The sequence below is a fragment of the Bradyrhizobium sp. KBS0727 genome (assembly GCF_005937885.2).
Classification (GTDB): domain Bacteria; phylum Pseudomonadota; class Alphaproteobacteria; order Rhizobiales; family Xanthobacteraceae; genus Bradyrhizobium.
Genome location: NZ_CP042176.1, coordinates 1,215,299 through 1,327,139 on the forward strand (window position 1 = coordinate 1,215,299; position 111,841 = coordinate 1,327,139).

Consider the following 111,841-nt stretch of genomic DNA (forward strand, 5'->3'; position numbering starts at 1 on the left):
GCGCGTCTATTGAAGCAGGCTGGCGTCGCAACGCTGTTGCTGATGGCCGCCCCGAATTTCAGTCTCGCCCAGGCCGATGACGGCTTTCCGTTCGGCACCGAAATGACGCTCGATGTCGGGCGTCAGGCCGGGTCCAAGCGGATCCCGAATATCGAGATCGGCGACGCCGGCGAAGTCGTGCTCGAGCTCTGGTGCAAGGGCGGCAAGGGCCAGTTTTCGGTGGCGGGCAACACCGTGATTTTCGTCGCCGGCGCGATGGAGAACCGCAACTGTGCGCCGGATCTGGCGCAGGCGGATGACGAACTGATCGCGGCGCTGACGGACGCGGCGACCTGGAAACGACAGGGCGATTTCGTCTCGTTCGTCGGCGCAAAGACGCTGCGGTTTCGCATCAATACGAATTAGGCCTGAATCCCCAAATCCGGGAGGCCCAGGCCACATCCGCTCTGGTCGCTCCGGTGATTGCGATGCAATCGCCGTCAGCTCTGGTCGAGCTTGCCAATATGATGTTGGGCGTAGAGCTCAAGGCCGAGCCGGGCGACGAGGTCGATTTGGGTTTCAAGAAAATCGATGTGATGCTCCTCGTCGTGCGTCAGCTGCTCGAACAGGTCGCGCGTCACATAGTCTTTCACACCGTGGCAGTGGGTTGCCGCTTCCCGGTAAAGCGCCTGCGCTTCCATTTCCGCCTTTAGATCGCGATCAAGCACCTCCTTCACCGTCTTGCCAATAAGGAGGGATTCGAGGGTCTGCATGTTGGGGTTGCCATCGAGGAAGATGATCCGCTCGATCAGCTTGTCGGCATGCTGCATTTCCTCGATGGACTCCTTGCGCCATTGCTTTGCAAGCACCTTGTAGCCCCAATTGTCCAGCAGGCGATAGTGCAGCCAGTACTGGTTCACCGCGGTGAGTTCGTGGCGCAGCGCCTTGTTCAGGTAGTCGATAACTTTGGGATCACCTTTCATGGATCACTCCCTATCGCAGCGCTTCAAAATCGACCATGGGTGTTCTGCCGAGATTTACTCCTCTAGTGTAAATCCAACCCGTAGGGTGACCTGGTAGTGGCCAACAGAGCCATTTTCGATATGGCCTCTCGTTTGCACGACTTCGAACCATTTCATGTCGCGAATGGTCTTCGATGCGCGAGTCAAGGCATTCTGAATGGCGTCTTCGATGCCTTTTTCGGAAGATCCCACAAGCTCCAGGATCTTGTAGACGTGACCCTTCATTTCAGCAGCAACCGGCATGACGAACCTCCGTTGTGATGTCACTGGGGCAATCTGGAATCTGGACCTGTCTCCTTCTACCCGGAGTCTTAATCCGATCGCGCGCCAAGTCCAGCGCCGCCCTTGCGCTCCCCAGCCTTGGGTCCCCAGTCTTGGGTCCCCAGGCCTGCATCCCCGGGCCTGCATTCCCAGGCCTGCATTCCCATGGGTTGAACCGCGGATTGAACTGACTTAAGCGTCCGCGATGAACGAACCGACAAGCGGCGCAAAAACTTCCGTCCAAAAATCGGATACCACGCCGGGCCTGCTTGGGGTCGCGTGCGGTATCGGCGCGGCGCTGTTCTGGGCGCTCGGCTTCGTGGCGACACGGCACGGCCTGAAGGCGGGCTTCACGCCCGTCGACCTGCTGATGCATCGTTTCCTGTGGTCGGGTCTTGTATTCCTGCCGTTCGTTCTTCGCGCCGGTCTGCGCGATCTCTGCGGCATCGGCTGGGGCCGTGGTATGGCGCTGATGGTGCTGGGCGGACCGGTGATGTCGCTCATCAGTTATGCCGGCTTCCTGTTCGTGCCGCTGGGGCACGGCAGCGTGATCCAGCCGTCATGTGCGACGCTTGGCGGCTTGTTGTTCGCGGCATTCCTGCTTCACGAGCGCATCGCACCTTCGCGAATTGTCGGCGCGCTCGTCATTGTTGCCGGCCTAGGGGTGATCGGCAGCGAGTCGATCGCGCATATCGGGCTCGACGGCGTCCGCGGCGATTTGATCTTCGTGCTGACAGGCATGATGTTCGCGGGCTTCGGCACGCTGGTGCGCTACTGGCGCGTCTCGGCGGTGTCGGTCGCCGTCGTCATCAGCGTGTTGTCGCTGTTGCTGTTCCCGGCCTATGCGATATCGGGCGGATTGGGTCGCATCGCGGCGCTCGGTCTTCACGAGAATGCATTGCAGGCGGTGGCGCAAGGCATCCTGTCCGGGCCAGCGGCGATGTATCTGTTCACCGCCTCGATCCAGCATCTTGGCGCCGCCCGTGCCTCGATTTTCCCGGCGACAGTGCCCGCACTGACCCTGCTGTTCAGTTGGCTGCTGCTCGGTGAACCGCCGACCGCGCTGCAGATGGCGGGATTGGCGACCGTCTTGTTCGGGTTCTACCTGGCGCAGCGGCAAAGATAGGCCTTGTCGTGAACCTGGCGGTCATCCTGTTCGGACTGCTTCTAAGCTCCACCCTCGAATCCCACGAAGGTCGTCGCTTCTTCGACCGATTTGCGCTCGGATACTACGGCATTGGCAGGAAAACTGTGATCCGGCCAGCCCAAGGCGATACTTTTCATGATCACCTGATCGTCCGCGATCCCGGCATGCTCGCGCACCACGGGGGATTGCATGATCCCCTGGCTGTTGATCACGGCACCAAGCCCCCGCGCCCAGGCCGCGTTGACAAGCGCGGTAGCCGCGGCACCACAGTCGAAGGCCGTATCGTCACTGGACGCGAGCGCGCGATCATATGTGATGATCACGCACACGGGCGCGTCGAACTGGCGAAAGCCGCGCATGACCCAGTCTTGCCGCCGCTCCTTGTCATCGCGCGCGATTCCCATCGCGCTGAACAACTGCTTGGCAACGCCGATCTGGCGTTCGCGGTGCACCCCCTCGAATGGCTGGCCAATTCGAAACTCGCGCGAGTGCGGCACTCCTGCCAGATTCCGCTGGGTGTTGCCCTGGCGGATGCGATCCAGCGGTGCGCCGGTGATGATATAGAAATTCCAGGGTTGGGTATTCATCGACGATGGCGCGCGCATCGCCAGCGCCAGGATTTCCTTGATCAATTCCTGCGGGACAGGATCGGGCTTGTAACCGCGAATGCTTCGCCGGCCGAGAATGACGTCATCAAACTTCATCTTTGCATTTCCCGAATTGACATGAGGTCTGCGTTCTCCCTCACGGTTTTGGTCATGTCCAGCGTTCCTTACCCTCGCGCAGGATCATATCGGCGCAAACGCCGGCCGACTGGATCACCCCGGTGTAGCCGCCGAACCCTGCATAGGCGGAGGCCAGATAAAATCCCGGAATCGCCGTGCGCGGCGAGCGGAACGGGTTCTGCCGGATCGAGGCCGGCGGGGTCGGCGCAAAGCCGTAGACGGCGCCATCGGGCGCGTTGAGATATTGCCGGACCGACAGCGCGCTGTTGAACGAGGACGCCACCACGGCGTCGCCGAGCCCGGGATAGTGCGAGGAGAGATAGCGAACGATCGCTTCCTGCCAGCGGCCGCGCTTCTCGCGATAGGCGTCCATGTCGGAACTGTCCCAATTCGATAGCAGTCGGGGCCGAGAACCGACAGCACATAAGGCGGCGCCGGCACGCCGGAATCGATCGCCGCATAGTCGACGACCGACATCGGCGGCATGCGTTCGCCGGGCTCTTCGGCCATCAGCGCGGCGCCTTGGGCGTAGTCGGCGAGCCGTTTCATCCAGGGCGGCAGCAGTTGCGTGGAATAGGCGGTGACGCCGAATTCGCGTGGCGGCCGGTTGAGGCCGAGCGTGAGCGCGAACAGCGACATCGAGGGACCCTGCGGTGGCTGGCTCCGCGTCAGTCTCTCCGCGGCATCCGCCGGCATCAATGGCCCGAGCGCGGCAGGCGCGGCATTGCCGACGATCCGCAGGCATTCGACGGTTTTGGGATCGCTGCCGTCCTTGGCGGTGTGGGTGACGGCCTTCGCATCCTCATCCAGCGCGATGCCGCTGACGACGCGCCGCACCAGCACGTCGCCGCCGGCAAGCTTGATGGCGCGGGCCAGCGCGCTCGACAGCCGCTGCGAGCCGCCCTGCACATAACGGCCGCCGCCCTGCAGGTAGCTGCCCTGCGCCAAAGCGAAATAGATCCACCACAGCGTGGTGGGGTCGTCATGGAAATAGGACAGGTTGGCGGCGAGCGCGCATTTGACGGCTTCGTGGTCGCCGAACACCCGGTCGAGCTTCTGCGACAGTGACAGCGGCCAGTCGCCGGTATCCGGAATCAGCTTGAGCAAAGTCTCGCTCGGATCTTCCGGCGCATCCTTGCCTTGCGAGACCGTCGCCGCCGCAGCGACGATCCGTTCCATCTCGCCGAGCAACTGCTCGATGCCTTTGCGCGCCTCCGGAAAGCGCTCGGCGAGAGCCTGCCGCGCCGCCTCGAAATTGTCGGGCATCAGGAACGGCTGGGCAAGCGGACCGCCACGCGCCTGATAGAATGCGCCTGAGGGAACCCAGGTCACCTTGTCGATCACGCCCGCGCGCGTCAGCACGTCGTGCTTGGGGTCGCGGGGATGCTGCGGGTTGCTGGTTTCGTGCAGCGATCCCTCGACAAACAACTCGCCGGATTTGTAGCTCGACGCCGCGCCGCCGACCGAATTGCTGCGTTCGATCACGAGCACCTTGCGGCCCGCCCGCGCCAGGATCGCACCGGCGGTCAGCCCGCCCAGGCCGGCCCCGACAACCACTACATCATAGCGCGCCATTCGAGCTGAAATCCTTGGGAATTCATATGCTTGTCGCGACCGTTCATTGCCGCTCGGGCGCTGCATGTCAAATGCGGGGATTGCATGGGCTTTGTGCGCGGGCGGCTCAGGCCGGCGTTGCCGCATGGCGCGGCAGCGTAAGGATGAACTCGGTAAATCCCCCCGGCTCGGTCTCGACGTCGATCCGGCCGCCATGCTGCTTGACGATGATGTCATGGCTCATGGAAAGCCCGAGCCCGGTGCCTTCGCCGGCCGGCTTGGTGGTGAAGAACGGGTTGAACATCTTCTCCCTGACGTCAGGCAGGATGCCGGTTCCGTTGTCGCGGATGCGGATCTCCACTGACTTGCCGAGGTTCTTGGTAGTCGCGCGCAAGGCGGGTTCAAAGTTCGCGTCTGCGGTCTCGGACTTGCGCCGGGTGGCCGCATAGAAGCCGTTGGTGATCAAGTTGAGCAGCGCCCGGGTAATCTCCTGCGGGTACAACTCGGCCGCGCCGGCATCGGGGGCGAGGTCGCGTATCAGCGTGATATTGAAGGCCGGCTTCTCGGCCCGCGCGCCGTGATAGGCGAGGTTGAGGCTCTCCTCGACCAGGGCGTTGATGTCGGTGGTGCGATGTTCGCCGGAACCCTCGCGCGAATGCAGCAACATGTTCTTGACGATCGAGTCGGCGCGCTTGCCATGCTGCACCACCTTTTCGAGATTGGACTTCAGCATCGCCGTCAATTCATCGACTTCCACGCGCATCTTCTGATCGAGCGGGGCGTGCGCCAGCGTCTCGCCGAGTTCGTCGATCAGTTCGGCCGACAACGCCGAAAAGTTATTGACGAAATTGAGCGGGTTCTTGATCTCGTGGGCGATCCCGGCGGTGAGTTGGCCGAGCGAGGCCAGCTTCTCGGTCTGCACCAGGCGATCCTGGGCCGTGCGAAGCTCTTCGAGCGATGCTGCGAGTTCCTTGCTGCGCGCCTGGGTTTCGTCGAACAATCGCACGTTCTCGACCGCGATCACGGCCTGGTCGGCAAAGGTCTGGACCAGATCGATCTGGCTCTTGCTGAACTGACCGGGTTCAGGCCGCGTCAGTACCAGCACGCCCTCGACCTTGTTGTCCCTCAGCATCGGTACGCCCAGCGTCGCGCGGATCCTGGCCAGCGCGCCGGGAGGCATTTCCATTTCCGGGTCTTCGAGAACGTCGGGAATGATCTCGACCTTCCCCGATGCGATGACGCGCTGGGTTGCCGAGCCGCGGCCCGCCCGCGGCGGATTAGCCGCCCAATATTGCAGAAATTCAGGCGTGGTATGGGAAGCCGCCTTGAGCGGAAACACATCGCCCTCACGCAGGAAAATCGAACCTCGGTTGGCGCCGCTCAACTCGACCGCTGACCTGATCAGCGTTTCCAGAACGGTTTGCAGATCGAATGTCGAGCGGCTGATCACCTTGAGCACGTCGGCGGTCGCGGTCTGCTGTTGCAGGGATTCGCTGAGGTCGCGGGTGCGCGCCTGCACCTCGTTGAACAGCCGCGTATTCTCGATTGCGATCAGGGCCTGATCGCGGAAAGATTCGGCAAGCGCGATCTCGCTCTCACCGAAGATATTTGCCTGCTTTCCAGCCAGCGTGAGCAGGCCGACGCATTCGCCCTCCCGCAACAGCGGCAAATACAGTGCCGAGTTTACGCCGATTGTCTCATGGATACGGCGCTCGTGTTCGGGCAGGTCGATGAGCGACCAGTCCGGCAGATAAAGCGTCTGCTTCGCGACGATGGTACGCGAGGGAAAGTTGGCACTGGGATCGATCGGTTGCTTTATGAGCGCAAGTTCCTCAAACAGGCCCTCCGGCGTGGCCGCTGCCGCAACCCAGTAGGCGGGCGGGTCGCAAAGCATCACCAACGACATGTCGCAGCGTAGCAGCCGCACGGCAGTAAAAACGATAGCTTCGAATACCGGCTGCGTGTCGGTCGGAGACTGACTGATAACGCGAAGGATATCGGAGGTCGCGGCCTGCTGCTCGCGGGCTTCGTTCAGCTCTTTGGTCAGATCGGAGGCAGAACGACGCTTGGACGGGATGGAAGACCGAGCAATGCGGCGCCTGGTCTTGGCGGCCTTGGCTTGGCCGGCCTTTGAGGTGTCGCGGCCCTTTGCCGGACTTGCCTTACGGGGCTTCGCTTTGCGGGCTTTCGCCTTGCTCGCCTTGCCGCCCGTCGTTGAAAGCCGCGCCATTTCCACCCCAGGTCAGAAGGGTATCTTATCGGGTTACGGTATCGTTCTGGAAGGGCCGGAATGGCGGTGGGAGAGCGTCTACTTCCAGACCGACTTGTCGGCGTCCCAGCGCTGCCCCTTGAACTCCTTGGCCAGCGCCACGACCGAACCGTTGTCGTCCTTGGGCTCGCCGCCTTCCTCGTCGCCGGCGGCTTCTTCCGACAGGTTCAGCTTGGGACCCGTGCTTTCATCCGTCGTGGTGATGACAGGGCTCGAAATCCACAGCATCAGCCGGTCGGAAGCGCCCGGTTTGTCCGACGAAACCAGGGCGGTGAGTTCGAGACTCTCAGTCAGGCCGAGCGCGGGATAGGTTTGGCTCGGGCGTTTCAGGGTCAGCTTCAGTTTTCCGGTAGTGGCGTTCCAGTCGGCGCTGGCCGCCTTGGCCGACAACGTCTTGCTCAGCACACCCGATATCGCCGACGCGATCTTGTCCTTGTTGATCTTGTCGCCATCGCGCCATTCGGCGGCGGCAAACCGGATCGTGCGGTCCATCTCGACGGCGCCGCTGGTCCAGCCCACGGCGGTCACGCCCGGCGCCGATTTGGTCTTGGCGATCAGGGCGCTCGCGCGCTCGGGATCGACCGTGAGGTTGATGGTCTGCTCGCCGGCCCGCATCGCGTCGCAGGTGATCGCAAGGCTGCCCAGTCCGATCTCGACGCCTTCGCCCCGGAGGCCCTTGAGGAAATCGAGCGCCGCGTCCAGCTTGACCCGCACGCCGACCGATTCCGGCGAGACCTCGGTAAAATCCTTGGGCTGCGGCGTGATGCCGTCGTCGTTGGTCTGATTGTCGAGAAATTCCCTCTCGCTGAGATCCGAATTATCCGTCGAGGTCACTTCGGTCATGTTGGTGCCGATGGTGATCTGGCCACGAAATTCGAAATTGTCGCCGCTCGGCTTGCGCAGCAGCTTGACCGTCACCGGCAGCTTGTCGCCGGTGGTTTGCGTCGTGCCGGTCAGGTTCTGGCCGTTGACGGTGAGGTTGGCGACGAAGCGGTCCTTGCGATCGGAACCCTTCGCGGCGGGATAGCAGACGTCGAGCACGGCCGCGGTGACGGTCTTGCCCTGGCGGGTCTCCTTCAGCACGACATCGGCGTTGCCGTCCATCAGCCCGTCGATCGACGTGAAATACCGGACCTCGCTGGAGCCCGGCGCGGTCTTGGTGGGGAGTTTCATCTGGGCGAAAGCGAGATCCGGGGAGGCCGTCACCAGACCGAGCAGGCAAAGCAAGAGCGCGCGCATTTGAAATTCCCTGAAACCACAGAATCGGTAGGCTCGTAAGTAGCAAACCCCTCAACCAATGGCCAAAAAAGAAGGCCGCCCGGAGGCGGCCTTCGATCTGATGAACGGCAGGAAGGGTTCAGCGGGCTTAGAAGCCCATGCCGCCCATTCCACCCATGCCACCGCCACCGCCGCCGGGCATCGCCGGAGCCGGCTCCCTCGGCAGTTCGGCGACCATGGCTTCGGTCGTCACCAAGAGGCCGGCCACCGAGGCGGCGTCCTGCAGGGCGGTGCGCACCACCTTGGCCGGGTCGATGATGCCTTTCTCGACCATGTCGACATAGGTCTCGGTCTGCGCGTCGAAGCCGAAGGTCTCGGACTTGTTCTCGAGGATCTTGCCAACCACGATCGAGCCTTCGACGCCGGCATTCTCGGAGATCTGCCGGATCGGGGCTTCCAGCGCCTTCAGCACGATATTGATACCGGCCTGGACGTCGGAGTTATCGTTCTGGATACGGCCGACCGCCTTCTTGGCGCGCAGCAGCGCCACGCCGCCGCCCGGCACGATGCCTTCCTGGACGGCCGCGCGGGTCGCGTTGAGGGCGTCCTCGACGCGATCCTTCTTTTCCTTGACCTCGATCTCGGTCGCGCCGCCGACGCGAATGATCGCGACGCCGCCGGCGAGCTTGGCCAGGCGCTCCTGCAGCTTCTCGCGGTCGTAGTCCGAGGTAGTTTCCTCGATCTGCGCCTTGATCTGCTGGACGCGGGCCTCGATGTCCTTCTTCTTGCCGGCGCCCTTGACGATCGTGGTGTTCTCCTTGTCGATCACCACCTTGCCGGCGCGGCCGAGCATGTCGACGGTGACGCTTTCGAGCTTCATGCCGAGCTCTTCGGAGATCAACTGACCGCCGGTCAGGATCGCGATGTCTTCCAGCATCGCCTTGCGGCGATCACCGAAGCCGGGCGCCTTGACGGCGGCAACCTTGAGGCCGCCCCGCAGGCGGTTGACCACGAGCGTCGCCAGCGCCTCGCCTTCGACGTCCTCGGCGATGATCAACAGCGGACGGCCGGACTGCACCACGGCTTCCAGCACCGGCAGCATCGCCTGCAGGCCGGAGAGCTTCTTCTCGTGCAGCAGTACGTAGACGTCCTCGAGCTCGGCGGTCATCTTCTCGGCATTGGTGACGAAGTAGGGCGAGAGATAGCCGCGGTCGAACTTCATGCCCTCGACGATGTCGACTTCGGTATCGAGCGACTTGTTTTCCTCGACCGTGATGACGCCTTCATTGCCGACCTTCTGCATCGCCTGCGCGATCATCTTGCCGATGGCGGCGTCGCCATTGGCCGAGATGGTGCCCACCTGGGCGACCTCGGAGGAGGCGGCGACCGGCTTGGCGCGCTTCTCGATGTCCTTGGTCACGGCCGCCACCGCGATGTCGATGCCGCGCTTGAGGTCCATCGGGTTCATGCCGGCCGCGACCGACTTGGCGCCCTCGCGCACGATCGCCTGCGCCAGCACGGTTGCCGTCGTGGTGCCGTCGCCGGCAGTGTCGTTAGTCTTGGAGGCGACTTCGCGCAGCATCTGCGCGCCCATGTTCTCGAACTTGTCTTCGAGCTCGATTTCCTTGGCGACGGTGACGCCGTCCTTGGTGATGCGCGGCGCACCGAAGCTCTTGTCGATCACGACGTTGCGGCCCTTCGGGCCGAGCGTCACCTTGACCGCGTTGGCGAGGATATCGACGCCGCGCAGCATGCGATCACGGGCGTCTCCGGAAAATTTAACGTCTTTGGCAGCCATTTGAATTGCTCCTTGAATGAATTGGATACGGTTGCCTGCCGGGCGTCTCTTCCCCTCTCCCCTTGTGGGAGAGGGTGGATCGAATGAGCGTCAGCTCATTCGAGACGGGTGAGGGGTCTGTCTCCGCGGATAGAGACCCCTCATCCGGCGCGCTTTGCGCGCCACCTTCTCCCACAAGGGGAGAAGGGAAGAAGCGACGAGCCGTGCGCGGCGGCTATTGAATGCAATTAGCTCAGCACGCCCATGATGTCCGACTCCTTCATGATCAGGAGTTCGTCGCCATCGAGCTTGACTTCGGTGCCCGACCATTTGCCGAACAGCACGCGGTCGCCGATCTTGAGGTCGATCGGGATCAGCTTGCCGGCCTCGTCGCGACCGCCGGGGCCGACCGCGGTGACTTCGCCCTGCGAGGGCTTTTCCTTGGCGCTGTCGGGAATGATGATGCCGCCCTTGGTCTTCGCTTCGGCATCGATACGCTTGACCACGACGCGGTCATGCAGCGGGCGGAATTTGGATTTGGACATGAGGTTTCCTCTTTAATTCCTATGGGAGGCTCGGTTTCAGGTCTGGTTGCCATCGAAAATGGCTGGGAATGCCGGCTGTTCGAACCCATCCCGGGCGGGACGGCAGGTCCCCTTAGCAATCGTTGCATTTGAGTGCTAATTGAGGCCCGGGGAATATGACTTGGCGTGGTTCCTGTCAAGCAAGCGTGCCCAAGGGGAGCCAAAGGGAAGGCCAAGGCCTAAAAAAGGTTAAGGCCTTGGTGAGGCCAATATAGGATGCTCGTTGAGAAACCAAATCGGAACGGTGGCGTAACTAAATGGGCGTCATTGCTCCGGCAGGCGTTTTGCGGTTGGCTGCGGGATGGGCGGCTAAGGAATTGGTCGGGGGAATGCAATGATCAGCTCAGATAATGCGCGTACGGTTGCCAATCTGGCGATCGCTTCGGCGCTGACGGTTTTCCTCGCGGGGTGCGGCAGCATGAGCCTGCCGTCGCTGTCGTCGAGTTCATCGCCCGAGCCGGTCGAGCCCGGGGTAGCCCCCGAAATGCCGGCCTCGATCCGCGCCGACGAGATCGTCGGCCGCTGGGGCCTCGCCTCGTTCCAGAATCCGGCGGACCGCGCCAGGACCGAAGCCGCGGCGAGGGGACAGTGCAAGCAGCCTTACGTGATCAGCGCCGGGCAGTCCGGCGGTGTGGTCATGCATCTGGCCGACCAGGCGACGCCGCAGGAGCTGCGCCTCAAGGGCAGCCCGAGCGGCAAGAACTATATCGGCCCGCCCGGACCCACCCCCGGCGAACAGGACCGCGAGATCGTGTCGTTCGACGGCCGGGTGCTGGTCACGCGCTTCGTCGACAAGGACGCCGCAGTCCGTTACGGCAACATGGTCTATGTGCGCTGCGCCCCGCGGGCGTGAGCTGAGATTTCATTTACGATAGGCCGTCATTCCGGGGCGATGCGAAGCATCGAACTACGATGCGCGAGTGCGCATCTGAGAATATCGAGATTCCGGGTCTGGTGCTAGCGCACCATCCCGGAATGACGGAGCCAAATAAGAAACAAAAAAAACGCCGGCATCGCTGCCGGCGTTTTTCGTTGCGGATGCCGTCGCCTTGTGTCGCCAGGCGGCGGGAGCAAAATCTCAATCGAACAGGGCGTCGATGTCGTCCTGCGAGGCGTGGCCGACGTCGCCGTCGAGCTTCGGGCCGTTGAGTAGCTTGGCGTCGCCTTCGCGGGTATCGACGATCGGCGTGGCGTGGGCCTTGATCGCGTCGACGCCACCCCAGATGTCCATCATCGCGTTGATGTGATTTTCGATGAACTTCATCGTCGTCATCACCTTGTTGATGCGCTGGCCGGTGAGATCCTGGAAATTGCAGGCCTCGAAGATCGAGATCACGCGTTCCTGGATATCCTCGGCGAGCAACTTCTGCTGGTCCGGCGAGATGTTCTTCGACAGCGCGCTGGCGGCCTGGTCGATCGCCTCGGTGGCTTCGAGAATCTGCTGGGTGGCTTGTTCGGTGCCGCCGACGACGGCGCCGAGTTCGCCATTGACCTTGGCCATTTCCGCGCCGTCGTGACTCTTGCCGTGCAGCACGGCGATTTCGCGCTTGGTGCGGTTGATGGCGTCGTGAATGAGGTCGAGCTCGACCTTGAGCTTTTCGCACTGTTCGATCTGGGCGCGATAGGTTTCCAGAAGCGTATGCGCCTCCGCGACTTCGCGCGCGACGCTGGCTTCCGCGGTTTCGGTCACTGCCGCGCGGTGGTGACCGCCGCCGGCGGCCATCTGGGCGCGGATCGAGCGCAGCTCGGACATGATCTCGCGATGCATCGGGCCGATGTCGCCGCCTTCGGCGACCACGGACACGGGCGCGTCGCCCATAATGGCTTGTTCGATACGAAAACGTTTGCGACTAACCGACATGAGTTTTTTCCCACCCCTTCACTTCCGGTGTTTTAGACCGAGGCGATTTAACGTCAGGTTCACGCGGGAACATGCCGCGGCGCGCTTTGCGAACGCGCAAACCACCGATTAACCATGAAGGGTCCGCGTTCACCCAAAATAAACGCTACCGGACAAATCAGCGCCTGGTCGACGACGTGGTGAATCGAAACGCCGTCTGCGTTTACCAAACCGATTAGGTTTTCGTTTGTATTGATTGCGTGCAACGGCGCCGTGCAGGCGCTGCCCCGCAGTAACAGTGACGAAACAGTAACGAGTACGTCGATGTCAAAAATCTCCCTTGCGCTCCTCGCGAGTGTGTCTTGCCTTTGCTTCGCCGACCAGGCCGCAGCAATTGACGCTTCGCCATTTGCTGGACCCTCCGTCATTTATGCCCGCGAGCCCGCGCAGCCGGCGCCGGTGCGCACCGCCTCCGCCGATCGCAGCCAGATGGGCGGCGGCTTCATCGAATTCCTGTTCGGCGATGCGCCGCAGGGCGGCCGTTACCAGCAGCAGCCGATGTATCAACAGCAGCCGGATAGCGGATATGGCCGGCGTTCGCTGCTGCCGCCGATGGATCCGCAGCAGTCGATGATCCGTCAGCAGGAAGAGGCGGCCGAACCCGCGCAGCGGCCGTTCGATCCGAAATACGAAAAGCAGATGGTCGAGTATCACGGCAAGGAAAGCGCCGGCACCATCGTCGTCGACACGCCGAACAAGTTTCTGTTCCTGGTGCAGGGCGACGGCAAGGCGATGCGCTACGGCATCGGCGTCGGCCGTCCCGGCTTCACCTGGTCGGGCGTCAAGACGATCTCCGCCAAGAAGGAATGGCCGGCCTGGACGCCGCCGCCGGAAATGCTGGCGCGGCGCCCCGATCTGCCGCGGCACATGGAAGGCGGCCCGCAAAATCCGCTGGGTGCGCGCGCGATGTATCTGGGATCGTCGCTGTATCGCATCCACGGCTCCAACGAGCCCTGGACCATCGGCACCAACGTGTCCTCCGGCTGCATCCGGATGCGCAACGAGGACGTGATCGATCTCTACGGCCGCGTCGGCGTCGGCGCCAGGGTCGTCGTGATCTAACATAGCGTTTTCGAGCGAAGCATGCCCCCGGACTTGATCCGGGGGTGGATCCGGTTCGCGTCAAGAAAGCGCGTCAAAAAAAGAATTCACCTGGAATCAAAACGGCCGCCCGATCGGGCGGCCGTTTCTCGTGTCAGGTCTGCGGTTGCTCAGGCGAAATCGCTGTCGCCGTCGTCGCCGCCGTCTCCGCCGTCGTCATCGAAGCCGTCGGAGTCGTGATCCGTGTCGTCGTTCGACGCCTGGTCGAACAGTCCGGCGCGCGAACCGTAATTGTCGTCGGCGCGCTGGCCCGAGGATGAACCCGAAGAAGAATTGATGTCGTTGATCCCGGCGTCACGCGCCAGATCGCTGCTCGATTGATCGCCCCACGGCTTCTGGTTGCCGCCGCCGCCAAGGCCGGATGAATCGGCGAACGACTGCTGGTGACCGCCGCCGCCCATCATCGAGCGAATGCTGCCGAGCAGCAGCGATCCGCCGACCACGCCGGCCGCGGCCGCCGCTGCGGTTCCGAGAAACGAGCCGCCACCACCGACCGCCGGCTGCTGGGCGCCATAGGGCTGGCCGTAGGCCGGCTGACCGTATTGCTGTCCATACTGTTGTCCCGGCGCCTGGCTCTGCTGCATCACCTGGCCGCTGTTCCAGACCGGACGGCCGCCGCCGATGTCGGGTGCGCGGACGTGCGGCACCGAGCCCGAACCTTGCGGCTGGCTCTGCCCGAAGATCGCGTCGCGCATCGAATCGAGGAAACCGCCGGATTGGTTCGGCTGGCCGGTTTGCGCGGCCTCCAGTTCCTGGATGCGGTCATGGGCGCGCTTCAGCGCCTCGTCCTGCACGAGAGTGGTCTGCACCAGCGCATAGATCGCATTGGGTGCGATGCGCAGGCCCTGCATGATCGCGGACATGGCCTCGGGATCGCGCGGCGCGGTCTCGAGCTTGGCGAGCCGGTCGAAAAGATCGTCAATCAGTTGGCGTTCTTGCGGTGTCATGGCCTTCTCCCTCGCGTCGAATGGGTATCGAGCGCGGGGAAGATGTAGGCGGGAGTTTGCGTCGCAAGTAGTGCCGGGGCGAATTAAATTTTGGTATGCGACATCTCGACCGGCTGGTTTTCGTGAACCTTTTCAGGCCAGTGTTACATTATTCGCGGCAAGCAGCGGCGGGAACCGGTCGCCGGCGAGAAAGGCGTGTTCGGCTTCGCGCTGGGTGGTCAGCGGATCGAGGCTGGCAAGCGTCTCGTCGACAAAACCGGGATGACACATCACCAGGCCGTCTTCCGGCAAGCCGTCGAGGAACTGCCGCATCAGCGCGCCGAAATCAGGCTCTGTCGAGAAATCATAGGCGCCGGCAAAGGCCGGGTTGAACGCCAGTCCGGCGCGCGTCGCCCGCTTGCGGAACTGCGAACTCAGGACGTCGAGCACCAGTGCCTTCGGCGCGCCGAGCCGTTTCGCCAGCGGTTGAAGGCGTCCGCCCTGGCGTACCCAGGCGCCGGGGGCGGCTTCCTTCACCGCACGCAGAAAGGCGTCGCGCGCTTGCGGAAACAATTGCGCATGCTGATGGCCGTCAACGAAATCCGGCGCACGGCCGAACAGATCCTTGAAGGTGGCGAGTTGCACCATCAGCTCACCATAGATCATCTCGACATCGAGCCGCCGCAACAGGCCGGCGCGCAACAGTTTCGGAAAGGCTGGGAACATGCCGCCATCGGTGGGGCGGAAATGCATCGTCAGCGGGCGGAACGGCGCCGTCAGCGTCGCGTGCAGGCCGATCGCGCAGCGCGGGCTTTTCGCGGCGACTTCCTGCAAGGCCTTGACCTCGTCGCGGCCGATGGCGGGGCCCACCACCATCACCGATGTCGCATTGAGACGGCCGCGGCCGATGAGTTCGCGAATGGCGCGGTTGACGCCCTCGGCGAGGCCGTAATCGTCGGCGCACAGCCAGATCCGGCGCGGCGGCGCGGCGTCGTTCATTCGGCGGCGGTCCGCGTGGTGGTGGTCTGCTCAGTGGTGTTGGCGGCCGTTTCGCTCGAGGCGTGCTTCTCGGAATGCTCGGCGACGAAGTAGATCGGCCGCGCTTTCAGTTCCGACAGGATCTTGCCGATATATTCGCCGACGATGCCGATCATGATCAGCTGCACGCCGCCGATCGTCATCAGGCCGATCACCAGCGAGGGATAGCCGGGCACCTGCTTGCCGGTCGTCCAGACTTCCCAGAGAATGGAAAGACCGAACATGAAGGCGCCGGCGGCGAGCAGCACGCCGAACAGGCTGGCGAAGCGGAGTGGCGCCACCGAGAACGAGGTCAGGCCTTCGATCGATAGGCCGATCAGCCGGCCCGGGCTGAAGGTGGTGACGCCATGCGCGCGCGGCGCCGGTTCGTAGTCGACGCGGACCTGGCGGAAGCCGATCCAGCTGGCGAGACCTTTAAAGAAACGGTTGCGCTCGGGAAGCTGCTTCAGCGCCCGGGCGGCGCGCGGCGACAGCAGACGGAAGTCGCCGGCGTCCTCGGGGATCTTCTGCCGCGCGCCCCAGTTGATCAGCGCGTAGAAGCTGTGCACCGCCTGGCGGCGCAGGAACGATTCATTGTCGCGATGCGCCTTCGCGGTATAGACCACGTCGTAGCCGTCATCGATCCAGTGCGCGACGAGCTTTTCGACCAGATCAGGCGGATGCTGGCCGTCGCCGTCCATGAACAACACCGCGCCGCGGCGGGCATGGTCCAGTCCGGCCATCAAGGCGGCTTCCTTGCCGAAATTGCGCGATAGCGACACCACCTGGACGTCGAGCGCCTCGGCCTTGAGGGTGCGCGCGATCGACAGCGTCGCATCGGCGCTGCCGTCGTCGACATAGACCACTTCGCAGCCGAGCTCGTAACGCGCGTGAAGCGTCTTCGCGAGCCCAATCAGCCGCTCGTGCAGCGCAGCAAGGCCGGCGGCCTCGTTATAGACGGGCACGACGATCGACAGCCCCTGCGCCGCGGCATTGGCCGCGGTGGTGGACAATCCAGAGACGTCGGTACCCAGCATCATCGTGTCAGTTCCAAGCTTGCTCATCGCCAACATATGGCAATCGCCGCGCCTTGTCGCTACGGGCGCAGGAACCGGCCGTACGTCCCTGTCACCGCAAGAACGCCTCGAGCCGGGCGAACAGCGGGTTTTCGCGGTCGAGCACGTAATCGAGCGAGGCCACCGAAACCGTGTCGGCGCCGTGCCCGCGCAGGAAACTGCCGAGCGCGTAGATCTGCATCGGCGGGCAGTGCAGCGTCAGCATGCCGGACGAGGTCGGGCCGCCGAACGGGGCGACGACGCCGAAGCGGTTATGGGCTTCGGCCAGCAGTGCATCGTTGCAGCCGGCGAAACGGGTCCGCACTTCGCGATATTTGCTGGCGCGGGCGCGGGCGGCGATGTGATCCAGGATCACCCGCGCGGTCTCCCTGGCCGCGCTCGACCAGTCGGCGTCCCTGGAGGCGACCAGGTTGGCCTGGCTGCGCAGGATCACGCCGTCGTCGAGCACCTTGAGCCCGTTGGCGGCAAGCGTCGCGCCGGTGGTGGTGATATCGACGATCATCTCGGCGGTGCCGACCGCCGGCGCGCCTTCGGTGGCGCCGGCGCTCTCGATGATGCGGTAATCGACCACGCCATGGGCGGCGAAGAAGTTGCGGGTCAGGTTGATGTACTTGGTCGCGACCCGCATCCGCCGGTTATGCTGGGCGCGAAAGCCGGTCGTAACATCGTCAAGGTCGGCCATGGTGCGGACGTCGATCCAGGCCTGCGGCACCGCGACCACGACATTGGCGCTGCCGAAACCGAGGCCGTCGATCAGCAGCACGCGCTGGTCGGCATCGGCAATGCTCTCGCGCAACAGGTCTTCGCCGGTGACGCCGAGATGCACCATGCCGCGCGCCAGCTGCGAGGCGATCTCGCTGGCCGAAAGGTAGGCGATCTCGACATTGTCGAGGCCCGTGATGGTGCCGCGGTAATCGCGCGCGCCGCCGGGCTTGGCGAGGACAAGTCCTGCGCGGGCGAAGAAGGCTTCGGCGTTTTCCTGCAGGCGGCCCTTGGAGGGCACGGCCAGAACGAACGGCGCGGTCATGCGACGCTTCCTTGCGCGAGAGGTTTGCCGAGTTGCGTCAGGGCCTCGATCCAGACCGAAAATCCGACCGCGGGAATGGGTGTCGCGGCGCCGAGCTGGGTCATCAGCCCGTCATAGCGCCCGCCGGCCACCAGCGGCTCGACGTCGCTGCCTTTAGCGTGCAATTCGAATTCGAAGCCGGTGTAGTAGTCGAGGCCGCGTCCGAACGAAGTCGAGAAGCGGGTCATCGACGTGTCGATGCCGCGGGCGGCCATGAAGCCGACGCGGCTTTCGAGCTGATCGATCGCTGCCGTCAGATCGAGCTTGGCATCATCAGCCAGCGCGCGCAGTTGCGCTACCGATTGATCCGGATCGCCTGCGATGGCGAGGAAGCGCTTGATGATGCCGAGCGCATCGCGCGGCAAGGCGCCGCCCTTCAGCGTCGACTGTTCGAGGAAGCGGTCGGCGATTTCGGCAACCGAGCGGCCGCCGACATTGGTGGTGCCGGCGATCGACATCAGGTCGGTCACCAGCGCCAGTGCCGCCTTGCGGTCGGAGCCGGCAAGTGCTGCGAGTACGCCCTCATATTCGTTGCGGCCAAGTGCTGTCGCGAGCGTCAGCCGCTCGATGTCCTGGGTCAGGCTGAGCTTGCGGTTGAAATCCTTGATCAGCCGTCGCCGCCAGACCGGGTAAAGGTTGAGCGCATCGATCAGCGCGGTGAACAAGGCGACATCGCCGGTGCGGACTTCGACATCCTTCAATCCGAACGCGGCGGTGGCTTCCAGCGCCAGCGCCAGCATTTCGGCGTCGGCGGCCGCGCGGTCCTGCCGTCCGAAGGATTCGATGCCGGCCTGCAGGAATTCGCTCGGCTGGCCGCCGCGATAGCGGAACACCGGCCCGAGATAGCTGAAACCGGCCGGCTGGCCGGCGCGGCCGGAGGCGAGATAGTCGCGCGCCACCGGAATGGTCAGGTCGGGCCGCAGGCAGAGTTCCTCGCCGCTGGCATCGGTGGTCAGGTAAAGGCTCTTGCGGATGTCCTCGCCGGAAAGGTCGAGAAACGGCTCGGCCGGCTGCAAGATTGCGGGCTCAGCCTGGACGTAGCCGGCTTGCGCAAACGACAATAGCAGCGCGTCCGCCCAGGCGGCGGACCCGGCAGCCCCTCGGGCGGCGGCGGTTACGGTCATCTCAACGTCCAAATATCCGGAAAATCCGGGTTTCACGGGGTGAAAGGGCAGATTCTAGGGCTCTCGGCGGAGGCCTTAGCATGGCCCGCGCGGGGTTTCGACAGGGATTGGGCAAGTCACTTAATGGGGCGCTTAAGGTGCCGTAACGGGTCAGGCCGGACCCGGCGATCCCGGCCCGGCCCAGTCGCCCAGCGCCGTCTGCACCAGCGCCAAGGCGGCGACCCCGGCAGTATCCGCGCGCAGGATCCGGGGCCCCAGCGACAGCCGCAGGATGTTGGGCTGCCGCAGCAGCAGCGTGCGCTCTTCCGCGGCAAAGCCGCCCTCGGGCCCAATCAAAATATCGATGCCGTCGGCCGCCGCCGCCTGTTGCAGCGCCTGCACCGGATTGGCTGATACGGCGGCCTCGTCGCAGAACACCAGCAGGCGTGAAGGTCGGCGCTGGCCGAGATAGCGGTCGAGCGGCACCGGCTCGGCCACTTCGGCGAGGCTCAGGATGCCGCATTGCTCGGCCGCCTCGATCACATTGGCGCGCATCCGCTCGCCGTTGACCCGGGAGACCTGGGTGTGGCGGGTCAGCACTGGCTGCAGGGTCGAGGCCCCCATTTCGACCGCCTTCTGGACCATGTAGTCGAGCCTGGCGTGCTTGAGCGGTGCGAACACATAGGCGATGTCGGGCAGGCGGTCCTGCGGCCGCGTCGGCGTCACGATCACCAGGGCGTCCGGTCGCTTGCGGCCGGCAATCTGCGCCTGCCATTCGCCGTCACGGCCGTTGAAGACCAGGATCGTGTCGCCGGCGGCAAGCCGCAGCACATTGCCAAGGTAATTGCTCTGGTTCCGCTCCAGCGCGACCGTTTGCCCCACCTTCAGAGGGGCATCGACGAACAGGCGCGGGGCGCTAAAATCGAAATCAGGCATTTGTGATCATCCAATCGGAGCGTCTTTTAACCGAAACGACCGAATCAGGGGCAAATATTGGCCTCCGATGTGGCCCTACGCCGTGCTGTTGCCCAATTCGACGGGTTGTTAAGGGCATCCAGCAATCGTAAAAAGCCGTCATCTGAAATCGTGCTTCGATCGGAACACGAAAGGCCCCGCTGGCCCTTGCCGGAGAAACACTCTTGATGATCCGCCGCCTCATTGTGCCGTTGACCGTGGCCGCCGTGACCATCTACGCCGGTCACGCCTTCGCGCAGGGCGCATTTCCGGCCCCGCTTCCCAACGGCCAAATGGCGCCGCCTGCCGCTTCGGCGCCGGCGAATGACTCGGCCTTCACCAGAGGCGCTGCACCGGTCGCGGGTCCTGGCTTCGGTGGCGCCGGACCGCAGCCGCCCTCGGGCGGGCCGGCCAGCGCCGACGCCTGCATGAAGGGCTTTGTTCCCTTGCGCGAAGAAGCAGAGAAACGCGGCAAGCTGATCAAGGCTGCCAGTGACCGCCATGCCCCGCCGGACGAGGCCTGCAAGCTGATCCGCAATTTCGGCGCGTCCGAAACCAAGATGATCAAGTATATCGAAGCCAATTCGGCGAAATGCGGAATTCCGCCGCAGATCGGCGACCAGCTCAAGCAAGGCCACGCCAACACCGAGAAGATGCAGAACCAGGTCTGCAACGTGGCGCAGCAGGCGGCCAGCCAGCGGCCGGCCGGCCCCAGCCTCAGCGACGTGCTGGGCACTTCGGCGGCGCTGCCCGAGGCGCAGACCGTGAAGAAGGGCGGCAGCACCTTCGACACCTTGAACGGCAACGTTCTGACGCGATGACCCGTATCAGATGAGCGACGCCAGCGCCCGCGTTGCCGATGCGACCGGCAACTGGGTCGATACGCGCGCGCCGTCCTGGTCGCGGCCTTATCTGCGGCTCGCCCGTTTCGACCGCCCGATCGGATCCTGGCTGCTGTTGATGCCGTGCTGGTGGTCGGCGGCGCTCGCCGCCGGCGTCGCGCGCGACATCAGCCAGTTGGCGTTCGTGGTCCTGCTGTTCTTGATCGGTGCCTTCGTGATGCGCGGCGCCGGCTGCACCTGGAACGACATCACCGATCGCGACCTCGACGCCAGGGTCGAGCGGACGCGGTCGCGGCCGATCCCGGCAGGCCAGGTGAGCGTGGCGCAGGCCTTTGCCTTTCTGGTGCAGCAGGCCCTGATCGGGCTCGCCGTGCTGCTGCAGTTCAACCGCTTCGCGATCATGACCGGGATCGCGTCGCTGGTCATTGTCGCGGTCTATCCGTTCATGAAGCGCATCACCTGGTGGCCGCAGGTCGTGCTGGGCCTGGCGTTCTCCTGGGGCGCGCTGATGGGCTTTGCCGTCACGCTGGGGCGGATCGACCTCACCGCGCTGGTTCTCTATGCCGGCTCGATCGCCTGGGTGATCGGTTACGACACCATCTACGCGCATCAGGACGCCGAGGACGACGCGCTGATCGGCATCAAGTCCACCGCGCTTCTGTTCGGCGCCCGCACCCATCGCGCGCTGATCGTGTTCTACGCGCTCGCGGTGTTGCTGATCGGTGTGGCGCTATCGCTGGCCGGCGCGCGATGGCCGGCATGGATCGGATTGATGGCGTTCGCGGTCCACCTGGGCTGGCAGATCCGAAGGCTCGATATCGGCGATCCCGCGCTGTGCCTGCGCGTTTTCAAATCCAACCGCGATGCCGGGCTGTTGCTGTTCGCGGGCCTGCTGGTGGATGCGGTGATGCGGGCCGGGGCGTGATTGTGTCGCTGCGGGTGGGATCGTACCCCTCCGATTGCTCCGAAAGAAGCGTCGGATGACGCGGAGTCTGTCATCGGGTGTACGTAGGCGCCGCCGGTGCCTGGCCGGGCGTGGACTCATTGGCGCGCAATCCGCCAATGTTCTGAATCTGCTTCCGCTGTTGGCGGCGGCATAGCGGACATGGCCGGATTTGCTGCTGCGGCGCCCGTGTAGCGAATGACTCGGAGCAGACATTCGCTCTAGCCGCACGGCTGACCTCTGTGCTTTGATGCTGAGTATCGACCCTAGGGAGCTGTTTGACCCGGGCCCTTTGTTTTAGCTCCTGGTTGTTGCTATGCGACGACATTGCCTTGCTTCCTAAAAACTTTAGCTCACATCGAATTGGGGGGACACCATGAAACTCGTCAAGAAATCATGCATTGCGCTCGTCGCCACGGTCCTTTCGGTCTCCGCATTTGCCGAGCAGCCGAAGCCTATTAGCCGTCCCGATCAACTTGGATTCGCAGCCGATCGCCTCGAACGTGTGACGAGCGCATTTAAGGGCTATGTCGAAAGTGGTCAGATTCCGGGTGCGGTTGTGCTGATCGCGCGAAAGGACAAGGTCGCCTATTTTCGGGCGTTCGGGTTTCGGGACCGCGAGCAGAAGATCGCGATGACCCCAGATTCGATTTTCCGCATTGCGTCCATGACCAAGCCGATCACCAGTATTGGCGCTATGATGCTGGCAGAAGAAGGCAAGCTCGATATCGGCGCTCCCGTTTCACAATATCTGCCGGAATTTAAGGATCTGCAGGTTCGTGTCGAACAGGTCGATCCTGCCACCGGCAAGAAGGAAACGGTCATGCAGCCTCAGATGCGGCCGATGACGGTTCAAGACCTTCTTCGCCACACTGCCGGGCTTGTCTATCCACCCCCCATTGGCAATGGCCCAGTCTCGGACGCCTATCGGGACGCAAACGTTCTCGATCGCAATACAACGCTGGCCGAGATGGTGACGAAGATCTCCAAACTTCCCCTTGCCAACCAACCGGGCGAGGTCTGGGAATATAGCGCTGCGGTCGATGTCCTTGGCCGGGTCATCGAAGTTGTTTCCGGAATGGACCTGGACCGCTTCCTCGAAGAGCGCGTTACTAAACCGCTAGGCATGTCCTCAACAGGCTTTTATGTGCGTGAGGCCGATCGTGACCGGCTCGCACAGCCGCAGATTGATCCGGCGACCGGAAAACGTCCTCCCATGTTCGACGCCACCCAAAAGCCGAAGTTGTTCTCTGGCGGTGGTGGTGGTGTTTCTACCGCATCCGACTACCTGCTTTTTTGCGAGATGTTGATGCATGGTGGCAAGCTCGGCACCACGCGCCTGCTTTCGCAGTCCACGATCAACTTGATGACGTCTAATGCGTTGAAGCCGGGGATCGGATACTCAGCCACCCAGTCGCAGCGATTTGGAGATATCTTGCCAGCACCGGCGATGGGACAAGGATTTGGATTCGGTTTCGCAGTGCGCACTGAAACTGGACAAAATCCACTGCCTGGAACGGTCGGATCATTCTATTGGACAGGAGCCTATGGAACGACATTCTTTGTCGATCCAAAGCAGAAGCTGGTCATCATAATGATGATTCAAGTTCCCAGCCCTGCAAATTCCTTCTACCGCCGTGCAGTTCGATACCTCGCTTATCAGGCGCTCACCCCCCTCAACTGACGCGATCTTAATTGTAGATAATAGCCAGCCGCTTATCGATCAGCGGCTGGCCAGCTTTTACTTCCGTTCTTGGCACCAACTGGACCTCTAGCATTGTCCGCTATTCAGTCGCTAACGGGCGTAGACCGGACATGGCGTGGAGAAGCCAATTCAGTCGAAACTGACCCGGAACGGACTTAGGATCGCTCGGGCCGCTTAACCCCAATCGCAAACCAGACGCTGCTGCTCGTAGGGAGTAATCCTGATGCTCGGATTTCGAGACCGCCTGATCTGACTATCTTATTGATCGAACGGACGGCTTGAAGCCTGGAGCCACTGGTTTCTGATGATGGGAAACCTGTCCCGCATTGGTGTACTGACCATATGGTTGATTGGCGCGTCCCCACTCGCCGCCGAGCCATTTGGCGTCGCCACGGTTCCAGCAGCACCAGACAGCCGGATTTCTGCGATCTGGCGCGACCTGCAGGCGGCCATGCGCGCGGATGAGCAGATCATCGTTGTATGCCGTGCCAATCCGGAGTGCGGCTCTCCCGCGGCCCTTCGGTTCATCGCGATAGTCGATGAGGCGCGTCGGTATCAAGGGCGCGCGCTGCTCGGCCACATCAACCGCGCCGTTAACCTCGCGATCCCGACGACGCGCGACGATGTGTCATGGCAGTCGCCTCTAAAAGCTTTGGCGTCGTCCGGCGACTGCAAGAGCTATGCGGTGACGAAATATGCGGCCCTCGGTGCCGCTGGCATTGCGCCGGAGGACCGACGATTAGTGATCGTTTGGGACAACGCGCGCCCGCAGGAAACCCATCTAGTCGTAGTGGTGCGCGTTGCACGGCGATGGCTAATCCTTGATAGCCGAACTCTGACGTTGGCCGACAGCAACGACCAACAAGCCTACCAACCGTTACATTCGTTCGACCATTCCGGAGTGCGGGATTTCCCGCCGTTGGCCCCGGCGGTGCGCCGCGTGCGGCTCTAAGAACCCAAACCACAACAATAGTCCGGAGTACGGCTGCCGGAGATGGTCCAATCTGCGAGCAGGGATCGAATGAAGCTTCTGTTTGCTGCGCTGCATGAGTCTCTTGTTGGCACATAGCGTCGTTTCGCTGCATTGCGGAACTTGGTCCGCTATCGGGGCGTAACGGACCCCGGCGCGCGGTCAGCGCGACGAATTTCTGGGTTCACCGCTTAATCCTGCGACCCGCTTTGTCTTCCGCGCATGCCTTGATTCCCTTGCGCTCGCAACGACAAATGCCTGCGACAAAACAACACGACGGGCAAATCACCAAAAGTCTGTCCAGCCCTTCGCGCAAAAATATTCCGCTGGCGCCGTCGGGCAAATCAGTTGTTCAACTTCGGCCGTCTACCGCGACAAGAGGGGCGATCGCGATCGTCACGACCGTGCGGTGGGATGCGATGGACGCTGATGCTGCGACTGACGAGCGTGGCAAAAGCGTACGGTGAAGTCGTGTGGACCTGATGCCGCGACGCTGGCGTCAAGTTCGTGGAGCAATCCGCGTAATGACGGTGACAATAAAGCCCGTTCACCGGGGTGAGCACGAAGTAAGCCGTAAAGCCGTTGCGTGGGGGAGGCCGGTGTGTTCACCGCTGAACCTGTATGCTCGTGGGCGCACTCTTCTGTGCATCATGCTCGCGAGACCGCGGGTGCAGCGCGCACCCGGTCTTCCCCGCGCCCTCTGTTCTCAAAGAGGGCAAACGAAATGCAAAACTTCGGGCGCTATGCGCCGCGAGAACGAGAGCGCATGTCTCACAACGTCATTGCGAGCGCAGCGAAGCAATCTATTCTTTCTTTGTGCGGCGATGTGGATTGCTTCGCTGCGCTCGCAATGACGTGGAGGGGGCGGTGCCAAATTATCGAAACCGTAGGGTGGGCAAAGCGAAGCGTGCCCACCATTTCGAACGGTGTGGTGCAGACGGTGGGCACGGCGTGAAGAACGCCTTTGCCCACCCTACAAGATCAAACTCAATCCCGCGCGATGATCTCGCGCTCGCCTTCGTGAAGGTTCGCCGGGTTGAGCAGATCGCCGGCGCGGCGGCGGACCAGAAATTTCGGGCGGCGGGCGCGGATGGTGTTGTGACGGCGGCGGCGGGTGGCGGGTTCGCGCACCTTGTCTTCCGGCAATTGCGGAAGCGCGAAGATCTCGCTCCAGGTCTGCCAGGCGGATGCGATTTCGTCGGCGTCGGAACTGACGAGAAGCGGAATCGAAAGCGAGGGGTCGCGATGCACCAGGATCAACGCTTGCGCGTCGTCGAGGCCGCGCAAACCGACGCCGAGGAAATCGCGGACGCTGATGTTGACCGCCATCCGCATGCCGTGGACGGCACGACGCAGCACGACGCGTTCGCGATGAAGTTCGATCTTCCGCACGCCGCCGTCTGCGCGGGTATCATGCGCATCGAACGAGAGCGGAAGGGAAAGAGGGTCGAGCCGCAGTGCACGGCTCGACCCGGCGGGATTGATCCCGCTTGTTGCTGTTTGACGCCTCACGGCTCTATCTCCCCGCCGGGATTATGTTCCCGGTCGATAGGTGAGACCTTAGCGGACGCGTTTCCGTTTCGGCTTAAAAAGGCTGGTTAACCCATGGTCACCTGCCGCGCATCTCTCCGCATGATTGACAAGACCTTGGCTCACATGATTGACGAGACCTTGCTTGGATGCCGAAATTGTCTGGCATTTGACACCGCAAGATGCTTGAAATCCCTGTGAATCAGCCACATCTGGTGGGTCTGCCGGTTAGCGTTCCAGTTCTCTTCAATGTCAGGGATTTTGTTTGTGAACTCTTCACCATCCACGGATCAGCCGCTTTCCAGACCCGCCGCGAATTCCGACCTGTTCGATCAATCCGCACTTTCGACGCTGGCGCAGCGCCTGGTCGAGGCGGCAAAGCGCGCCGGCGCCGACGCTGCCGATGCGGTCGCGGTGCGCGGCGTATCGCAGGGCGTCGAGGTGCGTGACGGGCGCGTCGAGGAATCCGAGCGCTCGGAAGGCGACGATGTCGGACTGCGCGTGCTGGTCGGGCAACGCCAGGCGGTGGTCTCGACCAACGACGTCTCCGGCGATGGCGTCGCCAAATTGGCCGAGCGCGCGGTCGCGATGGCGCGCGTGGCGCCCGACGATAAATTCGTCGGCCTCGCCGACCCGTCGCTGCTGGCGCGCGAGTTCGCCGATCTCGATCTGCTCGACCGCAAGGTTCCGACCACGGCCGAACTGGAGCGCCGCGCCTGCGAAGCCGAAGCGGCGGCGCTGGCGGTCAAGGGCGTGACGAGGTCCGGCGGCGCCTCGGCCTCGAGCGGCATCGGCGGCATGGTGCTGGTGACCTCGACCGGTTTCCACGGCTCCTACCTGCGTTCGAGCCAGGGCATCTCGATGACCGCGATCTCCGGTGAGGGCACCGGCATGGAGCGCGACTACGATTTTACGTCGGCGCCGCATGCGTCCGACCTCGCCTCGCCCGAAAGCGTCGGCCGCAAGGCCGGCGAGCGCACCGTGGCGCGCGCCAATCCGCGCAAGGTCGAGACCTGCAAGGTGCCCGTCGTGTTCGATCCGCGGGTATCGGGATCGCTGGTCGGCCATCTCGTCGGCGCCATCAACGGCGCCTCGATCGCGCGCAAGACCAGCTTCCTGAAGGACCGGCTCGGCGAGCAGCTGTTCTCGAGGGACATCCGCATCATCGACGACCCCCTAAGAGTGCGCGGATTGCGTTCGCAGACCTTCGACGCCGAGGGCGTCGCCGTGAAGCAGCACGCGCTGATCGACGAGGGCGTGCTGACGACATGGCTGCTGGATTCCGCGACCGCGCGGGAACTCGGCATGGTCACGACCGGACACGCCCATCGCGGCGTCTCGTCCTCGCCGTCGCCGGGATCGTATAATCTGCACCTGGAAGCCGGCCACGTGACCCCGAAGGAGCTGATCTCGGATATCAAGCAGGGCTTCTACGTCACCGACCTGATCGGTTCCGGCGTCAACGGCGTGACCGGCGATTACAGCCGCGGCGCGTCCGGCTTCTGGATCGAGAACGGCGAGATCACCTATGCCGTCAGCGAGGTGACGATCGCGGGCCATCTGCTGCCGATGTTCAAATCGCTGGTCGCCGCCAGCGACCTGGAATTCCGCTACGGCGTCAATGCGCCGACGCTGCGCATCGAGGGCTTGACGCTTGGCGGACGCTGACACGGCCGAAAAGATCACAACGCGCGACGCCGCGCTGCTGACGGAGACGGTGCGGGAAGCCGGCGCGCTGGCGCTGTCGATGTTTCGCACCGAACTGAAGAACTGGATCAAGGGCGCCTCGTCGCCGGTCTCGGAAGCCGATATCGCCGTCAACGATCTCGTCGAGCAAAGGCTGCGTTCGGCGACGCCGGATTATGGCTGGTTGTCGGAGGAGAGCGCCGACGACGACACGCGGCTGGGCAAGCCGCTGGTCTGGATCGTCGATCCGATCGACGGCACCCGGGCTTACCTCGCCGGCCGCGAGGACTGGTGCGTCAGCGTGGCGCTGGTGGCCGGTGCGGCGCCGGTGCTGGCCGCGGTGTTCGCGCCGGTCACGGACGAATTCTTCTTCGCGGTGCGCGGGCAGGGGGCGACGCTGAACCGGCGGCAGGTCTCAGCCTCGTCGGGCACCGGCCTCGATTTTTCCCGGATGGCCGGTCCCAAGCCGCTGGTGCAGCGGCTCAGTCCGTCCTCCGACGAAATCACGTTGTTCCCGCGAATCGGATCGCTGGCGCTGCGGCTATGCCGGGTCGCCGACGGCAGCCTCGATGCCGCTTTTGCAGGCGGTCAGAGCCGCGACTGGGACCTTGCCGCGGCCAATTTGATCGTGCAGGAAGCGAATGGTAGAATGACCGCGCTCTCGGGGGATGCGATTGAGTACAATCGCCGGGAGGTGGCGCATGGGGTGCTGGTAGCAGCGGGACGCGATCGTCATGCACGCATTGTCGAGCATTTTCGAAGCCGTCCACTGCCCTGAACCCGTAAAGCTACGTGCTGAAAATCCCTCGCTACACGTCACTCATCTTGCGCTATATAGTCACCTTGCTTGCCGGGCACCTCGTTAGGAAAAATCATCATGCCAGATAGTGCCCAGCCGCAACTGCTCCATCTCGTCATCGGCGGCGAGTTGACCGACCTCGAACACACCACGTTCAAGGACCTCGATCAGGTCGAGATCGTCGGCGTGTACCCCAATTACGCAACCGCTCATGCAGCCTGGAAGGCGAAGGCGCAGCAGACCGTGGACAATGCCCACATGCGCTATTTCGTGGTTCACCTCCATCGGCTGCTCGACCCGGGTCAAGACACGAAGCCCTCCCATTGAAACGACTGTTTCGCGATTTGCTGCGCAGCAGCTGGGTTCAGCGCGCGCTGGGTGTGCTTGCGGCCGAATACCTGCGGCTGGTCTGGCTGACCAACCGGTTCAGCTATTTGCCGGCCGACATCTATGACCAGGTCGAGCCGCAGATGCCGGCGATCTTCGCGTTCTGGCATGGCCAGCATTTGATGACGCCGTTCATCAAGACCAAGGAGAGCTACCGCGCCAAGGTGCTGATCTCGCGGCATCGCGACGGCGAATTCAACGCCCTCGCGGTGGAGCGGCTCGGCATCGGCACGATCCGCGGCTCCGGCGACCATGGCGGGGCGTTTCACCGCAAGGGCGGCGTCGGCGCGTTCCGGGAGATGGTGCAGGCGCTGGAGCAGAACTGGAACGTCGCGACGACCGCCGACGTGCCGAAGCGGGCACGGGTGGTGGGCCTCGGCGTCATCATGTTGGCGCGGGAGTCCGGGCGGCCGATCATGCCGTTTGCGATGGTTACCAGCCGGTTCATCCGGTTGAAGAATTGGGACTCCACCACCATCAATTTACCATTCGGGCGCGGTGCCGTGGTAGGCATTGACGCAGTCCACGTGCCGCCGGACGCCGATGCCGAGACCATGGAAAAACTGCGGCTGCAGGTAGAGACTTATCTGAACGAAGCGACCCGACTCGCCTATGCAGCGGTCGGGCGCCCGGAGGCCGCCCTTGGCTGATCCGTTGCCGATGACGTTACGCGTCTACCGGAGACTGTCGTCCGCGATAGTGCCGCTGTCGCCTGCGTTGATCAACCGGCGGCTCAAGCTCGGCAAGGAAGATCCGGCGCGCGTCGGCGAACGCCGCGGCGTCAGCGCCGATGTCCGCCCGGTCGGACCGCTGGTGTGGATTCACGGCGCCAGCGTCGGCGAGGTGCTGGCGGCCGCGGCCCTGATCGAGAAGTTGCGGGCGCTGAACCTGCGCATCCTGCTGACCTCTGGCACGGTGACGTCGGCGGCGATCGTCGCCAAGCGGTTCCCCGCCGACGTGATCCACCAATATGTGCCGTATGACTCCCCGCGTTACGTCACGCGATTTCTCGACCACTGGCAGCCCTCGCTGGCGCTGTTCATCGAATCCGACCTGTGGCCGAACCTGATCCTGTCGAGCGCGGCCCGGCGGCTGCCGATGGTGTTGATCAACGGACGGATGTCGCATCGCTCGTTTCCGCGGTGGCGCCGGGTCTCCGGCACCATCTCGGCGCTGCTCGGCCGGTTCGACGTCTGCCTCGCGCAATCCCAGCTCGACGGCGAGCGGTTCGCGGCACTTGGCAGCCGCAACGTCACGGTCACGGGAAATCTCAAGCTCGATGTTGCAGCACCACCGGCCGACAGCGGCAAGCTCGAGCGGCTGATGGCGGTCACGCGCGGCCGGCCGATCGTGGTCGCCGCCTCGACCCATCCGGGCGAAGAGGAGATTCTGGTCGAGACCCACAAGACGCTGGCCGGATTCTTTCCCGGACTATTGACCGTGATCGTACCGCGCCATGCCAACCGCGGCCCCGCGATAGCAGGCATGATCACGGCGTCCGGGCTGCAGCCGGCGCTGCGCTCGCGCGAGGAATTGCCGACCGCGGCGACCGACATCTATGTCGGCGATACCATGGGCGAGATGGGCGTGTTCTACCGGCTGGCGCCGATCGTGTTCATGGGCGGATCGCTGGTCGAGCATGGCGGACAGAATCCGATCGAGGCGGTGAAGCTTGGCGCGTCCGTGGTCCATGGCCCGCACGTCTTCAATTTCACCGATGTCTATGAGGCGCTCGATGCCGCCGGCGGCGCGCGGCGCGCCGACACGCAGGAAGCGCTGGTGAAGCAGCTCGGTCAGTTACTTGCCGATCCCAGGGCGCGCGAAGCCGCACTGAGCGCTGCCGAAGGGGTGGTCGAGCAGCTCGGCGGCGCGCTGGAACGGACGCTTGCGGCACTCGAGCCGTATCTGCTGCAGTTGCGGATCGAGATGGGAGCCGCCAATGCGTGAGCCGGGCTTCTGGCACAGCCCGTCTTCATGGAAATCGCATCTGTTGAGGCCGATCGGCGCGCTCTATGGCGCCATCGCCGCCAACCGGCTGCAGCGTGGGGGTCTCGATGCCGGCATTCCCGTGCTCTGCGTCGGCAACTATCACGTCGGCGGCGCCGGCAAGACGCCGACGGTGTTGGCTCTGGCCAAGCTGTTGCGTGAACTCGGCGAGACGCCGGTGGTGCTGAGCCGCGGCTATGGCGGAAGACTGCGCGGACCGGTCCGGGTCGATCCCGTCAGGCATGCGGCCGCCGATGTCGGCGACGAGCCGCTGATGATGGCAAGTCAGTTGCCGGTGGTGGTCGCGCGCAAGCGTGCGGATGGCGTTCCGCTGGCGCGGTCGCAAGGCGCCAGCGTGATCCTGATGGACGACGGCTTCCAGAGTCCGGCCGTGGCCAAGGATGCGTCGCTGATCGTGATCGACGGCAACCGCGGCGTCGGCAACGGGCAGGTGTTTCCCGCCGGTCCGTTGCGCGCGCCGTTGCGGCCGCAACAGGCGCGCACCGACGCGCTGATCGTGGTCGGTAACGGCACCGCCGCCGAGGCGGTGGCGGCGGAGATTGCCGCGCAGGGCAAACCGGTGCTGCGCGCGCAGCTGCAGCCCGATGCGGCGCAGGTGGCGTCGTTGCGCGGCCGGCGCGTGCTGGCCTTTGCCGGCATCGGCGATCCCGCGCGATTCTTCGCGACGTTAGAGGCCAGCGGCATCGATGTGGCGCGGCGGCATGCCTTCGCCGACCATCATCCGTTCGCGCAAGGCGAGATCGAAGGCCTTGTCGCCGAAGCAACGCGCGACGCGCTGACGCTGGTGACGACCGAAAAGGATCTGGCGCGGCTGCGGCGGGCCGGTGGCGTGCCGGATTGGGCGCAGCCGGTCGTGCCGTTCGCGGTGACGCTTGCATTCGACGACGCGGCGCTATTGCGCAAGTTCGTGACGGCGCGCCTGTTCAAGGCGCGCGAACGAAAGTTCAGCGAAGGAAATTAGCGCCTGATGACCTAGCCCTGGCCCTTCACGGCGCCGGGAAAGTGCCGTTGCAGCACGGCGGTCGGAACCGAATAGGCCTCCTGCAGGTCGACGCTCCAGTACTTCAATTCGTCGAGCGGGATCCGCACGTCGGTAATGGCGCAGCGCACATAGGTGCCGGGCGAGACCACGCGGAAGTCACCATCCAGATATTGCACCTGCGCTTCGCCATTCCCCGAGGGACCGAATTTATTCAGCACCGTCAAACTCTCCGATGGGCCGGTCCGTGAGAGGCGCGGCCAAGTGTATTTTCCGAAAACAGTCTATCATAAATAGGTCGTACTGTCCGCTCCCGAAACCCACCTACTTGTGATGAATTTTGGCCCAATCTGCATGATAGCCTTGCATTCATGGCTCGCTGCACCTGTAGCGCCATCATGATCCGACCGAGACCGATGCGCCCTCTGTCAGCCACGCCATTCCTGACGCTTCTCGCCGTGAGCTTTGCCGCGGCCGCAGCACCTTTGCCGGCCCCGCATCAGGTCGATATTCCCGCTGTTAACCTGACCCTGCATGCGCAGCTCTACAAGCCGGAAGGCGACGGACCGTTCCCCACCGTGATCGGGCTGCATGGCTGCGGCGGGCTGGGCGGACATGCCGAGCCGGTGCTGCCGCGCTATCGCGACTGGGCCGAACAGCTCCTGAAGGCCGGCCAGGCGGTGCTGCTGCCGGACAGTTACGGCTCGCGCGAACTCGGGCCGCAATGCGGCGTCAAGGAGCGTCACGTGCTCGCTCGCCGGGAGCGGGTGGCCGATATCACCGCGGCGCGGCAATGGCTCTCGCAGCAGGCCTGGGTGGCGCATGACCGCGTCAGCCTGATGGGATGGGCGAACGGCGGCAGTGCATTGTTGTGGGCGGTGCGGCCGCAACTGTCGTCGCACAATGCCGCGCCGGATTTTCGTTCGGCGATTGCGTTCTATCCGGACTGCCGCGTCTCCTCCGGCCTCGGCTGGAGCGCGCGGGTGCCGACGCTGCTCCTGATCGGCGCGAAGGACGACATCAGTTCGCCATCCGCCTGCCGCGCGATGATCGACGGCGCGCGCGGCCGCAGCGCGCTGACGCGGATCGAAATCTATCCCGGCGCGTCCCACGATTTTGATCGTCCCGATCTGCCGCCGCACGCGGTCGGCAGCGGTGGCGCCGATGCGGCATCGCCGGAACGCGGCCATAGCGCCACCGACGCCGAAGCGCGATCGGACTCGCAGGCGCGCGTTGCCGCGTGGCTGGCGCGCTAAATCTAGAACAGGCTGCCCTGATCGATCGGCTTGACCACGCGCTTGGCCGCCATCGTCTTCGCCTCGCGCGGCGCGGGCTTGGGCGCGCTGTCGGGCGCGGACGTTGCCGGCGGCCTATCGGAATCCGCGGTGGCGCCGACGCGGCCATCGGCGAATTCAATCGTCAGATGCGCGTTGGGTCCGACCGAGGCCGCCGCGTGCAAGGCGTGGCCGTGGGCATCGCGCACCAGGGCAAAACCGCGGGCGAGGACGCCGCGATAGGACAGCGCCGACAATAATTGGCCGCTATGCGCGACGCGTGCGTCCAGCCGCTGCATCGCCGTGAGCAGCGCGCGGCGGGCGCGTTCGGCGAGGCGCTGGGCACGTTCGCGGTCGCGCGCGATGGCGTTGCGCTGGGCCTGCGCGTTGGCGAGCTTCGAGGCCTTGAGCCTGACCTCCAGCCCCGCAAAGCGATCGCGGCGATGGCGCAGCAGCGCGCGGGTGGAAAGCCTGATGCGCTCGCCGGAAACCGTGAGGCGCTGCGTCGCCTGCGCGACCTGTCCGCGCAACACCTTCAGCGTCAACCCGGCGCTGGCTTGCGAGAAGCGGCGATGATGCGCGTGCGTATTGGCTTTCAGCCCGCGCGGCAGGGCGCCGGTCGCGCTGTCGAGCCGTTGCCTGGGGATAGCCAGCAGTTCGGCAGCCCCGGGCAGCGCGCGTGCGGCGGCGCGCAATTCGTTACGGCGGCCTTCCTGGCTGCGCTGCCAGCAGATCATCGTGCGCCGCGCCAGCGCGGTCACCTCGACGAACAATTCGCTGCGCACGGGCACCGCCATTTCGGCGGCTGCGGTCGGTGTCGGCGCGCGCTTGTCGGCGGCAAAATCGATCAGCGTAATGTCCGTCTCGTGGCCCACCGCGGATATCAGCGGGATCATGCTGTCGGCGGCAGCGCGAACCACGATCTCCTCGTTGAACGACCACAGGTCCTCCAGCGAGCCGCCGCCGCGCGCGACGATCAACAGATCCGGCCGTGGGATTTTGCCGCCCTCGGGCAGCGCGTTGAAGCCGCGGATGGCGGCGGCGACCTGTTCGGCCGAGCCTTCGCCCTGCACCTTGACCGGCCACACCAGCACCCGACGTGGAAAGCGATCCTGCAGCCGGTGCAGGATGTCGCGAATGACGGCCCCGGTCGGCGAGGTGACGACACCGATCACCTCCGGCAGCCACGGCAGCAACTGCTTGCGCGCCTCGTCGAACAGGCCCTCGGCGCCGAGCTTGCGCTTGCGTTCCTCCATCAGCGCCATCAGCGCGCCGATCCCGGCGGGCTCGATCGCTTCGATCACGATCTGGTATTTCGACGAGCCCGGATAGGTCGTGAGCTTGCCGGTCGCGATGACCTCAAGGCCTTCCTGCGGCTTGAAACGCATCCGCGAATGCACGCCCTTCCAGATCACGGCCTCGATCTTGGCGCTCTCGTCCTTGAGCGCGAAATAGCAGTGGCCGGAGGAGTGCGGCCCGCGAAAGCCGGAGATTTCGCCGCGCACCCGGACGTGCCCGTAGGTGTCCTCCACCGTCCGCTTCAGCGCCGAGGACAGCTCCGAGACGGTCAATTCAGGCGTGTTGGTCAGTTTTTCCGCTGCAGGCATGTCAACCGATTCGGGCATGGAGAGACCCGCGTAAAATAGGGATTTTTGGCCGTCCCGGATAGGGACGTTATCGGCGATCTTAGCACTCCGTCCGGAATGAACCCCTTGCAGATCAAGGCAGATTCGTGCGACCGACTGCGCTTCGAAACCCCGCATCCGGTCCACCCCATGAACATCCTTTTGCTCGGTTCCGGCGGCCGCGAACACGCCTTGGCGTGGAAGATTGCCGCTTCCCCGCTATTGACCAAGCTGTGGTGCGCGCCCGGCAATGCCGGCATCTCCAGGGAGGCCGAATGCGTCGCGCTCGATGTCGCCGACCATGCCGCGGTGATCGAGTTCTGCAAAGCCAACGCGGTTGATCTGGTTGTGGTCGGCCCGGAGACGCCGCTGGCGGCCGGGATCGTCGATGATCTCAGTGCCGTCGGCATCAAGGCGTTCGGCCCGAGCAAGCAGGCCGCCCAGCTCGAAGGCTCCAAGGGATTTACCAAAGACCTCTGCAGCGAATTCGATATTCCGACCGGCGCCTATCGCCGCTTCACCAATGCCAATGACGCGCTCGCTTACGTGCGCGCGCAGGGCGCGCCGATCGTGGTCAAGGCCGACGGGCTCGCTGCCGGCAAGGGCGTCGTCGTTGCCATGACCCTGCGCGAAGCCGAAGACGCGATCGCGATGATGTTCGAGGGCGGCTTCGGCGCCGCCGGCGCGGAAGTCGTGATCGAGGAATTCCTCTCCGGCCGCGAGATCAGCTTCTTTGCGCTGTGCGATGGCGAGACCGCGATCCCGCTCGCGACCGCCCAGGACCACAAGCGCGTGTTCGATCACGATGAGGGTCCGAACACCGGCGGCATGGGCGCCTATTCGCCGACGCCGTTCGTGACGCCTGAGGTGCATGACCAGATCATGTCGCGGATCATTCTGCCGACGGTCGTTGGCATGAAGCAGCGCGGCATGCCGTTTCGCGGCATCCTCTATGCCGGCGTGATGCTGACGGCGCAGGGGCCGAAGCTGTTCGAATACAATGTCCGCTTCGGCGATCCCGAATGCCAGGTGCTGATGCTGCGGATGATGTCCGACATCGTGCCGGCATTTCTGGCGTCCTGCGACGGCCAGTTGAAGAACTTTGATCTCCGCTGGTTTCCCGATCCGGCGCTCACGGTGGTGATGGCGGCCAAGGGCTATCCTGGCGACTACGCGAAAGGCACGCGCATCGAGGGGCTCGATGACGCCGCGAAAATCGAAGGTGTCGAAATCTTCCACGCCGGCACGGTGGCAAAGGATGGCGCCATTCTCGCCAATGGCGGCCGCGTGCTCAACGTCTGCGCGATGGGCAAGACCGTGCTTGAGGCGCAACAGCGCGCCTATGCAGCGGTCGACCGCATCAAATGGCCGGATGGATTTTGCCGTCGCGACATTGCCTGGCAGGCGGTGGAGTTGGAGAGGGGCGGCTAGCTCTCCGTCATTCCGGACGACGCGCGTTGCGCGTCGATCCGGAATCTCGAGATAGTCTTGCGCTTATTCGGCTCGAGATTCCGGGTTCGGCGCGAAACGCCGCCCCGGAATGACGAACTGGACCTACAGCAAATCCCCACCCACCGCGCTCGCCGTGGTGCCGTGCTCGCGGAACGCCTTGATGACGTTCTTGCCGATCTTCCACCGGTGCACTTCGTCCGGACCGTCGACCAGCCGCTGCGCACGCACCTGAGTGTACCATTTGGCGAGCGGCGTATCCTGGGAAAAGCCGAGGGCGCCGTGGAGCTGGATCGCGGTGTCGATCACCTTGTGCACCATATGGGCATGGAAGATCTTGGCGATCGAGTTCTCCTGCCTTATGTCCATGCCCTTCTCCGCCTTGTAGGCGATGTGCAGCAGCATCAGCCGGCCGATATAGAGCTGTTCGGCACAATCGGCGAGCATGAACTGGACGCCCTGGCGATCAGCGAGCAGCACGCCGAAGGTCGAACGTTTGGTGATGTGGGCCACCGCCATGTCGAGTGCGCGCTGGGCCTTGGCGACGTTGTGCATGCCGTGGCGCAAGCGGCCGTAGGCGAGGCGGTGCTGGCCCATGTTGAAGCCGTTGCCTTCGCCGCCGAGCAGATTGTCGGCCGATACTTTCAGATCCTTGATCTCGATCTCGGAATGACCGCCGTGCAGCACGTCGTCATGCGGGCCTTCAATGGCCATGTTCGCGACATTGCGCTTGATCTTGTAGCCGGGGTTCGGCAGCTCGACGATGAAGGTGGAATATTGCTGGTGGCGCGGCGCGTTCGGATCGGTCTTGGCCATCACCAGCGCCATGTCGGCAACGCTGGCGGAGGACGAGAACCATTTTTCGCCGTTGAGAACGTAGTTTTCGTTGCCGTCCTTGACGGCGGTGGTCTGCATGCCGGTGGCGTCGGCGCCGGCGGCCTTCTCGGTCATCGAGAAGCAGATGCGCTTCTCGCCGTTGAGCAGCGGCTTGAGGAATTTTTCCTTCTGATAGTCGGTGCCGTGCTCGAGAATGGTCATCATCGAGGCGTCGTCGGGGCCCTGCGTGTTCATCGAGAGCGCGCCGAGCATGCTCTCGCCGAGCTCCATCTGCACCAGCGCGTTGGCGAGCGGGCCGAGGCCCATGCCGCCATATTGCTTCGGCACGAACGGGCACCACAGGCCCTGCGCACGGGCCTTGGCCCGCAGCGGGCCCAGCACCTCGGCGAGCGGCTTGGTGTCGAGCTCCTTTTCCGCGGGGATGCAGTGATCATGCACCCATGTGCGGACCTTCTCGCGGATCGCCTTGGCTTCCGCCGGGATTTCGAAATCGATCGACATTGCATTTCCTCGCTTTTGGTTCTTGTTGGCCGGGCTTGACGGATGGCATAACGCTGGGACGTGCCAGCGGCAACGCCAAACAATGTTTAAAGCAATAGCGGTCGCAGCCCTTCCGCCTGCGGCGCCGTCTTAGGCCGCCAGGGAGTGCCATCGATGCCCGATCTTGCCGATCTGTTTCCCGGATATGCCTCAGAATGGATCAATACCAGCGCGGGCCGCATCTTCGCCCGCGTCGGCGGCAAGGGGCCGCCGCTGTTGCTGCTGCACGGCTTTTCATCGACCCACGTGATGTGGCACACGGTCGCACCGAAGCTGGCCGACAGGTTCACCCTCATCATCGCCGACCTGCCGGGTTATGGCTGGTCGGATATGCCCGACAGCGACAAAGACCACACGCCCTACACCAAGCGCGCGATGGCGAAGACGATGGTGGAAGCGATGGAGCAACTCGGCCATGTGCATTTTGCGCTGGCCGGTCATGATCGCGGCGGGCGCGTCTCCTACCGGCTAGCGCTCGATCATCCCGGCCGGCTGTCGAAGCTCGCGGTGCTCGATATCCTGCCGACCTATGACTACTGGGAGAAGATGAACCGGCTCTATGCGCTGAACATCTATCACTGGACGTTTTTGGCGCAGCCGTATCCGCTGCCGGAAACGCTGATCAGCGGCAACGGAGAATTCTTCCTGCGGCAGAAGATGGCGAGCCAAACCAAGTCGAAGACGCTGGATGCGATCGATCCTCGCGCGCTGCAACATTACATTGCGCCGTTCCTCGACCCTTCGCGAATTCACGCGATGTGCGAGGACTACCGTGCCGGCGCCTATGCCGACTACGACATCGACAAGGCGGATTTCGACGCGGGAAAGAAGATCACGATCCCGATGCTGGCGCTGTGGGGCGACGTCGGCATCGCCCGCGCCGCGGCGACGCCGCTCGATACCTGGAGGAAATGGGCGACCAACGTATCCGGCGCGCCGGTCGAGAGCGGGCATTTTCTGACGGAAGAAAATCCGGACGTGACGGCGAAATTGTTGCGGGAGTTTTTTCTGGCGGCGTAAGTTAAGCTGACGGAGTTCGCCCCACCTTCGTCATGGCCGGGCTTGTCCCGGCCATCCACGTCTTTCTGCCTTCGTGTGGCCAAGACGTGGATGCCCGGCATAAGGCCGGGCATGACGGGTTGCACCCGTCACCTTCTCACCTTGAAGAAATCCCGCAGCAGCGTCGCGGCTTCGGTCTCGCCGACTGCCGAATAGACCTCCGGGACATGATGACAGGTCGGCTGCGCGAAGAACCGCACGCCGGAATCGACAGCACCCCCTTTGGGGTCGGCGGCGCCGTAATAGAGCCGGCGGATCCGCGCGAACGAAATTGCGCCGGCACACATGGTGCAGGGCTCCAGCGTGACGTAGAGGTCGCAATCGACCAGCCGTTCGGTGCCGATGGCGTCGGCGGCCTGTCGGATCGCCAGGATTTCGGCGTGCGCGGTCGGGTCGCGGTCGGTCAGGGTCCGGTTACCGGCGGTGGCGATGACCTCGTAACCCCTGACGATCACGCATCCGATCGGAACTTCGCCGGCTTTTCCGGCGTTTTCGGCCGTTTTAAGGGCCAAATCCATGAAAGAAGGGGCAGTCATGCCTCGTATCATCGAAAGAAACCTGCTACTAGGAACGCCTTCAGCAAACGTGGATGCCGGTTTTGCGTGAGAATGCGCCTTGATCAAAGTGCGCGCGCGTTATCGCTATGACAGCCCATCCGCCTGATAGCCATTTCATACGTACCCGAGAGACCCTTCATGCCCCGCGATAACGACAAAAACAACGATTCCCGCGGCCGGCGTGACCGCCCTGGCGACGGCAAGGGCCGCGCTGGCGGAGGCAAAGGCCGTTCCGGGGCAGCGCGGGGACCGGAGAAGAAATTCGCCAAGCGCGGTTTTGCCGGCAAGAGCGAGGGTGACAGCGAGCGGCGTCCCTATGCCGGGAAGTCGGAGGGCGCCAAATCGTTCGGCAAGAAGCCCTATGCGGGCGGAGGCAAACCCTACGCCGGCAAACGCGATGGCGACGATCGCCCGCCGCGCCGGGACTTTGGCGATTCGCCGCGGCCTCGCTTTAACCGGGAGGATCGCCCCGCTGGCGACCGTCCTGATAGGGGTCCGCGCAAGGATTTTCGCCCGCGCGAGGATCGCGATGGCGAGAAACGTTCGTTCAAGCCGCGTAGCGACCGCCCGAATTTCAGCCGCGACGACCGTGGCGGCGAAAAGCGTCCGTTCAAGCCGCGTGGTGACCGTCCGAATTTCAGTCGCGACGATCGGCCTCCGCGCAGCGACCGCGAGAGCGGCCCTAGGGACCGTGACGATACGCGACCCGCGGGGCGTTTTCAGGACAAGAAGTTTGGCGACAAGAAACCCTATACCCCGCGGGAAGGTGGCGGCGAGAAACGCCCCTACACCCCGCGCGGCGAAGGTTTCCGCAAGGACGGCGACCGCCCCCGTGGCGATCGCCCGTTCGGCGCGCGGCCGTCGCGCGATGGCGATCGGCCTCGCGGAGATCGGCCCGAGCGAAAATTTGGCGGCGACAAGAAATTCTCGTCACGCGGCGCGCCGGATCGCAAGGGCGACCGGGCGGATCGCGGCCCGCGCAAGGACTTTGGCAGCCGTCCGGATCGCGGGGGCGACCGGGCCGATAGAGGTCCGCGCAAGGATTTTGGTTCCGACCGCGGCGATTCAAAACCTTGGCAGAAGCGCGAGGATCGTGGCGGCGACGAGCGTCCGCGTTTTTCGCGTTCGCGTGAAGATCGTCCTTCCGGCGATCGTCCGTTCCGGGAACGTCCGAAGTTCGATCGGCCCCGTGAAGACCGCGGCGACCGTCCGAAATTCGACCGTCCGCGTCAGCGTCCCGAGGGCCGCACCGACTGGCAGGAACATCCGCGCAGCGAATCCGGCGAAGATCGTCCGCGCCGCGAGAACGAGGACGATAGCCGGATTTTCGCCAAGCGTCCGGCGTTCGGCGGCCGCGGCGCCTACCGCGAACGCGCGCCCGACTTCGACAAGCGGGCGCCGCGCCCCGAGCCGAAGAAAAAGTCCAGCGAGCGCATCGCCAAGGTGATGGCGCGCGCAGGGCTCGCCTCGCGTCGCGATGCCGAGGAGTGGATCACGCAGGGCCGCGTCACCGTCAACGGCCGCGTCATCAACTCGCCGGCGCTCGACGTCACCGGCAACGATGTCATCGCCATTGACGGCAAGCCGTTGCCGCCGCGCGAACGAACGCGGCTGTTCATGTTCCACAAGCCGCGCGGCCTGATGACCACGCATGCCGATCCCGAGGGACGGCCGACCGTGTTCGACAATCTGCCGGAAGGACTGCCGCGGCTGATCTCGATCGGCCGGCTCGATTTCAACACCGAAGGCCTGCTGCTGCTGACCAATGATGGCGGGCTGGCGCGTGCGCTCGAATTGCCCGACACTGGCTGGCTGCGGCGCTATCGTGTTCGCGCCCATGGCGAGGTCACGCAGGGCCAGCTCGACGAACTGAAGAAGGGTGTCGAGGTCGACGGCGTCAAATATGGCTCGATCGACGCGACGCTGGAGCGCGACCAGGGCGCCAATGTGTGGCTGGTGTTTGCGATCCGCGAAGGCAAGAACCGCGAAGTCCGCAACGTGATGGCGCATCTCGGCCTCGAGGTGAACCGGCTGATCCGGGTCTCCTACGGGCCGTTCCAGCTCGGTGAACTCGCCGAAGGCCAGGTCGAAGAGGTCAAGACCCGCGTGCTGCGCGAGCAGTTGGGCGAGAAGATCGCAGCCCTCGCCGGCGCCGATTTCAACCGGCCGATGCCGGGCCAGGAGTCGTCGTCTGAAGCTCCGCATGGCACCAAGCCGTCCAAGCCGGCCAGCAAGAGAGAGGTGATCGCTGACCGCAAGGGCCGCCGCGTGCTGGTGCAGCGCACCGGCAGCGAGGAAGCCCGCGCCCGCAACGAGGAAGAGGCCAGCGGTTACGGCCCGCCGCGCCGCCCGCAACGCGGCTATCACGGCAAGCGCGACCTGAAGCCAAGGGACGAGTAACTGACCTATGCGTGTCGTCGGCGGACGGTTGAAGGGCCGTAACCTGGCTTCGCCTTCATCGCGCGATATCCGCCCGACGGCGGATCGGCTACGCGAGTCGGTGTTCAATATTCTCGTTCATGCCTACGACGATCCGATCGAGGGCGCGCGCGTGCTCGACCTGTTTGCCGGCACCGGCGCGCTCGGCATCGAGGCGGTGTCGCGCGGTGCGCTGTTCACGCTGTTCGTCGACAACGGGGCGGAGGCACGCGCGCTGTTGCGCAACAATGTCGAGGCGCTCGGCTTGGGCGGCGTGACAAAAGTCTATCGCCGCGACGCCACCGATCTCGGCCCGGCGCATCCGGTCGAACCGTTCGCGCTGGTGTTTCTCGACCCGCCTTACGGCCGGGGACTGGCGGAAAAGGCGCTGGTCTCGCTGCGCGACGGCGGCTGGCTGATCCCGGGCGCGCTGCTGGTGGTCGAGGAGGCGAAAGCTGCGGCGTTTACGGCGCCTGACGGCTTCGAGGAGCTGGAGCGGCGAGCCTACGACGACACCGAGTTTGTGTTTTTGCGGACGAAGTAAGAATTCACCTTCGCCCGAACAGCTTCTCGATATCGCTCAGCTTGAGTTCGACATAAGTCGGGCGGCCGTGGTTGCACTGGCCGGAATTCGGCGTGTCTTCCATCTCGCGTAAGAGCGCGTTCATCTCTTCCGGCTTGAGGCGGCGGCCGGCACGGACCGAGCCGTGACAGGCCATGGTGGCGGCGACATGCATCAGCCGCCGTTCCAGCGGCAACGCTTCGTCCCATTCGGCCATGTGTTCGGCGAGATCGCGTAAGAGTCCCGCCGCATTGGCCTTGCCAAGCAGCGACGGCGTCTCGCGCACCGCGACCGCGCCGGGGCCGAAAGTATCGATCGCGAGCCCGAACGTCGCCAGTTCCTCGGCGCGATCGAGCAGTCTTTCGACCGTGGCCTCGTCGAATTCGACGATCTCCGGGATCAGCAGGATCTGCCGCTGCACGCCGTTCTTCGCCAATGAGGCCTTCAGCCTTTCGTAGACGATGCGTTCATGCGCAGCATGCTGGTCCACGACAATCAGGCCGTCGCGAGTCTGCGACACGATATAGGTCTCGTGGATCTGGGTCCGCGCCGCACCGAGCGGGCGGTCGAGCAGGTCGGCGGAAGGTTGCGCCTCGAAGCGGACGTCGGCGGTGGGCGTGCCGACATCGAAGGCGGCCTGTCCCGGCTCGGCGAAAGCTGGTGCGGCTGCGCCGTCGAACGACGGCATCGGTCCCGCCGGATAGGCCGGCGAGGCGCGCCAGTCCCAGTTGCCCGGCCGTGATGCAAAGGACGGCGCAAACGACGGACGAAACGCCGACAGCGCCGAGCCGTCGGTATTGGCGGCGGTACGCTTGCCTTCGCGGGCGAGGCCGTCCTTCAGCGCATGCACGATCAGCGCGCGGACGAGGCCGGCGTTGCGGAATCTCACCTCGGTCTTGGCCGGATGGACATTGGCATCGACCTCCTGCGGGTCGGTCGTGACGAACAGCGCCACAACAGGATGCCTGTCGCGCGGCAGATAATCGGAATAGGCCGCGCGCACGGCGCCGAGAATGAGCTTGTCGCGCACCGGGCGGCCGTTGACGAACAGATATTGGCCGAGCGCGTTGGCGCGGGTCAACGACGGTGCGGCGGCAAAGCCTTCGACCACCACGCCTTCGCGCTCAGAACGCACTTCAATGGCGCTGGAGCGGAAATCGCTTCCGAGAATATCGCCGAGCCGGGTCAAGCGCCCGGCCGCGCCCGGCAGCGCCGCGGCCCAGGTCACCGGCGCGCGTTCCTCACCCGCCAAAGTGAAGGCAATATCGGGCCGCGCCATCGCCAGCCGCCGCACGACTTCACGGATCGCCTCGGCCTCGGTGCGGTCGGTCTTGAGGAATTTCAGCCGTGCCGGCGTCGCGTAAAAGAGATCGCTGACCTCGACGCGGGTGCCTTGGCTGAGCGCGGCCGGCATGATCGCCGATTTCTCGCCGCCTTCGACCGAAAGCGACCAGGCATGCGGCTCGCCGGCATGGCGCGTGGTGATGCCGAGTTTGGCGACCGCGCCGATCGAGGGCAGCGCCTCGCCGCGAAACCCCAGCGTGCGGATGTGCAGCAGGTCCTCGTCGTCGAGCTTGGAAGTGGCGTGGCGGTCGACGGCGAGCGCGAGGTCGCCATGAGTCATGCCGCTGCCGTCGTCGGTGATGCCGATCCGCCGCCGGCCGCCGCCATCGGTGAAAATGTCGACCCGGCTGGCGCCGGCGTCGATGGCGTTCTCGACCAGTTCCTTGACCACGCTCGCGGGGCGTTCGACCACCTCGCCGGCGGCGATGCGGTTGACGACCTGTTCGGGGAGCTGGCGGACGGGCATGGGTTCGGCGACTCGGACAATGGAGCCGCCAATTTATAGCGTTTTCGAGCGAAGTGGGTACCGGTTCGCGTGAAGAAAACGCGTCAAAACAAAATGCTAGCGCCCGGTTCTGATTCTATCAGAACCGGGCGCTAGGGGCTTTTGTCGCCAGAAGGGAGGGGGGCGATCGAATCCGGACGGCTCTCCCCGCTGTTATGGCCGGGATCAATATTATGGCCGGGATCAATCGTCGTAGCGTTTCGTGCCGCGCCCGGCCTTGACGTCGCTGCGGCGCTTCTTGCCTTCCAGCCGGCGCTGCTTCGATCCGAAGGTCGGCTTGGTGGCCCGCCGCGGGATCGGCCGCACCATGGCTTCGCGCAGCAGTTCGAGCAGGCGGTCGATGGCGTCGGCCCGGTTGCGCTCCTGGGTGCGGAAGCGCTGGGCGTGGATCACGATGACGCCGTCCTTGGTCATGCGCTGGCCGGCCAGACGATTGAGCCGCAGCGAGGCGTCCTCCGGCAGCGTGATCTTGCGCGTGTCGAAGCGCAACTGGGCCGCCGTGGAGAGCTTGTTGACGTTCTGCCCGCCCGGACCGGAGGCGCGGACGAAATCGATCACGATGTCGTTCTCGTCGATTGTGAGGTCGCGGGAAACCCGCAGCATGGCATTCACCGGGCAAATGAGAATCGGCGAGCGCACAATAGCGGTTTTGTGCCGGAGTTTCTTTGCCGTGCTTTTTCCATTCCCTCTCCCGCTTGCGGGGGAGGGTTAGGGAGGGGGAGCGGCAACGGCAGTGCGTGTGGCGGCCCCCTCTCCAACTCTCCCCCGGAAGCAATCGCGGGAGAGGGCGCAGCGTACGGTATGGCTGATCAATTCGCCTTCGGCGGCGCCGCGACCGGCTGGGCGGCGGCCTGCGGGGCGCGGCCGACGATCACGGTCAGGAGGCCCTGACCCCACAGGAACTTGGCGGCCTTCTTGGCGTCGTCAAGCGTCACGGCGTCGACGATGGCATTGCGTTTCTCGATGTAGTCGATCGGCAGCTTGTCGAGCTGGTATTGCAACAGCCCCTGCGCCAGCTTCGAGGAGGTGTCGAGCGCCAGCATCTGCGAGCCCTTGAGGTAGGACTTGGCCTCGTCCAGCTCTTTCTGGGTCGGGCCTTCCTCGGCCATGCGGCGGATTTCCTTGTCGATCGCATCGACCGTTTCGCCGGCGCGATCGGCCCGGGTGCCGGTATTGCCGACGAACACTGCGGAATGATCCATCCAGAGCAGCGACTCGTAGACCGAATAGGCCAGGCCGCGCTTTTCGCGAACTTCCTTGTAGAGCCGCGACGACAGGCCGCCGCCGCCGAGAATGTGGTTGACGACGTAAGCGGCCATGAAATTCGGATCGTGGCGGCGGATGCCGGGGCCGCCGAACGTCACCACCGTCTGCGGCACGTCGAGCGGGATGAACGCGCGCTGCGGCGGCTTCGCGGCCTGCACGTCGGCGATGGGAGTGAGGTTGGCCTTGGCGGGCAAGTCGCCAAACGTCTTGTCGAGCAGCTTGCCGAGCGTGTCGGCGTCGACGTCGCCGACCACGGCGATCCGTAGCGTATCTTTTGCGATCACGCGGCCGACATAGTCCTTCAAGTCGGCGACATCGATCTTCGGCACGCTGTCGAGTGTGCCGCTGGCCTGCCGGCCATAGGGATGGTCGCCGAAGGCGACTTCGAGGAACTTGCGGCTCGCCAGTGCGGAGGGGTTGGTGGTGTCGCGCCGCAGCCCGGAGATCACCTGCGCGCGAATCCGCTCGACATCGGTGCTGTCGAAATGCGGCGAGGTCAGCGACATCCGCAACAGGTCGTAGGCCTCGTCCTTGTTGTCCTTGAGCATGCGCAACGAGCCGCGGAAATAATCCCGCGTCGACGTGAAGCTCAGTTCGATGGCGCGGCGGTCGAGGCGCTCGTGGAAGGCCGCGGAATCGAGATCGCCGGAACCTTCATCGAGCAGGCTGGCAACCATGTTGCCGACGCCGGACTTGCCGGCCGGATCCTGGGTGGCGCCGCCGCCGAAGGCATATTCCATCGCGATCAAAGGCACGGTGGCGTCCTGCACGAACCAGGCTTCGATGCCGCCGGGCGAGACCAGCCGCTGGATTTTCGCGGCGGCCTGCGACGGACTCGCCGTGAGCGCGGTCAGCGCAACGCAGGTGGCAAGGATGGAGGCGAAGCGCTGCGCGCCAATCTGAAAACGGATCACGAGCGTTTCTCCTCGCGCTTCGGCGCGGTGGTATCCTTGATCAGGTAGCCGGTCACCGAACGCTTCTTGTCGAGCCATTTCTGCGCGGCGTCGCGGACCTGCTCGGCGGTAACGGCGCGAATCCGGTCGGGCCAGCTTCTGATATCGTCGATCGAAAGCCCGGTGGTGAGCGCGCCGCCATACCAGCGCGCCAGCGTAGCCTGGTTGTCCTGGGCGTAGATCGCTTCCGCGATCAGTTGCGTCTTGACCCGTTCGAGATCTTCGGCGCGGGCCGGGTTCTGGATCACATCCGCGATCACGCGGTCGATCACCTGTTCGATCTGCGCGAACTCGACGCCGGATTTCGGCGAGACCGAGATCGAGAACTGCGACGGATCGAGCGAGGTACCCTGATAGCCGGCGCCGGCGCTGATCGCGAGCGGATTGTCGATCACCAGCGCGCGATAGAGGTAGGAGTTGGAGCCGCCGCCCATCAATTGCGCCAGCACGTCGAGCGCCGGGCCTTCGCCGGCGGCGGCGGTCGCGGACGAGGGCACGAGGTAATAGCGCCGCAGGCCGGTCTGTTCGACGCGCGGATCGGACAGCGTCACGGTACGCGGCGCTGCGGGCACCGGCTCCTGCGGGCGGACGCGCTGCGCCGGGATCGCCGGCTGCGCGGGGATGGCGCCATAGGCATGTTCCACCATCGGGCGGATGTCCTTGGCGTCGACGTCGCCCGCGATCACCAGGATCGCATTGTTCGGCGCGTAGAAGCGCTTGTAGAACGCCAGCGCGTCCTCGCGGTCGAGCTTCTCGATTTCCTGATGCCAGCCGATCACCGGGCGGCCGTAGGGATGGTTGAGATACAGTGCCGCCATGATCTGCTCGGTCAGCCGCGCATCCGGATTGTTGGCGACCCGCATGTTGAACTCCTCGAGCACGACGTCGCGCTCGGGCAGCACGTTTTCGTCCTTGAGAATGAGGCCGGTCATGCGGTCGGCCTCGAATTCCATCATGCTCGCGAGTTGCTCGCGCGGCACGCGCTGGAAATAGCCGGTGTAGTCGACCGAGGTGAAGGCGTTCTCGTTGCCGCCGATCCGCAGCACGGTTTGGGAAAACTCACCGACAGGATGCTTGCTGGTGCCCTTGAACATCAGGTGTTCGAGGAAATGCGCCAGTCCCGATTTGCCCGGCGTCTCGTCGGCGGAGCCGACCTTGTACCAGATCATCTGCGTCACCACCGGGGTGCGATGATCGGGTATCACGACCACCTGCAGGCCATTGCCGAGGGTAAAGCTGGCGGGCCGTTCCGACGTCACCGTGGTCTGGGCGAGGGCGGGGCTGTCGGAAAAGGCGAATGTGGAGACAAAGGCTGCGGCAACGAGCGAAACGGCAAAGCGGTGCGATGTCATCATGACCTGTCTGGCGCGTGTCCCGCAAAAGCGGTTACCGGTTTTGCGATGGCAGTTCGCGCAATTGTTGAAGGCGGAACCGAACCAATCGTTCGGGATGAAGCTGCGGCATCGTATACCGCGCCAGCGCCGGTAATCGTCACGAAGGCGAGAGATCAGCTTAACTATTCGCCATACTTGCCGGCGGCCGGGTTGTATTCCTTGTTGAGCGATTCTTTCGGTCCAGTGCCGTAGGCATAACCCGGCGACGGCGTCTGGTAACCGGGCGGCGGCATGGTCAGGGTTTCCCGCGTCGGCTCGCCCTTGAAGGGCGCCGTCTCGGTCTTGTTGCCGCCGAACAGGCCGCTGAAGCCACCGTTATAGCCGAGCTGCGACGGGCTCAGGATCGGGTTGTTGAAGGAGTTGCCCGGCTGCACCGGATCGCTGCCGCGCGCCGGCGCCGCGGTCTTGCCGACGGCGAGTTCGGCCGGCGTCAGGATGCGGGCGGCTTCGCGCGGATCCTTGTTGTCCTTCTTGCGGGCTGCGATGGCGGCCTTGCGGCGCTGCTCGTCGGGATCCTTGGGCCAGTTCGGTGCCTTCACTCCGGCCGAGGTGCCGCCGGCCGGCGGCGGCAGGTCGATCTTGGGAGGAACCACCAGCGGCGACCGCTCGCGGTAATCGATGCCCTTGTTTTCCATGTTGGTGCCGCCGATGCCGGCCATGATGCCTTCGATGACCTTTTCCTCGAAAGTCTTCTCGTCATCGTCGTCATCACCGGCGCGCACGGGGCCGGCGGCCATCACGAGGCCGATGCCGAGGGTAATGGCGGCGAGCCGCAGCGCCCACGTCAGCGAGCGGTTCTGCAACATCCGGAAGCTGGCTTCGGCTTGGCGCATCGCGCTGTTCCCATTCAAGTTTCCGCAAACGGCGGGGCCGGCTTTAGGGCGTAATCCCGCGCTTGCAGGCAACATACCGCGGGGGTCCGTATCGGCCGGGATCAGGGCGCTTTTGCGGCGGGTACCCCCAGGAAGGAGTCATACAATAGGGCCGCTACCCCGGCAACAATGGCCACATCCGCAAGGTTAAACACGTACCAATTGAAGGTATTTCCGCCGATCTGGAGGTGGAATAGAGCGAAATCGACCACCGCGCCGTGGAGGAAGCGGTCGATGCCGTTGCCGACCGCGCCGCCGATAATCAGGCCGAGCGCCAGGGTCGCCAAAAGCGTCCGCGACCGCGCCATCCAGACCCCGAGCACGATCACGGCGATGGCCTTCACCGCCATCAGCCCGATCTGGGCGATCTGGCTGTCGGTCTGGAACCAGCCGAAGCTGATCCCGACATTCCAGGCCAGCACCAGGTCGAAAAACGGCGTGACCCGAACCGCGCCGCGGTGAGCGATGTCGAACACGTAGAGCAGCCAGAGCTTCGAGGCCTGATCGATCGCCAGCGTGGCGATCGCGGTCATGGCTCCGGCGCTGAGGTGAGGCGTCACACCGTCACTCCCAGCGCCTTCCACTCCCGCAACGCCTGCGCGTCGCGCGGCGAGACGTCGGGATATTCGGGATCCTCGCCCACATCAGGCAGGATCTTCCACGACCGCGCGCATTTGGTGCCGACAGCCTTTTCGACCACGACCGCGACCCCCTGCACGTCGCCGAGCGTAAAGGCGCTAGCCGGTGCTGTCTCATTGGTCACCATCGCATTCGAGGTGATGCAGACTTCGGCGAGATCGACGTCGAACAACGTATTGAAGATGTTCTTGTCGGAGACGTAGACCAGCGGCGAGGCCTCCAGCGAGGAGCCGATGTTCTTGGCGGCGCGTTCGAGTTCGAGCGCGCCGGTGACGACGCGGCGGACATCGCGGATGGTTTCCCATTTGGCCGCCAGCGCATCGTCCCGGAATTTCTCCAACCCTTCCGGAAACAGCGTCAGGTGCACCGACGGCTCAGCGTCCGGCCGGTACATCCGCCAGGCCTCGTCGCAGGTGAAGCTCAATACCGGGGCCAGCCAGCGCAGGATCGCGTCGCAGATGATGTCGATCGTGGTCAGTGCGGCCTTGCGCGTCAGCGACGACGGCGCGTCGCAATAAAGCGCGTCCTTGCGGATGTCGAAATAGAACGCCGACAATTCGGTGTTCATGAACGCCGACAGGCTGGCGACCACCGTCTTGTAGTCGAACTCGGCATAGGCCTGGCGCACGATCGCGGCGCGGCCGGCGAGCTCGTGCAGCATCAGGCGTTCCAGCTCGGGCATGTCGGCATAGGCGACCGCGTCGCCGGGCGTGAAGTGATGCAACGTGCCGAGCATCCAGCGGATCGAGTTGCGCAATTTGCGATAGGTCTCGATGGTGTTCTTGAGGATTTCCGGCCCGATGCGCTGGTCGTCGGCATAGTCGGTGGCGCAGACCCAGAGCCGGAGGATATCGGCGCCGGAATCCTTCATCACCTTTTGCGGCTCGACGGTGTTGCCGACCGACTTCGACATCTTGCGGCCGTTCTCGTCGAGCGTGAAGCCGTGGGTCAGCACGATGTCGAACGGCGCGCGGCCGCGGGTGCCGCAGCTTTCCAGCAGCGACGACTGGAACCAGCCACGATGCTGGTCGCTGCCTTCCAGATACATCACGGTGTCGCGGCCGCCATCGACCTTGCGCTTGATGCCGGCGAGCCCCGGGAAGTGCACCGGGTCTTCCAGCACGAAGGCATGCGTCGAGCCGGAATCGAACCAGACGTCGCAGATGTCGTCGACCTTCTTCCAGGCCTCGTTGGCGAGCGGCCCAAGGAAGCGTTCGCGCGCGCCTTCCATGTACCAGGCGTCGGCGCCTTCCTGTTCGAAGGCATCGGTGATGCGCTTGTTGACGGCTTCGTCCTGCAGGATTTCGGCCGAGCCGTCACCCTTCTCGCGCACGAACACCGCGATCGGCACGCCCCACGCGCGCTGGCGCGAGATCACCCAGTCGGGCTTGCTGTTGATCATGCCGTTGATGCGGTTTTCGCCGGACTGCGGCACCCATTGCGTCACCGAAATCGCATGCAGCGCGCGGGCGCGCAGCGTGTCGCCGGGCCTGGCCTTGTCGTGGTCCACAATGGGTTTGTCCATCGCGATGAACCATTGCGGCGTGTTGCGGAAGATCACCGGCTTCTTGGAGCGCCAGGAATGCGGGTATTGGTGCTTGAGCCGGCCGCGCGCCAGAAGCTTGCCGGCCTCGACCAATGCCTTGATCACCGCCTCGTTGGCGTCGCCCTTTTCGCCCTTGTCGTTGATCACGCGCTTGCCGGTGAAGCCCGGCGCATGGTCGGTGAAGGCGCCGTTCTCGTCGACGGTATAGGGGATCGTGGTGTTGATGCCGCGCGCTTCCAGCTCGCGCGCGTTCGCCATCCAGACGTCGAAGTCCTCGCGGCCGTGGCCGGGCGCGGTGTGCACGAAGCCGGTGCCGGTGTCGTCGGTGACGTGGTCGCCGGGCAACAATGGCACGGTGAATTCATATCCGCCGCCAACGCCCTTCAGCGGATGCGCGCACTCGACGGCGTCCAGCGTGTCGGCCGGCAGATCGCGGACCTTCTTGTACGCCGTGACGCGGGCCTGCTTGAACACGCTGTCGGCGAGCGCATCGGCGAGGATCAGGAGGTCGCCGTTCCTGGCCCAGTTGTCGGCGGGCGCGTCGGTGACCTCATAGAGGCCATAGGCGATCTTCGGCGAGAACGAGATGGCGCGGTTGCCGGGCAACGTCCATGGCGTCGTGGTCCAGATCACGACCGATGCATTGGCGAGCGCGCCATGCGCCGGCGAGGTGACCGGAAACTTCACCCACACCGTATCCGAGGTGTAATCCTCGTATTCGACCTCGGCCTCGGCCAGCGCGGTCTTTTCGACCACGCTCCACATCACCGGCTTGGAGCCGCGATAGAGCGTGCCGTTGGCGGCGAACTTCATCAGCTCGCGCGCGATCTGCGCTTCGGCGGGATAGCTCATGGTGGCGTAGGGATGATCCCAGTCGCCGATGATGCCGAGCCGCTTGAATTCCTCGCGCTGCACGTTGAGCCAGTGTGTCGCATAGGCGCGGCATTCCCTGCGGAACGCCACCATCGCGGTGGAGTCGCGGAAGTCGGGCTTCTGCTTGCCCTTGGAGCGGTAGTTCTCCTCCTCGATCTTCCATTCGATCGGCAGGCCGTGACAATCCCAGCCCGGCACGTAGTTGGAATCGAAGCCGAGCATCTGCTGGCTCTTGGTCACCACGTCCTTGAGGATCTTGTTGAGGGAGTGGCCGATATGGATGTTGCCGTTGGCGTAGGGCGGGCCGTCATGCAGCACGAATTTGGCGCGGCCGCGTGCCCCCTCGCGCAGCTTGCCGTAGAGGTCGATCTCGTTCCAGTATTTGAGGATTTCCGGCTCAAGCTTGGGCAGGCCGCCGCGCATCGGGAAATCCGTCTGCGGCAGGAACAGGGTTTTGGAATAGTCTGACGCGTCGGACTTTTGCGGTTTTTCGGACATGAATGCTCTGATTTGGCTCGTAAACGGCGCGAAAACGCGGGTGAAGCAGGGACATCCCGGTCTTGCGCCGAGCCGAAGCTCAGGCGGAAGCCGGGCCGCTAATGCGTATGGTGCGCCGCGCGAACATGGGGCCACTCCATAGCAGCCGGCCGGGGAAATCGCAAAGCCCGCCCGGGGGCCTTAGCCGACCACCCCGAGCCGCGGAAACGCATCGGGGGCGGCGGCCAGGACCGCGCGGGCGCGGGCGCTGTCGTCATCCATTTGCCGGATCAGGCCGTCGACGCTGTCGAACTTCAGCTCGTCGCGGATGAAGCCGATAAAGGCGACGTCAAGCACGCTGCCATAGAGGTCGCCCTTGAAGTCGAACAGGAACACTTCGAGCAGCGGCGCGCCGTTATCGAAGGTCGGGCGGCGGCCGTAGCTCGCCACGGCGTCGAAGCGTTCGGCGCCACGGCCGACCCGGACCGCATAGATGCCGTGCTTGAGCCCGCAGGTCTTGTCGAGGCGGATATTGGCGGTGGGATAGCCGAGGTCGCGGCCGCGTTTCTCGCCGTGGATCACCTCGCCGGTCACGAACCACGGTCCGCCCAGCATCTCGGTGGCGGCGTCGATCTGCCCTTCCGCCAGCGCCATCCGGATCGCGCTGGAGGAAACCGGCCGCTCCGCGATATCAACATGGGCCTGGACATCGACCTCGATCCCGAGCCGCGGCGCCTCGCTGACCAACAGGCTCGGTGAGCCGACGCGACCTTTGCCGAAATGGAAGTCGTAGCCGACCGCAATTCCGCTGATGCCAAGCCGCCGGATCAGGTCATGGTGAATGAAATCTTGCGCGCTAGTTCCGGCGCGGTCCTTGTCGAACGTCATCACCACGGCACCGTCGAGCCCGGTCCCGGCCAGAAGCCGCAGCTTGCTGGCCTCGTCGGAGAGGCGGAATTGTGGGCTGTTCGGGCTGAAGAAACTGCGCGGATGCGGCTCGAAGGTGACGGCAAAAACCGGCTTTCCGTGGGCGCGGCCCATCTGCAGGGCCGCGGCGATGACCGCGCGGTGGCCCAGATGGACGCCATCGAAATTGCCCATGGCGACGACAGCCCCTCTCGGGATCGCCGCATCAGGGGTGGTGTCTCGGATAACGGTAAAACCAGGTGTCATTGCAAGGGTTCTTGGCAAGGGTTCTCGGCAGGTATTCGTGACAGGTATTTTTGGCAGGGATTCTTGGTCTTTCGTGAACGCGCTGGACCGTGACGCGGCGGTCGCTTCGAAGTCAAGCGGGAGGGCTGTATCAAAACGATAGCAATCCGGCAGTTCCGGGTTAACGGGCTGTTTAACGCCTGATGCTACTGGTTTGGGGAGGACTGCGGGTCGCGCAGGCCTGTCGATGGTCAATGGCGTGAGCGTTGAGTGGGGGAAAAGATGGCGGTTGATTTGTCGATGTCGGTTCTGGTTGTTGACGACTACAACACCATGATCCGCATCATCCGAAATCTTTTGAAGCAGCTCGGCTTTGAGAATATCGACGATGCCAGCGACGGTTCGGCAGCGCTGGACAAGATGCGCGGCAAGAAATACGGGCTCGTGATTTCCGACTGGAACATGGAGCCGATGACCGGTTACGACCTGCTCAAGGAAGTCCGTGCCGATCCCAATCTGGCCACGACGCCCTTCATCATGATCACGGCCGAATCCAAGACCGAGAACGTGATCGCGGCCAAGAAGGCCGGCGTCAACAATTACATCGTCAAGCCGTTCAACGCCGCGACGCTGAAGACCAAGATCGAAGCGGTGTTCCCGGATATGGCGTCGGCGTAAGCCATCTGACCGATTTCAGGCTATCGATGCCCGGCCAAAAGCGCGAAGCGCGTTTTCCCGCCAGACGTGCCGGGCATTTTCGTTACCAGCGCAATTCCGGCAACAGCTCACCTCGCCCGTTTTATCCCTACAGCTCGTACCGATAAACTCCATGGGAGCGAAGATAGGCGTCGAATCCGGGTGCCGACAGGAATTCGATAAGCCGCAAAGCCGTTTCAGGGTGGCTGTGTCGATGGACGAACATCGACATGTCGATGTTCAGTCCCAAACCCGACGGGAAGGTCGCGATCGGCGCGATACCGGGAGCGGCGATGATCCTCGATAGCGGTGCAATGGCGTACTGCACGTACCCTTTCGCGGCAGCGATAGGCGGTTCGCCGGCTCCCATTGGACGCAAGCGATCGTGGATCTGATCCTGCAGGCCCATCATTTCCACGGCTCTCAAGAACGTTTTTCCGCTCGTTCCTGTGGAGGTGTACGCGATTGAATCGGCGTTGAGCAGAAGCTCACGCACCGCCTCGTGCGAAGTGGCGATGACCTCCGGCCCGGGTCCGGCTGCGCCGATCGTCAATGGAACGCGCCCGAACGGGACGTGAATGTCCGGAATGACACGGCCGAGCGAGATCATCTCGTCGACATACCAGGGATTGGTCAGCCCGACGTCAAAGTCCTCACCGTCCATGACGCGCTTCGCGACGGCCGGATTCACGTCGTAGTTCACGTCGACCTCGATCCCGTACTGGCGCCTGAACTGCGGCACCAGCTCCTCGATTTCCGCATGTACCGCGACGCCGCTGATGAACGTCAGTCTGTCGTCGGATGCCGTGCCCATGATCTGCTCCAATCCGCCGTTGCTTCTTCGAAGATGGCGCTGTTGATTGGGACCAATAATAGTTAAAGGTCCCACTTCTTATCTCATTAGTCTGTAAATATTGGAATTCTAGATAAACACAACAATCATTCAGCGAACCATTTGTGTTTAATATTGACACGTCGTCCTTTCAAGAATTACACCGAATACAAATCACCAAGGACTCCGAAGCCATGCGCTTCGCGAAAGTCAGGGAGGCTCGCATGCTTGAGACGGACGTCCTCATCGTTGGTGCGGGGCCAGTCGGGCTGACGACATCGATCGCCCTTTCTCAGCACGGCGTCAGTCATGTCGTGGTCGAGCGCCATCCAAGCACCTCCGTCGCGCCCAAGGCCCGCGGCATCAATGCACGCACGATGGAAATGTACAGGCAGATGGGCGTCGAAGACGACATCCGCGCCGCGGGGATGCCTGCGAGATTCGGAAGATTGATCCTCTGGGCGGAAAGCCTGGCCGGGAAGGAGATCAACCGTCTCACGCCGGGGAGAGCAACGCCGGCGGGGCAGGCGGTATCGCCGGTTGCCAACTGCGGCTGCTCTCAGGATGTGCTGGAGCCGGTCCTGCGCCGCCACGCGGAAGCATTGGCCCCGGGTGGCATCAAGTTCAACACCGAGCTCTGTGACTTGCGGTCCGAAGGGAGTGGCCTGACCGGTTCGCTGAAGGACCAAGTGAGCGGCGAGACAACTCCATTTCGCGCACGCTACGTCGTCGCCGCTGACGGAACGCGGAGTTTCGTCCGCGAGAAGCTCGGCATCGGCAGGTCAGGCGAAAAGGACATCTACGATTCGGTGAACGTGCACTTTCGAGCGGATTTGCGGCCGTGGGTCGAGGATCGGCCGGCGGCGCTTTATCTCATCGAGCAGCCGGAGCTCCGCGCGACGTTTCTCACCGTGAACGGCGCCGATCGCTGGGGTTTCCTGGTTCACAGCCTGAGCGCCTATGGTTTCACGAAGGAGAACCTGACGCCGGAGCGATGCATCGAACTGGTTCGCCGGGCCGTCGGGGTCGCCGACCTCCCCATCGAAGTCCTCGGTATCAACTTCTGGAATTGCTCGGCCATGGTCGCGGACAGCTTCCGCAGCGGCAATGTATTTCTGGTCGGGGACGCCGCTCATGAGACCACGCCGAGCGGCGGCTTCGGCATGAACCTGGGCGTGCAGGATACACAGAATCTGGCCTGGAAGATCGCGGCCGTGCTTCGCGGCGAGGCGGACCCTTCGCTGCTCGATAGTTACGAAACGGAACGTCGGCCTCATGCCTTGGAAGTCGTGAACGCGACGCTGCTGAACATGCAGAGTTTCGACCGTGCCAAGCGCCAGGCGGAAGCGCGGCTGCCGCGAAAGGAGTTTCTCAACGAACGCGGCCTCATCTTCGGTGCGCGATATCAATCGCCGGCCGTCGTGCCAGACGGGTCGAAGCCGCCTGAAGTGAGCGATCCGGTCACCGAATATGTGCCGTCGGCTCATCCCGGCTGCCGCGCACCGCACATTTGGTTGGAAAACAAGGGCCAGCGGATCTCGACGATCGATCTGTTCGGGCGCGGTTTCGTGCTGATGGCCGCTCCTGGCGGCGCGTTCTGGCGGACCGCGGCCGGCCAACACGGCCTGCCGCACATTGACGTGCGGGTTCTCGGCGAAGACATCGTCGATCCGGAGGGCTCTTGGATGGCTGCCTACGGGGTGGGGGAAGCGGGCGCAGTGCTCGTACGCCCGGACGGCTATGTCGCCTGGCGCGTTGCGTCGGCGCCCGCCGATCCCAAGCGTGCACTCGCCGACGCTTTCGGACAGATCTTCGCGCGCCCCGTCCTGAAGCAGGCCGTCTAGCCATGATCGCGGCGACAGAGCCCTCGCTGATTGCGTCTGCCAGCTCGGAAGCCCTCGGTCTCGATCCCGCGAAACTCGAACGCGCGTGTGAGATCGTCGCTTCCCATATCGCCGGCGATTTCCATCCAGGCGCGCAGCTTGCCGTGGCGCGGCGTGGCAAGCTCGCGCTCTACCGCGGCTTCGGCAGCGCTGTGGTCGATCCCTCGCGCGCGGTCGACGAGCGGACGCTGTTTCCGCTGTTTTCTAACACCAAGGTCATCACCGCGGCGGCGGTCTGGACACTGGTCGAGGAAGGGAAACTGCGCTTTTCGGACCGGGTCGCGGAACATGTTCCCGGATTCGAGGCGCATGGAAAGGACGGCGTGACGGTCGCGCATCTTCTGACGCATCAGGCGGGGTTCCCCGCCGCGGAAGTAGCGCCGGAGTGTTTGATGGACCGCGAACGGCTGCGACGCGCGGTTTGCGAGTTCAAGCTTGAATGGCCGCCGGGTTCTCACTCGAGCTACCATCGCACGGCTGCCCATTGGGTTGTTGCCGTGCTGATCGAAGCGATCACCGGCAACGACTACCGCGAGGAAATACGGAAGCGCGTGATCGAACCGCTGGGGCTCAGCCAGGAGATGTTTCTGGGCCTACCTGAGGCGGAGGATCATCGTGCAGCCGCGATGTACACGCCCAGGCAAACGGAGAAATGGCCGCTCGACCCGATGGTGTCGGCGCCTTTGTTCAGGCGCGCAGGGATCCCGGGAGCAGGCGGTTACGCGACGGCGCGCGCGATGGCCATCTTCTATCAGATGATGGCGCAGGGCGGCGTCTCGAACGGGGTGCGCATCGTCTCGCCGCGGATGATCGACTACGTGACCCGTGACTTCACCGGCGATCTCGTCGACGACTACACCGGCTACCCGATGCATCGCGGTCTCGGCCCGTTCTCCCGTGGTCAATCCGGGCACCCGGGCCTGGGCGCCATCGCGCACCCGCGCACGTTCGGACACAGCGGCGTCGGCACGTCCTATTGCTGGGCCGATCCAACCAGCGGACTGTCATTCGCCTTCCTGAGCAACTGCCGACGCGACAACGCCTGGCACAACAAGCGCATGGACACGCTGAGCACGCTCGCCCATGCGTCGATCCTGGAATGAACGCTTTCGGACCGTCGCGCATGACGCCATAGCGGCGTCCGAGAGGGAGGACAGTCTTGACCATAGCCATTCCTGATACGTCCGGCATTCCGCAAGCAGAGCGCGTCGCCGTTCGCGGCACCTGGTATGCGTGGTACGTCGTCTTCATCCTCACGGGCTGCTACACGCTGGCGTTCCTGGACTCCAAGATCATTTTTATCTTGATTGAAAAGTTGAAGAGCGACCTTGCGCTGACGGACACCCAGTTGGGGATCATCGCGGGACCGGCATTTTCGCTCATGTATGCGGCCGGTGCGATTCCGATCGCGAAACTGTCGGACCGGATATCGCGCAAGCTCGTCATCGCGGCGGCGGTCTCGGTATGGAGCGCGTTCACGGCGGCTGGTGGCCTGACCCAGTCGTTCTTTCCGTTCATGTTGAGCCGAACCGGTGTCGCGCTGGGAGAGTCTGCGTTGACGCCGGCCGCTCATTCGGTGTTCGCCGACTACTTCGCAGAGGGCCAGCGATCGACCGTCATCGCCATCTACTCTTGCGGGATCGCGTTGGGCGCTACCCTTGCCATGGTGCTCGGCGGAGTCCTGTCCGACCATTTCGGTTGGAGGACGACGCTCATGATCGTCGGCGGCGTCGGCGTGGTGCTCTCCGTCCTGGTCGCGGTCACCGTCCGGGAGCCGAAGCGGGATCTCGCCACTTCCGCCCGCCAGATGTCCGAGGCAAGTCTGGCCGCGTTGTTCGCCGATCCGGCGATCCGCCACACCATTATCGGCGGCGCGATTCTCGGAATCGCCAACGGCTCCGCGAGCGCCTGGGGACCCGCTTACGTGATGCGCAACTTTCATTTGTCCGCGTCCGTGACCGGTGCCACCTACGGCAGCCTGCTGGGCGTTCTGGCGATCCTGGGAACGCTCAGTGGAGGCCTGATTGCGGGCTGGCTCTCGACCAGGAATAGCCGGTACGGGTTTCGGCTGCTGGCTGTCGCCTTCTTCTTTGCCACCGTCGCCAAGCTGCTGTCTCTCGTGACGTCCAGCTACATTCTGTTCCTTGCCTTCGCGGCGATTTCCAGCGTCCTGCATTCGTTCTATCCCGGTCCGACCTATGCGACGATCCAGTCCCGTGCAAAGCCGAACGCGCGAAGCTTCGCGTCGGCCGTGACGATGTTCTGCATCAACGCCGTCGGTCTTGCCGGTGGCGCCTTCCTGACGGGGTGGTTGAGCGATCGCCTGGCGAACGAGTTCGGTGCGGACTCGCTCCGCTATGCTCTCGGGATCATGTCGCTGATGTCGGCATGGTCCGCGATCCATTATTGGAAGGCGTCGTCGTTCTTGGGAAAGTCGGAGCAAAAGTGACGTTGCTGACACCTTCGCGATAGATCCGGCCGCGTTGGCCTGCCGTTTGGAAGAGAGAAGCGCTATGCGTCATGTGGCATTGGTTGCAGCACTTGTTATCACGGCCGTTGGTCTCGTTGCAGGGTCGCAAACCGCCGAAGCCGCGTTTCCGGATCGCACGATCAAGATCATCGTGCCGTTCGCTCCGGGCGGCCCGATCGATGCCATCGCGCGTCCTTTGGCCGTGGCGATGCAGGAGATCATCGGTGCGACTGTCGTGATCGAAAACCGTTCCGGCGCCGGCGGCATTACGGGATCGGAGTCCGTCGCGAGCGCTGCGGCCGACGGATACACGCTGCTGATGACCACGGGATCGCACATCGGCAACAAGGTGTTCAACGCCGCACAGGTTCGCTACGACCCCTTGCTGAGCTTTACGCCGGTAGCGGGACTGATCGAATCCAACGGAATTGTCCTTGTTGCGCGCAAGGACATTCCTGCCGATACGATCGCCGCGCTCAATGCGTATGCGAAGAGCAAGCCGAATGGCCTGACCTATGGACACGCCGGCATCGGCAACATTTCCTACATCGCCGGCGAACTCCTCAAGACGCAGGCCGGCATGCCGCTTTCCGGCATTCCATATCGCGGCACGGCCGCCGCCCTGAGCGACCTGATCGGCGGTCAGGTTGACCTGTGCTTTGTGGGCATTTCCGGGGCGCGCAGTTATGTCGATAACGGACAGGTCAAGGTCATAGCCTCGACCGGTGCGGAACGTGCTCCGGTTCTTCCCGGCGTGCCGACGATGCGGGAGGCCGGCTTTCCGGATTTCGTGGTGCTGGGCTATATCGGCCTTTGGGCTCCACGCGACACGCCGAAGACCGTGGTGACGCGGCTCTACGACACGGTCAAAGAGGCGCTCGCGCGTCCGAACATACGGGAATTGCTTTCGACGTTCGGCGCGGCGACCGAGGCCACGCCCCCGGAAGAGTTTGCGCGCTTTCTGGAACGCGATTTCGCGACCCAGCAGCGTTGGGCGCGCGACCTTGGCGTCATCCCGAAATAGAATAGCGTCGTCGCGACGGCTACTCGAACAGGTTTCGTTGCGTGTTCAGGAGGTGATCCCGCATTGCCCGGCTGGCATCGTCGGCGGATCGTTTTCGCAGCATGTCGCAGATCGTGCGGTGATGAGCGATGGTCCTGCGCCGCTTCTCGGGCGTGATGGCGGCGAGGCGCAAAGCCTGCCAGTCACCGGACGATCGCGCCTCGTTGAACGCGGTGACCAGGCCGACGAGAACGTCGTTCCGCGTCGCCTTGGCAATCGCGAGGTGAAAGGCGCCGTCCCACTTGATCCAGTCTTCGTCGTTCCTGACCTCGGTCGTGCGCCGCATGCAGGTCTCGATGTTCAGCAGATCGGCTTCACTGGCCTTGATCGCCGCGATCGCGGTCATCGAAGGCTCGACGACGAGGCGGATCTCGAGGACTGATGCGGGACTGCCACGTATGATGCGCTGGTCGATGCTGATTGGCCCGACCGTCCGGCGACCGAGAAAGGTGCCGTTGCGTCGTCCTCGCCAGACATGTCCGTCAAGTTCCATTCGGGTCAGAAGATGCCGCAGCGCACGACGGCTGATACCGAGTTCGGATGCAAGTTCGCGCTCGGGCGGAAGCTTGTCGCCTTCGGCCAACTCGTTCTGCTCGATGAAGGCGAGTAGCACGTTGGTCTCGATGGATTCAGATAGTTGTTCAGATTTGGTCACGTGGGCCAGTTCCGATGAACTTAGTCTTCGCCAGTCGATCAGCGGTTAACGCCAAACATTAGCGCAATCGCGGGTGACGTCATCAATTATAGCTTGAAAGGGCAATTATAGCTTGAAAGTACCCGGCTTTAACAGGCATTCCGATGCCCGGCCTCATGCCGGGCATTTTCGTTACCAGCGCAATTCCCGCGTCAGCGCGCGGGGCGGGTGGCCGAACAGCTCCTTCACTGAGGCCGGGTCGAGCTGGTCGATGCCCTCGAACTCCTCGGAATGAATCCCGCGGGTCACGAACAGGCAATCGATCCCGAAGCCGAGTGCGCCGGTGAGATCGGTGCGCACGGAATCCCCGATCGCCAGCACGCGGTCGAGCGGTGCGGGATGGCCGCGGCGCTCGGCGGCCAGTTGCATCGCACGCTCATAGATCGGCCGGTGCGGCTTGCCGTAGAAGATCACCTCGCCGCCGAGCTCGCGATAGAGTTCGGCGATCGCGCCGGCGCAATAGATCAAGCGGTCGCCGCGTTCGACGACGATGTCGGGATTGGCGCAGACGAACGGCAGCTTGCGTTCGAGCGCCTGCAGCAGCATCGCACGATAGTCTTCCGGGGTTTCGGTTTCGTCGTCGAACGGTCCGGTGCAGACGATGTAGTCGGCCTGCTCCAGCGGCCCGATGACGGGATCGAGCCCGCGATAGATCGAATTGTCGCGCTCCGGACCGAGCCAGAACATCTTCTTGCCCGGGTGGTCGGCGACGAAATGCCGGGTCAGGTCGCCTGACGAGACGATCGCGTCATAGGTTTCGTCGGCGACGCCGAGCTTGCGCAACTGTCGCTGCACGGAATCGGCCGGCCGCGGCGCGTTGGTGATGAGGATGACGGTGCCGCCGCGCTGGCGATAGGTGTGCAGCGCCTTGCAGGCCTCGGGAAAGGCCTCCAGCCCGTTATGCACCACGCCCCAGATATCCGAGAGGATGACCTCGACGCCATCCACGAGGTCGCGCAGCCGTTCTGCGAACCGCAATGTGGTCATGACATCGCGCGCCGGTTAGCCCGGTCCGGCGGCGCGGCGCGCCAGCGCGGCATTGCCGGTCGCCCGCGGCGGAGGTTCTGCGGCCGGGCCGGCGACGGTCGCGGGTTGGCTGGGGCCATCGGGAACATTGGAGCCATTGGAACTGTTCGGTTCAGTCTTGTTCGGGGTGGCCCCGCCGGTAGCAGATGCCCCTTCGGGCCGCAACGGCCGGGGTGGGGCAAACAGGAAGCCTTGCCCGAACCGGACATCGTAATCGAGCAGGTCCACTACCGCGCGCTCGCCCTCGATCTTTTCGGCGATCAGGTCGATGCCGAAACGGCCGAGCAGGTCGGACAGGTCGGAGGGGTGGATGTCCGAGGTCGAGTTCTGTTTGGGATCGAGCAGCAGCGCCGCCGGCACCTTGATGAAACGCACGCCGCGGTCGGCGAGTTCCCGGGGCTCGATCCGGAGGTCGCTGACATGATCGATCGAGAAACGGTAGCCGCGCTGCGACAATGCGGCGAGATGCTCGGTCTCGGTCGGGCCGAGATTGCGGAATGTCGCCTGCTTGAATTCCAGCACGAAGGAAGGCGCCAGCGCGCGGTTGGCCTCGAGGAAGTCGAGGCACTGCGCGAAAATCGTGGGATTGCCGAGCGTGGCTGCGGAGACGTTGCAGAACACGCCGACCTCCTTGTTGCGCACCATCAGGCGGCGCAGCACCTGCACGCAGCGCAACATCACCGTGTGATCGATGCGTCCGATCAGTCCGCCGGCTTCGGCGATGGCGATGAAATCGTCGGCGGCCAGCACCTCGTCCTTGTCGTTGCGCAGCCGCGTCACCGCCTCGTAGAAGCGAACCTTGCGCTGCGGCAGCGTCACCATCGGCTGCAGGTAGATATCGAGCCGGTTCTCCTCGACGGCGGTCTTGACCGCGGCGAGGAGCTGCGCCTGGCCGCGCGAAGCCGCTGCGGGCGGGGCGGCGACGGGGGCCGGCGTCGGCGTGGCGATGGCCGCCGTCGCCGGTCTGGTGGCGGACGCTGTCTCCGGTGCCGTGGCTTCGACAAACGGCAGCTGCTCTTGTGAGACGGAACCCGGTCTGTCTGCGGCGGCGGCGCCCGCGGCCAGCAAATCGTCATGGCCGGCCACGGAGGCCGCGAGCTGCTTGACCAGTACGCCGAGTTCGTTGATCTCGCCGACCACGGCCTGGATGCGGTCGGCACCAGTCGAATTCGCCGATACCACCCGGCCTTCGACGGCCGCCAGCCGCCGGCCGAATTCGGCGACCTGGCGGGCGAGGTCGGCGGTGCCGCGTGACAGATCTGCGATCTGGCTGCCGACATCCGAGCGGTCGCGCAGTCGCATCGATACGGCGTTGTAGAGGATCAGGAAGGTCAGCGCGGTGAGCGCCACGATCGCGGATTCCGATCCGCTGATGCCGGCCACCGAATGCAGGACCAGGCCAAGCGACGCTGCGACCAGAACCATGCAGATGGCGATGAAAATCGTCGAAATGCGAATCATGTCGCGCGCTACGCCCTCAAGTCCGAACCGCACCGACCCGGGAAAACACGGATATTTTCAGGCATAGTCCGGTTTGCGCTCCCCCAAGCGCTGCAACCTTAGCACCAATGTTGATTCGCAGGGCTAGTGTTCTTTTGACACGCGCGGAACTGCGCCGGCTCTCTCGCCCCGCGCGTCGCGGGGAGAGAGGGGCAGGTGCGCAAGGAGAGGCGGCGGCTTCTATGCCGTCGCGCGGATCACATTGGCGACCTTGCTGGTCCGCGATCGGCGGATGCAAATCGGAACCGATAAGGCTCTACAGATCGGCCGCCGCGATCCAGAACACCTCGCCCTCGGAATCCTCGGTATCGAGCCAGAGCAACGGCAGTTCCGGGTAGGCGTCCTCCAGTTGCGGGCGGCAGCGGCCGATCTCGCACAACAGCCCGCCCCGTGGCGTCAGATGCGCCTGCGCTTCGGCGAGGATGCGCCTGACGATATCGAGTCCGTCGGCGCCGCCGTCGAAGGCGAGTTTCGGTTCCGCGCGGCACTCGCGCGGCAGCTCGGCCATGCCTTCGGTGTCGACATAGGGCGGATTGGAGATGATGAGATCGTATTGCTTGCCGCCGATCGGCCCAAACAGATCGCCGCGGTGAAGTGTGAGGCGGCCTTCAAGCCCGTAATCCCCGACATTGCGCGCGGCGACCTCGAGCGCATCCTTTGAAATATCCACCGCGTCGATTTCCGCGTTGGGAAAATGGTGCGCCGCCAGAACGGCAAGGCAGCCCGAGCCGGTACACAGGTCGAGCACGCTTTCGACCGCGGCGGGATCCGAAATCAGCGAGCCGCCTTCCGCGCTGCCGTCGCCGCCGAAATGGGATTCCAGCAATTCGCCGATGAAGGAGCGCGGTACGATGGTGCGCTCGTCGACATAGAACGGCAGGCCGCGCATGTAGATCTTGTTGACGAGGTAGGCGGCGGGTTTTCGGGTGATGACGCGGCGTTCGATCAGGCCGAGGATCTTCTTGGCCTCGGCCACGGTGACGCGCGCGGTCGCGAATGTCTCGAACTGGTCGGGGTGAAGATGCAGCGCCTCGCAGACCAGGAAGGCGGCCTCGGCCAAGGGATCGGTGGTGCCGTGCGCGAACACCAGTTTGGCCTCGATGAAGCGGCTCACGGCAAAGCGGACGAAATCGAGCAGCGTCAGCAATTCGCCCGCGCCGACCTTTGGAAATTTCGCTGCGGCGGCGCGGCTGGGTTTGGCAGCGGCCGGTTTCCTGAGCTTCGCCATCAGGATTTGGTCCAGCGCGCCGCGGCGGTTTCATCGTGGCCGCGCGCTTCGACCCAGCTGGTGCCTTTTTGGCTTTCCTCGCGCTTCCAGAACGGCGCGTTGGCCTTCAGATAATCCATCAAGAACTCCGCCGCCTGAAACGCCGCCTGCCGGTGCTGGGAGGCCGCCAGCACCACGACGATATTTTCGCCGGGGGTGATGCGGCCGACGCGATGAATGACGGACAATCCCGTCAGCGGCCAGCGCGCCATCGCCTCCTCGGCATGTCGCCGGATCTCGGCCTCGGCCATGCCGGGGTAATGTTCCAGCGTCAACGCCGCGATCGGTTCGCCATTCTCGCTGCCGCGGCAGATACCGCTGAAGGTGACGACCGCGCCGACATCGGTCCGGCTTTTGGTCAGCGCCGCGATTTCGTGGCCGATGTCGAAATCGGCTTCCTGGATACGGATGGTGACGGCGGCACTCATGGAGTCATCTTTAGTTTGATGCGTCTTCTATCGCAGATAAGTTTACGCAATCTGCGCAGGCTTGATTGCTATGCGAACCGGGATCCGCTTCGCTTGAAGACGCTATCCCCCGGTCATCGGCGGGAAGAAGGCAATCTCGCGGGCGCCCGCTATCACGGCGTCCGGCTTCACATGGGCATGGTCGATCGCGGCGCGGATCACCTTCGGCCTCTCGAACGCATAGGCGTAGGTCTCGCCGCGCCGGGAAAGCCAGCCGATCAAATCGTCCACCGTGCGCACGCTGGCCGGCGGCTCGACCGTTTCCTCGGCGACGCCGATCCGCTCGCGCACCCAGGCGAAATATTTGACCTTCATTCCTCATCCTCCTTGATGAGGTGATGGATGCCGGCGCGGAAATAATCCCAGCCGGTGTAGATCGTGAAAATCGCCGACATCCACAGCAGGATAATGCCGATCAGGGTGGTCGGGGGCAGGATCTGCTCGCCCGCTTCGCCGGCGATCAGGAAGCCGATCGCGACCAGCTGGACCGTGGTCTTCCATTTCGCCAGCTTGGTCACGGGGACGCTGACCCGCAGCGCCGCGAGATATTCGCGCAGGCCCGAGACCAGGATCTCGCGACACAGGATCACGATGGCGGCCCACAGCGTCCAGCCGTGAATGCTGTTGTCCGCCGCCAGCATCAGCAGACAGGACGCGACCAGGAGCTTGTCGGCGATCGGGTCGAGCATCCGGCCGAAGGCGGATTGCTGGTCCCAGATTCGGGCGTAATAGCCGTCGAGATAGTCGGTTACGCCGGCGGCGATGAAGACCGCCAGCGCCACCCAGCGCAGCCACAACGGGCCGTCCAGGATGGACTGATAATACACGCAGCCGACCACCACCGGGATGGCGGCGATGCGGGCGTAGGTCAGGATATTCGGCAGGGACAGGCTTTTTGGCTGTTTGGCCTGCCCTTTGGTGGTGGTGGCGATGTTCATCCGTCTTACCAATACCGCTCAAGCGTGAAGGTCAACCGGGCAGACCCAAGCTGCGGCCGGCGAAGCCGATATGACTCAGCCCCCCGTTTAACCCGGTTGGGCATGGAAAAACTCGAAAATCTTGCGGGCGCTTTCGGCGCTGACCCCTGGAACCTTGCCAAGGTCGGCGATCGAGGCCCGCTCGATTTCCTTCAGCGTTCCAAAGTGATGCAGCAAGGCACGTTTGCGTGACGGGCCGATGCCGGGGATTTCCTGCAGGCCGGCCTCACGGATGTCCTTTTTGCGCAGTTTGCGGTGCGATCCGATCACGAAACGATGGGCCTCGTCGCGCAGCCGCTGGATGAAATACAGCACGGGGTCGCGGGGCTCGAGCTTGATCGCCTCGCAGCCGGGCATGAACAGGGTCTCGCGGCCGGCATCGCGATCGGGCCCCTTGGCCACCGCCAAAAGCGAGACCTGGGTCAGCCCCAGCCCCTCGAATATCTCCCTGACGGCATTGAGCTGGCCGCGGCCGCCGTCGATGATGACGAGGTCGGGCCATTGCGGAAACGAATCGTCGTCGGCTTTGGGTTTCGCGGCCTCGCCCTCCGGCGGCTTCAGCAGCCGCTTGAAGCGCCGTTCCAGTACCTCGCGCATCATCGCGTAGTCGTCGCCCGGGGTCAGGCCTTCGGACTTGATGTTGAACTTGCGGTACTGGTTTTTGATGAAACCGTCCGGTCCCGCCACGATCATGGCGCCGACCGCGTTGGTGCCCTGGATGTGGCTGTTGTCGTAGACCTCGATGCGCTTCGGCGGCTGCGTCAACTGAAGCGTGGTGGCCATGCCCTGCAACAACCGGCCCTGCGTTGCGGTATCGCTCAGCTTGCGGCCGAGTGCCTCCCGCGCATTGGTCAGGGCATGCGCGATCAGCTCTTTCTTTTCGCCGCGTTTGGGCGTCGAGACTTCGACCTTGTGGCCGGCTTTGACCGCGAGCGCGTCGGCCAGCAGCTCGCTCTCCTCGATTTCATGCGACAGCAAAATGAGTTTCGGCGGCGGTTTGTCGTCGTAGAATTGCGCCAGGAACGAGGCCAGCACTTCTTCCGGGGTGAACGACTTCTCCGCGCGCGGGAAATAGGCGCGGTTGCCCCAGTTCTGGCCGGTGCGGAAGAAGAACACCTCGACACAGGAATAGCCGCCCTCCTGGTGGATGGCGAACACGTCGGCCTCTTCCACGGTGCGCGGATTGATGCCCTGCTGCGACTGGATCGCCGACAATGCGGCCAGTCGATCCCGGTAGAGCGCGGCGGTCTCGAATTCGAGTTCGCTGGAGGCCTTCTCCATCTCGCCGGCGAGCTGCTTCTTTACGTCGTGGCTGCGGCCGGACAGGAAGTCGCCGGCCTCGCGCACCAGTTCGGTATAGCCGGGAAAGTCGATCTCGCCGGTGCAGGGGCCCGAGCAGCGGCGAATTTGGTAAAGTAGACACGGCCGGGTGCGGCTTTCGAAAAAACCGTCGGTGCAGGAGCGGATCAGGAACGCGCGTTGCAGCGCCGTGATGGTGCGATTGACGGCGCCCGCGTTGGCGAACGGCCCGAAATAGCGTCCCGGCCGCGATTGCGCGCCGCGATGCTTGAGGATCTGCGGCGCCCAATGGTCGCCGGTGATCAGGATATAGGGAAACGACTTGTCGTCGCGCAGTTGCACGTTGAAGCGCGGCCGCAGCTGCTTGATCAGGTTGGCCTCGAGCAGCAGCGCTTCGGTCTCGGTGGTGGTGGAGATGATCTCGACGGTGACGGTCGCCGCGATCATGCGCAGGATGCGCGCCGGCAGCGGTGCATTGACGCGGGCGTAGGAGGACAGCCGCTTGCGGACGTTCTTGGCCTTGCCGACATACAGCACGTCGTTTCCGGCATTGAGCATGCGGTAGACGCCGGGCGAGGTCGGCGCCAGCCGCACCGCGTTTTCGATCGCGGCATGGCCGACCGCAAGCGTGCCCTCGGCCACCGGCTCGACGGTTTCCTCGGCAGTTTCCTCGATGGCTTCCGGCAGGCGCGCCTCGTCGTCTTCCTCGGCTGCCGACGTCGCGGGATCGACATCGGCGGAGATAAGGCCCTCGGGCGGCAAGTCCGGCTGCGAACCCCGGCGCGGCTTGCGCGGGGCCTTCGGATGGTCGGCAGAATCGTGATCCATGGCCCTAAATTAAGCGCTGCAAGGCGGCATCGCCAGCGCCGGCATGAGCCGGAAAAGGGGCAGCCGGTTTTCCGAAAAGATCATGCCCGAACAAGAAGATGGCCAGCGGACAGGCCCGGGTGGCCGGGCCTGAGGAAACGGAGCCGGTAACGCATTGTTAAGAATGATGAGCGGGGCGGTAACCCAGCTTAACAACCCTTTAACTTAAAACTCTCGATAAATCTTACGGGAAAAAACTGGAATTCCGTAACCAAGCCGGCTTGTCGAACCGGCGGTTGCGGCAGTTGCGTGGAGTTGCGTGATGAACAAGTCTGTTTTGCGAGCGCTGGTGTTGATCGCAGTCGCCTGGACCGTGTCGGCACGAGCGGCCGATCTCAACTACGGATCGCGCGCACCCTATACCGTCAATCAGCCGCTCAATGCCTATAGCTGGGCCGGTCCCTATCTCGGCGGCAACATCGGCTATGGCTGGGGCTCGGTCGACAACAACCCGACCAAGCCGTCGGGTTTCGCGGGCGGCGTTCAGGCCGGCTACAACTGGCAGAACGGTCCCTGGGTGTTCGGCCTCGAAGGCGACATTCAGGCGAGCGGCGCCGAACAGACCTTTGCGCCGTGGAAATTCTCCAACCCCTGGTTCGGCACGATCCGCGGCCGGGCCGGCTATGCCCTCAACAACGTCCTGTTCTACGGCACCGGCGGTCTCGCTTTCGGCGAACTGCGCGCCACGACCTTCGGCCTGTCGGAATCCAATACCAATGCGGGCTGGACGCTTGGCGTCGGCGCCGAAATGGGCTTTGCGCCGAACTGGAGCGCCAAGATCGAATATCTCTATGTCGATCTGAACAATAGCAACTTCGTCATTACAGGCGCGTCAAACGGCTACCGGTTCGGATTGGTACGAGCCGGCGTGAACTATCACTTCTGAGAACAAGAAAACTATTCGTTACAACCTCCCGGCGGCCGCAAGCCGCCGGGATTTTTTTGGCCAGCGGCCGGCACCTTGTCTGAAAATGCGATAGAACGGTGCGATGCAGACTGGACAGCCTAGTCGTACCGCGCTGAGTGCCGCCCGCTTGCGCGCGGCGCACCAGGTGCTGGATAAGGCGTCGATTCTGGCCGATCCCCTCGCCGTGCGCATTCTCGGCGACGACATCGAAGTGTCGCTCGACCACGCCCGGACTCACTTGTCCGGGCCGCGGATGCGATGGTTCATCGCATCGCGATCGCGCATCGCCGAAGACGCGCTCAATGTCGCGGTCGATGCCGGTGCGACACAACTCGTGGTGCTTGGCGCCGGGCTCGATACGCTGGCCTACCGGACCCAGCTTGCAGGCCGCTTGCGGATCTTCGAGGTCGACCATCCGGCGACGCAGGCGCGCAAGCGCCCAAAGCTGGCTGCGGCGGCGATCGCCGTACCGGAAACACTGAGCTTTGTCCCGGTGGATTTCGAGCGCGAGAACCTGTGCGAGCGGCTGGAAGCCGCGGGTTTCAAATCCGCCGAGCGCAGTTTTTTCAGCTGGCTTGGCGTCGTGCCTTATCTGACCGAGGCGGCGATCTTTTCGACGCTTGGCTTCATGGCGCAATTGCCTGGAGGCGCCGAAGTGGTGTTCGACTATGTCAATCCTGCGACTTCGATTTCCGCCGCCGGCCGCGCCGCGCATCAGGCGCTGGCTGAACGGGTGGCAGCCGTCGGCGAGCGGTTTCAGAGTTATCTCGACACCGCTTCGCTATGCGCAAAAATGAGCGCGGCCGGTTTTCGTCATGTCGACGATATCGGCCCGGCCGAACTGGCGGAGCGTTACTTCCCGGAGACCGAACGATCGGCACTGACGCGGGGCGGGCATGTCATGCACGCCTCCACCATCTGAGCGGCGCTGCGGCGCCCAGTCGAACTTGCGCAGGCAAGAACTCGCTCCGCTTCCAATCGCGAGCATCAGCTCACGGTGAAATCACCAGGTTGACCGCCTTGGGGCCCTTGCCCTTCTTGTCCGGTTCGACCTCGAACGCAATGCGCTGCCCCTCTGTCAGATCCTTCAATCCGGCCCGCTCCACGGCGGTGATGTGAACGAACACATCGCGACCGCCGTCATCGGGCTTGATGAAGCCGTAGCCGCGCTCTCCATTGAAGAACTTGACCGTACCAGTCATGGCCATCGGGAAACTCCTCCCCCGTACTGCTCCGCCGCTACGCCCAAATTGCGTACCGGCCGACCGGACATTCGCTGCCGGAAGCCTGGCCACCTGAGCCGATCGGGTCACGCCACCGATCGGCCTGGATTTTTCTTAGGCCTTGATCACTCCGCCGCAACCATTCGCGGAAGCGGAACGTAAAGCCAGTCCCAACAGGCCGAGCATAATACGGTTCCGAGCAAATTGCCTACGGCAAACGCACTATTCGCCAAAAGCGAGAGTTCAAGGCTTTGGCGTTTCGAGCCTGAACCGGCCGGCGCCGCCCTGGCCGAGCGGCTTTTCCAGTTCGGGTAGAATGGTCTTCAATTCACCCGCCAACGTCCACGGCGGATTGACGATCAGAAGACCGGTCGAGGTGAGGGGACCGCCTGCCTGCTGCGGCGCGACGCTGAACTCAAGCCGCAGGCATTTTCCCGCAGGCCTGCTTTCGGCCGTCACGGCGGCGACATGGCGCGCGAGGCCGTCGGTGATGCGCCGGCTCTTCACCGGGTACCAGATCAGATAGCTGCCGGTCGGCCATTTCGCGTAGGCCTCGGTGAAGCCGTCGGCCAGGGTTTCGAACTCGTCCTTCTGTTCGAAGGACGGGTCGATCAGCACCAGGCCGCGCCGCTCATTCGGCGGCACGAAGGCCGGCAGTGCGGTCCAGCCGTCGAGGTCGACGATCCGCGCCTGGGTGTCGCGGCGCAGCGCATCGATCAACTGGCGGTGGGCATTCGGTTCGATTTCGCAGGCCGTCAAGCGATCCTGCGGCCGCAGCAGCGCGCGGGCGATCAGGGGCGATCCCGGATAGGCCTTCAGTTCGCCCGGCGGGTTGAACGCCCGGATGATATCGAGATAGGGCGCGATCAGCGGCTGGGCTGCTTCCGAGAACCGGGCTTGCATCACCCGCGCAATTCCGGTCAGCCATTCGCCGCCGCGTTTTGCTTCGTCCCCGGTGAGATCATAGCGTCCGGCGCCGGCATGGGTGTCGATGACGCGAAATGGCGCCGGCTTTTCCTGCAGATAGGTCAGCATTCGCACCAGCACGATGTGCTTGATGACGTCGGCAAAGCCGCCAGCGTGAAAGGCGTGTCGGTAGTTCATGGGGAGGGCGGACCAATTGGAGAAGACGTCATGTCTTCTACGCGTGATGGCCGGGCTTGTCCCGGCCATCCACGTTCTTACCGACTAAGGAAGGCGTGGATGCCCGGGAGCGCAGACAAGTCTACGCAGTCTGCGCCGGGCAGACGGCTATGCCCGGGCATGACGGTGGAGGGCCTTAGCCGCCCCGTACCGGCGGCATCAGCACCTGGTCGCGCCGGCAGGCGCGGCGGTCGATCTCCTCGCAGGAGCGGAACTGCAGGTCCTTGCTCAGGCAGATCCGTACCTCGCTGAGGCGCTTGGAGTCGCAGGTCACCGAAATCGCCGAACTGCTCATGCCGGGGTTGGCCTTGATGAAGGCCGCCTCGAGGTCGTCGGGGGCGACCGATTTCGGCTCCGACAATTGCAGGAATTCCTCGGGGATTTTCACCGCCGCACGGGCTTTGCGGATGGTCTCGAAATAGGCCCGCGCGCCGAGACCCGAACAGGTGCCGTGCTTCTTCCATTCATTGAAGATCAGACCGGGCGCCGGCATCAGGTCCAGCATCGAGGTCATGATGTTGCGATCAAGCCAATCTGCCGAGCGCTGACAATATTCGGGAAAGCCGCGCTCATATTGCGGCCACAGCCCGTGCACCACGAAGGAGAACGGCCGGCCGCCGCACTGCGCCCCGGAGCGGCCACTGTTGCCGCGTTCGGAGGCCTGCTCGCAGAACGAGGGCGACCAGGACAGCGACAGCACGTAGAAATCGAACTCGCCCGGGGTGTTTTGCCGGCGGTCCTGTGCGGACGCCATCCCGGCGGTGGCGACCAAGAGAGCCAGCGAAATGAGAAGTCGGGAAATAATGCGGGAAATAACGACGGATCGAAACATCAAACGCCCCTGTTACGCGCGCCCCTATTATGTGGCTCGCCCAAGCCTAGCAGGGCGCGAGAACATTTCAAGAACAAAAATATCGCGGCCCGAAAACGTCCGGGCCGGACGCTGCCGATCCGCCAAATTCAAATCGGGAACAGCCGGGGAATGAGGCGGGGATCAGGGGCGGGCGGCCCTGCAGTTCGGATTATAGGCCCAGTTGCGGTCAAGCCCGGTCACGCACCATTCGACGCCTTGGCCGAAGCCGGCAAAGCCGCCGTCCTCGACGATCGCGTAGTGCACGGTCCGCATCTTGCCGTCGCTCAGCATGACGTCGGCGGTGCAATAACGGCGCGGAATGTTGTCGGACTGCCAAGGCCGGAAGGCGGTTTCATGGATCCGGCCGAAAGCCGTGATCGTCAGCGACGAATTCCAGAAGGTGCTTTCCTTTTCCTGGAATTGCGAGGTGATGGTCGGGAGCGCCCGCTCACACACGGCAACGCGCCCGTCATATTGCGGGCCGAACAGCCCGAAATTCAACTCGAGCGGATTGGCGGCCTGGGCCGGCAATTCAGATACCAGGAGGGCGCCGGATGCCAAAAGGGCAAAGCCAGCCACCAAGCCGAGCGATTTCAGGAGTGTGAACAGGTTTCGCATGGGATTCCGCCGATCGTCCAAGGTCTGGACGGTGCCGTGAAGCCCGGGCAAGGTCAAGTGCAACACGGCAACACTTGGCGGACAAGTCGGCTTTCCACCGCACGCCATTCTTTTCACGGCCGCCCGCGCACTCTATGGTGGGGTTCGAGCGAAATGGAGTCTGCGATGCGAATGATTGGGGCCGCGTGCCTGGTTGCCATCTCGGGGATGCTGGCGGGCGCTCCGGCGCGGGCCGACTGGGTGCCGCCGTTCAAGGGCAATGACACCGGCGGCATTATCGCTTACTCGCTGGCGCACGACACCGATGTCCGGCAGCGCGCGGTCGACCACTGCGCCAAATACGGCAAGGTCGTGAAATTCCTCGCGGTCGAGCCCCAGGATGGCGGATACATCTCGTTCGCCTGCCGCTGGGTGCCTTATGGCGCCAACGAGCGGCCGCTGAGCGTCGCCTACTGAGCGGGACGACCTCACCCAACCTCAACCGGCCGGGGGCGCGAGCATGACGCGACAGCTTCTGTCATTCGGTTCGGCACTTTGTGGTTTCGCACTTGGCCTGCTGGCACTGTTGCCTGCGAATGCGGCAAGCGCGGTCGAGTTGCCGGTGCGCAAGGCCGGGTTGTGGGAAATGAAGGTGCTGCACACCGGCTCTGCGGTGCCCGACATGACGATGCAGCATTGCACCGACGAGACCACCGACAAGGAAATGAGCACATCGTTCTCGCCAATGGGCAAGGAGATGTGCTCCAGGCAGGATATCCAGAAGACCGCGACCGGTTACGTCAGCGATTCCGTCTGCGGCATCGCCGGCATGTCGATCACCTCGCATGCCGAGATCACCGGCGACTTCAATTCGGCCTATACGGTGAAGTCGACCTCGCATTCGGAGCGCGGCCCCGCCGGCGTGCCGCGCGATTCGACCACCACGATCGAAGCGAAGTGGCTGGGCGTCTGCAAGCCCGACCAGAAGGCCGGCGACATCATGATGCCCGGCGGCATGAAGATGAACGTCAAGGACATGGAAAAGCTGAAAGCCCTGATCCCGAAGCAATTGCCGAAGTAGTTGCTGTCGCGGCTTGGCGGCCTCTTGGTTCGAGACGCGCAGCTTTGTTGCGCTCCTCACCATAAGGCCAAGAATTGAGAACCTCCTATACCGGCACCCTGACCGCCGCCCGCAGGCCGCCCATCGGGCTGTCGCCGAGCGTGATGTCGCCGCCATGCGAGCGGGCGATGTCCCGGGCGATCGCGAGACCAAGGCCGGTGCCGCCTTCATCCTGATTGCGGGCGTCGTCGAGCCGCAGGAACGGCTTGAACACTTCCTCGCGCATATCAGCCGGAATGCCCGGTCCGTCATCGTCGACGGTGATGGTCAAATAGCGGTGATCGCGGTGGCCGGTGATCGAAATGGTCTTGGCGTGCCGCGCCGCGTTGGAGACGAGGTTGGCGAGGCAGCGCTTGAACGAGGCCGGTTTCACGATCACGACCGGCAGGCCGTGAAACGTAACGGTCGTGGCATGGCCGTTGCGCTCGGCGTCGCTGCGCAGTTCCTCCAGCGCCATCGTCATGTCGGTGGGCTGGGCGACCTCGCCGGAGTCGCCGCGCGCAAAGGCGAGATAGGCCTCCAGCATCGCCGACATCTCGTCGACATCCTTGCGCATGCCGTCGACCTCGGGGCTGTCGCCGATCAGCGCGAGCTCGAGCTTGAAGCGGGTCAGGATGGTGCGCAGATCGTGCGAGACGCCGGCCAGCATCGCGGTGCGCTGTTCGATCGAGCGCTCGATGCGCGCCTTCATTTCCAGGAACGCCTGGGCGGCGCGCCGCACTTCCCGTGCGCCGCGGGGACGGAAGTTCGGCGCTTCGCGGCCCTTGCCGAAACTTTCGGCGGCGTCCGCCAGCCGCAGGATCGGCCTGATCTGGTTGCGCAGGAATAGCACCGCGACGATCAAGAGGATCGAGGACGTCCCCAGCATCCAGAAGATGAAAATTTCCGAATTGGAGGCGTAGGCGGCGCTGCGCTGGGCGAACACGCGCATCACGGCGTCGTCGAGCTGGATCCGGATCTCCACCAGGTTGGAACGGCCGACGGTGTCGATCCAGAACGGCTTGCCGATCTGGCGGCCGAGCTGCACCGACAGCGTCTGGTCGAGCAGCGAGAAGAACGGTTTGGGGCCGGGCGGTGGCATGTCGCCGACTGGCAGGAAATCGACCACGAGCTGCAACCGCTGCCCGATACGCCTTAGCTGCGCGCGGTCCTTGTCCTGCGGATAGAACTTGTAGACGTCGATCAGGCTGGCGATGTCCTGCACCACGGCGGCCGACAACCGCCGCGTCACCGTATTCCAGTGCCGCTCCATGAACACGAACGCGACCACGGTCTGCAGGATCACCATCGGCACGATCATGATCAGCAGCGCGCGGGCGTAGAGGCCGGTCGGCATCCAGCTCTTGAACGCGTTGCCCATCCAGCCATTGGCCGCGGACACGCGCTGCGAGGCGTTGCGGATCAGGGTCAGGCCGGTATCGAGGGTGCTCATGGCGAGGTCACAGCCTCATGGCGACGCCACCAGGCGATAGCCGATGCCGCGCACCGCCTGCAGGAACAGCGGATTGGCGGGATCGCGCTCGATCTTGCGCCTGAGACGGTTGATCTGCACGTCGACCGCGCGCTCGTTGACGGTGCCGCCGCCGGTCAGCGCCGCGCGTGGCACGGTCTCGCCGGGACTTACGGCGAGAATGCGCAGCATTTCGCGCTCGCGGTCGGTTAGGTGAACGATCTCCTCGCCCTGGCGCAATTCGCCGCGCTCGAGATGATAGACGTAGGGCCCGAAGGCGATCTGCTCCAGCGCTTCGACCGGCGGCGGCGCGGTGCGCTTGAGGATATTGCCGATCCGCAGCACCAGCTCGCGCGGCTCGAACGGCTTGGCGACATAGTCATCGGCGCCGATCTGCAGGCCCTCGATCCGGGCCTCCGCCTCATGGCGCGCCGTCAGCATGATGATCGGCACCGAGGAGGAGGTGCGGATGAATCGCGCCAGATCAAATCCGGTTTCGCCGGGCATCATGACGTCGAGGATCAACAGGTCGAAGTGAAGGCCGAGCAGCTTGGCGCGCGCATCGCTGGCGCTCGCCGCCGTGGTGACGCGATAGCCTTCGCTGGAAAGAAAGCGCGACAGCAGATCGCGGATGCGGCGGTCGTCGTCGACCAGCAACAGGTGCGGGGCGTCGTCGGCCGGCTTCAGCGGCGCGCGCGCGATGGTCGAGGCGATGGTTGCTGCTTGCGCCACGGTCACTCCCTAGGGTTTCTTGCCGCCGGTGCCGAAGATCGCCTCCAGCACCTTGTCGGGGTCGTCGCGATCGATCATCGCACGCAGGAACTGGCTGATGGCAGCAACGCCGGCGGGATCAATCTCGCCGAGCGCGCGGGTGATGCGGTCGGTCTGCAGGCCGGCCAGTTTCGCCACCAGGGCCTCGCCCTTCGCCGTGGCGTAAAGAAGGCGCTGCCTGCGGTCGTTATTGCCGGTCTTCTGGATGATGTAGCCCTCGTCGAGCAACTGCTTGAGCACGCGGCCGAGCGACTGCTTGGTGATGCGCAGGACATCCAGCAGATCGGCGACCTTGAGGCCGGGATAACGGTGGACGAAATGCATCACCCGGTGATGGGCGCGGCCGAAGCCGAAAGCCTCGAGTTCGTGGTCGGCGTCGCCGACGAAGTCGCGATAGGCGAAGAACAGCAGTTCGATGATGTCCCAGCGCAGTTCGCCCGTCCGCGGGGCAGGGGGCACGCCGTTGGCACCCTTCGAATCGGGTTCGCCGGATGGTCTTGAGAAATTTATGTCAGTCATGTTGACATATCTTGGGTTCAATGTTACAAAACTGCCAGCCACGACGAAACATTAAATCGTTTCGACCTTGGCGACGTTTCAGGCAGCCGGAAAAAGCCAGCAATAGCGGCAACGGCCGCGAATTTGACTACCGTGCGATTGTCGAGCGGCATTTCGGCAAACATACTGGACTTCGGCATTCCGCAAAAGCATGTCCTGCGGACATGTTGGCGATGGACACCGGCGGCAAGGCCCTTAAAGGTCGAGGCTGCCAGTGCAGGCGAAGTTCAGGCCACTTCAACGGCGCCAAAACGCCAGGCGCGCATTCCGCGCCAATCCGGGAGAGAGCCATGTCGTACGATAAATCGGCCCAGCAGGCCCTCAAAGAAAGGCCGACGCCAGAGATCGCACCGGCAGCAGGAAGCAAGGCCATGAGTTTGAAATTTGAGATCCAGCCGACGCCCGCGCCGACGTCCGACAAGGACCGCGCGGCCAAGCTCGTCGACCCCGGCTTCGGCCGGGTTTTCACCGATCACATGTCGATCGTTCGCTACAACCAGGCCAAGGGCTGGCATGGCGCGCGGGTCGAATCCCGCGCCAATTTTCCGCTCGATCCGGCCGCCGCCGTGCTGCACTACGCACAGGAAATTTTCGAGGGCCTCAAGGCCTACAAGCGCGACGACGGCGGCGTGAACCTGTTCCGCCCCGATGCAAATGCGAAGCGCTTCCACAATTCGGCCGATCGCATGGCGATGGCGCCGCTGCCCGAGGCCGTCTTCATCGAGGCGGTCGAGCAACTGGTCCGGATCGACCGCGCCTGGATACCCGGCGGCGAGGGCAGTCTCTACCTGCGCCCCTTCATGGTCGCGAGCGAGGTCTTCCTCGGCGTGAAGCCTTCGGCGGAATATATCTTCGCGGTCATCGCTTCCCCGGTCGGCTCCTATTTCAAGGGCGGCCCTGCGCCGGTGTCGATCTGGGTGTCGGAGAACTACACCCGCGCCGCGATCGGCGGCACCGGCGCGGTCAAATGCGGCGGCAACTATGCCGCCAGCCTGCGCGCGCAGGCCGAGGCGATCGACCGCGGCTGCGATCAGGTCGTGTTTCTCGATGCGGTCGAGCGCCGCTACATCGAAGAACTCGGCGGCATGAACGTGTTCTTCGTGTTCGACGACGGTTCGCTCTCGACGCCGCCGCTCGGCACCATCCTGCCGGGCATCACCCGCGACTCCATCATTGAGCTTGCCAAGGATTCCGGCATGCCCGTGCGCGAGGAGCCCTACACGATCGACCAGTGGCGCGCGGACGCTGCCAGCGGCAGACTGAAAGAGGCGTTTGCCTGCGGCACCGCGGCCGTGATCTCGCCGATCGGCAAGGTGTGTTCGGGCAGCGGCGATTTCCTGATCAGCGGCGGCGCCGCCGGCCCGGTCGCCATGGGCATGCGCAAGAGACTGGTCGACATCCAGTACGGCCGCGCGGCCGACCCGCACAACTGGATCAAGAAGGTTTTTTGATTTAGGCACCGTCATTCCGGGGCGATGCGAAGCATCGAACCCGGAATCTCGAGATTCCGGGTTCGCTTCGCGCCCCGGAATGACAGCAGCAACGGTTGCCGCTTCCCGCCCCGGCTGGTAAACGCCGCTGATGGCTGAAAAACCCAAAAAACCGCAGAAATTGCGCGCGCGCCTGCCGCGCGGGCTGGAGGATCGTGGCCCGGCCGCGATCGCGGCCACGCGCCAGATGGTCGAGAAAATCCGCGAAGTCTACGAGCGCTACGGCTTCGAGCCGGTCGAAACCCCGGCGATGGAATACACCGACGCGCTCGGCAAATTCCTGCCCGACCAGGACCGGCCCAACGAGGGCGTGTTCTCGTTCCAGGACGATGACGAGCAGTGGATATCGCTGCGCTACGACCTGACCGCGCCGCTGGCGCGCTATGTCGCCGAGAATTTCGATTCGCTCCCAAAGCCCTATCGCAGCTATCGCGCCGGTTACGTCTATCGCAACGAAAAGCCCGGCCCCGGCCGCTTCCGCCAGTTCATGCAGTTCGATGCCGACACGGTGGGCTCGGCTTCACCCGCGGCCGATGCCGAGATGTGCATGATGGCAGCCGACACGATGGAAGCGCTCGGCATTCCCCGCGGCAGCTATGTCGTGAAAGTGAACAACCGCAAGGTTCTCGACGGCGTGCTGGAGGCGATTGGCCTTGGCGGCGAGGACAATGCGGGGCGTCGGCTCACGGTGCTGCGCGCAATCGACAAGCTCGACAAATTTTCCGCCGATGAAGTTCGCAAGCTGCTCGGTCCCGGACGATGGGACGGTGGCGAAGAGGGCAAGGGCGATTTCACCAAGGGTGCGAACCTCAGCCCGGCGGATGCCGATGTCGTTCTCGCCGTCACGGCAAAACGCGATGACTGGAAAGAGGCGATTGCCGCGGCAGATACCTATCTGACCAAAAGCGAAGTCGGCCAGGCCGGCGTCAGTGAACTCGAAGAGATCGCCAAACTCGTCACCTCGTCCGGCTATGGCGCGGATCGCGTTCGCATCGATCCCTCCGTCGTCCGCGGCCTCGAATACTACACCGGTCCCGTTTACGAAGTAGAACTCACGCTCGAAACCAACGACGAAAAAGGCCGCCCCGTGCGCTTCGGTTCGGTCGGCGGCGGTGGGCGTTATGACGGTCTGGTCTCGCGCTTTCGCGGCGAGCCGGTGCCGGCGACCGGATTTTCGATCGGCGTGTCGCGGCTGCAGGCCGCGCTGACGATGCTCGGCAAGCTCGACACCAAGCCGGCGTTCGGGCCGGTGGTCGTCACCGTGTTCGGCGGCGAGATATCAGGTTATCAGCAGATGGTTGCGACGCTCCGCAACGCGGGCATTCGCGCCGAGCTCTATCTCGGCAATCCCAAGCACAGCCTCGGCCAGCAGATGAAATACGCCGACCGCCGCAACTCACCCTGCGCGATCATTCAGGGCAGCGACGAGAAGGCCAACGGCAAGATCCAGATCAAGGACCTGATCCTCGGCGCCGGCCTGACCGACATCAAGGACCGCGAGGAATATCTGAAGAAGCAGACCGAGGCCCAGTACGTCGTCGATGAAGCCAGCCTCGTCGACGAGGTCCGCAAGGTGCTGGCGCGCCATGACGTGAAGTGGAATTGAGGCCTCATGGTGAGGAGGCGCACTTGCGCCGTCTCGAACCATGGCGACAATAGGCCATCCTTCGAGACGCCGCGCGAGGCGCGGCTCCTCAGGATGAGGACCGAGTGTTTGGCGACAACAAAGCAGCAAGAGAAAAGGGAGAGACCAAAATGCCTGAGATCACCGTGAGCATGGCCGCTGGCCGCACCGACGAACAGAAGGCCGGCATGATGCGCGACATCACCCAGGCGCTGGTGAAGAACCTCGGCGTCGATGCCGATGCGGTCGTGATCCAGATCAACGAAGCGCCGCTGGCCCACAAGATGAAGGGCGGCAAGACGTTTGTTGAGCGCGCGGCGGCCGCGAAGAAGTAGTTCTGTCCGTCATTCCGGGGCGCGCGTAGCGCGAACCCGGAATCTCGAGGTTCCGGGTTCGTCGCTTCGCGACGCCCCGGAACGACGATTGATCATCCGGAATCCCCATGGACGCACGCGACGTCATCAAAATCGGCATGAGCGCCGAGCGCAGGCTCGTCGTGCCGGCGGAGCGCACGGTCGGGCATTTCGTGCCGGGAATGCCGATGGTCTATGCGACGCCGATGATGATCCTGGAAATGGAGATGGCGTCGGGCGACGCGATCCACGGCCTTCTGCAAGATGGCTGGGTCACTGTCGGCACCGAGGTCGATATCCGGCATCTCGGCGCATCGCTGGTCGGCGCCACGGTGCGGACCATGGCAAAGGTCGTCGCGGTCGAGCGCCGCGTGATCCGCTTCGAGGTCGAAGCTTTCGAGGGCGAGCGCAAGATCGGCGACGGCCGCCACGCCCGCGGGCTTGTCAATGTCGCGAATTTTACGAAACGGCTGCAGCCGAAGTGACATCGTCATTGCGAGCCAACGGGTCGCGCGAATGCGCGCCCGATGACAGGCTCCGCGAAGCAATCCATAGCCCAAAAGGAAGAATGCATTGCTTCGTCGCTTTGCTCCTCGCAATGACGAGGAGGGTACGAAGTAACTACTTCGCCAGATCCTTCGAGCGCTGCGTCGCCGCGGCGACCGCGCGTGTCAGCAGCGTCTGCATGCCGTTCGGGCCCATCAACACTTCCAGCGCGGCGGCGGTGGTGCCGCCGGGGGAGGTAACGTTCTGGCGCAAGGTGGTGGAGGTCAGCTCCGAGCGATGCAGCAACTCGCCGGAGCCGGCGACGGTTTCGCGCGCCAGTTTCGTTGCCAGTTCAACGGGCAGGCCGGCCGCGACGCCGGCGCGGGCGAGTTCTTCGGCGAGCAGGAATACGTAGGCAGGTCCCGAACCGGACACGGCGGTGACCGCGTCCATCAGGCTTTCCTTGTCGACCCATTCGACCGAGCCGGTGGCGCGCAGCAGTGCATCCGCGACCGCGCGTTGGCCGGCGCTGACACTTTTGGCCGCCACCGCGACTGTGATGCCGCGGCCGATCGCCGCCGGCGTGTTCGGCATGGCGCGAACCACGCTGCCGCCGCAAACCTCTTCGAGCGAGGCGATCGTCATGCCCGCCATGATCGAGACCACCAGCGTCGACGGGCCGACGAAGGGTTTTAGCGACGCGCCGGCTTCACGGAACGATTGCGGTTTCACCGCGACCACCAGCGTATCGACTTCGCCGGCTTCCTTGGACGACGGATTGAGACGGACGCCTTGAGCGGCCAGCGCGCCGATCTCAGCGGACGGATGCGGCTCGATCACCACGACGCGTTTGGCGTCGAGTCCCTGCGCCAGCCATCCGGTCAGCATCGCACCGCCCATCTTGCCGGCGCCGGCAAGCGCGATGGTGCCGTGGACGTTTTTCAGAGCTTGTGCGGTAGCGACTGAAGACGACATGCATAACACTCTCTTGTCGTCCCTGCGAAAGCGGGGACCCAAAACCACAAGCGGTTCTAGTGAAGCGAGAGGGAGGCTACAAGCAGTTTGCTCAAGCCTTGACGTCACGGCATATGGGTCCCGGCGTCCGCCGGGACGACAGAAACTACGCCTCGCCCTCGGTATCGAACATCGCCGCGCTCATGGCCTCGGCGGCGGTCTTGCCGGCCCAGACCACGAACTGGAACGCGGGGTAATAGCGTTCGCAGCCATGGATGGCGCCGACCAGCATGGCCTCGCATTGCGCGGCCGAGGCGGTCAGCCCGCCCGGCAGCACCAATGCCTGCCGGTGCATGATCATGCCGGTGTGGGTCCAGATGTCGAAATGGCCGACCCATAATTGCTCGTTGATCGCCGCGATCAGCCGCTGCACTTCACCGCGCCGCGCCGGCGGAATCTTCATGTCGAAGGCGCAGGCGAGATGCAGCGATTCGATCTCCGCCATCCAGGTGAAGGAGAGCTGGTAGTCGGTCCAGCTTCCCTTGGAGACGATCGTCACTTCGTCTTCGCCGGAGCGCTCGAACGCCCAGTTATTATCCGCGGCGATATCCTCGACCACCGCGAGCGGATTGATCCGGGAATCGATCGTGCCTTCGAGGAGGGACATGCCGTCTCGACCTTGTTCTTGAAGTCTTTTGATACGCAACGGGAAACGGCACGCGCTGAACTGCTACGTCGCGGCCGGCTGCAATCCCCTGATCGTCGTCTTGATCGTGCCGGAGGCTGCCGGGCTCAAGTGATGTGATTTGCGGAATCCGCGCAACTCACCCAAGAGTCCGTCCACAGGCCAAAACGCCGTCGTCCACAGCTCATGACCGTCATACACGTTAACTTTTAGAACAAACCGGAATCGGACTTCGCGGAAGAAGAGTCCCGTGCGCAGGCTTCACCGCAAAGGCGAGCCGGCTGCCACAAAGGTTAATTTCTTAGGACGCGTACGGCCGAGAGTCTTATTCCGGCTTGATGCCGGCGGTGCGGACCACCTTGCCCCATTTCTCGGTTTCGTCCGCGATCAGCCGGCCGAAATCGGCTGCTGAGCCCGGCATCGTCTCGCCGCCGATGGCGGCAAGCCGCGCCTTCATGCCGGGATCGGCGATCGCCGTATTGATTTCCTTGTTGAGCTTGTCGACGATTTCAGTGGGCGTGTTTTTCGGAGCGGCGAAGCCGTACCACTGGCTGGCTTCATAGCCTGCGACGTAATCGCCGACGGTCGGAACCTCCGGCAGCTCCGGCATTCGTGCGGCGGTGGTCACCGCGAGCGCGCGCAGCTTGCCGGTCTTGACGTAGTCGGCGGTTCCGGGGGCTGCGGCGAACAGGATCTGCACCTGACCGCCGAGGAGATCCGTCATCGCCGGGCCCTGGCCGCGATAGGGGACATGGACCATGTCGACGCCGGTCATCATCTTGAACAGCTCGCCGGCCATGTGCGGCGCGCTGCCGCTGCCGGCCGAGGCCATGTTGACCTTGCCCGGACTGGCTTTGGCGTAGGCGATGAATTCCGCAATGGTCTGCGCCGGCACCGAGGGGTGGACCAGCACCACCATCGGCACGCGGATGACGCCCGCGACCGGCGCGATGTCGCGGACGAAATTGAATTTGAGATTGTCGTAGAGCGAGGCGTTGACCGCGTTGGGGACGGTGGCGAGCAGCAGCGTGTAGCCATCGGCGGCCGCGTTGACGACCGCTTCGGTTCCGATATTGCCGCCGGCGCCGGTCCGGTTCTCCACCACGAAGGGTTGCCCCAGATGATCGGCCAGCCACTGGCCGATCAGGCGCGCCGTGATGTCGACGCCGCCGCCGGCGGCAAAACCGGCGATGATCCGGGTCGGCCGCGTCGGATAATCGAGCGCGAACGCCAGCCGCGGAGTTGCGGATGCCGCGATCGCGCTGCCGGCGAGCTTGAGAAAGTTGCGGCGGAGAAGATTCATGCTGGCGCGCCCCCTGTTGGCGACGAGGCTATCCCAATTGCTGCGATCTGAGTAAAGGCGCTCGGGGGATGCCCTGTCCCGGGGGCATGGGGACATGCCAATTCCCGATGCCAAAGATGCTTGCCCGCGTGTCGGCGTTTGGTCATATTTGCCCGCAGGTCGTCCATTCCGGGCGGCCGATGTTCTCAGGGCGGGGTGAAAATCCCCACCGGCGGTAAGGGTGACGTAGCCCAAGCCCGCGAGCGCCTTCTTCGCCTTCTCTGAAGGGGAAGAAGGGTCAGCAGATTCGGTGTGATTCCGAGGCCGACGGTTATAGTCCGGATGAAAGAGAACGGTTGCGGCGGCCTCGCGCGTTTGCGCGTGGTCAAAGTCGTTCCGTGTGCCCTGATTCTGGTCCTGAAAGAGGAAAGCCATGAATCAGATGTTGCAAGAGCCTGAAGTCAAATCCCAAACCGAAACTTCCCAAGTTAAGCCCTCCGAAGCCGGTCACGCGCCCGATACGCCTGTGCGTCCGCCGGCACAAAACCATCCGCGTTTCGTCAAGCCGCAGCGGGTCGCCTTCGTGCAGGCGGCCTGGCACCGCGACGTGGTCGAGCAATGCCGCATCGCCTTCCTCGAGGAGATCGAAGCGCGCCATATCGCGCGTTCGCAGGTCGATCTGTTCGAGGTGCCGGGCTCGTTCGAAATCCCGCTGCATGCGCAACTGCTCGCCAAGACCCGGCGCTACACCGCGATTGTCGCCGCGGGGCTCGTGGTCGATGGTGGCATCTACCGTCACGAATTCGTCGCCGACACCGTGATCAAGGCGCTGATGGATGTGCAGTTGAAGACCGAAGTGCCGGTGTTCTCGGCGGTGCTGACGCCGCTGCAATTCCACGAGAGCCCGGTGCATCACGACTTCTTCCGTAAACACTTCGTCATCAAGGGGATCGAAGTCGCGGAAGCCTGCGCCAACACGCTGCACAGCCTGGAACGGCTGAAGGGCCAGGTCGCGGCGGGGATTGTCTAGCACTACAACCGATTGTCATTCCCGCCGCCGCACCTGTAAAGTCGGCGGCGGGAGGAGGCCAGCCCGTGATGACGGGCGGCCGAGACGATCATGTTCGAAGGACACGATCCCTATCTCGTCGCGCTCTCGGTGGTGATCGCGATTCTGGGTGGTTACACCGGCTTCGGCCTCACCGCGCGCATTCGCGGGACGCCGGACGCTGGTCATCGGCTGCTGCTGGCGGGTGCAGCGTTCTTTCTCGCCATCGGCATCTGGACCATGCACTTCGTCGGCATGCTGGCCGCGCCGCTGCCGCCGGGCACGGTCTATCTGGTGCTGCCGACGATCATCTCGTTCCTGATTTGCGCGCTGGTGGTCGGCATTTCCCTGTTCTTTGTCAGCGTCGGCGAGCCGCCGGTGTCCCGCGTGGTGTCCTCGGCGGTGCTGCTCGGGGTCGGGATCGCCAGCATGCACTATGTCGGCATGCACGGACTGTCCGGCGATTTCGCCATGACACACGACAATGCCGTGGTGGCGCTGTCGGTCGCGATCGCGATTGCGGCGGCCTATGGCGGCCTGCGCACGTTCCTGGCGCGCCAGGGCGGCGTGCAACTGGCGCTAAGCGCGGTCGCGTTCGGTGTCGCCGTATCCGGCATGCACTATACGGCGATGGCCGGCATGAATCTGGTTTCGCCATCGGAAGGGGCGCATCACCATATCGAGGGACTGGCCGCGTCGTCGCAGATGCTGTCGCTGGTGGTGGCGCTGCTCTGCTTCGTCATCGCCGCGGGTTTTCTGCTGTCGCTGGTGCCGGATCCGCGTAACAAGGTCGGGGTGACGGCGGCTGGCGCAACGCCGCAGGCGGTCAGTCTTGTCACGGAAATCCCGTCGGCTGATGCCGGTGCGGCGTCCACCAGTCCGCGGATGCGGCCGACGCCGCTGGGCGGCATCGGCCAGCCGCCCCGTGCGGCGCCCGCGCCACGGATGCCGGTCGAAGGCGCCGACGGTACCCACTTCATCGATAGCGCCGATGTCAGGAGCGTGCGGGCCGACGCCCACTATACAAAAGTACATGACGGCACCCGTGAGCGGATGTGTCCGTGGTCGATCTCGGAAGCCGAAGCCCAGCTCGACCCAGGCCTGTTCGTCCGGGTGCACCGCAGCCATATCGTCGCGATCCCGCACGTCACGCTGGTCCGCAAGGAAGGCGACGGCGCGATCGTCGAACTCGACGGCCCGTCGCCGCACCGGGTGCCGGTCAGCCGCGCCAAGATCGCCGAGGTCAAGGCGAGGCTCGGTCTCGCCCGGCGGCACGCGTAGGCGGCGCTTGCTTAACCTCGCCCCGCTTGCGGGGAGAGGTCGCCGCGCTCTTCGCGCGGCGGGTGAGGGGGTACCGGACCCACAACGTTCTCGACTCGCGGTGAGAGCCCCTCACCCCAGCCCTCTAAGAGCGAGCTTCGCTCGTCTCGACCCCGCAAGAGCGGGGCGAGGGAGCAGAGGCAGTGCCGTCTGCGCGTTAGGTCGCCCAGACTGACGCATTTCGTGAGCGAAACTCCGCATCTCGTGCGAATTCCCTGACTTTGTGCCCCTCGGCTTGCGGCCCAAAACGCCAGGATAGAGCGTGCGCTCCAACGTCCATGTCCTCGTAAGGGACCCCCAACGGACGAATGGAGGAGACGAATGATCCCAGGACCATTCAGCTATCACCGGCCGGCAACCGTCGCCGACGCGGTCAAACTGCTCTCGACCCTGGGCGACGAGGTCCGGGCGCTGGCCGGCGGCCACAGCCTGGTGCCGATGATGAAGCTCAGGCTCGCGACACCCGAGCACCTGGTCGACCTGCACGGTGTGGCCGGGCTCAAAGGCATCTCTCGCAAAGGCAACACGGTCGTGATCGGCGCCATGACCACCCAGCACGAATTGCTGGCGTCCGACGAGATCGGCAAGTCGTTGCCGATCCTGCACGAAACCGCGCTTCTGATCGCCGACCCGCAGGTGCGCTACCGCGGCACCATCGGCGGCAACGTCGCCAATGGCGATCCCGGCAACGACATGCCGGCGCTGATGATGACCCTCGGTGCGAGCTACCGCCTCGAAGGCGCATCAGGAGCCCGCGATGTCGCGGCCACCGAATTTTACCAGGGCGCCTATTTCACGTCGCTCGAGCCGGGCGAACTCTTGACCTCGATTTCCATTCCGGTCCCCGCCGCCGGTCACGGCTACGCCTACGAAAAACTCAAGCGCAAGGTCGGCGATTACGCCACCGCGGCCGCGGCCGTCGTTCTCACGATGGCTGATGGCAAGGTCGCCACCTGCGCGATCGGCCTCACCAACCTCTCCGAGACGCCGCTGCTGGCGACGGATGCGGCGAAAGCGGTGATCGGCACCAGCCTCGATCCGGCCACCCTGAAAAAGGCTGCGGCTGCAGCGGTCGCGATCATGTCGCCGGCCGCGGATGCCCGCGGCCCGGTCGAATACCGCAAACATGTCGGCGGCATCATGGTGATGCGGGCGCTGTCGCGCGCCGCTGCCGGCGCCAGGTAAGGGGGAAACAATGGCAAAGACTCACGTCACCATGAAGGTGAACGGCGCCGAGGTCGAAGGCCTCGTCGAGCCGCGCACGCTGCTGGTGCATTTCATCCGCGAAAATCTCGCGCTGACCGGCACCCATATCGGCTGCGAAACCACCCATTGCGGCGCCTGCACCGTCGATATCGACGGCATGTCGGTGAAATCCTGCACCATGTTCGCGGTGCAGGCGCAGGGCTCCGACATCATGACCATCGAAGGCGTCGCCAATGCCGACGGGTCGCTGTCGGCATTGCAGGAAGGTTTCCGGATGATGCACGGCCTGCAATGCGGCTTCTGCACCCCCGGCATGATTTTACGCGCGCAACGGCTGTTGAAGGAAAATCCGTCACCGACCGAAGCCGAAATCCGGATGGGCATCTCGGGCAATATCTGCCGCTGTACCGGCTACCAGAACATCGTCAAGGCGATCCAGTACGCCGCCGCCAAGATCAATGGCGTTGAATTCCAGGAGGCTGCGGAATGAACGACATGACTCCCACGCGGGAACAACGCGAAGCCAAACTCGAAGGCATGGGCTGCAAGCGCAAGCGGGTCGAGGACATCCGCTTCACGCAAGGCAGGGGCAATTACGTCGACGACGTCAAATTGCCGGGCATGCTGCACGGCGATTTCGTCCGCTCGCCGCATGCCCATGCGCGCGTCAAGTCGATCAACTCGGAAGAGGCGCTGAAGGTGCCGGGCGTGCTCGCCGTTATCACCGCCGAGACGCTGAAGACCGTCAACCTCGTCTGGATGCCGACCTTGGCCGGCGACGTCCAGATGGTGCTGGCCGACGGCAAGGTGCTGTTCCAGAATCAGGAAGTCGCGTTCGTGGTCGCGACTGACCGCTACGCCGCCGACGACGGCATCAACAAGGTGGTGGTCGAATACGAACCGTTGCCGCCGCTGATCGACCCGTTCAAGGCATTGGATGCGGACGCGCCGGTGCTGCGCGAGGACCTCGCCGGCAAGATGACGGGCGCGCACGGGCCGCGCAAGCATCACAACCACATCTTCGAATGGACCGTCGGTGACAAGGATCTCACCGATGCCGCGTTCCGCAAGGCCGAGGTGACGATCAAGGAGATGATCTCCTATCACCGCACCCACCCGTCGCCGCTGGAAACCTGCCAGTGCGTCTGCTCGTTCGACAAGATCAAGGGCGAGCTGACGATCTGGGGCACGTTTCAGGCGCCGCATGTGATCCGCACCGTGGTGGCGCTGATCGCAAAAATTCCCGAGCACAAGATCCACGTCATCGCGCCCGATATCGGCGGCGGTTTCGGCAACAAGGTCGGCGCCTATCCCGGCTATATCTGCGCGGCGGTCGCTTCCATCGTCACCGGCAAGCCGGTGAAATGGGTCGAGGACCGCATCGAGAACCTGACCGCCACTTCATTTGCGCGCGACTATCACATGACGACCGAAATCGCCGCGACCAGGGAGGGCAAGGTCACCGGTCTTCGCGTCCATGTGCTGGCCGATCACGGCGCGTTCGACGCCTGCGCCGACCCGTCGAAATGGCCGGCCGGCTTCTTCAACATCGTAACGGGATCGTATGATTTTCCCACCGCGCATTTGTCGGTGGACGGCATCTACACCAACAAGGCACCGGGCGGCGTCGCCTATCGCTGTTCGTTCCGCGTCACCGAGGCGGCGTATTGCATCGAGCGCGGCATGGATATTTTGGCGCAGAAGCTCGGGATGGATCCGGCCGAGCTGCGGCTGAAGAACTTCATCAAGGCGGAGCAGTTTCCGTATCACTCGGCGCTCGGCTGGGAGTACGATTCCGGCGATTATCACACCGCGATGCGCAAGATGATGGAAACGGTCGACTATGCCGGCCTGCGCAAGGAGCAGGCGGAAAAGCGCGCGGCGTTCAAGCGCGGCGAGACCCGCGAGATCATGGGCCTCGGCGTGTCGTTCTTCACCGAGATCGTCGGCGCCGGCCCCTCGAAGAATTGCGACATCCTGGGCATTGCGATGTTCGACTCCTGCGAGATCCGCATGCATCCGACCGGAGCGGGCATCGCCCGCGTCGGCACCAAGAGCCAGGGCCAGGGTCACGAGACCACCTGGGCGCAGATCATCGCCACCGAAATCGGCATCCCCGCCGACGATATCATGGTCGAGGAAGGCAATACCGACACCGCGCCTTACGGGCTCGGCACCTACGGTTCGCGCTCGACGCCGGTGGCGGGTGCGGCGATCGCCATGGCCGCGCGAAAAATCAAGGCCAAGGCCCAGATGATCGCGGCCTACAAGCTCGAAGTCCACGAGGGCGACCTCGAATGGGATATCGACGGCTTCCGCGTCAAGGGGCTGCCGGAGAAGTCGATGTCGATGAAGGACATCTGCTGGGCGGCCTACAACTCGGTACCCCCCGGCATGGAGCCGGGCCTCGAAGCGGTCAGCTATTACGATCCGCCCAACATGACCTATCCGTTCGGCGCCTACATCTGCGTCATGAACATCGATGTCGATACCGGCGTCTACAAGGTCAGGCGCTTCTACGCGCTCGACGATTGCGGCACGCGCATCAACCCGATGATCATCGAGGGCCAAGTGCATGGCGGACTGACCGAAGCCTTCGCAATCGCGATGGGCCAGGAGATCCGCTACGACGACGAAGGCAACGTGGTGACCGGTTCGTTCATGGACTTCTTCATGCCGACCGCGGTCGAGACCCCGCATTGGGAAACCGACTTCACCGTCACGCCGTCGCCGCACCATCCGATCGGCGCCAAGGGCGTCGGCGAAAGTCCCAATGTCGGCGGCGTGCCGGCGTTCTCCAACGCGGTCAACGACGCGTTCTCGTTCTTAGGGTCCACCCATATCCAGATGCCGCATGACTTCTGGCGCAACTGGAAGGCGGCGAAGAATTTGGGAGTGTTTGCGTAGTTTCTCGTCATTCCGGGATGGTGCGTTAGCACCAGACCCGGAATCTCGAGATTCCGGGTTCGATGCTTCGCATCGCCCCGGAATGACAGGGACTAACAATGAAAACCCGCGAAGAGATCGCGCAAGCACTGGCCGCTGCCGGCTATATCGCCGACGGCGAACTCGCGACCGCGATCTCGCTGATGCAATTGCTCAGGCGTCCGCTGCTGCTGGAAGGCGAGGCGGGCGTCGGGAAGACCGAAGTGGCGAAGGCGCTGGCTGGCGTGCACGCGACCGAACTGATCCGCCTGCAATGCTATGAGGGGCTCGATCAATCGGCGGCGCTGTACGAATGGAACTACCAGCGCCAATTGCTCTCGATCCAGGCCCATCGCGGCGATAATCCCGATGCGGTCGAGGACCAGATCTTTTCGGAAAAATATCTGCTGGAACGGCCGCTGCTGGCCGCGATCCGCCGCGACAAGCCGCCGGTGCTGCTGATCGACGAGATCGATCGCGCCGACGATGAGTTCGAGGCGTTCCTGCTCGAACTGCTCTCCGACTTCCAGGTCTCGATCCCCGAACTCGGCACCATCAAGGCCGTCACGATCCCGCATGTGGTGCTGACCTCGAACGGCACCCGCGAACTCTCCGACGCGCTGCGCCGCCGCTGTCTCTATCACTATGTCGACTATCCCGACGCCGACCGCGAGGCGCGCATCATCATGGTGCGGATCGACGGCGCCGGCGCCTCGCTGTCGCTGCAGATCGCGCGCATGGTCGAAAGCGTCCGCAAGGAAGAACTGCGCAAGGTGCCGGGTGTGGCCGAGACGCTGGACTGGGCGGCGGCCCTGGTCGGGCTCGACGTACGCGACCTGCACGATGCGCCCGAGACCGTGCATGAAACCCTGATGTGCCTGCTCAAGACCCATGAAGACAGATCGCGGATGAGCCGCGAAGTCACCGAACGGCTATTGGGGAAGGTCGCATGAGCTGCTGCGGCGCCGCACCTGACATCAATGATGTGAACGAGGTCTCCCGCCTGGTCTCGGCAAAACTCGCGGCGTTTCTGAAAACCCTGCGTGACAGTGGCTTTGCCGTCGGTCTGGCCGAAGGCCAGGACGCCGCATCGCTGATGACGGCAGGCTTTGTCGCCAGACCCGGCCTGTTGCGCTCGGCCTTCAAGCATCTGTTCTCGGCGCGCAAATCCGACTGGGAAAAGTTCGACGGCATCTTCGACGCATTCTGGCTCGGCAAGCGGGTTCGCTCGCGGTCGACCACCACGGGCTCGGCCAAATCAGCCAACAATCCGTCGCTGAAGAGCTTGCCGAACACCCGGCCGGAACCGCGCGCCGGTGGCGATACCGCGATGGACCAGATTCCATCCGGCGACGGCGCCGACGACCTCGATCGTTCCGGCGAAGGCCGCATGGAGGGGGCGTCGCGCGCCGATCAGCTTGCCGAAATCGATTTCCGCAAGATGGCCGATCCCGAACAGATCGAAGAAGCGCACGCCGCCGCCGCGCGGCTGGCGCAGACCATGCGTACGCGGCTGACGCGGCGCGATCTGGCGCGGCGGCGCGGCTATCGGCTTGATCTGCGCCGGACCATTCACGGCAATATCAGCCATGGCGGCGTCCCGATTACGCTGGTCAGGCGCCAGCGCAAGGAGAAGCCGCTGCGGCTGGTGATGCTGCTCGACGCCTCCGGTTCGATGAGCATGTACACCGGCGTATTCCTGCGTTTCATTCACGGCGTGCTGGATGAGTTTCGTGAAGCCGAGGCGTTCCTGTTTCACACCCGGCTGGCGCATGTCTCCGATGCCATGAAGGAAAAGGATGCCGCGCGGGCGCTCGACCGTCTCTCGATCATGGCGCAGGGCGCCGGCGGCGGCACCAAAATCGGCGAAAGCCTGCAGACCTTCAACCGCTGGCACGCCGCGCGCGTGATCCATTCGCGCACCGTCGTGATGATCGTCTCCGACGGCTACGAGACCGGCGACGCCGCACTGCTCGGCCGCGAGATGGCGGCGCTCGGCCGCCGCTGCCGCCGCATCGTCTGGCTCAATCCGATGATGGCGTGGGAGGGTTACGCGCCCGAGGCCGCCGGCATCAAGGCGGCGCTGCCGCATGTCGATCTCTACGCGCCGGCCAACACGCTGAAAAGCCTGACCGCGCTCGAACCGTATCTGGCGAAGTTGTGAGGATGCATGTGATCAGATCGATTTTTGGCGACGACGGAAGTGCGCCCCCTCTCCCGCTTGCGGGGGAGGGCCGGGGTGGGGGTGCTGCCGCGATTTGCACTGCCCAAGTGGATAGAGCTTCCCCCACCCGCCGCGCCCGGGCGCGCAATTGCGCTGCCACGCACGTCGACCTAAGAGCGAGCTTCGCTCGTCTCGACCCCCGCAAGCGGGAGAGGCGGTCGATAGAGAGGCGCCGATGACCGCTCATGTCGAAGTGATGGATCTGGTGGCGCAGATGAAAGCGGCCGAGCAGGCGTTCGTGCTGGCCACTGTTGTCCGCACGGTGTCGGTGACGGCGGCGAAGGCCGGCGCCAAGGCGATCATCCGGCCCGATGGAACGATTGTCGCCGGGTGGATCGGCGGCGGCTGCGCGCGCGGGGCGGTGCTGAAAGCGGCGCGCGAGGCGCTGGCCGATGGCGAGCCGCGCATGGTGTCGGTGCAGCCGGACGACATGCTGGCCGAACTCGGCGTCAAGCCCGGCGAGAACCGCGACGGCGTCCGCTTCGCCAGCAACATGTGCCCGAGCAAGGGAACCATGGATATTTTCGTCGAGCCGGTGTTGCCGCATCCTTCCCTGGTGGTGTTCGGCGCCAGCCCCGTGGCGATGTCGCTGGCCGCGCAGGCGCGCCAGCTCGGCTACCACGTCACGCTGGCGGCGCCTTCTGGCGATCTGCCCGTGGTTCCCGACGCCGATGTGCTGGTCGACGGCTTCGCGCTCGGCGAACTGCATCCCGCCAAACGCTTCATCGTGGTCTCGACGCAAGGCAAGGACGATGAGGCCGCGTTGCGCGCCGCGGTCGCGACCGAAGCCGCCTATCACGCCTTCGTCGGCAGCCGCCGCAAGATGACGGCGCTACGCGAAAAGCTGGTCGCGGGTGGCGTGTCGCCGCAAGCGCTCGACCGGGTCAAGGCGCCGGCCGGGCTCGACCTCGGCGCCATCACGCCGGAAGAGATCGCAATGTCGATATTGGCCGAAATCACCGTCGAACGCCGAAGAGGCCAGCGCGCCAGCAATTTTTCTCAAGGGAGTTGAAGACATATCATGCAGATGAGTGACAGCCAGCGCATCCCGGCCTCGAAGGAAAAGGTCTGGGCCGCACTCAACGATCCCGCGATCCTGAAACTATGCATTCCCGGCTGCGAGGCGCTCGACATGTCCTCGCCGACCGAGATGACCGCGACCGTGGTGTTCAGGGTCGGCCCGGTGAAGGCGACCTTTGGCGGCAAGGTGACCTTGTCGGATCTCGATCCGCCCAACAGCTATCTCATCTCCGGCGAGGGCTCCGGTGGCGTCGCCGGCTTCGCCAAGGGTGGGGCTGCCGTGCGTCTGGAGTCCGAAGGCCCCGACACCACCGTGCTGCATTACGACGTCGACGCCCAGATCGGCGGCAAGCTCGCGCAACTGGGTTCGCGCCTGATCGATTCCACCGCCAAAAAACTTGCCGGACAATTCTTTGCGTCGTTCGGCGAGGTGGTGGGAGGCACGGTTCCGGCGGCCTGAGTCCCGCAATTGCCCCCGTTCGGGTTTCGGCTATGCTGGCCGCAAAACAATCGGGGAGAGCGTGATGGCTGGGCAGGATTCTTCCGATTGGCTCGGCCTGTCAGGCCGTGTGTGCGTGGTGACGGGCGGCGGTGGCGGCATCGGCCGCGCCGTTGCCTTGAGCCTGGCCCGGGCCGGCGCCCGTGTCGCTGCGGTCGACCGCGACGAGCGCGGACTTGATACGACGCACAAGGAATTGCGCGATCTCGGCAGCGACCACGCGATAGCAAGCTGCGATACCTCAAACGCCGAGAGCGTCACCGCAGCGTCTGACATGATCGGGAAATCGCTGGGGCCGTGCCACGTGCTGGTCAACACCGCCGCGGTGTTGCGTCCCGGCGGCCTCGACACGTTATCCCTCGCCGAATGGAACGCGGTGCTCTCGGTCAACCTGACCGGCTATTTCCTCTGTGCGCAGATTTTCGGCCGCCAGATGCGCGCGCTCGGTCGCGGCAGTCTGGTTCACGTATCGTCGATAGCCGGCAGCCACGCGCAGGGCCAGAGCGGCGCCTACAGCGTCAGCAAGGCCGGCGTGATCATGCTGTCGCAACAGCTGGCCAACGAATGGGGCCCGCACGGTATCCGCAGCAACGTCGTCAGCCCCGGCCTCGTCATCACGCCGATGAGCCAGTCGTTCTACGACACGCCTGGAGTCACCGAGCGGCGCAAGGCGGTGGTGCCGATGCGGCGGATCGGCGTGCCGCAGGACATCGCCGACGCCATCCTGTTTCTCGCCAGCGACCGCTCGTCCTATGTCAGCGGCGACGAGATCACCGTCGACGGCGGCTTTGTGCGGATGCTGATGAACCTGGTGCCGCGGCCGGGGTTCGAATAGCGGCCGGCTGACGGCCGAGTCGGGTTGCTCGCAACGATTAAGTGACGGCAAAGCGCGCGGCAAATTGGCACGACGGGCAAATCACCAAAAGTCTGTCCAGCCCTTCGCGCAAAAATATTTTGCTGGCGCCGTCGGGCAAATCAGACGTCTAACTCCGCCCGTCTCCCGCGATGAGAGGGGCGCTCGCGATCGTCACGACGTGCGGAGAGATGCGGTGGACGCGGGGTCACGACTGACGAGCGTGGCATTTGCGTACGGTGAAATCGTTTGGGTCCGACGCCCCGATGCAGGCGTCAAGTTCGAGGGCGGCCAACGCCGCCCGAGAGCGATGGTGTCACAAAAAGCAGGGTCACCAGGACGATCTCGTATAAGCCGTAAAGCCATTGCGTGGGGGAGGCCGGGTGTTCTCCGCTGAACCTGTATGCTCGTGTGCGTATCTCTTCGCATCTATTGCACGCGAGACCGCGGGTGCAGCGCGCACCCGGTCTTCCCCACGCCCTCTGTTTGAAGAGGGTGAGGTTTCGAGCAAAACTTCGGGCGTATTGCGCCGCGAGGATGCGAACGCATATTCAGTCGTCATCACCCGCGAAAGCGGGTGATCCAGTATTCCAGAGGCGTCAATGATGGAACCGATAAGCCGCAGCGTACTGGATACCCCGCATGCGCGGGGTATGACGGCCAGGACTGAATCAGTCGAACAGGCTCGAGACCGATTCTTCCGACGCGGTGCGGCTGATGGCTTCGCCGATCAGGGGCGCGATCGACAGCGTGCGGATGTTGGCGGCCTTGTTGATCGCGTCCGTCGGCAGGATCGAGTCGGTGATCACGAGCTCTTTCAGCTTGGAAGAGGCGATGCGGGCCGCGGCGCCGCCGGACAGCACGCCGTGCGAGATGTAGGCGTAGACGTCCTTGGCGCCGTGCGCGATCAGCGCGTCGGCGGCATTCACCAGCGTGCCGCCGGAATCGACGATGTCGTCGATCAGAATGCAGGTGTAGCCGGCGGCATCGCCGATCACGTTCATGACTTCGGATTCGCCGGCGCGTTCGCGGCGCTTGTCGATGATGGCGAGCGGGGTGTTGATGCGCTTGGCGAGGCCACGCGCCCGCACCACGCCGCCGACATCGGGCGATACCACCATGACATTGGCGAGGTCGAAGCGCTCCTTGATGTCGCGTACCATCACCGGCGAGGCGTAGAGGTTGTCGGTCGGAATGTCGAAGAAGCCCTGGATCTGGCCGGCGTGCAGGTCGAGCGTCATGACGCGGTCGACGCCGGCGTGCGTGATCAGGTTGGCCACCAGCTTTGCGGAAATCGGTGCGCGGGAGCCGACCTTGCGGTCCTGCCTGGCGTAGCCGAAATAGGGGATGACCGCGGTGATGCGGCGCGCGGACGACCGGCGCAGCGCATCGGTGATGATCAGGAGTTCCATCAGGTGGTCGTTAGCCGGAAACGACGTCGACTGGATGATGAACGCGTCCGAGCCGCGCACGTTCTCGAGGATTTCGACGAAAATTTCGTTGTCGGCAAAACGGCGAACGCTGGCCTTGGTCAGCGGCAGATGCAGCCAGTCGGCGATTTCCTGTGCCAGCACCGGATTGGAATTGCCAGCCACAAGCTTGATCGAGCCATTCTTGGCCGACATCGACGCTTCTCCTCGCGCCTTGCTGGATACGACGTTCAGCATTTCGAGAAATCCTCGGACCCGGCGCGCTTCGATGAGCGAGGAGATATCAGGCAGGTGGCTCGGCTGGCAACCCATTGCCCCGGTTTTCCCGGTCAAAAATAGACCGTTACGGGACTATTAGGGGGTATTGTTACTGGCTGCTGAAGCCCAGCGCGGCGACACCAAATGCACCCTCTGCGGGTGCAGCCGGCTCCGCGCTCGCAACCGCGGGGCCGTGGCGGCCCGGGGCAGGTGCGGGCGGCGCGTCAGGCGTGCCGTTGATCATGTTGCTCAGTCCGCTCAGGCCGGCTTGCGCGATTTTCCGCAACAGGAGGTCGTCGGCCGCCGCCCAGGCGTCGCGTCCGGCCTTGCCGGCCGGCTCTTCGCCGGAGAGGCGGAGGGCGCGCTGCTGGTTGTTGTCGTAGACGTCCCAGACCCAGGCAATCATGGTCTTGCCGCGAACCACCTGCGCCGAGAGATAGCTGCGCACGCGGTAGGAAGCGCCGCCCTCGCGCGAGACGATCGACAGGTTGCGCAGCTTCGATTCACTGTCGAGCACGCCGACCATGCGGTCGAACACCTGTGGTGGCGGGCCGTCGATCGATTCAAAGGCGACGGTAGCGCCGCCGCTGCCGGGGCCGGGCGCCATCGCGAACGAACCGCTCGCGGCACCTCCGCCGGCGCAGCCGCCGAGCGCGCAGGACGCGACAAGCAGCGCCGCGGCGATCGTCGCGCGCGGAACTCGCAGGCACAGAGCTTTGATGACGTCCCTCATCGTCCCCTGCGATATCGTTAAAATGCATTAAGGTCTAGGGCGGTGAGGCCACAGCGTCGCACCAGGCGCGCACCTGAGCCGCGCCGGAATCTGAAAATTTTCGTTCAACTTGAAGCACTTCGCCAGGCAATCACGGTTCCAGCGCGATCGCGTGAACCAGTCGGCCGTAGTCGGGCTCCTTGCGGTGGACCGAGCGGCGGTAGCTGTAGAAGCGTTCGTCGGCATAGGTGTCGACGCCGGTGTCGTCGATCATGAGCACGCCGGCATTTTCCAGCCGCATCCGGATGAAGCCCGCGAGATCGAACATCGAATGGCCGGATCGTTCCGAGGGAATGAAGAACGCGCCGTGTTCGGCATCGGCATCCAGAAAGCGTTCGACGAATTCGCCCCCGACCTCGTAAGACTGCTGGCGGATCAAGGGACCGATCGCCGCGACCATGCCGCTGCGGTCGGCGCCGAGCTTTTCCATCGCGTCGATGGTGGATTCCAGCACGCCGGTCAGCGCACCCTTCCAGCCGGCATGAGCGGCGCCGATTACCCGCGCCGCGGGGTCGGCAAATAATATGGGTCCACAATCGGCCGTGGTGACACCGATGGCGATGCCTTCGGTCCGCGTGACGATGGCGTCGGCGCGCGGCCGCGCCTCGCCTGGCCATGGGCCGGTCGCGACCACGGCGTCGGGCGAGTGAACTTGATGCACGCCAACCAGATGCGCCGGTGCAACGCCCATATACTCGGCCATTCGGCGGCGGTTTTCCGCGACCTTGGCCTGATCGTCGCTGGAACCGAGGCCGCCATTGAGGCTGGCATAGATGCCGTCGGACACGCCGCCTTCGCGGCTGAAGAAGGCGTGGCGCAGGCCGGGAATGGCCGAGAGCAATGATGATCCGAAGGTCATGGCGTATCGGCCGCCGGCGTCTGCTCGTCGCTGAGGCCCGCGACCGAGGTGAGATGGGGCTCGGTGACGGCCATGACCTTGAACATCGAGCCCATGCCGCCGCGGCCGCTGTCGGTCAGCCGCTTCAGCGCGCCGGAAATATCAGCGGAAACCTCCGGCGTGGTCTTGCCCATCAGGGTGACGGCGCGGGTCTCGATGCCGAGCCGCTTGAGGAAGTCGCCCTGCGTCGCCGGGCCGTGGACCCGCGCGCCGAGGTCCTCCGCCGCCCGGGCCAGCGCCTGGAAATCGACATGGGCGGTGACGTCGGCCTGTCCGGGATTCTTCAGCGGGTCGGCGAAGCTGTGGCGGACGATGGCCTGAAAGGTGTCGCCGGCGTCGCTGCGCAGATGACCGTAATCGATGATCAGCGCCGCGCCGTCCTGGTCGCGGACGCGGGTGGCGATCTTCATGATTTCCGCATCGGGCCGCCATTCGAACACGGCGCCGACCGGCGCGGCGCGCACCAGCGGCGGCAGCAACACCTCGAAGCGCGGCACCGGTTCGGCGCTGGCGCCGAACACCAGCCTGCCATTGGCGTCGAGGTAGACCACGCGTTCGTGCCAGCCGGTCTCGCGCTTGACCGCCTGATGGATCGGCAGCACGTCGAAATATTCGTTGGCGAGGATGACCGCGGGGCCCTCGGGCACGTCGTCGATGCTGTCATGCCAGGCGATGTTGCGAACGCCCGACAGCGTCGCGCGCTGTTTCTCGCGCAGCACCGGATTGACCTCGACGAGATGGACACTGAGCCCCTGATAGAGCGGCGGCAGCACCCGAAGCGCGCGCAGCGCATCCGCCATCATGGTGCCGCGGCCGGGTCCAAGCTCGATCAGCCGCAGCATCGGCGGCGAACCGATCGCCTTCCAGATCGAAGCCGCCCACAGTCCGAGCAGTTCGCCGAACATCTGGCTCACCTCGGGCGCGGTGGTGAAATCTCCCTCGCGGCCGAGCGGATCGCGCGACACGTAGTAACCGTGCTGCGGATGCAGCAGGCACAGCTCCATGTATCGCCAGACCGGCATCGGCCCCGACGATTTGATCAGTGTCTTGATTTCCGACTGCAGCGGCGAAAATTCTGTCACGGCCTGCCTTGAATTGACTTTCGACTATGCTCCGGCGCCTCGCGGCGCCATGCCATCACAATCAGGATGGCTCCGGCAACGATCATTGGCACCGACAGCAGCATACCCATAGTCAGTCCGCCCCACAAAAATCCGAGTTGGGGGTCGGGTTCTCTGAAGAATTCGCCCGTAATACGCGCAAACGCATAGATCGCGATGAAGCTGCCGAGGATCAGGCCGGGCCTTTTCAGGGCGCCCATCCGAATCATGATTGCCAAAATCGTAAACAGCAGGATGCCTTCGAGCCCGGCTTCATAGAGCTGGCTGGGGTGCCGCGGCAGCGGCCCGCCGTTGGGAAATACCATCGCCCAGGGCACGCTTTCGTCCGCCGGCCGGCCCCACAGCTCGCTGTTGATGAAGTTGGCGAGCCGTCCGAGGAACAACCCGATCGGGCCGACCGCGGTGGTGATGTCGCCCAGCGACAGAATCGACAGGCCGTTGGTGCGGCAGAACAGCATCACCGCGGCGACGCAGCCGAGGAAGCCGCCGTGAAACGACATGCCGCCCTTCCACAATTCGAAGATCTCGGCCGGGTGCTGCGCGAAGAAAGCCGGATTGTAGAACAACACGTATCCGGTGCGGCCGCCGACGATGATGCCGATCGTCACCCACAGGATAAAATCGTCGAGCTGAAGCAGCGAGATCGGCGCCGGTCCGCCCCACAGCTTCTCGTTCTTGACCAGCGCCCGCGCGTAGATCCAGCCGAGCACGATGCCGCAGATATAGGCCAGCGCATACCAGCGGATGGCGATCGGCCCGATCTGGAGGGCGATCGGATTGAATACCGGAAAGGCGATGGTGAGGAACGGCATCGTGCGTCGACGTCTAGGCGGCGAGGTTGCGGCGATAGAGCGCCAGCAGCCGTTCCCAATGCCGCTCGGCGGCATCGCGGTCGTAGATCGGGCGCTTCGGGAATGCGAAGCCGTGATGGGTGCCGGGATAGAGTTCGACCTCGTTCTTGGTTCCCTTCATGCCTTCCTTCACCTTCTCGATGATTTCGGGCGGCGCATAGATATCGGTCTCAGCACAGCCGAAATAGAGTTCGGCCTTGGTCTTATCAGCGGCGAGATGCGGACTATCGGGTTGGTCGGTCGCCAGTTGCACGCCGTAGATCGATGCCGTCGCCTTGACGCGATCGGGGAAGTGCGTCGCCGCGTTGACCGCATAGCGTCCGCTCATGCAGTAGCCGACGGTGCCGACAATGCTGGTGTTGGCTGCCTTCTGGGTTCCGGCGTAAGCGAGCAGGGCCTTGGTGTCTTCCATCACGAGCGGAATGGTGAGCGAGTGCATCAGCTCGAACATCTTCTTGCGCTCGGGCGATTCCGGATCGGGATTGATCGGCCCGAGCTCCATGACGCCGGCGCGGTAGTACATATTGGGCAGCATCACGTAATAGCCCGCCGTGCCGAGCCGCCGCGCCATGTCGCGCAACTCCTCGCGGATCGCCGGCGCGTCCATGTAGAAAATAATGACCGGAAACGGCCCGCCGCGTTCGGGGTGGGTGATGAAGGTGGTGGTCTTGCCGTCCCTGGTCGGAATGTCGATCTGCTGGTCGATCATGGGCGTTGCTTTGCCTGTTTTGATTCTGGTTTCTGATTGGGCACCAAATACGATTGCAAGGAAACCGGAGCATGACAAGGTAAACGGCCATCACATTGGCCTCGAGCTGCGACCTTGACCTTTCCCTTGATCTTTTCCCCGGCATCACCATTGTCTTGCGTGAAGTCTTGCCTAGCGAAAACGTGCAGCGACCGGAGCGTTCCAGATGACCCAGACCAGCAATCGGTTTTTCGACGAGATCGGCCGTTTGATGAACGACGCCGCCGGCGCCGCGCAAGGCGTCAAACGCGAGGTCGATGCCGTGGTCCGCAACCAGGCCGAGCGCATCCTGCGCGACCTCGACCTCGTCAAGCGCGAGGAGTTCGATGCGGTCAAGGACATGGCGCGCCTGGCGCGCGAGGAAAACGAGGCGCTGAAGGCCCGCATCGCGGCCCTGGAAGCCAAGCTCGGCGGGTGACGGATGGCTGACGGCCGCGGCCCTCAGATGGCAAAAGCCAAGCGCGATCTGCCGGTCATTGCGTTCACATCGCAACAGGCCTGGGAAGAATGGCTGGCGTCGCAGCCTGTGGATTCCAAGGGATTGTGGCTCAAGCTGGCCAAGAAATCGTCTGGAATTGCCAGCGTTTCAAGGCAGGAAGCGATCGATACAGCGCTGTGCCATGGCTGGATCGATGGCCAACTTGACGCCTTCGACGGCAAGTTCTGGCTGATCCGCTTCACGCCCCGTCAATCCGCCAGCAAGTGGTCCGAAAAGAACCGCGCCCGGGCACTTGAACTCGTCAAGCTGAAGCGAATGCGCCCTGCGGGATTGAGAGAGATCGACCGCGCGAAAAAGGACGGCCGCTGGGACGCCGCCTATGCGCCGCAGAGTACGGCCGAGGTCCCCGACGATCTCCGTGCCGCGCTTTCGAAGAACAAGGGCGCAAAAAGCTTCTTCGAAATGCTCGACGGCGCCAACCGTTTCGCGATCCTTTACCGGGTCCACAGCGCCAAGAAGCCGGAGACCCGGGCGGCACGGATCGAGAAGTTCGTGGCGATGCTGGCCGAGGGTAAGACGATCCATCCCTTGAAGGCCCGAAAACAGGCCTAGCCGACCGGATTCGGCGGCCCGGCGTCCCGTTTGGCATCCGGGATCAGGGGGAAGGGAAGCAGAAAAATCCCTTCATTTCCTTGTCATTTTGCCCCTTTGGGGCTAAAAGCCCGCCACGTCCGCAGCCCCCGCACCCCTGGAGGCTTGCTGTCGGACGCCAATGGGCCGCGATGCGGCCTTTAACTTTTTAGAAAACAAGGACTTACGACAATGGCGACCGTCAAGGAATTGAAGGCGACCGCGCGTCCGAAGATCGGCAAGGGGGCCGCCCGGGCAGTGCGTCGCGCCGGGAGAGTTCCCGGAGTGATCTATGGCAACAACCAGCCCCCCACGCCGATCTCGGTCGACGATGCCGAACTGCGCCAGCGCATTCAGGCCGGCCGGTTCCTCACCACGATTTATGACATCGATCTCGATGGCAAGAAGCAGCGCGTGATTCCGCGCGACTTCCACCTCGATCCGGTGCGCGATTTCCCGGTCCATGTCGATTTCATGCGGCTCGGCGAAGGCGCGACCATCCGCGTCAGCGTTCCCCTGCATGTCCAGAACAGCGAAGCCTCGCCGGGCGTGAAGCGCGGCGGTACCGTCAACATCGTCACCCACACCATCGAACTGGAATGCTCGGTCGACAACATTCCGCAGTATATCGAGGCCGATGTCAGCACACTGGAAATCAGCCACTCGCTGCATCTGTCCGACATCAAGCTGCCGGCCGGCGTGAAGTCGCTGTCGCGTGAAGACGCGACGCTCGTGACCATCGTGCCGCCGTCCGGCTACGCCGAAGAAATCAAGGCGGCTGCGGCTGCTGCGGCAGGTGGTGCTGCGCCGGCGGCGGGTGCTGCTCCGGCGGCTGGTGCGGCTGCGGCTGCGCCCGCAGCGGGTGCTGCTCCGGCGGCGGGTGCGAAGGCCCCGGCGGCTGGCGCCAAGGCGCCTGCCGGTGGCGGCGACAAGAAGAAGTAAGCTCACGCGGGATGCCGCGTCATGCGCCTGTTTGTTGGTCTCGGTAATCCGGGCGGAAAGTACACGAACAACCGCCACAACATCGGGTTCATGGCCGTCGATGAAATTGCGCGGCGTCATGGTTTCGGACCATGGCGCCGCCGTTTTCAGGGCGAAACTTCCGAAGGTACGCTCGACGGCGAGAAGGTCGTTGTGCTCAAACCGACCACCTTCATGAACGAGTCCGGGCGCGCGGTTCAGGAAGCCGCGAACTTCTTCAAGCTTTCCGCCGGCGAGATCACCGTGTTTCAGGACGAACTCGAACTGCCGCCGGCGAAAGTGCGCGTCAAGATCGGCGGCGGCATTGCCGGCCACAACGGGCTGCGCTCGATCTCCTCGCATATCGGCAACGAGTATCGCCGGGTGCGTCTTGGGATCGGTCATCCCGGCGTCAAGGAACTGGTGCACAGCCACGTGCTGTCGGATTTTGCCAAGAGCGACCGGCCCTGGGTCGAGGCGTTGTGCGAGGCGGTCGCCGATGCTGCTGCGCTGCTCACCAGCGGCCGCGACTCGGCGTTTCAGAACAAGGTGCATCTGGCGATGCAGGCCAGGGGATTTTTCGAGAAGGGCGATGACGGCGCTGCGTAACGCGCCGCCGACCGCCCGCAACCGACTTCAGGACACATTATGGGATTCAAATGCGGTATCGTCGGACTGCCCAATGTCGGCAAGTCGACGCTGTTCAACGCGCTGACCGAAACGGCTGCGGCCCAGGCGGCGAATTATCCGTTCTGCACCATCGAGCCGAATGTCGGCGAGGTCGCGGTGCCGGATCCCCGGCTCGACAAGCTGTCTGAAATCGCCAAGTCGGGGCAGATCATTCCGACGCGGCTGACCTTCGTCGATATCGCAGGGCTGGTGCGCGGCGCCTCCAAGGGCGAAGGCCTCGGCAACCAGTTCCTCGCTACCATCCGCGAGGTCGATGCGGTCGCGCATGTGGTGCGCTGTTTTGAGGACTCCGACATCACCCATGTCGAAGGCAAGATCGCTCCATTGGCCGATATCGAGACCATCGAGACCGAGCTGATGCTCGCCGATCTCGACAGCCTCGAGAAGCGGGTCGACAACCTCGCCAAGAAGGCCAAGGGCAACGACAAGGATGCCAAGGAACAGCTCGATCTCGTCAACCGCGCGCTGGTGCTGCTGCGCGACGGCAAGCCGGCGCGGTTTCTCGAACGCAAGCCTGAAGAAGAGCGGGCCTTCGGCATGCTCGGCCTGCTGACGTCGAAGCCGGTGCTTTATGTCTGCAACGTCGAGGAAGGCTCGGCCAAGGACGGCAATAATTTTTCGAAGCAGGTATTCGAGCACGCCAAGAAAGAGGGGGCGGTCGCGGTGGTGATCTCCGCCAAGATCGAATCCGAAATCGCGACGCTGTCACGCGAGGAGCGCGCCGATTTCCTCGACACGCTCGGCCTCGAAGAAGCCGGCCTCGACCGCCTGATCCGCGCCGGCTACCAGCTGCTCGACCTCATCACCTATTTCACCGTCGGCCCGAAGGAAGCGCGCGCCTGGACCATCCATCGCGGCACCAAGGGCCCGGCCGCGGCCGGCGTGATCCATACCGATTTCGAAAAGGGCTTTATCCGCGCCGAGACCATCGCCTATGCCGACTATGTCGCGCTCGGCGGCGAAGCCGGCGCCCGCGATGGCGGCAAGCTGCGGCTGGAAGGCAAGGAATACGTCGTCGCCGACGGCGACGTGATGCATTTCCGGTTCAATAACTGATTGTTGTCGCCGTCATTCCGGGGCGATGCGCAGCATCGAACCCGGAATCTCGAACTTCCGGGTCTGGTGCTTGCGCACCATCCCGGAATGACGAATTTACCGCATCTGCCCCTGGTCCCGGATCGCGCCGAGATGCTCGTTGATGCGGAACACGATCAGGATGAATTCCGCGGCGATGCGCGAAAACACGATGCCGACGACGACGCCGGCGATCGAGGACAGCAGCAGGATGAATCCGCCGAACGGGCTGATCGCCATCGCGGCCAGGCCCGAAAAAATCCCGGAGATGCCGAACAGGATGATCAACCCGATCACCAGCCAGTAGAACGTCTTGATGATCGTGGGCGTGATGAAGCGGTCCCACTGGAACAGATCCTGAAAATCGAACATCGGTGGTTCTCCCGGCGATTCAAATATGATTCGTGTCCAGCCTGGTTCGCGACAGCACAGGGCCTAGCTCCGAAAAGGGCCTTGAGCAAGCCAGCGAACGAGCCATGCGCGTGGATGGGTTGAGATTGCTGTAAATAACGGCCACAATCGGGCTTGTCCGCCATAAATCCTCAATCCGAATTCGCGATCCAAAATCCCTGGTCATGACAACGCTCAGCTTCGAAGACTTCAAGCCCGGCCATTTCGGCACGTACGGTCCGCGCCATGTCACGCGCGAGGAGGTTTTGGCCTTCGCCGCGGAATACGACCCGCAACCGATGCATCTGGACGAAGCAGCCGCCAAGGCGTCGATGCTGAAGGGCCTGTCCGGTTCGGGCTGGCACCTTTGCTCGCTGCTGATGCGGATGATGTTCGACGGCTTCATCAGCCGCACCGCCTCGATGGGCTCGCCCGGCGTCAACGAATTGCGCTGGCTGGCGCCGCTGCGACCGGGTGACGACCTGACGGCTGATATCGAGGTCGAAGAAGCCAGGATTTCGCGCAGTCGCCCGGATACCGGCATCGTGACGTTCAAGGCTGTAGTCCGTAACGCTGCCGGCGTGACGTTGTGCGAGATGGTGTCGCCGATCATGGTGCGCCGTCGCACTGATGCGGCGGCGGAGTAGGTCCGATGCGTTTCTTCGAGGACATGGAAATCGGCGTGCGCCGCGAGGTGGGATCGTTCACCTTCACCGCCGAAGCGATCAAGAAATTTGCCGCGCAATTCGATCCGCAGGCCTTTCACCTCGACGAGGAGGCGGGCCGCAAATCCCTGTTCGGCGGATTGGCCGCGTCAGGCTGGCACGTCGGGTCGGTGTGCATGAAGCTGATGGTGGCCGACGGCCAGCGCCTGATGCGGGAAGCCGCCGCGCGCGGCGAGCAAGTCGCGGTCGGGGGGCCGTCGCCGGGCTTTCGCGAACTGCGCTGGATCAGGCCGGTGCTGGCCGGCGACACCATCAGTTTTTCCAGCGTCGTCGAATCGAAGCGCACGTCGGAGAAGCGTCCCGAATGGGGCGTCCTGCAGGTCCGCAACACCGGCACCAACCAGCGCGGCGAACTTGTCTACTCGTTCCTGGCGACCGCGTTTGTGCCGCGACGCAACGCCGGCTCCTGAGCCGACATGGTTACCGAATTGCGCCGTTAATGGATTGGTATTGATGAATCCGTGCAACGGTTTTTTCGCTAACGCATTGTGAACTTTATCGCTGCCATATCGATCCCAGGGGAAACACCGAGGGGGTGATCATGGCAGATCGCAGCGGCTTGAAATTCGTCGGCTTTATCTTCGCAACCATCACCCTTGCGGTGATGCTCACCACCGCCATGGTGGTGAAAACCTATGCCGACGGCGGCTATACGCTCGAGAGCACCGCGATCGCCAGCCGGTAGTTTGAGAATTCGCTAGCCACGCGTCGATCGCGGGGGCGGGTTCGGCGATAAATTCCGCCGGCCCGTCAGTGGCTCCAGAGCAGTCCCATCACCACCACGAAAATCAGCAGCAGTCCGATAAACCGGATCATGATGCTGGCCATGCTGTGCTGTGAACGCTGCAACGGAATCGGATCTACGTTATCCGGCCGGACGCTTTCCATCAAGAATATCCCCAAAAATTCCAGCCCATATCCCCATCCCGAGGTGACGGCGCCTGCTGTTGGTCGCAGCTCACAGCCGGCACGTTCAAATCGATTTGGCTCTTTTGTTTTGACGCGTTTTCTTTACGTGAACCGGTATCCACTTCACTCGAAAACGCTCTAAACGAAACCGCCGCGCTCCATTAGCAGGAGGCGGCGGCGGGTCAAGGCTTGATGAAGCGGCGTTTAGCTGTTGCGCAGCCCGTCGGCGGCGCGTTTCCACTGCGTGACGTTGTCGGCGATCATGCGCGTCGACTTCATCGCGGCCTGGCTGAGCTGCGCATAGCCCGAGATCTCGCGCTGAACACGCTGGCCTTCGGCATGCAACAGATCGCGCAGGCTTTCGAGTTCCGAAATCAGCTTCTCGATTTCCGCCAGCGAGGTTCCGGCGACGCGCTGGATCAGCGAGTTGACATTGTTGACGGTGGCCTCGGCCGTGGCGTCGAGCGGCACGGTCTCCGGGCTCGGCACCGACGGGCGGCGCAGATAGGCAATGTCGTTGCGGACGAAGTCGCGGATCCCGGCTTCGACCTCGGACACGGCGGCGAGATTGCTGTCGACCTCGGTATTTGATTCAATGTCTTCGGAACGAATAGTAGCGTTCATCGGCTATTCCTCTGTTTCGCTTTCAAGCGAGCGCGGACGTCCCCCGCACGACGAAGTGGTACGGCGCCATCTGGACTGCGGATTTTGACCGCATCTGGGCCAATATGCGGCAATGCTGGATCATTCCTGGGGGATTGCCGGAAAATGCATCTCTTACCAGCTACGCTTGAAGCCGGCGCTGAGGCTCTTGTTGGTTCCACCGGTCGACGTCTCGCCGATCGAGCCCGAGATGGTGACGCCGTCGAACAGCTTCTGCTCGGCGCCGACCTTGCGCAGCCATCTGTCGTCGGAGGTCGAGAGGGTCTGGCCGGCGATGAAGCTGGTGCCGGTGTCGGCGATGCCGAGCCTGGCCGACTGCTCGGTCTCGTAGCTGCGCGCCGGGCGGCTGATGATGCCGGGCACCGGCACGATGCCCTGCTGGATCAGGTTGTAGTTGTTCTGCAGCGTGAGCGAATACTGGTCGCTGAGCGGCAGCGATTTGCTCAAGGAGGTGCCGAGCTTGGTCTGCTCCTGGCCGGGATCGACGCGGGCTTCCACGGCGGTCTTGTCCCAGATCGAGGCCACGCCCGGCGCGGTGATCGCGGCCCAGGCGGTGCCCGATGATTGCGGCAGGCTGCCGCCATTGGCGAGCCTTTCCGAAAGCTGTTCGGAGGTCGTCAGCGTGCCCTGGCGCGCGACCGTCATGTCGGCGCCGATGCGGGTGTCCCAGAACGGTGTGATGGGTTGCTTGACGGTGACGGCGGAGGCGCCGTTCGACTTTGCGTTATTCGACCAGGTGGCATCGGCGCTGGCGGGGTCTTTCGGCGCGGCGCGGCCTTTCAGGGCCGGACCGGTCAGGGTCGAGGCGTCGACATTGAGCTGGCTCCAGTCGAGCTTGCTGACGTCGATGTCCTTCATGATGTCGGTGTCGTTGACGTCGGGAGCGGCCGCGCCTTCTTCCGCCGCAGGCATCTCCGCATCGTCCTCGGCCGGCGGTGTCTGCGCCGCTGCCGCCAGCACCGAGAGCAGGCTGAAGCCGGCCGCCAGCATCAGCAGCCTCGTCCGGCCATATTGTGTCGTGGGATTCATTGCCCGCCTGCATTCCAAGTGTCGCCAAGAATGCGTTCGTTGTGGTGCGAAATTATGGCGAGGACGTAAAGCCAGGCCATCCACGTCTGTCTTGGGGCTGGAAAAGACGAGACGTGGATGTCCGGCGTCGCCGAGAGGTCCACGCCACCTGCGCAAGGCAGGCAGCGATGACCGGGCAAGGCGAAGAGGAGAGGCAGACGAGTCCCTAGACCGCCATGCGGGGCAGGTGGATCGGGTAACCGACGGTCTGCTCGACCAGGTCGAACGTGTCGACCAGAACGCGGAAATTGGTCAGCCGGCCGGCCTTGAACTGCGCGAAGTGCGCGATCCGCAGGCTGATCGGCTTGTTCGAGTCCAGCGCGGTCAGCGAGTAGCGCATCATCGAGGAGGCGGAATCCACCCCCAGCATGATCGACTCGCGGTCGAAGCGATGGACCCGGACGTTGTCGGCGATTTGCGCGACGACCTCCATGACCGCGGCCTTGCCCCGGCGCGAGCCGAAGAAAGGAAACAGGTCGATCGGTCCGTAGATCGCCCAGTCGACGTCGTCGTCGAGCAAGGCCTCGAGGTCGGCAGGCTGGCGCTCATTGATCGCGCGATGCAACGCGCGCGAAAAACGCCAGAGACTGTGCTCTGTCATTTTGGTGATGTCCCTGAACTGGATTTGCGGAAACAGCAATCGTGCCCATGGCGCGTCTTCAATGACGCCGGGCCGAAATGCTGAACTTCACTGTTGCAGTGTGAAATAGGTGGCTTTTTCCAGAACACAACTGCGTTTTTGCATTTCACAAATGCAACGCTTGGCGCGTCTTAGCGTATTGTTACTGGTCTAGCGTCGCTCCTGGCGCCGCACCGGCTCGCGCTCGACCGCAATTTCGCCGTCGCGTATGGCGATCACGCCGAACAGCAGGGCGCCCCCGATGCCGCCGATCGCGGCGCCGAGCGGCATGAAGGTGAAGAACACCAGCATCCCGCTATAGCCTTCAAAACTCGTGGTTTTAAAGATTTCGACCCAGGCGAGACCGGCGCCGATACCGAGCGCCGCGCCCCCCAGGGCGCCCAATGCCAAGCCAAGCAGAGCCAGCAACGCGATCTTCATCTGTTCTTCTTGTCCGGAAACAGCCTTGTGGTGTGTCACCGCCGGGGCGGAGAGGTTCAAGGCGGAGAGGGAATTTGTCGGGCGCAGTGGTCGCTACACCTTCGCTGTCATTCCGGGGCGGCGCGCAGCGACGAACTACGGTGCGCAATTGCGCATCGGGGAATCTCGAGATTCCCCGGGATGCAATTGCATCCCTGAGGTTCGGTCCTGCGGACCGCCCCGGAATGACGGCGGAGCTAGATCTCTTCCGGCTTGCCGATCAGGACCGCGCTGACGTCGCGCTCCAGCAGTTGTTCGACCAGATCGAAGGTGTCGATGATTTCGCGGATCTGGGTGATGAGGCCGTCGCGTAGCGTGAAAAAGGCGGCGATATCGAACTGCACCACCCGTTGATTGCCGCGCTTGCGGAAGAACACGCGAATATGTGCGGCCACCCTGTCATCGTCAGCGACCAGGATCGGGACCTCGTGGCGCATGTCCGAATACCGGGCGTGAACGGCGCTCCACATCTCGCGCATCGCGGCCTTGCCCTGGCGATGGCCCATATGCGGCAGCAGATCGACCGGGGCGTTGGCGGTGAATTCGATGTCGTCGGTGCAGCGCGCCAGCGCGCCGTCGATATCGCCGGAATAGAACACGTCGAGGAAGTTCAGCACGCGCTGACGGTTGAGTTCCGCGGTCATCCGCTTTTTTTCTCCGCCGGTGTAGGGGCCCGACTGTTGCGGCCGGCTTCATTGTGGATGGAATAGCACAGGGATCAATCAGCAAAAGGAATCAGAGCCGGGACAAAACAGTTAACGATCGTTAGGTGTACTTTTTTGATAATTCGCCAATCACCACGCCACGGGAATACCGGGTCACCCGCCGGAGCCTGTCATCGGGCGGCGCCTTGCGCCGACCCCGGGGCGGATGACGATGGTGGGGCTAGCGCCGGAACTTCATTCCGTAACAGCGGTTATCGCTGCGACATCCATTCCGGAGACATCGCATCATGAAAACCCCAGCCGCCATTTTCGCCATCGCGACGCTCGCGATCGTTGCGGCCTCGCCGGCCGACGCCAAGGGCTGCCTGAAGGGCGCCGTGGTCGGCGGCGTCGCCGGTCACTATGCCGGACATCACGGCGTGCTCGGCGCCATCGCCGGCTGCGCCTATGGCCGCCATCGCGCCAACGAACCGAACCGCCAGCAGGACCAGCAGCACCAGACCCGGGCGCCGGCAGGCCAGGAGAAGCTGTAGCGGCGTTCTCTCCTCCGTCATTGCGAGGAGCCAACGGGTCGCGCGAACGCGCGCCCGATGACAGGCTCCGCGACGAAGCAATCCATACTTCCTTCTTGGCTATGGATTGCTTCCGCCTTCGCTCGTTGAGCTTCGCTGGACAAGTCGCTTCGCTCGCAATGACGGTTGATGGTTTTTCCCGGAACCACCCGCCCGCCAGCCGCGTTGTCCTTCTCCGTGAACAACGAAGAACCGCATGACGAAGCCACCGACCAAAACCATCACGCCCGTGCCCGACGACAACCAGAGCCACAAGGGCGCCGGCAGCGCGCCCGCTGTTCCCCTCGACACCACTAAAGGCCATCGCGACGACGAGAAGCACAACATCCGCGAGCAGGGCGCGCACGGCAACCTGACGCAGAACACCAGCCATCGCCGCTCGGGGTGAGCGGCTCTCGGCGAACGTTTAGCTCGTCGCGCCCCTCCGAAGACCCCAGAGACAAAGAAGCGTTGCGGCAATAATCGCAAGACCGACCGAGACAAAGCCCAGCGTAACCAGCGCTTCCTGCCAAGGCAGGGCGCCGTGCCCCGCGCCAGTGATCGGCGACATTGCGGCGGTGCCCAGGATGGCGGCCAGCGTGGTCACGGCCCAGTTGGCATAGGTCCCATACAGCAGGGTCCAGTAGGTCACCATACTCTGTCGCGACGACAGTCGCAGGTCCAGCCAGATCGCGGCAAGCGCGATCAGAAATATGCCGTTCATGACGCCTTCGAGGTGAGCGGCGAGCCCCATTCGCGGATTCCCGAGCTTCTGCTCGACCAGGCCGGTCAGCAATCCCAGCAGAAACAAAAACATGCCATGCCAGCAGAGCCGGCGTTTTCCGTCGTTCATTTCAATCTTCCTTTACGGGCAACGCGAAGAAGTATGCGGGGGCCCGACGCAGAACACCAGCCATCTCCGCTCGGGTGAGGGCGTCATTCGCGCTTGATAGAAAGCGCTTTTCGGATTCACGTTTCAAACAGCCGTTCCGTCATTGCGAGCGAAGCGACTTGTCCGCCGAAGCTCAACGAGCGAAGGCGGAAGCAATCCATCGAGCGAAGGCGGAAGCAATCCATCGCGCGGCATAACGGATAGGTGGATTGCTTCGTCGCAAGCGCTCCTCGCAATGACACCGAAACAACTGCCATTGTTCTCGCGGCGCGACGCGCCCGAGCCTTGGCAGAAATCTCGTCCCTCGAAAATGAGGGGCGCAGGGAAAGCCGGGTACACGCTGTACCCGCGGTCTCGCGTGCAAGATGCACAAGCAAAAACGCACACGAGCATACAGGTTCAGCGGAGGCACTCCGACTTTCCCTGCGCAATGGTTTGACGGCTTATGCCGTGCTCGCCCCGGCGACGAATTCGTTTTTGTCACCGTCGCTGGCGAATTAGCGATCC

At 63.9% G+C, this 111,841-nt stretch carries 111 protein-coding genes, 2 pseudogenes and 1 riboswitch (1 of these 114 only partly in view); of the genes and pseudogenes, 52 read left to right on the forward strand and 61 right to left on the reverse strand.

Annotated elements, in window-relative coordinates; translation table 11 throughout:
• On the forward strand, positions 1–405 hold the 3' portion of the coding sequence (locus FFI89_RS05700; RefSeq protein ID WP_138833692.1) for an META domain-containing protein. 12 nt of this gene lie to the left of the window's left edge; only the last 405 of its 417 coding nucleotides appear in the window; the start codon falls outside the window, past its left edge; the stop codon is at positions 403–405.
• Positions 406–479: 74 nt separating this feature from the next.
• Here the strand turns inward: FFI89_RS05700 and bfr are convergent, their stop codons facing one another.
• Together bfr and FFI89_RS05710 are read right to left on the reverse strand one after the other, a co-directional pair.
• Positions 480–962 carry a bacterioferritin gene (gene bfr, locus FFI89_RS05705; RefSeq protein ID WP_138833694.1) on the reverse strand — a complete coding sequence of 161 codons (483 nt, stop codon included), beginning with the start codon at positions 960–962 and terminating at the stop codon, positions 480–482.
• 54 nt (positions 963–1,016) lie between these two features.
• Positions 1,017–1,226: a dodecin gene (locus FFI89_RS05710; RefSeq protein ID WP_138836117.1), complete on the reverse strand. Its 210-nt coding sequence runs from the start codon at positions 1,224–1,226 to the stop codon at positions 1,017–1,019.
• A gap of 241 nt (positions 1,227–1,467) precedes the next feature.
• Here FFI89_RS05710 and FFI89_RS05715 point away from each other — a divergent pair, with 241 nt between their 5' ends.
• Entirely contained in the window at positions 1,468–2,388 is a 921-nt protein-coding gene (locus FFI89_RS05715; protein WP_138833696.1) for a DMT family transporter, read from the forward strand.
• Positions 2,389–2,429: 41 nt separating this feature from the next.
• Here FFI89_RS05715 and FFI89_RS05720 read toward each other — a convergent pair whose 3' ends face one another.
• The 6 genes and pseudogenes from FFI89_RS05720 to groES all read right to left on the reverse strand — a co-directional run bounded on the left by FFI89_RS05720 (position 2,430) and on the right by groES (position 10,497).
• Positions 2,430–3,113, reverse strand: coding sequence for a nitroreductase (locus FFI89_RS05720; RefSeq protein ID WP_138833698.1), 684 nt, complete (start codon positions 3,111–3,113; stop codon positions 2,430–2,432).
• 52 nt (positions 3,114–3,165) lie between these two features.
• A pseudogene (locus FFI89_RS05725) lies at positions 3,166–4,709 on the reverse strand (phytoene desaturase family protein).
• Positions 4,710–4,815: 106 nt separating this feature from the next.
• Positions 4,816–6,918, reverse strand: coding sequence for a sensor histidine kinase (locus FFI89_RS05730; RefSeq protein ID WP_138833700.1), 2,103 nt, complete (start codon positions 6,916–6,918; stop codon positions 4,816–4,818).
• Between the two features lie 78 nt (positions 6,919–6,996).
• Positions 6,997–8,196, reverse strand: a complete 1,200-nt coding sequence (locus tag FFI89_RS05735) for a hypothetical protein (RefSeq protein ID WP_138833701.1) — start codon at positions 8,194–8,196, stop codon at positions 6,997–6,999.
• Positions 8,197–8,323: 127 nt separating this feature from the next.
• Positions 8,324–9,973: a chaperonin GroEL gene (gene groL / locus FFI89_RS05740; RefSeq protein WP_138833703.1), complete on the reverse strand. Its 1,650-nt coding sequence runs from the start codon at positions 9,971–9,973 to the stop codon at positions 8,324–8,326.
• A 227-nt stretch (positions 9,974–10,200) separates the two neighbouring features.
• Complete coding sequence (gene groES, locus FFI89_RS05745; protein ID WP_138833705.1) at positions 10,201–10,497, reverse strand: co-chaperone GroES; 297 nt, start codon at positions 10,495–10,497, stop codon at positions 10,201–10,203.
• Between the two features lie 373 nt (positions 10,498–10,870).
• Between groES and FFI89_RS05750 the strand changes: the two genes are divergently transcribed.
• A complete protein-coding gene (locus FFI89_RS05750) occupies positions 10,871–11,389 on the forward strand; it encodes a hypothetical protein (protein WP_138833707.1) in 519 nt (172 codons plus the stop codon).
• A 225-nt stretch (positions 11,390–11,614) separates the two neighbouring features.
• Here FFI89_RS05750 and FFI89_RS05755 read toward each other — a convergent pair whose 3' ends face one another.
• A complete protein-coding gene (locus tag FFI89_RS05755; protein WP_138833708.1) occupies positions 11,615–12,397 on the reverse strand; it encodes a protein phosphatase CheZ in 783 nt (260 codons plus the stop codon).
• Between the two features lie 303 nt (positions 12,398–12,700).
• Between FFI89_RS05755 and FFI89_RS05760 the strand changes: the two genes are divergently transcribed.
• The gene (locus FFI89_RS05760; protein WP_138833710.1) at positions 12,701–13,498 is read left to right on the forward strand and encodes a L,D-transpeptidase; all 798 of its coding nucleotides are present in this window, start codon (positions 12,701–12,703) and stop codon (positions 13,496–13,498) included.
• Positions 13,499–13,647: 149 nt separating this feature from the next.
• On the opposite strand, the gene FFI89_RS05765 is transcribed toward FFI89_RS05760, so the two are convergent.
• The 6 genes from FFI89_RS05765 to FFI89_RS05790 form a co-directional block, all read right to left on the reverse strand.
• The gene (locus tag FFI89_RS05765) at positions 13,648–14,484 is read right to left on the reverse strand and encodes a DUF2076 domain-containing protein (RefSeq protein ID WP_138833712.1); all 837 of its coding nucleotides are present in this window, start codon (positions 14,482–14,484) and stop codon (positions 13,648–13,650) included.
• A gap of 132 nt (positions 14,485–14,616) precedes the next feature.
• Positions 14,617–15,462, reverse strand: a complete 846-nt coding sequence (locus tag FFI89_RS05770) for a ChbG/HpnK family deacetylase (RefSeq protein WP_138833714.1) — start codon at positions 15,460–15,462, stop codon at positions 14,617–14,619.
• Positions 15,459–16,520, reverse strand: a complete 1,062-nt coding sequence (locus tag FFI89_RS05775) for a glycosyltransferase family 2 protein (RefSeq protein WP_138833716.1) — start codon at positions 16,518–16,520, stop codon at positions 15,459–15,461. The genes FFI89_RS05770 and FFI89_RS05775 overlap by 4 nt, the downstream gene beginning before the upstream one ends.
• An 88-nt stretch (positions 16,521–16,608) precedes the next feature.
• The gene (gene hisG, locus FFI89_RS05780; protein WP_138833718.1) at positions 16,609–17,583 is read right to left on the reverse strand and encodes an ATP phosphoribosyltransferase; all 975 of its coding nucleotides are present in this window, start codon (positions 17,581–17,583) and stop codon (positions 16,609–16,611) included.
• Complete coding sequence (locus FFI89_RS05785) at positions 17,580–18,746, reverse strand: ATP phosphoribosyltransferase regulatory subunit (protein WP_138833720.1); 1,167 nt, start codon at positions 18,744–18,746, stop codon at positions 17,580–17,582. The genes hisG and FFI89_RS05785 overlap by 4 nt, the downstream gene beginning before the upstream one ends.
• Positions 18,747–18,896: 150 nt before the next feature.
• Positions 18,897–19,661, reverse strand: a complete 765-nt coding sequence (locus FFI89_RS05790; protein WP_138833722.1) for a 16S rRNA (uracil(1498)-N(3))-methyltransferase — start codon at positions 19,659–19,661, stop codon at positions 18,897–18,899.
• 206 nt (positions 19,662–19,867) lie between these two features.
• Here FFI89_RS05790 and FFI89_RS05795 point away from each other — a divergent pair, with 206 nt between their 5' ends.
• The 4 genes from FFI89_RS05795 to FFI89_RS05810 all read left to right on the forward strand — a co-directional run bounded on the left by FFI89_RS05795 (position 19,868) and on the right by FFI89_RS05810 (position 24,121).
• Entirely contained in the window at positions 19,868–20,500 is a 633-nt protein-coding gene (locus tag FFI89_RS05795; RefSeq protein ID WP_138833724.1) for a hypothetical protein, read from the forward strand.
• Positions 20,501–20,510: 10 nt separating this feature from the next.
• Positions 20,511–21,446, forward strand: a complete 936-nt coding sequence (gene ubiA, locus FFI89_RS05800; protein ID WP_138833726.1) for a 4-hydroxybenzoate octaprenyltransferase — start codon at positions 20,511–20,513, stop codon at positions 21,444–21,446.
• Between the two features lie 394 nt (positions 21,447–21,840).
• A complete protein-coding gene (locus FFI89_RS05805) occupies positions 21,841–23,148 on the forward strand; it encodes a serine hydrolase (protein ID WP_138833728.1) in 1,308 nt (435 codons plus the stop codon).
• 325 nt (positions 23,149–23,473) lie between these two features.
• Positions 23,474–24,121 carry a transglutaminase-like cysteine peptidase gene (locus FFI89_RS05810; protein ID WP_138833730.1) on the forward strand — a complete coding sequence of 216 codons (648 nt, stop codon included), beginning with the start codon at positions 23,474–23,476 and terminating at the stop codon, positions 24,119–24,121.
• A 1,005-nt stretch (positions 24,122–25,126) separates the two neighbouring features.
• Here FFI89_RS05810 and FFI89_RS05815 read toward each other — a convergent pair.
• Entirely contained in the window at positions 25,127–25,651 is a 525-nt protein-coding gene (locus FFI89_RS05815) for a DUF6101 family protein (protein WP_138833732.1), read from the reverse strand.
• Positions 25,652–25,936: 285 nt separating this feature from the next.
• Here FFI89_RS05815 and FFI89_RS05820 point away from each other — a divergent pair, with 285 nt between their 5' ends.
• From FFI89_RS05820 to lpxK, 6 genes are all read left to right on the forward strand, one after another.
• The gene (locus tag FFI89_RS05820; protein WP_168212795.1) at positions 25,937–27,337 is read left to right on the forward strand and encodes a TldD/PmbA family protein; all 1,401 of its coding nucleotides are present in this window, start codon (positions 25,937–25,939) and stop codon (positions 27,335–27,337) included.
• The gene (locus tag FFI89_RS05825) at positions 27,324–28,133 is read left to right on the forward strand and encodes an inositol monophosphatase (RefSeq protein ID WP_138833735.1); all 810 of its coding nucleotides are present in this window, start codon (positions 27,324–27,326) and stop codon (positions 28,131–28,133) included. Before FFI89_RS05820 ends, FFI89_RS05825 begins: the two co-directional genes overlap by 14 nt.
• Before the next feature lie 99 nt (positions 28,134–28,232).
• Positions 28,233–28,481, forward strand: a complete 249-nt coding sequence (locus tag FFI89_RS05830; protein WP_138833737.1) for a DUF4170 domain-containing protein — start codon at positions 28,233–28,235, stop codon at positions 28,479–28,481.
• A complete protein-coding gene (locus tag FFI89_RS05835) occupies positions 28,478–29,191 on the forward strand; it encodes a lysophospholipid acyltransferase family protein (RefSeq protein WP_138833739.1) in 714 nt (237 codons plus the stop codon). The genes FFI89_RS05830 and FFI89_RS05835 overlap by 4 nt, the downstream gene beginning before the upstream one ends.
• On the forward strand, positions 29,154–30,488 hold the full coding sequence (locus tag FFI89_RS05840; RefSeq protein ID WP_138833741.1) for a 3-deoxy-D-manno-octulosonic acid transferase: 1,335 nt from the start codon (positions 29,154–29,156) through the stop codon (positions 30,486–30,488). Before FFI89_RS05835 ends, FFI89_RS05840 begins: the two co-directional genes overlap by 38 nt.
• Positions 30,481–31,509: a tetraacyldisaccharide 4'-kinase gene (lpxK, locus tag FFI89_RS05845; protein WP_138833743.1), complete on the forward strand. Its 1,029-nt coding sequence runs from the start codon at positions 30,481–30,483 to the stop codon at positions 31,507–31,509. The genes FFI89_RS05840 and lpxK overlap by 8 nt, the downstream gene beginning before the upstream one ends.
• An 11-nt stretch (positions 31,510–31,520) precedes the next feature.
• Here the strand turns inward: lpxK and FFI89_RS05850 are convergent, their stop codons facing one another.
• Positions 31,521–31,748 (reverse strand): DUF2093 domain-containing protein, encoded by a 228-nt coding sequence (locus tag FFI89_RS05850; RefSeq protein WP_092518539.1) that lies wholly within the window; start codon positions 31,746–31,748, stop codon positions 31,521–31,523.
• Positions 31,749–31,943: 195 nt separating this feature from the next.
• Between FFI89_RS05850 and FFI89_RS05855 the strand changes: the two genes are divergently transcribed.
• Complete coding sequence (locus FFI89_RS05855) at positions 31,944–32,783, forward strand: dienelactone hydrolase family protein (RefSeq protein WP_138833745.1); 840 nt, start codon at positions 31,944–31,946, stop codon at positions 32,781–32,783.
• Between the two features lie 2 nt (positions 32,784–32,785).
• Here the strand turns inward: FFI89_RS05855 and xseA are convergent, their stop codons facing one another.
• Positions 32,786–34,408, reverse strand: a complete 1,623-nt coding sequence (xseA, locus tag FFI89_RS05860) for an exodeoxyribonuclease VII large subunit (protein WP_371722497.1) — start codon at positions 34,406–34,408, stop codon at positions 32,786–32,788.
• Positions 34,409–34,576: 168 nt separating this feature from the next.
• Here xseA and purD point away from each other — a divergent pair, with 168 nt between their 5' ends.
• A complete protein-coding gene (purD, locus tag FFI89_RS05865) occupies positions 34,577–35,857 on the forward strand; it encodes a phosphoribosylamine--glycine ligase (RefSeq protein WP_138833749.1) in 1,281 nt (426 codons plus the stop codon).
• Between the two features lie 123 nt (positions 35,858–35,980).
• On the opposite strand, the gene FFI89_RS05870 is transcribed toward purD, so the two are convergent.
• Entirely contained in the window at positions 35,981–37,213 is a 1,233-nt protein-coding gene (locus tag FFI89_RS05870; RefSeq protein WP_138833751.1) for an acyl-CoA dehydrogenase family protein, read from the reverse strand.
• A 153-nt stretch (positions 37,214–37,366) separates the two neighbouring features.
• Between FFI89_RS05870 and FFI89_RS05875 the strand changes: the two genes are divergently transcribed.
• Positions 37,367–38,272 carry an alpha/beta fold hydrolase gene (locus tag FFI89_RS05875; protein WP_138833753.1) on the forward strand — a complete coding sequence of 302 codons (906 nt, stop codon included), beginning with the start codon at positions 37,367–37,369 and terminating at the stop codon, positions 38,270–38,272.
• Positions 38,273–38,400: 128 nt separating this feature from the next.
• Here FFI89_RS05875 and FFI89_RS05880 read toward each other — a convergent pair whose 3' ends face one another.
• Complete coding sequence (locus tag FFI89_RS05880; protein WP_246669372.1) at positions 38,401–38,847, reverse strand: nucleoside deaminase; 447 nt, start codon at positions 38,845–38,847, stop codon at positions 38,401–38,403.
• A gap of 159 nt (positions 38,848–39,006) precedes the next feature.
• Between FFI89_RS05880 and FFI89_RS05885 the strand changes: the two genes are divergently transcribed.
• Together FFI89_RS05885 and rsmD are read left to right on the forward strand one after the other, a co-directional pair.
• On the forward strand, positions 39,007–41,268 hold the full coding sequence (locus tag FFI89_RS05885; protein WP_138833757.1) for a pseudouridine synthase: 2,262 nt from the start codon (positions 39,007–39,009) through the stop codon (positions 41,266–41,268).
• 7 nt (positions 41,269–41,275) lie between these two features.
• The gene (gene rsmD / locus FFI89_RS05890; RefSeq protein WP_138833759.1) at positions 41,276–41,830 is read left to right on the forward strand and encodes a 16S rRNA (guanine(966)-N(2))-methyltransferase RsmD; all 555 of its coding nucleotides are present in this window, start codon (positions 41,276–41,278) and stop codon (positions 41,828–41,830) included.
• A gap of 4 nt (positions 41,831–41,834) precedes the next feature.
• Here the strand turns inward: rsmD and mutL are convergent, their stop codons facing one another.
• The 8 genes from mutL to FFI89_RS05935 all read right to left on the reverse strand — a co-directional run bounded on the left by mutL (position 41,835) and on the right by FFI89_RS05935 (position 52,890).
• Entirely contained in the window at positions 41,835–43,658 is a 1,824-nt protein-coding gene (mutL, locus tag FFI89_RS05895) for a DNA mismatch repair endonuclease MutL (RefSeq protein ID WP_138833761.1), read from the reverse strand.
• Positions 43,659–43,880: 222 nt separating this feature from the next.
• Complete coding sequence (gene arfB, locus FFI89_RS05905; protein ID WP_138833763.1) at positions 43,881–44,300, reverse strand: alternative ribosome rescue aminoacyl-tRNA hydrolase ArfB; 420 nt, start codon at positions 44,298–44,300, stop codon at positions 43,881–43,883.
• Positions 44,301–44,506: 206 nt separating this feature from the next.
• Positions 44,507–45,877 carry a M16 family metallopeptidase gene (locus FFI89_RS05910; RefSeq protein WP_371722469.1) on the reverse strand — a complete coding sequence of 457 codons (1,371 nt, stop codon included), beginning with the start codon at positions 45,875–45,877 and terminating at the stop codon, positions 44,507–44,509.
• Positions 45,874–47,268 carry a pitrilysin family protein gene (locus FFI89_RS05915; protein ID WP_138836120.1) on the reverse strand — a complete coding sequence of 465 codons (1,395 nt, stop codon included), beginning with the start codon at positions 47,266–47,268 and terminating at the stop codon, positions 45,874–45,876. Before FFI89_RS05915 ends, FFI89_RS05910 begins: the two co-directional genes overlap by 4 nt.
• Positions 47,269–47,432: 164 nt before the next feature.
• A complete protein-coding gene (locus FFI89_RS05920) occupies positions 47,433–48,143 on the reverse strand; it encodes a hypothetical protein (RefSeq protein ID WP_138833767.1) in 711 nt (236 codons plus the stop codon).
• A 101-nt stretch (positions 48,144–48,244) separates the two neighbouring features.
• Positions 48,245–48,742 carry a signal peptidase II gene (lspA, locus tag FFI89_RS05925; RefSeq protein ID WP_138833769.1) on the reverse strand — a complete coding sequence of 166 codons (498 nt, stop codon included), beginning with the start codon at positions 48,740–48,742 and terminating at the stop codon, positions 48,245–48,247.
• A complete protein-coding gene (gene ileS, locus FFI89_RS05930) occupies positions 48,739–51,738 on the reverse strand; it encodes an isoleucine--tRNA ligase (RefSeq protein WP_138833770.1) in 3,000 nt (999 codons plus the stop codon). Before ileS ends, lspA begins: the two co-directional genes overlap by 4 nt.
• A gap of 180 nt (positions 51,739–51,918) precedes the next feature.
• Positions 51,919–52,890, reverse strand: coding sequence for a bifunctional riboflavin kinase/FAD synthetase (locus FFI89_RS05935; protein ID WP_138833772.1), 972 nt, complete (start codon positions 52,888–52,890; stop codon positions 51,919–51,921).
• Positions 52,891–53,151: 261 nt separating this feature from the next.
• On the opposite strand from FFI89_RS05935, the gene FFI89_RS05940 reads away from it, so the two are divergent.
• A complete protein-coding gene (locus FFI89_RS05940) occupies positions 53,152–53,547 on the forward strand; it encodes a response regulator (protein ID WP_138833774.1) in 396 nt (131 codons plus the stop codon).
• Positions 53,548–53,674: 127 nt separating this feature from the next.
• On the opposite strand, the gene FFI89_RS05945 is transcribed toward FFI89_RS05940, so the two are convergent.
• Positions 53,675–54,379 (reverse strand): substrate-binding domain-containing protein, encoded by a 705-nt coding sequence (locus tag FFI89_RS05945; RefSeq protein WP_138833776.1) that lies wholly within the window; start codon positions 54,377–54,379, stop codon positions 53,675–53,677.
• Between the two features lie 242 nt (positions 54,380–54,621).
• On the opposite strand from FFI89_RS05945, the gene FFI89_RS05950 reads away from it, so the two are divergent.
• From FFI89_RS05950 to FFI89_RS05965, 4 genes are all read left to right on the forward strand, one after another.
• Positions 54,622–56,241 (forward strand): FAD-dependent monooxygenase, encoded by a 1,620-nt coding sequence (locus FFI89_RS05950; RefSeq protein ID WP_168212796.1) that lies wholly within the window; start codon positions 54,622–54,624, stop codon positions 56,239–56,241.
• 143 nt (positions 56,242–56,384) lie between these two features.
• Positions 56,385–57,383, forward strand: coding sequence for a serine hydrolase (locus FFI89_RS05955; protein ID WP_168212797.1), 999 nt, complete (start codon positions 56,385–56,387; stop codon positions 57,381–57,383).
• A 56-nt stretch (positions 57,384–57,439) separates the two neighbouring features.
• Entirely contained in the window at positions 57,440–58,729 is a 1,290-nt protein-coding gene (locus tag FFI89_RS05960; RefSeq protein WP_138833782.1) for an MFS transporter, read from the forward strand.
• A gap of 64 nt (positions 58,730–58,793) precedes the next feature.
• Positions 58,794–59,774: a tripartite tricarboxylate transporter substrate binding protein gene (locus FFI89_RS05965; protein WP_138833784.1), complete on the forward strand. Its 981-nt coding sequence runs from the start codon at positions 58,794–58,796 to the stop codon at positions 59,772–59,774.
• A 19-nt stretch (positions 59,775–59,793) separates the two neighbouring features.
• Here the strand turns inward: FFI89_RS05965 and FFI89_RS05970 are convergent, their stop codons facing one another.
• The 8 genes from FFI89_RS05970 to uvrC all read right to left on the reverse strand — a co-directional run bounded on the left by FFI89_RS05970 (position 59,794) and on the right by uvrC (position 67,871).
• A complete protein-coding gene (locus FFI89_RS05970; RefSeq protein WP_138833786.1) occupies positions 59,794–60,468 on the reverse strand; it encodes a FadR/GntR family transcriptional regulator in 675 nt (224 codons plus the stop codon).
• 171 nt (positions 60,469–60,639) lie between these two features.
• On the reverse strand, positions 60,640–61,494 hold the full coding sequence (locus FFI89_RS05975; RefSeq protein ID WP_138833789.1) for a TIGR01459 family HAD-type hydrolase: 855 nt from the start codon (positions 61,492–61,494) through the stop codon (positions 60,640–60,642).
• Positions 61,495–61,509: 15 nt separating this feature from the next.
• Entirely contained in the window at positions 61,510–62,994 is a 1,485-nt protein-coding gene (locus FFI89_RS05980) for an EAL domain-containing protein (RefSeq protein ID WP_138833791.1), read from the reverse strand.
• A 295-nt stretch (positions 62,995–63,289) separates the two neighbouring features.
• On the reverse strand, positions 63,290–64,261 hold the full coding sequence (prmB, locus tag FFI89_RS05985) for a 50S ribosomal protein L3 N(5)-glutamine methyltransferase (protein ID WP_138833793.1): 972 nt from the start codon (positions 64,259–64,261) through the stop codon (positions 63,290–63,292).
• On the reverse strand, positions 64,261–64,728 hold the full coding sequence (locus FFI89_RS05990; RefSeq protein WP_138833795.1) for a molybdenum cofactor biosynthesis protein MoaE: 468 nt from the start codon (positions 64,726–64,728) through the stop codon (positions 64,261–64,263). The genes prmB and FFI89_RS05990 overlap by 1 nt, the downstream gene beginning before the upstream one ends.
• 102 nt (positions 64,729–64,830) lie before the next feature.
• Entirely contained in the window at positions 64,831–65,082 is a 252-nt protein-coding gene (moaD, locus tag FFI89_RS05995) for a molybdopterin converting factor subunit 1 (protein WP_138833797.1), read from the reverse strand.
• Positions 65,079–65,705 (reverse strand): CDP-diacylglycerol--glycerol-3-phosphate 3-phosphatidyltransferase, encoded by a 627-nt coding sequence (pgsA, locus tag FFI89_RS06000; protein WP_138833799.1) that lies wholly within the window; start codon positions 65,703–65,705, stop codon positions 65,079–65,081. Before pgsA ends, moaD begins: the two co-directional genes overlap by 4 nt.
• 87 nt (positions 65,706–65,792) lie before the next feature.
• On the reverse strand, positions 65,793–67,871 hold the full coding sequence (uvrC, locus tag FFI89_RS06005; protein WP_138833801.1) for an excinuclease ABC subunit UvrC: 2,079 nt from the start codon (positions 67,869–67,871) through the stop codon (positions 65,793–65,795).
• A 301-nt stretch (positions 67,872–68,172) separates the two neighbouring features.
• Here uvrC and FFI89_RS06010 point away from each other — a divergent pair, with 301 nt between their 5' ends.
• Together FFI89_RS06010 and FFI89_RS06015 are read left to right on the forward strand one after the other, a co-directional pair.
• A complete protein-coding gene (locus FFI89_RS06010; protein ID WP_168212798.1) occupies positions 68,173–68,796 on the forward strand; it encodes an outer membrane protein in 624 nt (207 codons plus the stop codon).
• Between the two features lie 103 nt (positions 68,797–68,899).
• Positions 68,900–69,739: an SAM-dependent methyltransferase gene (locus tag FFI89_RS06015; protein ID WP_138833805.1), complete on the forward strand. Its 840-nt coding sequence runs from the start codon at positions 68,900–68,902 to the stop codon at positions 69,737–69,739.
• A 70-nt stretch (positions 69,740–69,809) separates the two neighbouring features.
• Here FFI89_RS06015 and FFI89_RS06020 read toward each other — a convergent pair whose 3' ends face one another.
• The 4 genes from FFI89_RS06020 to FFI89_RS06035 all read right to left on the reverse strand — a co-directional run bounded on the left by FFI89_RS06020 (position 69,810) and on the right by FFI89_RS06035 (position 72,654).
• Positions 69,810–70,025, reverse strand: coding sequence for a cold-shock protein (locus tag FFI89_RS06020; RefSeq protein WP_138833807.1), 216 nt, complete (start codon positions 70,023–70,025; stop codon positions 69,810–69,812).
• 258 nt (positions 70,026–70,283) lie between these two features.
• Positions 70,284–71,144 (reverse strand): 23S rRNA (adenine(2030)-N(6))-methyltransferase RlmJ, encoded by an 861-nt coding sequence (locus FFI89_RS06025; RefSeq protein ID WP_138833809.1) that lies wholly within the window; start codon positions 71,142–71,144, stop codon positions 70,284–70,286.
• Between the two features lie 175 nt (positions 71,145–71,319).
• A complete protein-coding gene (locus FFI89_RS06030) occupies positions 71,320–72,015 on the reverse strand; it encodes a ribonuclease T2 (RefSeq protein WP_138833811.1) in 696 nt (231 codons plus the stop codon).
• Positions 72,016–72,177: 162 nt separating this feature from the next.
• Positions 72,178–72,654, reverse strand: coding sequence for a hypothetical protein (locus FFI89_RS06035; protein ID WP_138833813.1), 477 nt, complete (start codon positions 72,652–72,654; stop codon positions 72,178–72,180).
• 165 nt (positions 72,655–72,819) lie between these two features.
• On the opposite strand from FFI89_RS06035, the gene FFI89_RS06040 reads away from it, so the two are divergent.
• Both FFI89_RS06040 and FFI89_RS06045 read left to right on the forward strand, forming a co-directional pair.
• Positions 72,820–73,110: a hypothetical protein gene (locus FFI89_RS06040; RefSeq protein WP_138833815.1), complete on the forward strand. Its 291-nt coding sequence runs from the start codon at positions 72,820–72,822 to the stop codon at positions 73,108–73,110.
• Positions 73,111–73,153: 43 nt separating this feature from the next.
• Complete coding sequence (locus tag FFI89_RS06045; protein WP_138833817.1) at positions 73,154–73,714, forward strand: DUF3617 family protein; 561 nt, start codon at positions 73,154–73,156, stop codon at positions 73,712–73,714.
• A gap of 85 nt (positions 73,715–73,799) precedes the next feature.
• Here the strand turns inward: FFI89_RS06045 and FFI89_RS06050 are convergent, their stop codons facing one another.
• Genes FFI89_RS06050 through FFI89_RS06060 form a run of 3 tightly spaced genes read right to left on the reverse strand, consistent with a single transcriptional unit; the run spans position 73,800 to position 76,493 of the window.
• Positions 73,800–75,185 carry an ATP-binding protein gene (locus tag FFI89_RS06050; RefSeq protein WP_138833818.1) on the reverse strand — a complete coding sequence of 462 codons (1,386 nt, stop codon included), beginning with the start codon at positions 75,183–75,185 and terminating at the stop codon, positions 73,800–73,802.
• Positions 75,186–75,200: 15 nt separating this feature from the next.
• A complete protein-coding gene (locus FFI89_RS06055; protein WP_371722470.1) occupies positions 75,201–75,935 on the reverse strand; it encodes a response regulator in 735 nt (244 codons plus the stop codon).
• Positions 75,936–75,944: 9 nt separating this feature from the next.
• The gene (locus FFI89_RS06060) at positions 75,945–76,493 is read right to left on the reverse strand and encodes a MarR family winged helix-turn-helix transcriptional regulator (RefSeq protein WP_138833820.1); all 549 of its coding nucleotides are present in this window, start codon (positions 76,491–76,493) and stop codon (positions 75,945–75,947) included.
• A 410-nt stretch (positions 76,494–76,903) separates the two neighbouring features.
• Here FFI89_RS06060 and FFI89_RS06065 point away from each other — a divergent pair, with 410 nt between their 5' ends.
• From FFI89_RS06065 to FFI89_RS06080, 4 genes and pseudogenes are all read left to right on the forward strand, one after another.
• The gene (locus tag FFI89_RS06065) at positions 76,904–77,983 is read left to right on the forward strand and encodes a branched-chain amino acid aminotransferase (protein ID WP_138833822.1); all 1,080 of its coding nucleotides are present in this window, start codon (positions 76,904–76,906) and stop codon (positions 77,981–77,983) included.
• A 130-nt stretch (positions 77,984–78,113) separates the two neighbouring features.
• A pseudogene (gene hisS / locus FFI89_RS06070) lies at positions 78,114–79,497 on the forward strand (histidine--tRNA ligase); the annotation flags it as partial.
• A gap of 280 nt (positions 79,498–79,777) precedes the next feature.
• Positions 79,778–79,981, forward strand: a complete 204-nt coding sequence (locus FFI89_RS06075; RefSeq protein ID WP_025590867.1) for a tautomerase family protein — start codon at positions 79,778–79,780, stop codon at positions 79,979–79,981.
• Positions 79,982–80,088: 107 nt separating this feature from the next.
• Positions 80,089–80,484, forward strand: coding sequence for a thioesterase family protein (locus FFI89_RS06080; RefSeq protein ID WP_138833826.1), 396 nt, complete (start codon positions 80,089–80,091; stop codon positions 80,482–80,484).
• A 136-nt stretch (positions 80,485–80,620) separates the two neighbouring features.
• On the opposite strand, the gene proC is transcribed toward FFI89_RS06080, so the two are convergent.
• From proC to FFI89_RS06095, 3 genes are all read right to left on the reverse strand, one after another.
• Entirely contained in the window at positions 80,621–81,460 is an 840-nt protein-coding gene (gene proC, locus FFI89_RS06085) for a pyrroline-5-carboxylate reductase (RefSeq protein ID WP_168212799.1), read from the reverse strand.
• A gap of 145 nt (positions 81,461–81,605) precedes the next feature.
• Positions 81,606–82,106 (reverse strand): YbjN domain-containing protein, encoded by a 501-nt coding sequence (locus tag FFI89_RS06090; RefSeq protein ID WP_138833830.1) that lies wholly within the window; start codon positions 82,104–82,106, stop codon positions 81,606–81,608.
• 343 nt (positions 82,107–82,449) lie between these two features.
• Complete coding sequence (locus FFI89_RS06095; protein WP_138833832.1) at positions 82,450–83,427, reverse strand: tripartite tricarboxylate transporter substrate binding protein; 978 nt, start codon at positions 83,425–83,427, stop codon at positions 82,450–82,452.
• 177 nt (positions 83,428–83,604) lie between these two features.
• Positions 83,605–83,764: riboswitch (FMN riboswitch) on the forward strand.
• 75 nt (positions 83,765–83,839) lie between these two features.
• On the opposite strand from FFI89_RS06095, the gene FFI89_RS06100 reads away from it, so the two are divergent.
• From FFI89_RS06100 to FFI89_RS06145, 10 genes are all read left to right on the forward strand, one after another.
• Complete coding sequence (locus tag FFI89_RS06100) at positions 83,840–84,436, forward strand: 6,7-dimethyl-8-ribityllumazine synthase (RefSeq protein ID WP_138833834.1); 597 nt, start codon at positions 83,840–83,842, stop codon at positions 84,434–84,436.
• A gap of 90 nt (positions 84,437–84,526) precedes the next feature.
• Entirely contained in the window at positions 84,527–85,735 is a 1,209-nt protein-coding gene (locus FFI89_RS06105) for an MHYT domain-containing protein (protein ID WP_138833836.1), read from the forward strand.
• 360 nt (positions 85,736–86,095) lie between these two features.
• Positions 86,096–86,959: a xanthine dehydrogenase family protein subunit M gene (locus FFI89_RS06110; protein WP_138833837.1), complete on the forward strand. Its 864-nt coding sequence runs from the start codon at positions 86,096–86,098 to the stop codon at positions 86,957–86,959.
• Between the two features lie 10 nt (positions 86,960–86,969).
• The gene (locus tag FFI89_RS06115; protein WP_138833839.1) at positions 86,970–87,470 is read left to right on the forward strand and encodes a (2Fe-2S)-binding protein; all 501 of its coding nucleotides are present in this window, start codon (positions 86,970–86,972) and stop codon (positions 87,468–87,470) included.
• On the forward strand, positions 87,467–89,887 hold the full coding sequence (locus FFI89_RS06120) for an aerobic carbon-monoxide dehydrogenase large subunit (RefSeq protein WP_138833841.1): 2,421 nt from the start codon (positions 87,467–87,469) through the stop codon (positions 89,885–89,887). The genes FFI89_RS06115 and FFI89_RS06120 overlap by 4 nt, the downstream gene beginning before the upstream one ends.
• Before the next feature lie 98 nt (positions 89,888–89,985).
• Entirely contained in the window at positions 89,986–90,858 is an 873-nt protein-coding gene (locus FFI89_RS06125) for a MoxR family ATPase (protein WP_138833843.1), read from the forward strand.
• Complete coding sequence (locus FFI89_RS06130; RefSeq protein WP_138833845.1) at positions 90,855–92,069, forward strand: VWA domain-containing protein; 1,215 nt, start codon at positions 90,855–90,857, stop codon at positions 92,067–92,069. The genes FFI89_RS06125 and FFI89_RS06130 overlap by 4 nt, the downstream gene beginning before the upstream one ends.
• A gap of 235 nt (positions 92,070–92,304) precedes the next feature.
• Complete coding sequence (locus tag FFI89_RS06135) at positions 92,305–93,141, forward strand: XdhC family protein (protein ID WP_138833847.1); 837 nt, start codon at positions 92,305–92,307, stop codon at positions 93,139–93,141.
• Between the two features lie 9 nt (positions 93,142–93,150).
• The gene (locus FFI89_RS06140) at positions 93,151–93,609 is read left to right on the forward strand and encodes a carbon monoxide dehydrogenase subunit G (RefSeq protein WP_138833849.1); all 459 of its coding nucleotides are present in this window, start codon (positions 93,151–93,153) and stop codon (positions 93,607–93,609) included.
• Positions 93,610–93,673: 64 nt separating this feature from the next.
• Positions 93,674–94,483 carry an SDR family NAD(P)-dependent oxidoreductase gene (locus FFI89_RS06145; RefSeq protein WP_138833851.1) on the forward strand — a complete coding sequence of 270 codons (810 nt, stop codon included), beginning with the start codon at positions 93,674–93,676 and terminating at the stop codon, positions 94,481–94,483.
• Between the two features lie 689 nt (positions 94,484–95,172).
• Here the strand turns inward: FFI89_RS06145 and FFI89_RS06150 are convergent.
• The 6 genes from FFI89_RS06150 to FFI89_RS06175 all read right to left on the reverse strand — a co-directional run bounded on the left by FFI89_RS06150 (position 95,173) and on the right by FFI89_RS06175 (position 100,540).
• Positions 95,173–96,126 carry a ribose-phosphate pyrophosphokinase gene (locus FFI89_RS06150; RefSeq protein WP_168212800.1) on the reverse strand — a complete coding sequence of 318 codons (954 nt, stop codon included), beginning with the start codon at positions 96,124–96,126 and terminating at the stop codon, positions 95,173–95,175.
• A gap of 172 nt (positions 96,127–96,298) precedes the next feature.
• The gene (locus FFI89_RS06155; protein WP_138833855.1) at positions 96,299–96,922 is read right to left on the reverse strand and encodes a hypothetical protein; all 624 of its coding nucleotides are present in this window, start codon (positions 96,920–96,922) and stop codon (positions 96,299–96,301) included.
• A gap of 130 nt (positions 96,923–97,052) precedes the next feature.
• Positions 97,053–97,820, reverse strand: coding sequence for a peptidoglycan editing factor PgeF (pgeF, locus tag FFI89_RS06160; RefSeq protein ID WP_138833857.1), 768 nt, complete (start codon positions 97,818–97,820; stop codon positions 97,053–97,055).
• Positions 97,817–98,941: a class I SAM-dependent methyltransferase gene (locus tag FFI89_RS06165; protein WP_138833859.1), complete on the reverse strand. Its 1,125-nt coding sequence runs from the start codon at positions 98,939–98,941 to the stop codon at positions 97,817–97,819. The genes pgeF and FFI89_RS06165 overlap by 4 nt, the downstream gene beginning before the upstream one ends.
• Positions 98,938–99,792 carry a prolipoprotein diacylglyceryl transferase gene (gene lgt / locus FFI89_RS06170; RefSeq protein ID WP_138833862.1) on the reverse strand — a complete coding sequence of 285 codons (855 nt, stop codon included), beginning with the start codon at positions 99,790–99,792 and terminating at the stop codon, positions 98,938–98,940. The genes FFI89_RS06165 and lgt overlap by 4 nt, the downstream gene beginning before the upstream one ends.
• Positions 99,793–99,805: 13 nt before the next feature.
• Positions 99,806–100,540 carry a dienelactone hydrolase family protein gene (locus tag FFI89_RS06175; RefSeq protein WP_138833864.1) on the reverse strand — a complete coding sequence of 245 codons (735 nt, stop codon included), beginning with the start codon at positions 100,538–100,540 and terminating at the stop codon, positions 99,806–99,808.
• Between the two features lie 205 nt (positions 100,541–100,745).
• Between FFI89_RS06175 and FFI89_RS06180 the strand changes: the two genes are divergently transcribed.
• From FFI89_RS06180 to ychF, 5 genes are all read left to right on the forward strand, one after another.
• Positions 100,746–100,997 carry an accessory factor UbiK family protein gene (locus FFI89_RS06180; protein WP_138833865.1) on the forward strand — a complete coding sequence of 84 codons (252 nt, stop codon included), beginning with the start codon at positions 100,746–100,748 and terminating at the stop codon, positions 100,995–100,997.
• Between the two features lie 27 nt (positions 100,998–101,024).
• Positions 101,025–101,630, forward strand: a complete 606-nt coding sequence (locus FFI89_RS06185; protein ID WP_138836124.1) for a YdeI family protein — start codon at positions 101,025–101,027, stop codon at positions 101,628–101,630.
• Between the two features lie 210 nt (positions 101,631–101,840).
• Positions 101,841–102,590 (forward strand): 50S ribosomal protein L25/general stress protein Ctc, encoded by a 750-nt coding sequence (locus FFI89_RS06190; protein WP_138833867.1) that lies wholly within the window; start codon positions 101,841–101,843, stop codon positions 102,588–102,590.
• Between the two features lie 21 nt (positions 102,591–102,611).
• On the forward strand, positions 102,612–103,217 hold the full coding sequence (gene pth / locus FFI89_RS06195) for an aminoacyl-tRNA hydrolase (protein ID WP_138833869.1): 606 nt from the start codon (positions 102,612–102,614) through the stop codon (positions 103,215–103,217).
• A 39-nt stretch (positions 103,218–103,256) separates the two neighbouring features.
• Entirely contained in the window at positions 103,257–104,354 is a 1,098-nt protein-coding gene (ychF, locus tag FFI89_RS06200; protein WP_138833871.1) for a redox-regulated ATPase YchF, read from the forward strand.
• Positions 104,355–104,450: 96 nt separating this feature from the next.
• On the opposite strand, the gene FFI89_RS06205 is transcribed toward ychF, so the two are convergent.
• Positions 104,451–104,744, reverse strand: coding sequence for a DUF4282 domain-containing protein (locus FFI89_RS06205; protein ID WP_074823961.1), 294 nt, complete (start codon positions 104,742–104,744; stop codon positions 104,451–104,453).
• Positions 104,745–104,947: 203 nt separating this feature from the next.
• Here FFI89_RS06205 and FFI89_RS06210 point away from each other — a divergent pair, with 203 nt between their 5' ends.
• From FFI89_RS06210 to FFI89_RS34235, 3 genes are all read left to right on the forward strand, one after another.
• The gene (locus tag FFI89_RS06210) at positions 104,948–105,409 is read left to right on the forward strand and encodes a MaoC family dehydratase (protein WP_138833873.1); all 462 of its coding nucleotides are present in this window, start codon (positions 104,948–104,950) and stop codon (positions 105,407–105,409) included.
• Between the two features lie 5 nt (positions 105,410–105,414).
• Positions 105,415–105,897, forward strand: a complete 483-nt coding sequence (locus FFI89_RS06215) for a MaoC family dehydratase (protein WP_138833875.1) — start codon at positions 105,415–105,417, stop codon at positions 105,895–105,897.
• A 131-nt stretch (positions 105,898–106,028) separates the two neighbouring features.
• Complete coding sequence (locus FFI89_RS34235) at positions 106,029–106,172, forward strand: hypothetical protein (RefSeq protein WP_168212801.1); 144 nt, start codon at positions 106,029–106,031, stop codon at positions 106,170–106,172.
• Positions 106,173–106,237: 65 nt separating this feature from the next.
• On the opposite strand, the gene FFI89_RS34240 is transcribed toward FFI89_RS34235, so the two are convergent.
• The 6 genes from FFI89_RS34240 to FFI89_RS06240 all read right to left on the reverse strand — a co-directional run bounded on the left by FFI89_RS34240 (position 106,238) and on the right by FFI89_RS06240 (position 109,870).
• The gene (locus FFI89_RS34240; RefSeq protein ID WP_168212802.1) at positions 106,238–106,375 is read right to left on the reverse strand and encodes a hypothetical protein; all 138 of its coding nucleotides are present in this window, start codon (positions 106,373–106,375) and stop codon (positions 106,238–106,240) included.
• Between the two features lie 225 nt (positions 106,376–106,600).
• Positions 106,601–107,020 (reverse strand): hypothetical protein, encoded by a 420-nt coding sequence (locus tag FFI89_RS06220; RefSeq protein WP_138833877.1) that lies wholly within the window; start codon positions 107,018–107,020, stop codon positions 106,601–106,603.
• Between the two features lie 153 nt (positions 107,021–107,173).
• On the reverse strand, positions 107,174–108,088 hold the full coding sequence (locus tag FFI89_RS06225) for a hypothetical protein (RefSeq protein WP_246669374.1): 915 nt from the start codon (positions 108,086–108,088) through the stop codon (positions 107,174–107,176).
• Between the two features lie 205 nt (positions 108,089–108,293).
• The gene (locus FFI89_RS06230) at positions 108,294–108,728 is read right to left on the reverse strand and encodes a nuclear transport factor 2 family protein (RefSeq protein WP_138833879.1); all 435 of its coding nucleotides are present in this window, start codon (positions 108,726–108,728) and stop codon (positions 108,294–108,296) included.
• Between the two features lie 189 nt (positions 108,729–108,917).
• Positions 108,918–109,187 (reverse strand): hypothetical protein, encoded by a 270-nt coding sequence (locus FFI89_RS06235; RefSeq protein WP_138833881.1) that lies wholly within the window; start codon positions 109,185–109,187, stop codon positions 108,918–108,920.
• A 236-nt stretch (positions 109,188–109,423) separates the two neighbouring features.
• Positions 109,424–109,870, reverse strand: coding sequence for a nuclear transport factor 2 family protein (locus FFI89_RS06240; RefSeq protein WP_138833883.1), 447 nt, complete (start codon positions 109,868–109,870; stop codon positions 109,424–109,426).
• Positions 109,871–110,178: 308 nt separating this feature from the next.
• Here FFI89_RS06240 and FFI89_RS06245 point away from each other — a divergent pair, with 308 nt between their 5' ends.
• Together FFI89_RS06245 and FFI89_RS06250 are read left to right on the forward strand one after the other, a co-directional pair.
• Positions 110,179–110,424, forward strand: a complete 246-nt coding sequence (locus FFI89_RS06245) for a hypothetical protein (RefSeq protein WP_138833885.1) — start codon at positions 110,179–110,181, stop codon at positions 110,422–110,424.
• Positions 110,425–110,659: 235 nt separating this feature from the next.
• On the forward strand, positions 110,660–110,851 hold the full coding sequence (locus FFI89_RS06250; RefSeq protein WP_138833886.1) for a hypothetical protein: 192 nt from the start codon (positions 110,660–110,662) through the stop codon (positions 110,849–110,851).
• 18 nt (positions 110,852–110,869) lie between these two features.
• Here FFI89_RS06250 and FFI89_RS06255 read toward each other — a convergent pair whose 3' ends face one another.
• Positions 110,870–111,295 (reverse strand): hydrogenase, encoded by a 426-nt coding sequence (locus FFI89_RS06255; protein WP_138833888.1) that lies wholly within the window; start codon positions 111,293–111,295, stop codon positions 110,870–110,872.
• Positions 111,296–111,841: the final 546 nt, after the last annotated feature.

Bases quoted from the DNA above. Each gene is read 5' to 3' on its own strand.
- bfr (WP_138833694.1), bottom strand. From the start codon at position 962: ATGAAAGGTGATCCCAAAGTTATCGACTACCTGAACAAGGCGCTGCGC.
- FFI89_RS05710 (WP_138836117.1), bottom strand. From the start codon at position 1,226: ATGAAGGGTCACGTCTACAAGATCCTGGAGCTTGTGGGATCTTCCGAA.
- FFI89_RS05715 (WP_138833696.1), top strand. From the start codon at position 1,468: ATGAACGAACCGACAAGCGGCGCAAAAACTTCCGTCCAAAAATCGGAT.
- FFI89_RS05720 (WP_138833698.1), bottom strand. From the start codon at position 3,113: ATGAAGTTTGATGACGTCATTCTCGGCCGGCGAAGCATTCGCGGTTAC.
- FFI89_RS05730 (WP_138833700.1), bottom strand. From the start codon at position 6,918: ATGGCGCGGCTTTCAACGACGGGCGGCAAGGCGAGCAAGGCGAAAGCC.
- FFI89_RS05735 (WP_138833701.1), bottom strand. From the start codon at position 8,196: ATGCGCGCGCTCTTGCTTTGCCTGCTCGGTCTGGTGACGGCCTCCCCG.
- groL (WP_138833703.1), bottom strand. From the start codon at position 9,973: ATGGCTGCCAAAGACGTTAAATTTTCCGGAGACGCCCGTGATCGCATG.
- groES (WP_138833705.1), bottom strand. From the start codon at position 10,497: ATGTCCAAATCCAAATTCCGCCCGCTGCATGACCGCGTCGTGGTCAAG.
- FFI89_RS05750 (WP_138833707.1), top strand. From the start codon at position 10,871: ATGATCAGCTCAGATAATGCGCGTACGGTTGCCAATCTGGCGATCGCT.
- FFI89_RS05755 (WP_138833708.1), bottom strand. From the start codon at position 12,397: ATGTCGGTTAGTCGCAAACGTTTTCGTATCGAACAAGCCATTATGGGC.
- FFI89_RS05760 (WP_138833710.1), top strand. From the start codon at position 12,701: ATGTCAAAAATCTCCCTTGCGCTCCTCGCGAGTGTGTCTTGCCTTTGC.
- FFI89_RS05765 (WP_138833712.1), bottom strand. From the start codon at position 14,484: ATGACACCGCAAGAACGCCAACTGATTGACGATCTTTTCGACCGGCTC.
- FFI89_RS05770 (WP_138833714.1), bottom strand. From the start codon at position 15,462: ATGAACGACGCCGCGCCGCCGCGCCGGATCTGGCTGTGCGCCGACGAT.
- FFI89_RS05775 (WP_138833716.1), bottom strand. From the start codon at position 16,520: ATGATGCTGGGTACCGACGTCTCTGGATTGTCCACCACCGCGGCCAAT.
- hisG (WP_138833718.1), bottom strand. From the start codon at position 17,583: ATGACCGCGCCGTTCGTTCTGGCCGTGCCCTCCAAGGGCCGCCTGCAG.
- FFI89_RS05785 (WP_138833720.1), bottom strand. From the start codon at position 18,746: ATGACCGTAACCGCCGCCGCCCGAGGGGCTGCCGGGTCCGCCGCCTGG.
- FFI89_RS05790 (WP_138833722.1), bottom strand. From the start codon at position 19,661: ATGCCTGATTTCGATTTTAGCGCCCCGCGCCTGTTCGTCGATGCCCCT.
- FFI89_RS05795 (WP_138833724.1), top strand. From the start codon at position 19,868: ATGATCCGCCGCCTCATTGTGCCGTTGACCGTGGCCGCCGTGACCATC.
- ubiA (WP_138833726.1), top strand. From the start codon at position 20,511: ATGAGCGACGCCAGCGCCCGCGTTGCCGATGCGACCGGCAACTGGGTC.
- FFI89_RS05805 (WP_138833728.1), top strand. From the start codon at position 21,841: ATGAAACTCGTCAAGAAATCATGCATTGCGCTCGTCGCCACGGTCCTT.
- FFI89_RS05810 (WP_138833730.1), top strand. From the start codon at position 23,474: ATGATGGGAAACCTGTCCCGCATTGGTGTACTGACCATATGGTTGATT.
- FFI89_RS05830 (WP_138833737.1), top strand. From the start codon at position 28,233: ATGCCAGATAGTGCCCAGCCGCAACTGCTCCATCTCGTCATCGGCGGC.
- FFI89_RS05840 (WP_138833741.1), top strand. From the start codon at position 29,154: ATGCAGCGGTCGGGCGCCCGGAGGCCGCCCTTGGCTGATCCGTTGCCG.
- lpxK (WP_138833743.1), top strand. From the start codon at position 30,481: ATGCGTGAGCCGGGCTTCTGGCACAGCCCGTCTTCATGGAAATCGCAT.
- FFI89_RS05855 (WP_138833745.1), top strand. From the start codon at position 31,944: ATGCGCCCTCTGTCAGCCACGCCATTCCTGACGCTTCTCGCCGTGAGC.
- xseA (WP_371722497.1), bottom strand. From the start codon at position 34,408: ATGCCTGCAGCGGAAAAACTGACCAACACGCCTGAATTGACCGTCTCG.
- purD (WP_138833749.1), top strand. From the start codon at position 34,577: ATGAACATCCTTTTGCTCGGTTCCGGCGGCCGCGAACACGCCTTGGCG.
- FFI89_RS05870 (WP_138833751.1), bottom strand. From the start codon at position 37,213: ATGTCGATCGATTTCGAAATCCCGGCGGAAGCCAAGGCGATCCGCGAG.
- FFI89_RS05875 (WP_138833753.1), top strand. From the start codon at position 37,367: ATGCCCGATCTTGCCGATCTGTTTCCCGGATATGCCTCAGAATGGATC.
- FFI89_RS05880 (WP_246669372.1), bottom strand. From the start codon at position 38,847: ATGACTGCCCCTTCTTTCATGGATTTGGCCCTTAAAACGGCCGAAAAC.
- FFI89_RS05885 (WP_138833757.1), top strand. From the start codon at position 39,007: ATGCCCCGCGATAACGACAAAAACAACGATTCCCGCGGCCGGCGTGAC.
- rsmD (WP_138833759.1), top strand. From the start codon at position 41,276: ATGCGTGTCGTCGGCGGACGGTTGAAGGGCCGTAACCTGGCTTCGCCT.
- mutL (WP_138833761.1), bottom strand. From the start codon at position 43,658: ATGCCCGTCCGCCAGCTCCCCGAACAGGTCGTCAACCGCATCGCCGCC.
- arfB (WP_138833763.1), bottom strand. From the start codon at position 44,300: ATGCTGCGGGTTTCCCGCGACCTCACAATCGACGAGAACGACATCGTG.
- FFI89_RS05915 (WP_138836120.1), bottom strand. From the start codon at position 47,268: ATGACATCGCACCGCTTTGCCGTTTCGCTCGTTGCCGCAGCCTTTGTC.
- FFI89_RS05920 (WP_138833767.1), bottom strand. From the start codon at position 48,143: ATGCGCCAAGCCGAAGCCAGCTTCCGGATGTTGCAGAACCGCTCGCTG.
- ileS (WP_138833770.1), bottom strand. From the start codon at position 51,738: ATGTCCGAAAAACCGCAAAAGTCCGACGCGTCAGACTATTCCAAAACC.
- FFI89_RS05935 (WP_138833772.1), bottom strand. From the start codon at position 52,890: ATGACACCTGGTTTTACCGTTATCCGAGACACCACCCCTGATGCGGCG.
- FFI89_RS05940 (WP_138833774.1), top strand. From the start codon at position 53,152: ATGGCGGTTGATTTGTCGATGTCGGTTCTGGTTGTTGACGACTACAAC.
- FFI89_RS05945 (WP_138833776.1), bottom strand. From the start codon at position 54,379: ATGGGCACGGCATCCGACGACAGACTGACGTTCATCAGCGGCGTCGCG.
- FFI89_RS05950 (WP_168212796.1), top strand. From the start codon at position 54,622: ATGCTTGAGACGGACGTCCTCATCGTTGGTGCGGGGCCAGTCGGGCTG.
- FFI89_RS05965 (WP_138833784.1), top strand. From the start codon at position 58,794: ATGCGTCATGTGGCATTGGTTGCAGCACTTGTTATCACGGCCGTTGGT.
- FFI89_RS05975 (WP_138833789.1), bottom strand. From the start codon at position 61,494: ATGACCACATTGCGGTTCGCAGAACGGCTGCGCGACCTCGTGGATGGC.
- FFI89_RS05980 (WP_138833791.1), bottom strand. From the start codon at position 62,994: ATGATTCGCATTTCGACGATTTTCATCGCCATCTGCATGGTTCTGGTC.
- prmB (WP_138833793.1), bottom strand. From the start codon at position 64,261: ATGGCGAAGCTCAGGAAACCGGCCGCTGCCAAACCCAGCCGCGCCGCC.
- FFI89_RS05990 (WP_138833795.1), bottom strand. From the start codon at position 64,728: ATGAGTGCCGCCGTCACCATCCGTATCCAGGAAGCCGATTTCGACATC.
- moaD (WP_138833797.1), bottom strand. From the start codon at position 65,082: ATGAAGGTCAAATATTTCGCCTGGGTGCGCGAGCGGATCGGCGTCGCC.
- pgsA (WP_138833799.1), bottom strand. From the start codon at position 65,705: ATGAACATCGCCACCACCACCAAAGGGCAGGCCAAACAGCCAAAAAGC.
- uvrC (WP_138833801.1), bottom strand. From the start codon at position 67,871: ATGGATCACGATTCTGCCGACCATCCGAAGGCCCCGCGCAAGCCGCGC.
- FFI89_RS06010 (WP_168212798.1), top strand. From the start codon at position 68,173: ATGAACAAGTCTGTTTTGCGAGCGCTGGTGTTGATCGCAGTCGCCTGG.
- FFI89_RS06015 (WP_138833805.1), top strand. From the start codon at position 68,900: ATGCAGACTGGACAGCCTAGTCGTACCGCGCTGAGTGCCGCCCGCTTG.
- FFI89_RS06020 (WP_138833807.1), bottom strand. From the start codon at position 70,025: ATGGCCATGACTGGTACGGTCAAGTTCTTCAATGGAGAGCGCGGCTAC.
- FFI89_RS06025 (WP_138833809.1), bottom strand. From the start codon at position 71,144: ATGAACTACCGACACGCCTTTCACGCTGGCGGCTTTGCCGACGTCATC.
- FFI89_RS06030 (WP_138833811.1), bottom strand. From the start codon at position 72,015: ATGTTTCGATCCGTCGTTATTTCCCGCATTATTTCCCGACTTCTCATT.
- FFI89_RS06035 (WP_138833813.1), bottom strand. From the start codon at position 72,654: ATGCGAAACCTGTTCACACTCCTGAAATCGCTCGGCTTGGTGGCTGGC.
- FFI89_RS06040 (WP_138833815.1), top strand. From the start codon at position 72,820: ATGCGAATGATTGGGGCCGCGTGCCTGGTTGCCATCTCGGGGATGCTG.
- FFI89_RS06045 (WP_138833817.1), top strand. From the start codon at position 73,154: ATGACGCGACAGCTTCTGTCATTCGGTTCGGCACTTTGTGGTTTCGCA.
- FFI89_RS06050 (WP_138833818.1), bottom strand. From the start codon at position 75,185: ATGAGCACCCTCGATACCGGCCTGACCCTGATCCGCAACGCCTCGCAG.
- FFI89_RS06060 (WP_138833820.1), bottom strand. From the start codon at position 76,493: ATGACTGACATAAATTTCTCAAGACCATCCGGCGAACCCGATTCGAAG.
- FFI89_RS06065 (WP_138833822.1), top strand. From the start codon at position 76,904: ATGAGTTTGAAATTTGAGATCCAGCCGACGCCCGCGCCGACGTCCGAC.
- FFI89_RS06075 (WP_025590867.1), top strand. From the start codon at position 79,778: ATGCCTGAGATCACCGTGAGCATGGCCGCTGGCCGCACCGACGAACAG.
- FFI89_RS06080 (WP_138833826.1), top strand. From the start codon at position 80,089: ATGGACGCACGCGACGTCATCAAAATCGGCATGAGCGCCGAGCGCAGG.
- proC (WP_168212799.1), bottom strand. From the start codon at position 81,460: ATGTCGTCTTCAGTCGCTACCGCACAAGCTCTGAAAAACGTCCACGGC.
- FFI89_RS06090 (WP_138833830.1), bottom strand. From the start codon at position 82,106: ATGTCCCTCCTCGAAGGCACGATCGATTCCCGGATCAATCCGCTCGCG.
- FFI89_RS06095 (WP_138833832.1), bottom strand. From the start codon at position 83,427: ATGAATCTTCTCCGCCGCAACTTTCTCAAGCTCGCCGGCAGCGCGATC.
- FFI89_RS06100 (WP_138833834.1), top strand. From the start codon at position 83,840: ATGAATCAGATGTTGCAAGAGCCTGAAGTCAAATCCCAAACCGAAACT.
- FFI89_RS06105 (WP_138833836.1), top strand. From the start codon at position 84,527: ATGTTCGAAGGACACGATCCCTATCTCGTCGCGCTCTCGGTGGTGATC.
- FFI89_RS06110 (WP_138833837.1), top strand. From the start codon at position 86,096: ATGATCCCAGGACCATTCAGCTATCACCGGCCGGCAACCGTCGCCGAC.
- FFI89_RS06115 (WP_138833839.1), top strand. From the start codon at position 86,970: ATGGCAAAGACTCACGTCACCATGAAGGTGAACGGCGCCGAGGTCGAA.
- FFI89_RS06120 (WP_138833841.1), top strand. From the start codon at position 87,467: ATGAACGACATGACTCCCACGCGGGAACAACGCGAAGCCAAACTCGAA.
- FFI89_RS06125 (WP_138833843.1), top strand. From the start codon at position 89,986: ATGAAAACCCGCGAAGAGATCGCGCAAGCACTGGCCGCTGCCGGCTAT.
- FFI89_RS06130 (WP_138833845.1), top strand. From the start codon at position 90,855: ATGAGCTGCTGCGGCGCCGCACCTGACATCAATGATGTGAACGAGGTC.
- FFI89_RS06135 (WP_138833847.1), top strand. From the start codon at position 92,305: ATGACCGCTCATGTCGAAGTGATGGATCTGGTGGCGCAGATGAAAGCG.
- FFI89_RS06140 (WP_138833849.1), top strand. From the start codon at position 93,151: ATGCAGATGAGTGACAGCCAGCGCATCCCGGCCTCGAAGGAAAAGGTC.
- FFI89_RS06145 (WP_138833851.1), top strand. From the start codon at position 93,674: ATGGCTGGGCAGGATTCTTCCGATTGGCTCGGCCTGTCAGGCCGTGTG.
- FFI89_RS06150 (WP_168212800.1), bottom strand. From the start codon at position 96,126: ATGTCGGCCAAGAATGGCTCGATCAAGCTTGTGGCTGGCAATTCCAAT.
- FFI89_RS06155 (WP_138833855.1), bottom strand. From the start codon at position 96,922: ATGAGGGACGTCATCAAAGCTCTGTGCCTGCGAGTTCCGCGCGCGACG.
- pgeF (WP_138833857.1), bottom strand. From the start codon at position 97,820: ATGACCTTCGGATCATCATTGCTCTCGGCCATTCCCGGCCTGCGCCAC.
- lgt (WP_138833862.1), bottom strand. From the start codon at position 99,792: ATGCCGTTCCTCACCATCGCCTTTCCGGTATTCAATCCGATCGCCCTC.
- FFI89_RS06175 (WP_138833864.1), bottom strand. From the start codon at position 100,540: ATGATCGACCAGCAGATCGACATTCCGACCAGGGACGGCAAGACCACC.
- FFI89_RS06180 (WP_138833865.1), top strand. From the start codon at position 100,746: ATGACCCAGACCAGCAATCGGTTTTTCGACGAGATCGGCCGTTTGATG.
- FFI89_RS06185 (WP_138836124.1), top strand. From the start codon at position 101,025: ATGGCAAAAGCCAAGCGCGATCTGCCGGTCATTGCGTTCACATCGCAA.
- FFI89_RS06190 (WP_138833867.1), top strand. From the start codon at position 101,841: ATGGCGACCGTCAAGGAATTGAAGGCGACCGCGCGTCCGAAGATCGGC.
- pth (WP_138833869.1), top strand. From the start codon at position 102,612: ATGCGCCTGTTTGTTGGTCTCGGTAATCCGGGCGGAAAGTACACGAAC.
- ychF (WP_138833871.1), top strand. From the start codon at position 103,257: ATGGGATTCAAATGCGGTATCGTCGGACTGCCCAATGTCGGCAAGTCG.
- FFI89_RS06205 (WP_074823961.1), bottom strand. From the start codon at position 104,744: ATGTTCGATTTTCAGGATCTGTTCCAGTGGGACCGCTTCATCACGCCC.
- FFI89_RS06210 (WP_138833873.1), top strand. From the start codon at position 104,948: ATGACAACGCTCAGCTTCGAAGACTTCAAGCCCGGCCATTTCGGCACG.
- FFI89_RS06215 (WP_138833875.1), top strand. From the start codon at position 105,415: ATGCGTTTCTTCGAGGACATGGAAATCGGCGTGCGCCGCGAGGTGGGA.
- FFI89_RS34235 (WP_168212801.1), top strand. From the start codon at position 106,029: ATGGCAGATCGCAGCGGCTTGAAATTCGTCGGCTTTATCTTCGCAACC.
- FFI89_RS34240 (WP_168212802.1), bottom strand. From the start codon at position 106,375: ATGGAAAGCGTCCGGCCGGATAACGTAGATCCGATTCCGTTGCAGCGT.
- FFI89_RS06220 (WP_138833877.1), bottom strand. From the start codon at position 107,020: ATGAACGCTACTATTCGTTCCGAAGACATTGAATCAAATACCGAGGTC.
- FFI89_RS06225 (WP_246669374.1), bottom strand. From the start codon at position 108,088: ATGAATCCCACGACACAATATGGCCGGACGAGGCTGCTGATGCTGGCG.
- FFI89_RS06230 (WP_138833879.1), bottom strand. From the start codon at position 108,728: ATGACAGAGCACAGTCTCTGGCGTTTTTCGCGCGCGTTGCATCGCGCG.
- FFI89_RS06235 (WP_138833881.1), bottom strand. From the start codon at position 109,187: ATGAAGATCGCGTTGCTGGCTCTGCTTGGCTTGGCATTGGGCGCCCTG.
- FFI89_RS06240 (WP_138833883.1), bottom strand. From the start codon at position 109,870: ATGACCGCGGAACTCAACCGTCAGCGCGTGCTGAACTTCCTCGACGTG.
- FFI89_RS06245 (WP_138833885.1), top strand. From the start codon at position 110,179: ATGAAAACCCCAGCCGCCATTTTCGCCATCGCGACGCTCGCGATCGTT.
- FFI89_RS06250 (WP_138833886.1), top strand. From the start codon at position 110,660: ATGACGAAGCCACCGACCAAAACCATCACGCCCGTGCCCGACGACAAC.
- FFI89_RS06255 (WP_138833888.1), bottom strand. From the start codon at position 111,295: ATGAACGACGGAAAACGCCGGCTCTGCTGGCATGGCATGTTTTTGTTT.